Annotated in this window: 78 protein-coding genes and 13 pseudogenes; 43 read left to right on the forward strand and 48 right to left on the reverse strand. The window is 57.8% G+C overall.

All coding sequences use genetic code 11. The annotated features are described in order from the left end of the window. Positions 1-126 precede the first annotated feature (126 nt). A pseudogene (locus CO676_RS24055) lies at positions 127-675 on the reverse strand (IS66 family transposase zinc-finger binding domain-containing protein); the annotation flags it as partial. A gap of 242 nt (positions 676-917) precedes the next feature. Between CO676_RS24055 and CO676_RS24060 the strand changes: the two are divergent. Beyond that, a complete protein-coding gene (locus CO676_RS24060; protein WP_026617218.1) occupies positions 918-2,024 on the forward strand; it encodes an IS110 family transposase in 1,107 nt (368 codons plus the stop codon). A gap of 257 nt (positions 2,025-2,281) precedes the next feature. Here the strand turns inward: CO676_RS24060 and tnpB are convergent, their stop codons facing one another. Both tnpB and CO676_RS24070 read right to left on the reverse strand, forming a co-directional pair. Continuing rightward, entirely contained in the window at positions 2,282-2,545 is a 264-nt protein-coding gene (gene tnpB, locus CO676_RS24065) for an IS66 family insertion sequence element accessory protein TnpB (protein WP_097522939.1), read from the reverse strand. Next, positions 2,542-2,913, reverse strand: coding sequence for a transposase (locus CO676_RS24070; RefSeq protein WP_097522940.1), 372 nt, complete (start codon positions 2,911-2,913; stop codon positions 2,542-2,544). The genes tnpB and CO676_RS24070 overlap by 4 nt, the downstream gene beginning before the upstream one ends. A gap of 1,094 nt (positions 2,914-4,007) precedes the next feature. Here CO676_RS24070 and CO676_RS24080 point away from each other — a divergent pair. From CO676_RS24080 to CO676_RS24100, 5 genes and pseudogenes are all read left to right on the forward strand, one after another. Further along, positions 4,008-5,951 (forward strand): NAD(P)/FAD-dependent oxidoreductase, encoded by a 1,944-nt coding sequence (locus CO676_RS24080; protein ID WP_179875624.1) that lies wholly within the window; start codon positions 4,008-4,010, stop codon positions 5,949-5,951. 41 nt (positions 5,952-5,992) lie between these two features. Continuing rightward, a pseudogene (locus CO676_RS35430) lies at positions 5,993-6,222 on the forward strand (IS21 family transposase); the annotation flags it as partial. A 319-nt stretch (positions 6,223-6,541) separates the two neighbouring features. Beyond that, positions 6,542-7,432, forward strand: coding sequence for a hypothetical protein (locus CO676_RS24085; RefSeq protein WP_097522941.1), 891 nt, complete (start codon positions 6,542-6,544; stop codon positions 7,430-7,432). A gap of 1,267 nt (positions 7,433-8,699) precedes the next feature. Continuing rightward, on the forward strand, positions 8,700-9,389 hold the full coding sequence (locus CO676_RS24095; RefSeq protein ID WP_046118025.1) for an OmpW family protein: 690 nt from the start codon (positions 8,700-8,702) through the stop codon (positions 9,387-9,389). A gap of 1,201 nt (positions 9,390-10,590) precedes the next feature. Next, entirely contained in the window at positions 10,591-19,593 is a 9,003-nt protein-coding gene (locus CO676_RS24100; RefSeq protein WP_245424405.1) for a shikimate kinase, read from the forward strand. 184 nt (positions 19,594-19,777) lie between these two features. On the opposite strand, the gene CO676_RS24105 is transcribed toward CO676_RS24100, so the two are convergent. Both CO676_RS24105 and CO676_RS24110 read right to left on the reverse strand, forming a co-directional pair. Continuing rightward, the gene (locus tag CO676_RS24105) at positions 19,778-19,972 is read right to left on the reverse strand and encodes a hypothetical protein (RefSeq protein WP_097522943.1); all 195 of its coding nucleotides are present in this window, start codon (positions 19,970-19,972) and stop codon (positions 19,778-19,780) included. Between the two features lie 276 nt (positions 19,973-20,248). Further along, positions 20,249-20,839 carry a hypothetical protein gene (locus CO676_RS24110; protein ID WP_097522944.1) on the reverse strand — a complete coding sequence of 197 codons (591 nt, stop codon included), beginning with the start codon at positions 20,837-20,839 and terminating at the stop codon, positions 20,249-20,251. Positions 20,840-21,409: 570 nt separating this feature from the next. Here CO676_RS24110 and CO676_RS24115 point away from each other — a divergent pair. From CO676_RS24115 to CO676_RS36240, 5 genes and pseudogenes are all read left to right on the forward strand, one after another. Then, on the forward strand, positions 21,410-22,795 hold the full coding sequence (locus tag CO676_RS24115) for an L-tyrosine/L-tryptophan isonitrile synthase family protein (protein ID WP_179875625.1): 1,386 nt from the start codon (positions 21,410-21,412) through the stop codon (positions 22,793-22,795). Positions 22,796-22,797: 2 nt separating this feature from the next. After that, a complete protein-coding gene (locus tag CO676_RS24120) occupies positions 22,798-24,234 on the forward strand; it encodes a hypothetical protein (RefSeq protein ID WP_097522946.1) in 1,437 nt (478 codons plus the stop codon). A gap of 299 nt (positions 24,235-24,533) precedes the next feature. Next, positions 24,534-25,706 (forward strand): MFS transporter, encoded by a 1,173-nt coding sequence (locus CO676_RS24125; RefSeq protein ID WP_097522947.1) that lies wholly within the window; start codon positions 24,534-24,536, stop codon positions 25,704-25,706. 60 nt (positions 25,707-25,766) lie between these two features. Beyond that, a pseudogene (locus CO676_RS24130) lies at positions 25,767-25,940 on the forward strand (helix-turn-helix domain-containing protein); the annotation flags it as partial. A 2-nt stretch (positions 25,941-25,942) separates the two neighbouring features. Next, a pseudogene (locus CO676_RS36240) lies at positions 25,943-26,062 on the forward strand (3'-5' exonuclease); the annotation flags it as partial. Between the two features lie 754 nt (positions 26,063-26,816). Here the strand turns inward: CO676_RS36240 and CO676_RS24140 are convergent. From CO676_RS24140 to CO676_RS36250, 5 genes and pseudogenes are all read right to left on the reverse strand, one after another. Further along, positions 26,817-28,424: a carboxyl transferase domain-containing protein gene (locus tag CO676_RS24140; protein WP_097522948.1), complete on the reverse strand. Its 1,608-nt coding sequence runs from the start codon at positions 28,422-28,424 to the stop codon at positions 26,817-26,819. A 1-nt stretch (position 28,425) separates the two neighbouring features. Then, complete coding sequence (locus tag CO676_RS24145) at positions 28,426-28,926, reverse strand: biotin/lipoyl-containing protein (protein WP_097522949.1); 501 nt, start codon at positions 28,924-28,926, stop codon at positions 28,426-28,428. After that, entirely contained in the window at positions 28,904-30,046 is a 1,143-nt protein-coding gene (locus CO676_RS24150; protein ID WP_245424407.1) for an ATP-grasp domain-containing protein, read from the reverse strand. Before CO676_RS24150 ends, CO676_RS24145 begins: the two co-directional genes overlap by 23 nt. 60 nt (positions 30,047-30,106) lie before the next feature. Continuing rightward, positions 30,107-30,151, reverse strand: a pseudogene (locus CO676_RS37035) (biotin carboxylase N-terminal domain-containing protein); the annotation flags it as partial. 65 nt (positions 30,152-30,216) lie between these two features. Continuing rightward, positions 30,217-30,393 (reverse strand): annotated as a pseudogene (locus tag CO676_RS36250) (biotin carboxylase N-terminal domain-containing protein); the annotation flags it as partial. Between the two features lie 638 nt (positions 30,394-31,031). Between CO676_RS36250 and CO676_RS24155 the strand changes: the two are divergent. The 3 genes and pseudogenes from CO676_RS24155 to CO676_RS36255 all read left to right on the forward strand — a co-directional run. Then, positions 31,032-32,477, forward strand: coding sequence for a PLP-dependent aminotransferase family protein (locus CO676_RS24155; RefSeq protein ID WP_179875626.1), 1,446 nt, complete (start codon positions 31,032-31,034; stop codon positions 32,475-32,477). A gap of 245 nt (positions 32,478-32,722) precedes the next feature. Next, entirely contained in the window at positions 32,723-34,258 is a 1,536-nt protein-coding gene (locus CO676_RS24160) for an AMP-binding protein (protein WP_097522951.1), read from the forward strand. A 46-nt stretch (positions 34,259-34,304) separates the two neighbouring features. Beyond that, positions 34,305-34,567, forward strand: a pseudogene (locus CO676_RS36255) (transposase domain-containing protein); the annotation flags it as partial. A 62-nt stretch (positions 34,568-34,629) separates the two neighbouring features. Here the strand turns inward: CO676_RS36255 and CO676_RS36260 are convergent. Next, positions 34,630-35,220 (reverse strand): annotated as a pseudogene (locus CO676_RS36260) (IS630 family transposase); the annotation flags it as partial. Positions 35,221-35,636: 416 nt separating this feature from the next. Here CO676_RS36260 and CO676_RS35750 point away from each other — a divergent pair. Beyond that, on the forward strand, positions 35,637-36,023 hold the full coding sequence (locus CO676_RS35750; protein ID WP_210202634.1) for a hypothetical protein: 387 nt from the start codon (positions 35,637-35,639) through the stop codon (positions 36,021-36,023). Positions 36,024-36,320: 297 nt separating this feature from the next. On the opposite strand, the gene nodU is transcribed toward CO676_RS35750, so the two are convergent. The 7 genes from nodU to CO676_RS24200 all read right to left on the reverse strand — a co-directional run bounded on the left by nodU (position 36,321) and on the right by CO676_RS24200 (position 44,915). Continuing rightward, positions 36,321-37,997 (reverse strand): nodulation protein NodU, encoded by a 1,677-nt coding sequence (nodU, locus tag CO676_RS24165; protein ID WP_097522952.1) that lies wholly within the window; start codon positions 37,995-37,997, stop codon positions 36,321-36,323. Positions 37,998-38,022: 25 nt separating this feature from the next. Further along, the gene (nodS, locus tag CO676_RS24170) at positions 38,023-38,625 is read right to left on the reverse strand and encodes a nodulation methyltransferase NodS (RefSeq protein WP_097522953.1); all 603 of its coding nucleotides are present in this window, start codon (positions 38,623-38,625) and stop codon (positions 38,023-38,025) included. Between the two features lie 1,448 nt (positions 38,626-40,073). Further along, positions 40,074-40,937 (reverse strand): hypothetical protein, encoded by an 864-nt coding sequence (locus tag CO676_RS24180; protein WP_097522955.1) that lies wholly within the window; start codon positions 40,935-40,937, stop codon positions 40,074-40,076. Between the two features lie 9 nt (positions 40,938-40,946). Then, entirely contained in the window at positions 40,947-41,693 is a 747-nt protein-coding gene (locus CO676_RS24185; RefSeq protein WP_245424409.1) for an AraC family transcriptional regulator, read from the reverse strand. Between the two features lie 358 nt (positions 41,694-42,051). Continuing rightward, entirely contained in the window at positions 42,052-42,996 is a 945-nt protein-coding gene (locus CO676_RS24190; RefSeq protein WP_245424433.1) for a LysR family transcriptional regulator, read from the reverse strand. A gap of 133 nt (positions 42,997-43,129) precedes the next feature. Beyond that, on the reverse strand, positions 43,130-43,363 hold the full coding sequence (locus CO676_RS24195) for a hypothetical protein (protein ID WP_097522957.1): 234 nt from the start codon (positions 43,361-43,363) through the stop codon (positions 43,130-43,132). A gap of 148 nt (positions 43,364-43,511) precedes the next feature. Continuing rightward, on the reverse strand, positions 43,512-44,915 hold the full coding sequence (locus CO676_RS24200; protein ID WP_097522958.1) for a trehalose-6-phosphate synthase: 1,404 nt from the start codon (positions 44,913-44,915) through the stop codon (positions 43,512-43,514). 635 nt (positions 44,916-45,550) lie between these two features. Between CO676_RS24200 and CO676_RS24205 the strand changes: the two genes are divergently transcribed. Both CO676_RS24205 and CO676_RS24210 read left to right on the forward strand, forming a co-directional pair. Continuing rightward, on the forward strand, positions 45,551-46,267 hold the full coding sequence (locus CO676_RS24205) for a winged helix-turn-helix domain-containing protein (protein ID WP_046118039.1): 717 nt from the start codon (positions 45,551-45,553) through the stop codon (positions 46,265-46,267). Between the two features lie 392 nt (positions 46,268-46,659). Beyond that, positions 46,660-47,265, forward strand: coding sequence for a hypothetical protein (locus CO676_RS24210; protein WP_097522959.1), 606 nt, complete (start codon positions 46,660-46,662; stop codon positions 47,263-47,265). 520 nt (positions 47,266-47,785) lie between these two features. Here CO676_RS24210 and CO676_RS34735 read toward each other — a convergent pair. Beyond that, positions 47,786-48,079 (reverse strand): DDE-type integrase/transposase/recombinase, encoded by a 294-nt coding sequence (locus tag CO676_RS34735; protein WP_144340187.1) that lies wholly within the window; start codon positions 48,077-48,079, stop codon positions 47,786-47,788. Between the two features lie 1,271 nt (positions 48,080-49,350). Between CO676_RS34735 and CO676_RS24225 the strand changes: the two genes are divergently transcribed. From CO676_RS24225 to CO676_RS24240, 4 genes are read left to right on the forward strand one after another with little or no spacing between them, the layout of a single operon-like run. After that, complete coding sequence (locus CO676_RS24225; protein ID WP_097522961.1) at positions 49,351-50,397, forward strand: NAD-dependent epimerase/dehydratase family protein; 1,047 nt, start codon at positions 49,351-49,353, stop codon at positions 50,395-50,397. Next, the gene (locus CO676_RS24230) at positions 50,394-50,747 is read left to right on the forward strand and encodes an SMR family transporter (protein WP_097522962.1); all 354 of its coding nucleotides are present in this window, start codon (positions 50,394-50,396) and stop codon (positions 50,745-50,747) included. Before CO676_RS24225 ends, CO676_RS24230 begins: the two co-directional genes overlap by 4 nt. 1 nt (position 50,748) lies before the next feature. Then, on the forward strand, positions 50,749-51,132 hold the full coding sequence (locus tag CO676_RS24235; protein ID WP_245424411.1) for a hypothetical protein: 384 nt from the start codon (positions 50,749-50,751) through the stop codon (positions 51,130-51,132). A gap of 2 nt (positions 51,133-51,134) precedes the next feature. After that, positions 51,135-52,652 (forward strand): GMC family oxidoreductase, encoded by a 1,518-nt coding sequence (locus CO676_RS24240; RefSeq protein WP_097522963.1) that lies wholly within the window; start codon positions 51,135-51,137, stop codon positions 52,650-52,652. A 44-nt stretch (positions 52,653-52,696) separates the two neighbouring features. Here the strand turns inward: CO676_RS24240 and CO676_RS24245 are convergent, their stop codons facing one another. From CO676_RS24245 to CO676_RS24265, 4 genes are all read right to left on the reverse strand, one after another. After that, positions 52,697-54,673, reverse strand: a complete 1,977-nt coding sequence (locus CO676_RS24245) for a hypothetical protein (protein WP_097522964.1) — start codon at positions 54,671-54,673, stop codon at positions 52,697-52,699. A 31-nt stretch (positions 54,674-54,704) separates the two neighbouring features. Further along, on the reverse strand, positions 54,705-55,775 hold the full coding sequence (locus CO676_RS24250) for an NAD(P)-dependent oxidoreductase (protein ID WP_097522965.1): 1,071 nt from the start codon (positions 55,773-55,775) through the stop codon (positions 54,705-54,707). Positions 55,776-55,792: 17 nt separating this feature from the next. Continuing rightward, positions 55,793-57,262, reverse strand: a complete 1,470-nt coding sequence (locus tag CO676_RS24255; RefSeq protein ID WP_245424414.1) for a UbiA family prenyltransferase — start codon at positions 57,260-57,262, stop codon at positions 55,793-55,795. 1,036 nt (positions 57,263-58,298) lie between these two features. Next, positions 58,299-60,074 carry a ThiF family adenylyltransferase gene (locus tag CO676_RS24265; protein ID WP_245424416.1) on the reverse strand — a complete coding sequence of 592 codons (1,776 nt, stop codon included), beginning with the start codon at positions 60,072-60,074 and terminating at the stop codon, positions 58,299-58,301. A gap of 294 nt (positions 60,075-60,368) precedes the next feature. Between CO676_RS24265 and CO676_RS24270 the strand changes: the two genes are divergently transcribed. Both CO676_RS24270 and CO676_RS24275 read left to right on the forward strand, forming a co-directional pair. Next, entirely contained in the window at positions 60,369-60,758 is a 390-nt protein-coding gene (locus CO676_RS24270; RefSeq protein WP_026616878.1) for an antitoxin Xre/MbcA/ParS toxin-binding domain-containing protein, read from the forward strand. A gap of 3 nt (positions 60,759-60,761) precedes the next feature. Then, the gene (locus CO676_RS24275) at positions 60,762-61,454 is read left to right on the forward strand and encodes an RES family NAD+ phosphorylase (RefSeq protein WP_097522968.1); all 693 of its coding nucleotides are present in this window, start codon (positions 60,762-60,764) and stop codon (positions 61,452-61,454) included. A gap of 73 nt (positions 61,455-61,527) precedes the next feature. Here CO676_RS24275 and CO676_RS24280 read toward each other — a convergent pair whose 3' ends face one another. From CO676_RS24280 to CO676_RS24350, 14 genes and pseudogenes are all read right to left on the reverse strand, one after another. After that, positions 61,528-62,442, reverse strand: a complete 915-nt coding sequence (locus CO676_RS24280; RefSeq protein WP_245424418.1) for an NYN domain-containing protein — start codon at positions 62,440-62,442, stop codon at positions 61,528-61,530. Between the two features lie 276 nt (positions 62,443-62,718). Then, positions 62,719-62,877 carry a hypothetical protein gene (locus CO676_RS24285; RefSeq protein ID WP_245424420.1) on the reverse strand — a complete coding sequence of 53 codons (159 nt, stop codon included), beginning with the start codon at positions 62,875-62,877 and terminating at the stop codon, positions 62,719-62,721. 350 nt (positions 62,878-63,227) lie between these two features. Further along, positions 63,228-63,531, reverse strand: a pseudogene (locus CO676_RS24290) (P-type DNA transfer ATPase VirB11); the annotation flags it as partial. 292 nt (positions 63,532-63,823) lie between these two features. Then, positions 63,824-64,615, reverse strand: a complete 792-nt coding sequence (locus CO676_RS24295) for an HAD family hydrolase (protein WP_097522970.1) — start codon at positions 64,613-64,615, stop codon at positions 63,824-63,826. Then, positions 64,581-65,486 carry a hypothetical protein gene (locus CO676_RS24300; protein ID WP_046118050.1) on the reverse strand — a complete coding sequence of 302 codons (906 nt, stop codon included), beginning with the start codon at positions 65,484-65,486 and terminating at the stop codon, positions 64,581-64,583. The genes CO676_RS24295 and CO676_RS24300 overlap by 35 nt, the downstream gene beginning before the upstream one ends. Then, positions 65,483-66,049 carry a VUT family protein gene (locus tag CO676_RS24305; protein WP_046118051.1) on the reverse strand — a complete coding sequence of 189 codons (567 nt, stop codon included), beginning with the start codon at positions 66,047-66,049 and terminating at the stop codon, positions 65,483-65,485. Before CO676_RS24305 ends, CO676_RS24300 begins: the two co-directional genes overlap by 4 nt. Further along, the gene (gene queC / locus CO676_RS24310) at positions 66,042-66,779 is read right to left on the reverse strand and encodes a 7-cyano-7-deazaguanine synthase QueC (protein ID WP_046118052.1); all 738 of its coding nucleotides are present in this window, start codon (positions 66,777-66,779) and stop codon (positions 66,042-66,044) included. Before queC ends, CO676_RS24305 begins: the two co-directional genes overlap by 8 nt. Next, on the reverse strand, positions 66,769-67,125 hold the full coding sequence (queD, locus tag CO676_RS24315; protein WP_046118053.1) for a 6-carboxytetrahydropterin synthase QueD: 357 nt from the start codon (positions 67,123-67,125) through the stop codon (positions 66,769-66,771). The genes queC and queD overlap by 11 nt, the downstream gene beginning before the upstream one ends. After that, positions 67,122-67,754, reverse strand: a complete 633-nt coding sequence (queE, locus tag CO676_RS24320; RefSeq protein WP_097522971.1) for a 7-carboxy-7-deazaguanine synthase — start codon at positions 67,752-67,754, stop codon at positions 67,122-67,124. Before queE ends, queD begins: the two co-directional genes overlap by 4 nt. Continuing rightward, positions 67,751-68,857: a DGQHR domain-containing protein DpdB gene (dbpB, locus tag CO676_RS24325; RefSeq protein WP_097522972.1), complete on the reverse strand. Its 1,107-nt coding sequence runs from the start codon at positions 68,855-68,857 to the stop codon at positions 67,751-67,753. Before dbpB (CO676_RS24325) ends, queE begins: the two co-directional genes overlap by 4 nt. After that, positions 68,775-70,142, reverse strand: coding sequence for a tRNA-guanine transglycosylase DpdA (dpdA, locus tag CO676_RS24330; RefSeq protein WP_097522973.1), 1,368 nt, complete (start codon positions 70,140-70,142; stop codon positions 68,775-68,777). The genes dbpB (CO676_RS24325) and dpdA overlap by 83 nt, the downstream gene beginning before the upstream one ends. Continuing rightward, positions 70,139-71,260 carry a DGQHR domain-containing protein DpdB gene (gene dbpB, locus CO676_RS24335; RefSeq protein ID WP_097522974.1) on the reverse strand — a complete coding sequence of 374 codons (1,122 nt, stop codon included), beginning with the start codon at positions 71,258-71,260 and terminating at the stop codon, positions 70,139-70,141. Before dbpB (CO676_RS24335) ends, dpdA begins: the two co-directional genes overlap by 4 nt. Beyond that, a complete protein-coding gene (locus CO676_RS37040) occupies positions 71,257-72,228 on the reverse strand; it encodes a DUF6884 domain-containing protein (protein WP_097522975.1) in 972 nt (323 codons plus the stop codon). Before CO676_RS37040 ends, dbpB (CO676_RS24335) begins: the two co-directional genes overlap by 4 nt. A gap of 564 nt (positions 72,229-72,792) precedes the next feature. Beyond that, on the reverse strand, positions 72,793-74,319 hold the full coding sequence (locus tag CO676_RS24350) for an ISL3 family transposase (protein WP_244563664.1): 1,527 nt from the start codon (positions 74,317-74,319) through the stop codon (positions 72,793-72,795). Here CO676_RS24350 and CO676_RS35755 point away from each other — a divergent pair. Next, positions 74,261-74,434 (forward strand): hypothetical protein, encoded by a 174-nt coding sequence (locus tag CO676_RS35755; protein ID WP_167549670.1) that lies wholly within the window; start codon positions 74,261-74,263, stop codon positions 74,432-74,434. The two genes, CO676_RS24350 and CO676_RS35755, sit on opposite strands and share 59 nt — an antisense overlap. Positions 74,435-74,437: 3 nt before the next feature. On the opposite strand, the gene CO676_RS24355 is transcribed toward CO676_RS35755, so the two are convergent. Continuing rightward, positions 74,438-75,610 carry a PD-(D/E)XK nuclease family protein gene (locus CO676_RS24355; RefSeq protein WP_097522977.1) on the reverse strand — a complete coding sequence of 391 codons (1,173 nt, stop codon included), beginning with the start codon at positions 75,608-75,610 and terminating at the stop codon, positions 74,438-74,440. A 7-nt stretch (positions 75,611-75,617) separates the two neighbouring features. After that, complete coding sequence (locus CO676_RS24360) at positions 75,618-78,095, reverse strand: ATP-dependent helicase (protein ID WP_348628075.1); 2,478 nt, start codon at positions 78,093-78,095, stop codon at positions 75,618-75,620. A 372-nt stretch (positions 78,096-78,467) separates the two neighbouring features. Between CO676_RS24360 and CO676_RS36265 the strand changes: the two are divergent. The 9 genes and pseudogenes from CO676_RS36265 to ugpC all read left to right on the forward strand — a co-directional run. Next, a pseudogene (locus CO676_RS36265) lies at positions 78,468-78,593 on the forward strand (helix-turn-helix domain-containing protein); the annotation flags it as partial. A gap of 157 nt (positions 78,594-78,750) precedes the next feature. After that, a complete protein-coding gene (locus CO676_RS36270; protein ID WP_245424422.1) occupies positions 78,751-79,059 on the forward strand; it encodes a hypothetical protein in 309 nt (102 codons plus the stop codon). Positions 79,060-79,070: 11 nt separating this feature from the next. Continuing rightward, positions 79,071-79,247 (forward strand): DUF433 domain-containing protein, encoded by a 177-nt coding sequence (locus CO676_RS36275; protein ID WP_245424435.1) that lies wholly within the window; start codon positions 79,071-79,073, stop codon positions 79,245-79,247. A gap of 148 nt (positions 79,248-79,395) precedes the next feature. After that, complete coding sequence (locus tag CO676_RS36280; protein ID WP_245424424.1) at positions 79,396-79,566, forward strand: hypothetical protein; 171 nt, start codon at positions 79,396-79,398, stop codon at positions 79,564-79,566. 453 nt (positions 79,567-80,019) lie between these two features. Then, positions 80,020-80,355 carry a hypothetical protein gene (locus CO676_RS34755; RefSeq protein ID WP_144340189.1) on the forward strand — a complete coding sequence of 112 codons (336 nt, stop codon included), beginning with the start codon at positions 80,020-80,022 and terminating at the stop codon, positions 80,353-80,355. Between the two features lie 216 nt (positions 80,356-80,571). Continuing rightward, on the forward strand, positions 80,572-81,867 hold the full coding sequence (locus tag CO676_RS24380; RefSeq protein WP_097522979.1) for an extracellular solute-binding protein: 1,296 nt from the start codon (positions 80,572-80,574) through the stop codon (positions 81,865-81,867). Positions 81,868-81,949: 82 nt separating this feature from the next. After that, positions 81,950-82,879 (forward strand): sugar ABC transporter permease, encoded by a 930-nt coding sequence (locus CO676_RS24385; RefSeq protein ID WP_097522980.1) that lies wholly within the window; start codon positions 81,950-81,952, stop codon positions 82,877-82,879. Between the two features lie 12 nt (positions 82,880-82,891). After that, positions 82,892-83,725 (forward strand): carbohydrate ABC transporter permease, encoded by an 834-nt coding sequence (locus CO676_RS24390; RefSeq protein ID WP_097522981.1) that lies wholly within the window; start codon positions 82,892-82,894, stop codon positions 83,723-83,725. 46 nt (positions 83,726-83,771) lie between these two features. Then, positions 83,772-84,839 (forward strand): sn-glycerol-3-phosphate ABC transporter ATP-binding protein UgpC, encoded by a 1,068-nt coding sequence (gene ugpC, locus CO676_RS24395; RefSeq protein ID WP_097522982.1) that lies wholly within the window; start codon positions 83,772-83,774, stop codon positions 84,837-84,839. A gap of 8 nt (positions 84,840-84,847) precedes the next feature. Here the strand turns inward: ugpC and CO676_RS24400 are convergent, their stop codons facing one another. Next, entirely contained in the window at positions 84,848-85,432 is a 585-nt protein-coding gene (locus CO676_RS24400) for a phosphoenolpyruvate hydrolase family protein (protein ID WP_245424425.1), read from the reverse strand. A gap of 135 nt (positions 85,433-85,567) precedes the next feature. Here CO676_RS24400 and CO676_RS24405 point away from each other — a divergent pair, with 135 nt between their 5' ends. Genes CO676_RS24405 through CO676_RS24425 form a run of 5 tightly spaced genes read left to right on the forward strand, consistent with a single transcriptional unit; the run spans position 85,568 to position 91,253 of the window. Continuing rightward, on the forward strand, positions 85,568-86,776 hold the full coding sequence (locus CO676_RS24405; protein ID WP_097522983.1) for a Tm-1-like ATP-binding domain-containing protein: 1,209 nt from the start codon (positions 85,568-85,570) through the stop codon (positions 86,774-86,776). Continuing rightward, complete coding sequence (locus CO676_RS24410) at positions 86,766-87,623, forward strand: phosphoenolpyruvate hydrolase family protein (protein WP_097522984.1); 858 nt, start codon at positions 86,766-86,768, stop codon at positions 87,621-87,623. Before CO676_RS24405 ends, CO676_RS24410 begins: the two co-directional genes overlap by 11 nt. Positions 87,624-87,646: 23 nt before the next feature. Next, positions 87,647-88,276 carry a cupin domain-containing protein gene (locus tag CO676_RS24415; RefSeq protein WP_179875628.1) on the forward strand — a complete coding sequence of 210 codons (630 nt, stop codon included), beginning with the start codon at positions 87,647-87,649 and terminating at the stop codon, positions 88,274-88,276. A gap of 39 nt (positions 88,277-88,315) precedes the next feature. Beyond that, entirely contained in the window at positions 88,316-89,398 is a 1,083-nt protein-coding gene (locus CO676_RS24420) for a Gfo/Idh/MocA family oxidoreductase (RefSeq protein WP_097522986.1), read from the forward strand. A 25-nt stretch (positions 89,399-89,423) separates the two neighbouring features. After that, positions 89,424-91,253 carry a phosphoenolpyruvate hydrolase family protein gene (locus tag CO676_RS24425; protein ID WP_097522987.1) on the forward strand — a complete coding sequence of 610 codons (1,830 nt, stop codon included), beginning with the start codon at positions 89,424-89,426 and terminating at the stop codon, positions 91,251-91,253. Between the two features lie 50 nt (positions 91,254-91,303). On the opposite strand, the gene CO676_RS24430 is transcribed toward CO676_RS24425, so the two are convergent. The 3 genes from CO676_RS24430 to CO676_RS24440 form a co-directional block, all read right to left on the reverse strand. After that, entirely contained in the window at positions 91,304-92,143 is an 840-nt protein-coding gene (locus CO676_RS24430; protein ID WP_097522988.1) for a LuxR family transcriptional regulator, read from the reverse strand. 1,085 nt (positions 92,144-93,228) lie between these two features. After that, positions 93,229-94,212 (reverse strand): IS110 family transposase, encoded by a 984-nt coding sequence (locus tag CO676_RS24435; RefSeq protein WP_245424427.1) that lies wholly within the window; start codon positions 94,210-94,212, stop codon positions 93,229-93,231. Between the two features lie 315 nt (positions 94,213-94,527). Then, positions 94,528-100,149 (reverse strand): type I polyketide synthase, encoded by a 5,622-nt coding sequence (locus CO676_RS24440; RefSeq protein WP_097522989.1) that lies wholly within the window; start codon positions 100,147-100,149, stop codon positions 94,528-94,530. Between the two features lie 541 nt (positions 100,150-100,690). On the opposite strand from CO676_RS24440, the pseudogene CO676_RS24445 reads away from it, so the two are divergent. The 3 genes and pseudogenes from CO676_RS24445 to CO676_RS24455 form a co-directional block, all read left to right on the forward strand. Next, positions 100,691-101,159 (forward strand): annotated as a pseudogene (locus tag CO676_RS24445) (transposase); the annotation flags it as partial. A gap of 330 nt (positions 101,160-101,489) precedes the next feature. Then, complete coding sequence (locus CO676_RS36290; protein ID WP_245424431.1) at positions 101,490-101,639, forward strand: hypothetical protein; 150 nt, start codon at positions 101,490-101,492, stop codon at positions 101,637-101,639. Between the two features lie 291 nt (positions 101,640-101,930). Beyond that, positions 101,931-103,313 (forward strand): annotated as a pseudogene (locus CO676_RS24455) (transposase). On the opposite strand, the gene CO676_RS24460 reads toward CO676_RS24455, so the two are convergent. From CO676_RS24460 to CO676_RS24470, 3 genes and pseudogenes are all read right to left on the reverse strand, one after another. Beyond that, positions 103,269-103,502, reverse strand: coding sequence for a DUF6429 family protein (locus CO676_RS24460; protein WP_097522990.1), 234 nt, complete (start codon positions 103,500-103,502; stop codon positions 103,269-103,271). The pseudogene CO676_RS24455 and the gene CO676_RS24460 overlap by 45 nt on opposite strands. Positions 103,503-104,116: 614 nt before the next feature. Further along, a complete protein-coding gene (locus CO676_RS24465) occupies positions 104,117-104,503 on the reverse strand; it encodes an ectoine synthase (RefSeq protein ID WP_097522991.1) in 387 nt (128 codons plus the stop codon). Positions 104,504-105,014: 511 nt separating this feature from the next. Beyond that, positions 105,015-106,043 (reverse strand): annotated as a pseudogene (locus tag CO676_RS24470) (IS110 family transposase). 643 nt (positions 106,044-106,686) lie between these two features. On the opposite strand from CO676_RS24470, the gene CO676_RS24475 reads away from it, so the two are divergent. Next, positions 106,687-107,211 (forward strand): transposase, encoded by a 525-nt coding sequence (locus tag CO676_RS24475; RefSeq protein WP_097522992.1) that lies wholly within the window; start codon positions 106,687-106,689, stop codon positions 107,209-107,211. Positions 107,212-107,973: 762 nt separating this feature from the next. After that, positions 107,974-108,657: a hypothetical protein gene (locus tag CO676_RS24480; RefSeq protein ID WP_097522993.1), complete on the forward strand. Its 684-nt coding sequence runs from the start codon at positions 107,974-107,976 to the stop codon at positions 108,655-108,657. Positions 108,658-108,731: 74 nt separating this feature from the next. Here the strand turns inward: CO676_RS24480 and CO676_RS24485 are convergent, their stop codons facing one another. Both CO676_RS24485 and CO676_RS34760 read right to left on the reverse strand, forming a co-directional pair. Beyond that, on the reverse strand, positions 108,732-109,685 hold the full coding sequence (locus CO676_RS24485) for a 3-hydroxyacyl-CoA dehydrogenase NAD-binding domain-containing protein (RefSeq protein WP_097522994.1): 954 nt from the start codon (positions 109,683-109,685) through the stop codon (positions 108,732-108,734). A gap of 141 nt (positions 109,686-109,826) precedes the next feature. Continuing rightward, positions 109,827-110,045 (reverse strand): hypothetical protein, encoded by a 219-nt coding sequence (locus tag CO676_RS34760; protein ID WP_144340190.1) that lies wholly within the window; start codon positions 110,043-110,045, stop codon positions 109,827-109,829. Between the last annotated feature and the right edge of the window lie 332 nt (positions 110,046-110,377).

Here is a 110,377-nt window from a genome sequence, read left to right on the forward strand (position 1 = left end):
CGCCGGTGCAAAGTGTCGCCCAGGACGAGCTTTTCGATGCCGCGAGCTGGCAGCCGAGCTCACGGCCGCAGAATTCCGCCTCTGAAGACTACCTTGGACGGATGATGAACCAAGGCGCTACGGCACCGTCTCGATCACCTTGAACCGACGCGGAATCTCCTCGAGCGTCTCGGTGACGTCCTCGCCCAGTTTCGACAGGCGCGACCCACCGCAGGATGCACAGGTGACTGGGGGATCGATCACCACGCGCTCGCGCTCGATATCCTCCGGCCACGGCTTTCGGACCGGCCGTTTGCGCGTGAACGAACGCACGCTCGCGGTCTTGGTGGCAGCCGCCTGCGCGGCGGCTTCATCCTCCGTCGCCGCCATCACCAGTTCTTCGAGCTGCAATTCCATCTGGTCGATCAGGCGCGCCGTGCACTCGGATCGCCGGCCGCGCAGTTCGCGCTTCAGCTTTTCGATCGCCAGTTCCAGACTGGCAATCAAGGCCTCACTGTCCGACAGCATGGCCTGCGCATTGGCGGCTTGCGCCACCGCAATGTCCCGTTTGGCGACGACGGTATCGCGCTCGGCAACAACGAGATCACGTTCAGCCCGTAACATCTCACGCTCGGAAAGCAGCGCCAGATAGGCGCTCGCAAGGTCCGCAGGAAGATCCACAGGCTTCGAGTTCATGAAGCCATTCGATCAGATTCAATCAATATATTTTCAATACAATAATGCTATCCGACCCGTGTCGGACGCCAGGTTTCCTGCGGATTGCGCCAGTCGATCCCGGACAACAAATAGGACAATTGCGCCGGTGAAGTCGCGACCGCGCCGCCCTCCATATTCGGCCAGATGACATGGCCTTTTCCCACCCGGGATCGCATCCTGGGTGTGCGGGCGTGGACCCGGCGAGGAAGGAGGAGAATGCTATGCAAGAGATTTGTGCTTTCGTTGGTCTCGACGTGCACAAGGAGACAATTTCTGTCGCGGTGGCGGACGCTGGGCGAGCGGGTGAGGTTCGACATGTCGGCACGATCAAGAACGATCCGACAGCAATCGGCAAGCTCGCTCGGAGTCTGGCGCGTCGACATCGTGGCATCGAGTTCGTCTACGAGGCTGGGTCATGCGGCTACAACGTTCAGCGTCAACTCTCGGCAATGGGGATGATCTGCAGAGTGTGCGCCCCTTCGTTGACGCCCCGAAAGCCGGGCGAGCGGATCAAGAATGACCGGCGCGACGCTATCGCTCTAGCACGTCTGCATCGGGCCGGTGAGCTCACCTATGTCTGGGTGCCGGACGCGCTTCATGAAGCACTGCGCGACCTGGTACGGGCCCGACACGCAGCCTGCCAAGATGTCCGCCGGGACCGCATCCGCATCCAGGCGTTCATGCTTCGTTGCGACTTGCGCTTCGAAGGTAAGGCTTGGAGTCGCCGACACCGAATGTGGCTCTGCAACAGAATGTTCGCCCATCCGGCGCAACAGATCGCGTTCCAGACCTACCTTAACGCGCTCGAGCATAATGAGGCCCGCAAGGCAGGAATCGAGCAGCAAATCCGAGAAGTGATCACCGACTCCCCGTGGGCTAAGCAGATGCAGGCTCTGCAAGCATTGAAGGGCGTCGGTCCAATCGTCGCCGCCACTGTGCTCGCGGAGGTCGGAGACTTCTCCCGTTTTGCTCATCCGCGGCAGCTCGTTGCCTACTTCGGCCTCGCTCCCGGCGAGCACAGCAGCGGCGGTACCGTAAGGCCGCGCGGCATTACCAAGGCCGGCAGCTCGATTGCACGGGCGGTATTATGCGAAGCCGCCTGGAGTTATCGGACGACACCGAAGGTCGGGCAGTGGATGAAAGAGCGTTGCCCGCCAGTTTCACAAGATATCGCTGCTCTGGCTTGGAAGGCCCAGCTACGCCTTCATAAGACGTACAGGAAGCTAACCGCGCGCGGTAAACGCTCGGTTGTCGCGACCGCTGCAGTTGCGCGGGAGCTGCTCGGGTTCATCTGGTCCATCGGCCAGCGCGTCCCGCTCGGCGCGTGATCGACCACGCATCCTACGATCCGCATCAGCGAGGGCGCCGAGCGCGGTAGAGGGAATCCTCGAATTTATCTTGGACAGCCGTGTCGCCTACGTCCGTGGCCAGAGCGAGGCAGCCCTCCGACGCACCGTCATCATGGGGTAACTAATCCCCGCATAGGAGTCTGAGCGACCGTCGAGAACACTCGGCGTCCTCACCCATCCGGATCGTATGCATCAAAATATCCCCGCCCCCCAAAGGAGCGGTCGGGAAGCTGTGCTCAAGATAGTTGACAAAGGCCATAGGAGATAAACCGGCCCTTCTCCAGCCGCCGGGTAAAAAGGCAGGCGCCCAGACCATCATGCCAGATGATCTTCAAAATATCCGATCTGCGCCCCCTGAAGACGAAGAGATGCCCTGACAACGGATCATGCTGCAGAACCTCCTGCACCCGAAGCGCCAGGGAGGGAAAGCCACAGCGCATGTCCGTATAGCCCGTCGAAAGCCAGGCCTTGACCCCTGTTCCCATCGGAAACGGATTCATCGCAGCGCCTCCAGTCCACGCAAGACCCGAAGCAGCGCTTCAACCTCGACATCACCGTCCACGATCACACGGCGACCATTGGCGCTGACAACCTCCATACGGCCGGCGGTCGGCAACGACCCTGCTGCCGGCTCTACCTCTGGAGCAAGCAGCGCCGGGACAAAGCCGCCAACAGGCGACGCAGCATCCAGTTGCCACGCTCGCGCGAGTCGGCGCCATTCATATAACTGCGAACGCGATATTCCATGTCGCCGCGCCGTCGTCGCACACAAGCCAGGTTCCGAATAGCTCTCCGCGACAATCTGGAGCTTCATCTCTTTGCTAAAACGACGACGCCGACCCGTATCGACAATCTCAACTCGATCCATAGCCGCACTGTCCTTTTTGACGTCAATAAGGACAGTCAGTGCCAAATCCGACAATTCCTACGATCCAGCCGCTGCGGCCATAAATTGAAATGCCTGGAGCCCTTCCTCCGAGGCGAGGTGCCGGTGCGGCAGCGTCATTGGACAGCTCTGCAGAGTTTTGCAATCGTCCGTCACTCGTTGTTCGGCGAAGGCGCTCGCAACATCGCAGCTGTTCCGATAGCGCTATCATACAGGCGGGTCCGACCACGCTCGGTGTCTTTGGTGCGATATCCGACGATTCTGTCGGCTTTGCCGATTTGAATACGGCGCCTTGGCCGGCATCGCGAGATGCTAGGAGCCCCAGAACCACAGTTTCGCGCAGGCCTATCCCGCGTTTATGTCCATTCACTCCAACCGGCGCGACGGCGAAGGCTGCAGCGGCCCAAAAATCGTGTTTCGTTCACGGTCGAGAAGCTCGCCGCCAACTTCGGCGTCGTCGAACAGGTTCCCTGAACGCGGAGTGCGTCAGGTCAATGTCGCGTTGAGGCTCGTCCGATGTGCGACAATGCTCGACATGCGACACCGCCCGTTTGAGCCATTTCGTTGTATTAGAAAGAGTTCTTCCTTTGGCACGCATATTGCTTCTAGGCGTTTGCAGGACACGCCACGGACCGACTTATCGCTGCGGAGATATCGACATGCTAGCACAATGGTTTCTGCCGAGCCCTACTTCCGATCATCAAGGAGTGGATCGTTTCAGATGCAGAAGTCGCTGGCTGTTCGTGCCTGATTGAGCCGAGGCAGCACAGGCGCATAATCCCGCTGTCGTGCCCCTGCTACCGGCACGAGGGCGCCGAGAAAACCCCCGCCGTCACGACCTTCGATTCGCCTCATAAGCGGTTTCGGGCGCTGCAATCTTGCCGCGGGCGTGGGGGAAGTGATCGATGCCGACGCGCACAAGCGCGATTTGGATCAGAGATTCGGCAACTCGCTTGCCGGATCTTTCTTAATGCCGATTGCGGAAACCACGCCAAAGCCGAGGCATGAAACTTGCATTGAAGTGCAGCGTCTGGCGGGTGGATCCGGATATACATGCAACAGTAGGAACCTAAATCATGGCTCACTCTGCTGACCTCGACCTGTTTCGCCAACGCATCGCCGAGGCGCTCCCTTCGGCCAATATTCCAACCCTACTACTCCTTCTGTACCAGTTCACAGGAAAGGAGTACTGGCTCAATTCGCCGTTTGTTCCCGTGAAGAGTGGCTGGGGCGACAACGATTCAGGGGGCCTCGCGGACAAATTGCAGACGGAGATTCGCAATGCAGCGCTGGCCGCCATCATCTCTTGGCGCCGCGGCGCACAAGTCGCCAAGCAGGACCTGTCGGCAGAAGAGTTGATCCGCATGCTGACTGTGTCGGAGGCTGAGCCTATCCCGCCAGAATACGCTGACATGATGCTTCATAAGCTGCGGAGATATTCAGGCGCCATTCCGCAGCCGGTGTCCTTGCCAGAGGGGTTTCGTGTGCTCATCATCGGGGCGGGCATGTCCGGGGTCGCAGCCGCGATTCGGTTAAGACAATTGGGCATCTCCTACATCCAGATCGAAAAGCAAGACAGCACCGGCGGGGTCTGGCACTCACATCACTATCCTGGCTGCGGAGTGGACACGCCCGGGCATCTCTACTCCTACACTTTTGCCAGTGGTGACTGGAGCAAGTTCTTCCCGTTGCAAAAGGAAATCGACGACTACTTCAATCGTGTTGCCCGCGACTTTGGGATCGAGAGCTCCATCCGCTACGGCACCGAGTGCCTGGTCACCCGCTATGACGAAGAGAGCCTAACTTGGCACTCGCGGTTACGCCTGCCCAACGGTTCGGAAGAAACCCTCGTGACCAACGTGGTCCTCTCGGCCGTGGGGGGCTTCACCACGCCGAAATGGCCGAACGTTTCGGGCCTGCGCGACTTCGACGGCCCGGTGATGCACACCTCGGAGTGGGATTCAGAAGTCGCGCTCGACGGTAAACGCGTGGCCGTGATTGGTAATGGGGCCTCGGCGATGCAGGTTGTTCCCGCCATCGCAGATCGGGTGGGTGCCTTGACAATCTTCCAGCGCTCACGCCAATGGGCCGCGCCCTTCCCGAAATTTGAAAAGCCGATTCCGGAACCGGTGCAGTTCTTGTTCCGCGAGGTGCCACACTACGAATGGCTGTATAGGCTCCGGCTGAGTTGGATTTTCGACAGTGAAGTGCACGAGGCCCTGCAGAAGGATCCGGCCTGGCCGCATCCGGACCGTTCCGTGAATGCGGTTAACGACGGCGACCGCGAGACTTACACACAATATATCGAGGGACAGCTGGAGGGGCGCCCTGACCTTGTCGCCAAGGTCATCCCGTCGTACCCGCCATTCGGCAAGCGGATGCTCCTAGACAACGGCTGGTACAGAACCCTACTGAAGCCGCATGTTACGCTGGTAGACGAAGCTGCTGCGCGTGTTGAGGGCAGGTCGATCCATGCGATTAATGGTGAAATGCATGAGGCAGACATTGTCATCGTCGCCTCGGGCTACGATACCACACGTTATCTACTTCCGGTTCAGGTGATCGGACGCAAGGGTCGGACGGTACGTGAGGTCTGGAACGATGATGACTGTCAAGCTTACCTTGGCACCGTTGTAGCGGGATTCCCGAATTTCTTCATGCTCTACGGCCCCAATACGGCGCTCGGCCATCGCGGAAGCTTCATCTTCACGATCGAGAGCCAAATCGATTACGTACTGAGTGTTCTGCGCCAGATGGGCGAGAAGAAGCTTGTCGAAGTAGAATGCCGGCTAGATGTATATCAACGTTACAACCGGAAAATCCAACGAATGCACCAGCAGATGATCTGGAGCCATGCCGGCATGTCCACCTTTTTCCGCAACGACCGAGGGCGAATCGTAACAAACAGCCCTTGGCGTCTGGTCGATTATTGGAAGTTGTTGAAGGAGGCGGATCTCGGCGACTACCGTACCGTGCCGCAGGTTGGTTCCCGATTAGAGGCTTCTGTTGAAGCGGTTTGAGAGGCGGTCAACGACCCCGCTCGCGATTACGGCCTCGACCTTCTTGCACCCGCGGCATCTACGACAACATGGAGACGGTCTCCGTCGGCAAGGATCGGCAATATGCCGCTTCCTGCAGATGTGCGGCCACTATCTGGTGCAGTCGGTTGCCTGCACGCCAGCGTCGGGCGGGGAGAAGGTCGAGATCCAGGTGGGTCTGGCGCGCGAGCGCTTCTTCACGCCGCGTCTGCGCGCTAAGGGCCTAGAGGAGTTGAATGTCTTGCTGCTCAACAAGTGCATCGTAACTAAGATGGGAGTAGATCAGGCCTCGGCCCGATCCTGGCGCCATCTGGCTGTTTTGAGGTGCTCTGAAGATGCGGATATTTGGTGTCCGCGCCGTTCACGGGTCGGCTTCTCCTCCGCACCGATGGCAGCCGAGCGGGCATGTGAGGAAATGGTGCGTGTTGACGTGCTTTTTTCTGACGGGTCAGCTTCTCGAAAGCTATCTTACCTAGGATAAACCCGGGATGTGGACGGTGGTCGCCGCCGCCTGGGTGTAGCGACGGAGTGCCAGGCACTCCGCAGCATACATTTTTGAGATCGAGAGCGGTATGGATAGTTCGCAGTTCAATCCTCGGCATTTGAATCCGTTTGCGCCAAGCGTCACACAGCAGAATACCGACGTGCCGGTAGGGCAACAGGCGGACGACGCGAGCCTGCAAGCCAGCTTTGAAGAGCACGTGAGCGGACTGCAACATGGTACCGGCTCGGGCAGGCGCCGGCGCGGCTACAGCCAGGCCTTTGGGGAGGACGTGGCGCTTATTCGCGAAGCCAAGCGAGCAACCCTCGACAAGGGCGTACCCGCGCGTTCCGTCGCGAACGCGGGAACTGATGTACAGAATCTGAGCATCTGGCTTCGCCAGGACAATCGGGGCCAAATTGCGGGCCGGCTTGGCCAAGATTCCCTTGTGGCCGATGTGCGGGACTACATCAACAATGGTGGTGGCCCGCGGAGTGTCGTGTCGTCGGTGAACAAGCTCATGCCTGGGACGCTCCCAACGCTAGACGAGGTACTCGGTCGAGCTCCTCGCGCCCTAGAACCTTATCCCGCGGACGCCCGCCTGATCAACGGCGCGGTGTGGCACGCCGCGGGCGACGTTGGAGCCTCGACTGGTGAGCAGAGGAGGCCTATTCATATGCGGGCTACCCGTCTTCGCGCGCTCAGTGACTGGCTGAAAAAGGAGAATAGGGGAAGCATCGTTGGCCGGCTCAATGGCAATCAGCCGCAGCAGGACGCGTTCCAGGAAGACGTTACGGTGTTCAGGGGATCGGGTCGAAATCGAACACTAATGGACGCGGATTTGGCGATCCTTCGGAACTACCTACAAGCAGTCGAGGCGGACCAGGTGCTGGGATTGCAAGGCCGCGAGCAACCGGGTTTCCCTTCAATGGAGGGGGTCAGGACCTTCGTCGGCGCTCCGTCGCCAGACATCTACTCTTGAGCCCTTAGTTGATTTGAATGCGCCCACACCGTATGGCTTGGGTGACGATGCGCAGTCTGCGCCGGCGCTGGACCTCGCCGGACCGTCGTCTGTTAGGGCTGCGTCGCCAGACATCTACGGCGGCCTTGATCCAACTGGGGTTTATGTAGATGGCAGCACGTGCCCTCGTTATTCCGAAGACCCGGTCGCGAGGCGCGTCGGGGACGCCGCTGCGCAGCCCAGCGCGCCGCAGCGAGCTGTGAATTCGCCAATGATCCTGCCTAGCGCAAGGTTACGATCAGGAGCTACTTTGGTGGATGATGGACGAAGCCGCCCCCTCGTCGCCTCTCGCGCCAACCGCGCGCCGTCACCAAGCACCGGATCCCGAAGTCCTTTCGTCCCCTGAGCCGGCAGCACGACGAGGGGTACCCACCGACGGTGAGCATGACACGGCGGAGTTGAGACCGGCGAAGAGGCAGACGACCGTAGGCCCATTCGCACGGGGCGATCTGGACGAGGCGCTCGGGGCTTGCCATTGGTCTTGGGCGTATAGGGCTTGGTGCGGATGTGCTGGATGCTGAGCCGCAGCGCTTGGATAGCGGAAGCCGGTGCCGTTGTCGGTCATGACGCGATGTATCCTTTCACGCCGTGAGCCTTGAAGAAACAGAGTTGTTGAAGTGAAAACGCAAACACGAGTGCCAACGTCTCGTCGGGAGGACTTCCAATGGGCGAGGCGTGAGCGGTCGTCGTTGGCCAGATGCCGTATTCCACTGATGCCGCGGCCGTTGCTTTGCCCGGTGCGATCGCGACGCGGTGGCCGGTTCGGTTGAATTTGCCGATTCACCTGTTGTCGATATGTACGAGCTCTCCCGGCCTATCGCGCTCGCAGCGGGGCACCGGCTCACCCTGCGCCAGGGTCGTGACTTTGTTCGGGCCAAGACGCTTGCGGACGCGGTTGAGCGTGGCGGGCGAGACATCGGTCTCCTGGGCGATTTGACCGGTCCGTCATATGCAGGCGGCATCATGTGGCGTGGGCCCGCGAAGGCGGTAGGGCCGGGGAGCAGCGGTCACTGAGGCCGGCTCGCCCAACCTATCTGTACTTCAACGTGGCCAAATCGCAGCTGGAGCCGAAAGGCCTTCATGCGACACATTGCCATCTCCGCCTGATAAAGCGGTTCTTCTTAACCACGGTTGATCTCGATCAACATGCCGCCGCCACGCGCAGCCTACCGGTCTTTATTGCAACGGTTATTGCTGATTCAATTATTGCTGTTCAAGGAGACGTCAAATGAACATGAATGGCGCACGGCATCTGAGATGGATCACGGGCGTGAGTGCGGCTTTGTTTGCATTCGGGGCCGCCGCCGCGGACCCGACATCACAGCCTGTTACTCCGGTGGCAGAGGACGCAGCGGCTGGCCTAAGCCCTTGGCAGATCCGCGTGCGCGGTTTGGGCGTCCTCACTGAGGACAGTGGTTCAATCGACGGCGTGCCCGGCTCCGACCTTTCCTATTCGGACTCGCTGATCCCGGAACTCGACATCAGCTACTTTTTCACCGACAACATCGCCGCTGAACTCGTTCTTGGCACGACCTACGCCAACATCAAGGAAGATGGCGCCGTCGGCGTGCCCGTCGGGAAGGCATGGCTGCTGCCGCCCACGCTTACGCTGCAGTACCATTTCACCGATTTCGGCGCCTTCAAGCCCTATGTCGGCGCGGGCATTAACTACTCGCTGTTCTACAACCAGAGCGAAAAGCCCGGTTTCCATAATCTCGACGTCGACAATCATGTGGGCGCTGCGCTGCAGGTCGGTTTCGACTACATGGTCGACGACCATTGGGGCGTCAACTTCGATGTAAAGAAAATCTTCCTCGAAACCGACTGGAAGGCTGATCATGACGTTCTCGGCCCGCTGAGCGGCAAGGCAAAAATCGATCCGTGGTTGATCGGCGCAGGCGTGACCTACCGTTTCTAAGTGCACGACTATGGCCGGAGAGGGAGACGCAGAGCCATCCCCGTCATAGTGCGTCACCTAATTGTAAACGGTCTCTATGCAGACTCCGAAGGGGGGGCCATGTCGGCCTCTCCCTCGACAACGACGGGTGCGCGATTACGGCTCTATTGTGCGGCGTGAGTCGGGCAATCTTATGGATGTTCATTCGGACCCTAGACCCAGTGAAGCTTCGCCGATCTTAGCTTTACCGGATGGGGCAAGTGGACAGTCTGTTGAAAGCTCACACCTGGTAATTTCCGCCTAACATAAGAGCCCGGCTTGGTGATGCCCTTCGCACGAGCGTTTGCGAGTGCGGCGCATGCGCACAGGAATATCCTTCACTGTGCCCCGAACCGAACGCCAGCGCCTGGCCGCCAGAGATCACCACAGGAGCACGTCTGGCCACACTGTGGTGACGGTTGCGCGGGCACTCTGCGTCCGGAATCAATCGGAATCGATGTCCCGTTAATCCGAAATCCGCATACTTGCATCCGCGACAACGCTCATCAGCTAGTGGTCAGCCTAGTGGTCTATCTAGGCCTGCCGCGCCAACTCCTGAACACATGGCAAAAGATAGGCGCGAATCATCATGTATGGTCGTATTGCTGGCTCGTCCGATACCCACTACACGCGTAGTAGGAGTGGGCAAACGGATGCAGGAAGCCAAGAGTTCACGGACGCGTTTGTCCACTACCGCTGAACGAAATCAGCCTGCAACACGATAGGCAACGCATTCTCGCGGCTTCGGAGATGGGATATGACAGGCATTGGCCGACTGGGGAACTCGCGCATTTTGAATGCTGGGGCCGTCGATACGTCGGGATCAAGCAGTTCGCGCTCTCAATCAAGCCCTGCCCTAGCGGAAGGTAGCCAATCGTTCGATTCCGTCCTGGAGCGGGTGCACTCTGGGCCTCCAGGCACAATGACGTCTTGCGCACGCACTGCGACCTGTGCCGACGACGGGCTTCGAGAGAGGTCGTCCGGCCCTTCCGTGGGCGCACGGCGAGTGCTGGAGTCTGTTATACGTGCAGCCGCATTGACACGACTAGGCACTGCGCGGCGGCGTCTTCATCCCTCAGTCCCGGAGGGTGATGCCACGGCCACAGTCGCTGACCAGCCACCAACTTCGGGTGTGGCCCCGCTTTATTTGACAGGCGGACAAACCAAGGCAGCAGATCAACATATGAAAGGCCTGCTTGCAGAATTTGAAACTTGCCGCCTTGAAGCTATCCTAGCGGCCACGCGAGGCCCTTCCCTGGAGGAGAAGCAAGAGGCGCTCGATCGCATCCTCGATGCAGGCTCAAGAGTTCTGGAATACCACGCGAGCCTGGCCCCCGGGGCGGGTAGCATTCTGTCCAATGATCAGGCGCGCCTAACCCGCGATCTGGTGCTCAATGCGGCGTCCGAATGCATGGAACTGGCCACGGATGGCATGCCATTGCTAAAGATGCGTGAAAAGGCGCGCGGCGTGCTCGACCTGATCCTCCGATCGAACCCTAGCCCCGCCCAGCTGAGCCAAGCGGTTTCCAGTGTGGCAAGGCACGATGGGGCCTGCGTGGAGTTTTGGGAAAAGAAGACATGGCGCGGGGAACGCATCCAGTTAGTCCATGCCGTCACTGCCAACCTACCAAATACAAAGGCCGAGATACAGCAGGCCGAAGAGGCCAATTTGCGGCTGCAGACTGGCTCGGTACTGATTTCAAAGTTCATGGTTCTGCAATCGCGGATCAATCAGGCGCAGTTGATAATCGAGTCGCGGGCGAGCAGTTTCCAGGCAGCCCTGAGGGAAATGCTTATCGGTGAGAACGGGCGGGTGCGCCACCTGGATGCCTTCAGCGCCGCAGTATTGCCGGCATTCCACCGGACGCGTAACGCTCTTCAGACTAAGGCAGGGCGCCCACTCGACCCCGGGGACTGCTCCGTTCTAGAAGGAGTCAGGGAGAGGCTTCTGGAATTTGCGTCGGCGTTGCCCGACTTTCTTGCCAGGCTAAGCGACGACCGAACAGGTGCCGACCTCCCATTGGAATTGTTGGGCCAAATAGCGGAAGGCGCGTGGATTACTGCGGACGAGGTCTTCCGTCTATTGGACCTGCAGCCGAAGGGGCCATCAATCAGCGAACGGCCGGCTGCCGCCGCGTTTGCGACCGACATTGCAGACCAGGCTGTGACCAAAAGGGCTGCACTGGTCGAAGGCACTGCGACGCGCAGGAAGGGGAAAGGCAGGCGCAAGCCCGCCGCTGGCGCCGGGAGTTCGGCCACTGGGCGGTTGGAACCGCAAGTCGTTTTGGGCGACAGCGACACGGCGACAGCAGCCAAGGTCCTCTCCCTTGGCAACAGGTCTTTTGAGGGCGAACCCCGGCCCGGCGATCAGGGAGCCAGAACATCGCAATCAAACGCGCTCTCGTCTAGCAGAGAAACTGCGAGTATTGGGGATGCTGGATCGAGCAGTTCGCTCCCGCAACCAAGTCATGCCTCTGGGCAAGGCAGCCAATCGATCCATTCCGGAGTGACGCGGATGCACTTTGGGCCTCAAGATAGAAGGATGTCCTCCGCTCGCATTGGGCCAAGTGCCGACGAAGCCCTTGGCGACATATCAGCCGGTTCCTCCAAGGGTCCCCGCCGAGCCCTCATGGCTTCGCGACGTACATCCAGTGGGCCGCGGCATCGTTCTCTCCAAGGTCCGCAGGGCGAGGCGATGGCTCAAGAAGAAAGCTCTTTGCGTTTTGATGAGAGGTCCTGGTTCGGCGATCAAGAAGCGAGTAGTTCGCAACCGGACACGCTCCCACCTCAGGAGCAAAGCGAATCCAGGCTGGGTGCAGGACCGGGACGGCTGCCTTTCGACCATGTAGCCGCACAGAGCTTTAACGATGCACCACTTAATAACGCTTTACATGACATGTCCATCGCTCGCGACATCACTAAATTTTCATGCGCTGTGGTGGAGCACGACAAGAGGCTGCAGGGCCATGCCCATCACGCAACATTCCTACAGAAGGCCGCTTCCGAGTTCACCCGTCAATTTGTTCCAAAATGGGAGCAAGATGTCCGCACCCGCACTACCTGGGGGTATGCCACCTCATGCAACGCGATGAGCCGGGAGCCTGGAGGTCACGCAGGTATGGAAGCTTGTAGGGCCATGGCAGCTCAGGTGTCGAGGCTCGGCAATGCGCTGAACGATGTCGAAAGCAAAACGCTTTCGCTGTTCGTATTGTCGTTCAGTCGATATCCCCGGGTGGCGGAATGTCGCGATGGAATGATCAGAATCGCCAAAGTTTTTCATGAGCAACGCGGAGCCGTTTCGGAACTCAACAGTCAAAGTCTCGCCCTGCTGGTCAACGGCTTCAGCAAGTGGCCGGAACAGGAAGACGCGCGTGAGGCCACGGTAGCAGTTGCGGCCGAGATTCGCCGCCGCCGCGCCGGGCTCTGTGATTTTGGTCCGCAGAACCTGGCTAACGTTGTGAACGGTTTGAGCAAGTGGCCGCAAGAGGCGGAGTGTTGCGGCGCTATCGATGCAATCGCCGACGAGGTCTGTGACCGCGCCGAGAAAAAAGCCGGCCTGTCCGGGTTTAATTCGCAGGCATTGGCAAACCTGGTTAACGGGTTCAGCAAGGCGCCCGAACTGGAGAACTCACGTCAAGCAACCGTTGTCATTGCCAATGAGGTCTGTCACCTCGCGGAAAAAAAAGCTGGCCTTTCTGGGTTTCATCCGCGGGCATTGGCGATCCTGGTGAACGGCTTCAGCAAATGGCCTGAGGACTGCCGCGGCGCTACCGTTGCGGTCGCGCGTCAGGTCGCTGGCAGGGCCCACCAGCTGCCTCTGTTTGATCCGCAGGCATTGGCGAACCTAGTGAACGGGTTCAGCAAGTGGCCTGAGGGCTGCCGCGGCGCGACCGTTGCAATCGCTGGTGAGGTCTGTCAGCGCGCCGACCGCCTTAACGCCGGGCTTTCTCGTTTTGATCCGCAGCACTTGGCAAACCTGGTGAACGGCTTCAGTAAATTGCAGGCGCCGGAGTGCTTCCGCGCTACCGTTGCAATCGCCGATGAAGTCTATCACCGCGCCGACCGCCGCAACGTCGGCCTTTCTGATTTTGAAGCGCAGCACCTGGCGAACCTGGTGAACGGCTTTAGCAAATGGCCGCAAGAGGAGAATTTGGGTCACGCCACAAACGTGGTCGCCGGCGAGGTACTTCGCAGCGACGACCAACTGCCTATGTTTGATCCGCAGGCATTGGCGAGCCTGGTGAACGGCTTTAGCAGGTGGCCGCAATGGGAAAACTCACGTCAAGCCACGGTTGCAATCGCCGGTGAGGTGGTTAGACGCGCCGGGCGGCTCCATGGCTTTGATCCGCAGGCATTGGCGAACCTGGTGAACGGGTTCAGCAAGTGGCCCGAGGACTGCCGCGGCGCTATCGTTGCGATCGCCCGGGCGGTGCCTCGCCCTGCCGGCCGGCTGTCGGGATTCAATGGGCAGGATCTGGCAAACCTGGTGAATGGTTTCAGCAAGTGTCCTGAGGATTGCCGCGACGCCATCGTTGCAATCGCCCATGAGGTTCCTCACCGCGCAGGCCGGTTTTCTGAATTCAATGGGCAGAATTTGGCGAACCTGGTCAACGGTTTCAGCAAGTGTCCTGACGAGGCGGGTTGCGGCGAGGCCATCGTTGCCATCGCTGGGGAGGTGCTCGGTCGCGCCAGCCCTGGCGAGCCGCTCCCTGGGTTCACTCCGGAGGCACTGGCGAACCTGGTGAACGGCTTTAGCAAGTGGCCGCACGAGGAGAAATCACGCCAGGCCGCCGCGGTGATCGCTGGTGAGGTGATTCGCAGCGCTAACCGGCTCCCTCATTTTACATCGCAGCACTTGGCGAACCTAGTGAACGGCCTGAGCAAGTGGCCGCAAGAGGAGAAATCCCGTCAGGCCGCCGCGGTAATCGCCCGCGAGGTGCTTGGCGGCGCCGAGCGACTCTCGGGGTTTAATCCACAGGAGCTGGCAAATCTGCTCAACGGGTTCAACAGGTATCCGGAAGAAGCGGCGTGCAGCCAAGCGATTTTGGAGATCGCGCGCAGACTTGGCCCGGCGGGTCAACCATTTCGTCATTTTACCACGCCCGGGCTCTCCAGTATCGCCAGCAGTTTGGCGCGCGGGGTCATGGGGAGAGCGGACGCCGGAGAGATTGCAGAGGCCGCTCTGCTGAACGATCGGCTACACAAACTGGCTCATTATCTTCATTATGCCAGTCATCGCCTGGAGGAGGCCGACGCGGTGGGCGTCACGAGCATCTTGAAGGCGTTGGCCAAGGCTCAATTACATGACGATCTCAGTTTGCTCGCCCGCGCTGGAATAAATCGGCTGGCGCAATTGCATCGTGACCCTGATTTTGCGCTTGAGAATAACCTCGAAACCATGGGGAATCTGTGCGCCGCTTTGGTGCCGCTGGCCCGCAGCCCGCGCAAGCAGCTGCTTTGGCACCGGAGGCAGGCTCTGAACTTGCTGAACGATATCCAACCGATCGTGGAGCAGAAGATCGAGGCCCATCTCAAGGCAAGCGATGCCGAGCGGAGCCGTGGTCCGAGCTCGACTCGCCGTCCCGCCCTGTCGATTTATCAAGTGGTTAAGGCCCGTGCGACCCTGGCAGGTTTGCTGCGGCGGCCGTATGTCGAGGGCAACAAGTCGGATTTGCGTGTGAGGCGGGACGAGCTGCAGTCCAAGACCAAGGAAATCCTGGACAGCACGCGCGATCTCATCGAAAGCGACCTATCCAACATGAGCTGGAACCTGATCGCCCAGCTCGAGGCGGAGGGTCCGATCGATGCGCTGGACACGTTCGTGGCGCAGAATGCCGCGACGGTCCAGGACCAACATCCAGCGTCCGTCTTCGACGCCCATCAGGTTTTGCGAGCCATGGACCACGAGCCCAGACCGCCGCACGGTGAGGCGGGACTGATGCGATTGCCGGTGGTGGACATGCAGGGCCGGAAACTGGCCATGGAGCCCGAGACGCGCTATTCCATCTTTCATCGCCTGACCTCGGGGGCAGTCAAGGTGGTCGCGGTGCAACTGCCAGGAAAGCCGAGCCCGTTTATGCTGGCCCGCACGTTGACCATCGAGGGCGTGCCATACCGCATGGATCTTTTCGGCGGAAGCAAGTTAAAGCCGCGGCAAAAGACCCTTTCCCAGCTTGCCGCCCGCGTTCCAGGTTCGGTTGAGGCAGAGCCTTCCGGCGGGAAGCTGCTGGCGATTCCGTATGCGGAAACCGCACCCGGTACCGCCTTTGAAAAGCTATCGCGCGCCTGGGCACCCTTCAAAGAGGCATATTATTACACTCAGCGCAGGGGTTTTGCCGCGCCGCCCGCTGTCAATGGCCTAGGTCCTCACGACTACGCGCTGGAAGGCGCCTTCAAACTGTCGCTACTGCCGGACCGCCCTGTTAGCGAGAAACATCCCTTCGAGCTGACTGGGCCAGGAGGCCCGATTGCCTTGCGACCGCATGACGGCTGCGGTTTCATTAAGGCTTCGCTGGCCAAGCGTATGACAGCCGTTCGTCGGGCCGAGGGGCAGGAAGGTCCTGATCGGGTGCCTGCTTTTGGCGAGGGAACGAGATCCTCTCTGCCTGCCACGGCGCTGCAACATTATCCGCGCAGCGAGCCGGTGGCGCACGAGGTGCGAGAGAAAGCCAGGACTTGGCTCGAGAAGCGACAGGGACAGAGACTGACGGCCGAGGAGCTATTTCGAACCGTGACTGGCGGACACATCGACGGTCCTGGCGCAGTTGCGGTACCGTCCGGTGATCACCGTCTCCATGTGCCGACGCTCAAGAGCGAGACGTTGACGGGGACGAGCGGCGTGCTGATCGGGCGGTCGCCGTACGACAAGCCCAACCTGCGCCCGTTCACAGCCGACCTGGTCAGGTCAGCCGTTGGTGGGGACCCGACGGCAGCGTTCCTGGACACGTGTGTGGCCATGCAATATAGCTTAAATGTCGCCCAGAAGACGGGGGAGGAACTCGCGGCCGACGATCCGACTTTCTTTGCCAAGGGCATTCTGATCGTCGTGCCGGACGAGATATGGCCGGCCAACTACGCCGACCGTGGGCTGGTGATGTCTGCCGAGGACGTCAAGTCCCATTCGCACTGGACGACAGGCAAGGACCGCGTCAAGGAGGACACGCCGCTCGACTGCCTCGGCATCCTGCAGGCCACCGAGGTGTTTGCCCCGGGCTCGTTGGTTGCCGTCCCGACCGATCAACAGAAAAAGCTTGACGGCGACTTCGACGGCGACACCATCATCATCATCGGCGACCGGCCGCAGCTTTATGAGCATGTGCGCGGGTTTGATGAAAGGGAGCAAGCTCTCGGACTTCCGTCGCTAAAGCCGCCAAAGTCGCATACCCCGGCGCTTGACGGCGACAACTACCAGTTTGGTCGTGCCAGCCAAATTCTCGCTGCCACCCAGGATGTCCTGGAAACCTATAGCGGCCTACAGCGAAACTTTCTGGCTCAATCCCATGAAGCACGACGCTGGTTTGCCGAGCGTGCCGTCTTTGGCACCTACGAGGGCGTTCACCACGAACTCCGGCGAGACATCGGTCGATTGTTGGGCCAGGAAGAGGTGAGTCGCCAGGATATCCAGAACACGTTTGCGAGAGCGAGGCGCGAGATCGAAGTCGCCCGACATCCGGTTGCTCGCGAAATGGCCGAGTTGCTCGTCGCCGACCTTGAGGCATGGGCAGAGAGGCCTGATCTGGAATGCCTGCCCGAAACAGTCGAAAACGCGAACGACGCAAAATGCGCGACGCTCAGCGCAGCAGTCTCAGAGCTATTGCCGGATCTGGCGGATGCCTACCCGGCAACTTCTCGACCACGAGACCGCATCCGGGCTCTAATCGACAACTATCCTGCGCGTATTGATCCTCGCCCGGACGGTTACAATCCGGACGACCTCGTGCAAAGCGCAAACAACCTCCTTAGCCTCGGCATTAAGGTCGGCACCGACGCCTACAAATCCAACACTGGCGCTAGGCTCTATTCCAAGAAGAGCGAGCTCCTTCAGCGGCTGCTGCATACGACGCCGGGCTTGAGGTCCGTGCCCTACGTCAAAGGCCTGGCAGCGTCTCTCAACCATGGAAGGTTTGACGCCGATGCAGCCTTGAAGGACCTGGAGGGCAACCCCACGCTGACGGCTTCAGTCATGGAAACCTCGATCAATCTCGTTGCGGAGCTCGGCATTTTGCGCAAAGCCTCCGACCTCCGGCCGGCCGCAGTGGATTCCGACGATACGATCACGCTGGGTCCCGTGGAGGCGTCAGAGCGCGCCCGAATTGAGGTTGCCCGTGCCGCAAAAGAGGAGGGGAAAATCACTGCAGCGGCACTCAGCGTCGCCGCAAGCCTGAGGAAAATGGGCCTCCAGGTGAAAATGCCTCATCTGGAGCGCCGCTTGAGATCGGAACGCTCCATTAGAGAGCAGCTCACCGGCACGAGCGTCTCATCCGGCAGCAACCCACAGCTGATCAGCAGCGCCGTACGCCACGTCTTCGAAGTCCCCGACAAGGATTTTACACGTGCCTTTAAGGCAGCCATTCTGCTTTTCGAGGAGCAAGGCTACACGGAAATCGAGGTAACCAACTGGTTCAAATTCGACCGACCTGTTTATCTCGGCATCCACGCTGTGCTCGCCACAGCAGCAGGCTACCGCTTCCAGATGGAATTCCATACGCCAGGCAGCTACAGCGCCAAAGTTGACAACCACGACACTTATAAAGAGCTGCAGGAGTTGAAGCGACGGGATGCTCTGGAGAAGGCAGAGAAACTCGAGCAGAGGCTAAGAGAAAGCTGCAAGGCCGTTGACAGACCCGAGGATGTGCTGAGCATAGCACACTGGAGGGATTGCATGGGTAGCGCCGCCGCAGTACCTGGATTGCGAGCTGTCGGACAGTCAAGAAAGTCCGAGATTGCCAAGTCACCGGAAGCAAAGGAGATTGTCGCTGCCCTCGGCGAGCGGCCGATCGTGCTCGTCGGCATGCCAGGCGCCGGTAAATCCAGCATTGGCCCAGCTCTCGCGCGTCGGCTGGGGCTGCGCTTCGTCGATACCGACAAGAGAATCGAGCAGAACGTCGGCAAATCGATATCGGAGATTTTCAAAGATCACGGCGAGGATTATTTCAGGAAGCTGGAGGCACGTGAGATCGCTCAATGCCTCGACACCGGGCCCAAGGTGATCGCGACCGGCGGCGGCTCGGTCGTGGACGAGCAGACTCGCCACCTCATCGGCAACAAAGGGGTCTCGATCTGGTTCGATACCGGCCTGGACGTGATCCAGACTCGAACAAGGAAAGACGCCAAACGCCCGTTGCTGCAAGGCCCCGATTCGGATCGGAAAATCGCCCAAATGATGAGTGAGCGCCGGCCGCTCTATCAACAAGCTAACCTCAGGTTTGTCCCACCCCACAGAAACGATAAAAAGAACGCAGATCCATGTGTGAAGGCGCTGCACGCGTATCTGTGCCCCGGAGCGGCCGCGGAGCGCAGCCCGGTGTTTCCGAACACATCCTCCGATGCTCAGATCGGGGCGTTGGGTCCGAGAGCCTCGTCGCACGAGCGCGGGCGGGTGCTCGGCGGGATGGAATGGCTGGGCGACGAGCATATCCTCAGGGATTACGCGCTCCTGAGGCAGGAGTTGCAGCGGGACAATCCGGATCTCGCCGCCCGGACGCAGTTCGTGGATCCCCTGATAGCCCTTTATCAACTGCGCTTCGGCGAGGAGAGCGACATGCTCGTCGCATGGCAGCGCATCGTCTACGATCGTCATGATAACGATACCGCCGACTTCCTGTTCCTGCCGGTGAACGATGCTCCGGCTCCCAATCGCCGCGGCAGCCATTGGTCGCTGCTGTTTGTTGACCGCCGCGAACGGGCAAGGCCGATTGCCTATCATTACGACTCCATCCTCGGACACAACGACCAGCCGGCAGCACAGCTCGCACAACGGTTGGGCGCCCCCTTGGAGTCAGCCCGCATGGCCCAGCAGCAGAACAGTTATGATTGCGGCGTGTTCGTGGTGGACGGCACGCGGGCGCTGGTTAGCATATTGGCGCAAGAAGGGCGACCAGCGCACGAGCCGCTAAACCTCGACAACCTCGTCGCCGATCGGCAGGGACTTCTGGACCGACTGAGGACTTATGCCGGCTTGGGCTGATAGAGCTGGGGAGCCGGCTTGAGCGGCTCTCCTCCGACCATGGCACCCAACGCATGCGGCGGAACGCGACAGCCCGAGCGTGGCGAGGACGATCCTTTCCATTCCCGGCAAGGAGGCGAGGATCTCTACGTCATGCTGCTTGCTCTGCCCCGGGTCCAACTGCGGGGTTTCGACGAAGCTGGCGTCAGGCAATCGAGCCGATGATGCGCTTGTTTGAGCCGCCGGTTGACAGGCGGACGCGGGCAATGAGCGTGGTGACATGGGCGCTGGCGGATTCGGTCGTTGCGGCGACTTTAAGCGGCGGCTGGCGCAATACATCGCGCACACGGGCGGCGTTGAACCGGCGGATGCGATGGCGCTTGAGAAGCGTGGCGATCATCGCCTCGCGGATGCGAGCCGCCCTGTCCGGTGTCGGTGCGGTCTCCTAAAGATCGAGCACCACTCTGCCGCAAGGTCGCTCTCGAGCTCCGGCAGTGCGGGAAGTAGCGCCAGAGCTACTCGCCATACGGCTAATCAACGGTTGCTCTCCTCACCGAGTTCTTCGGCGATGCTCGACCACTCGCGCAGTTCGAGAACGACCTGAGGACGAGCAGTGACTTGAGTTTCACATTACTCGCCGTGAGAGCAGCCAACGCCGGACGCGCTCCGGCGGCAATCAGCATCTCGGCGACGCGAATAGAGGAACTCGAAGGCCGGATTCCTCATGAATGTCCGGGTGGTTGAGGCGATGATCGTAAGAGTCCTGGGAAAGGCCGGCATGCTGCGTCAGGAAACCAAAGAAGTAGAACCCGTTGGCGTAAAAGCGCGGTCCCCAGATGAACAGCAGCGGGACGATCGTCCAAGCCGTCACGCGCCAGGTTAGAACACTGACGATGCAGGCGAGATAAGGGCGGCTCGACCAGAACATCTTGCGCCCCTCGCTGCGCGGCATGGCATCGGCCGTGACGACGCCGAAGGCGTGCTGGATGATGCCCTTGAGCTCACCTTTGGCCTGAACCAGGAAGAAGAAGTCCGCCGCGATCCGCAGCAGATCTGCGGGCCGCGTCACCAGAATCTCCGAATCAGGCCCGAAGTGAATCGTGTCCGTATGATGCCGCGTGTCCCGCCAACGCCAGTCGATCGTCTCCAGGGTCATGAACAGACAAAGGTTGCAGAAGATCGAACTCAGCCAACGCGATCGGAAGGTTGCCTCAACCGGCAAGCCCGGGACGAGCTTGGCCGATTTGTCGACAACGACATCCAGCATGAACGGCCGGCTGCTAAGGCTACTTGGCACGAGTTTTGCTATTCCCGTCCCGAGTGGAGTACCTGTTTTCCCGTTTCAACAAGCATCTAATCAAGGCTGGCTATCTGGCGATGAAGAGGAAAGTATGGGCAGACGGCTTCATCAGCGGGGTGCGCGGCAAGAAGCCGGGAGGCAATCGGATACTGGGGCGGAGTGCATGAGCCGAAACGGGAAGACAAAAGGAAATACAGAACCGCCAAGGGCGGGCCAACAGCCGCGGAGCGGCGAAAATCACCCGCAAGTGACGAAATTCACCCCCATGGGGCACAGAGAGACGCGAAAGTCACATCAATGCAGCGCAAAAAGCTCGCTTTTCGATGTATCCGGATGGAGGGCAGAAGGGCCGAAAGCCGTTGGTGCTAGCGAAGAGCCTGGCTTCCGACGGATCGTCTCCAGTGAGACTGATTCCCAGTCACCAGACACGGATGTCCTCTGATGAATAGCGCGCAGCTTCGTAGCCGCATTTCCTCTGGCCATCGACTGATCCGTTTGGTCCGTGAGAGATGTAACCTTTACAGCCATAGAGAATTCATGGCGAAAGCCATCCGGGTGCCCGCAGACTACTGGCTTGCGCATTTCACGTCGTCGTTAAACATGCGCATGAATGACGCCATAGCCCGCCGCATCAACGCCGCAGTTGCTCGTGCCCGCAGCCGAGCTAATCTGTATGACGTGAAAAAGGTCGGTGTAGCGGAATGCGCGACTGAGACCCTGTTTGACAACTGGTGGTTCAAGCCGCGGGAGGCGAATTTATCTCGAATAGAACTGCGCAACCTTATCAAGCGGCGGCTGGACAAAGGCGCTCCGTTGCGCCTGCACTTCCCCATATTCTCGCGCAAGCCACTTTGCCCCCTGAAGAATCGAGGTCCCAACCCCGACCTGGCTGAGTTGCATACCTTGGTCCGGTGTGCTGAGGCCGCCCAAGTAATCAACGCGATCAGCCCGACCGGTTGCCGCCTTATCATCTTGGCGGACGGCTTCAAATACAACCGCGCCTGCCGAACGCCAGATCCACTCATCGCCGCCTACCAAGACGGCCTGCGCTTCTGGGTAAACCAGTTGAATAGTGGCGACATCGTCGAAGTGGTCAATTACGAGCGCTTGGTATCCGACCGCCTATCGTCTGAAATGTTGCAATCGCGACAAACAATTTACGAACATCACTGCGCCTCTTTGGCTATGCTATATGATCCGCTATTCGATCCGGACGAACTGCAAGCTAGCTTAGACACGGTGCAGCAAGTGGATGATATAGGCGCTCAAATTCATTTCACCTTCTGGTCCATCGTTTCATCCACCTATTACAAGGATATGCACACTCTGATCGGCGGGGAAGCTTTCATGGAACGGCATTATGGAGACGATGTCCAGAAGCTTTACATCCGTTATGCGTCCTGCTTACACCGGCCGCTAAGCCAAGTAGGCCTTCAAGGAGAGCATCTGTCGCGGCTGGGCTACCTGCCGCCAGCGGAGTGCGCAATCCTGTTCCGGAGTATGCGCCGGCAGGCTTGGGAAGCAGCGCTATACTACGTGGCAATCTCGCTGACTGACCGGGGCCTAAATCTCCTGCGGCGCGTAGACCGCGATGCTATCAAGCTGACTGTTCACGCCAAGAAAGGAGAGCTGCAATTCTTATCCGCCACCCGGCAGGACGCAAGCATCACTGCCCAGCACTGCACGGGGGGACTGTCAATCGCAAAAATGGCCGCCAAAGTAAACTTCCGTTACCGCTTGGAGCGCGAGTCCCAAGGCGAATACCCGATCCTACTTGAACAACTGCCTGACACACCCTTTCACCGGGAGCACTACGGGCCGTTGCACGCCATGCAGATGATCGACCAACCCATTGGCTATACGACCGATCCACGCCTGATTGGCGACGGTCGCGTGCACTCCATCCTGACGAGAAGGGGCTGACAATGAACGACGCGCTCTCGGAACGAGAGATTGTCAGCGAATCAAATCTGCACAAGGCGCTGATAAGCAATCTCGGTAGTTTTTGCACTCTAGAGGCTCGGCCGGCGATTAACATGGGCCCTCAGGAAGTCGAGCAGGTAGTGGGGGCGTGGCGAGCAGGTATGGACCGTCAGGCCTCCCGTCTCGCACGCTCGGCCATTAACACACTGGCGGCTCTGCCGGTGGGCTGCCTCTACGAATGCTTGGGCGATAAGAGCTGGCAGGCGGCAGCACAAATCTGCGAGGTATTCCGTAACCCTCAAGTATCTAAGAATGCTGGCCGTCTCGACACCCGCGCATTACAGCGCAAAGTGCATGAAGCCCTGGCCCGCGATGAACACATAAACCTCGTTCTGGGCTGGGGCCAACCCAAACGTAGTGCCGGTGGCCTCAAGACGTTGGGGTCTTTTGCCGATCTGGCGGAAATGTATGCCATCCGTCGGCTGCTAATCATCGTGCGCGCGGTATCCCAGTTGGTGCGCAGACCCGTCGGCATGATCGTCCTCACAGGTAGCAGCCGGTTCTTCGAGGCGTTGTTCACGCGGCCGAACGTGGGTCAAGCGTATGACGCCCAGCGCCAGATGATCGCCGATACCCTTGGCAGGAAGGGCACGCTGTCCTTCCGCCCCTATTCGGACCTATCCGGCGATGGCAGCCGTTCTGTTGTCATCGACGCGCGGGAACAGCGGTTCCGGGACTCCCTCGCAGTCGTTACCGACGAGATGATCCTGTCCAAGTTCGGAACCGTTCTGCTCAACATCGACTGGGAACATCTGTTCGCACTTGACCCGATGCAGCGCCATCACGCCCCTCACGGCATTCAATTGCCACCGAGCATTGAGGCGTGGCTTCGCGGACGCGATGAGACGGCATGCTCGCGGCTGATCCGTGCCGCCATCGTCAGTTTAATCTCGCCAGAGCGCCAATCAGACTGGATCGCCTCGTTTGAAGGCGAGGATGTGTTCGAGGTTGCCTTGTCCTTCGTCCAGAGTGTGGCCTGGGAATCGACGCGCAAGTACATTGCGCTCCACCTGATAGATTCCAGCGACGAAGCCACTTCTATTCTAAATGCTGCACAAGGCGCTAACGTCTTGCGCCTAACGGTTCACCAAAAACGGGACCGGCGCGACGTACCCGCCATCTTCACCTTAGGTCCAGGCGGCGGCAACCTCCTCGCCCAGCATGTGTTGGCCTGTGTGTTGAAGCGCGATGCAATCGTCTTCGAAAGCTATGCCGAACTGCAACAGCGCGATGCGGCGGCGGTCTACCTGCGGCCGGTAAACAATCAATTCGTCTATCCCCTCTTCGGCTGGCTCGCTCCAGCGCAACAGCCACTCTGCTTCGTGGAAGCCGGCTGCGACACTCTAAAGCTTCTCTGCGAAGCCGGAGGGGTCCAATGAGCGAGGCTGACCTGTGCGTTGCCCACAGATCCCGCGTTGATCTGTGCCCTACGCGTGCGAGGGGAGCCGACTTGAGCAGACCAGGCCCACCGTGGCCTTCGGCTCGATCTGACGAGAGGAAGCCCTCACCGGATGAATTGCAGCTTGTTCCGACCGTGCTGGAGTGGTCAGCGGCACATCGCCGCATTGCCGCTAGTGGCACGGACTGCCGCACTTGCGGTGGAGTCTCTTGGCCCAGGTAGAGACGGCCGGTGGTTCCCGCGCCACACCCTCACCCCTTACGATTCAGAGACATCGAAATGCCGACGCCTCACGATGTAATAGTCCTAGCGATTGGGCAAGCGCTCACCAGTACCGTGGTGTCTTTGCTGACATCGGTGTCAAGTCTGTCCGGCAATTTCCTTGCCCCCTATCCAACGCTTAGCACTCTTCCAGTGACCGCCACGGTCATAGGCACGCTAATCATGATCTATCCTGCGTCCACACTGATGGGACGGCTCGGCCGGCGATGCGGATTCATGTTCAAAGCCGGTGTAGGCATCGTTGGCGGCGCCACTGCAATGATGGCAATGGTAGTGCACAACTTTCCGCTGCTGGTGCTGGGCACATTCTTGCTCGGTATCTTTAGCGCCTTCGGTCAATATTACCGCTTCGCGGCCATCGACGCCGCTAAAGATCCGGCGGAGAGAGCCATCGCCGTAGCCATAGTCACCGGTGCTGGTGTCGCGGGCGGCATCGCCGGACCGTACCTCGGCGGCCGGTTCGCCGAGGCCGTGCCGGAGGCTCCTTACGCCGGCGCTTTTATGGTATTGTCTCTGGTGTGTGTCGCCCTGGCCTTGTCCCAACTCTTACTGTCCGCCGATCTGGGCCGCGACAAAAAGCCCGGAGCACCAGACAAACACCCGGCCGACACACTGATACTGGGCGGACCCTTTCTGAGGGTCAGTCTGATCTGTGCCATCGGCTTCGCAGTCATGACTTTGACGATGAATGCCGCGCCGCTGTCCATCCATCACTCCGGCCTCAGCGTCCATGACTCAGCAACGGTACTCCAAGCGCACTTCGCCTTGATGTACCTACCGTCTTTTTTCAATCCCATTCTGATAAAGTACATCGGCTTGCGGGGATTGGTGCTGCTGGGGGTGTTCGCCAGTGCCGTCGGATGCATACTGAGCGCCGTCACAGAACAAACTCTGACAATGTATATCCTTGAGTTGGGTCTGTCGGGTATCGGCTGGAACTTCATGTTCAACGGCGGCACTTTGTTGCTCGCCAGCACTTACTCGCCTGCCCTTAAAACAAAGGCGCAGGGGTTTAACGCCATGCTGGTCTACTCGGCTAACGTAGCGGCCTCCTTTGCGGCGGGTGCATTGATGGCAAATGCAGGTTGGGTTACATTAAATCTGGTTGGCCTTCCCCTGCTGCTAATTGCGGTCTGGTCCCTGCGCACCACCATTGAAGAACTGGAATGAGAGCAGGTCAAAACCCCCTGCTAAGAGTCCTCTCTGATTGGATATAGCCTATCGGCAGACGCCCGCCACGACGTGTCGCGCAACCTTATCCTTATCTGGGTTCAGAAGTACGAGCAAGGCGCATTTGACGAAGATGCGCAGGCGGGCGACCTCATCCCGGAATACTTGGCCCGGATCCCAGCGCTGGAGCGGCTGGTCGGCAAGCAGGCGCTGGAGTTGGAGTTCCTAAAGGGGCTCGGCCACAACGCCCGCGGCAGGGTGTGATTGTCGACACCGAAACGACCGACCTCGACTACCTCTGCGACGAAATCATCGAAATCGGCGATGTCACGGCCGGCTATGGTGGGCTTCAGCCGGGAGGAGCTGGGCCGGGACACAGCCGAGCGGTGTCGCGCTGGTTCCTCCACGGCCGGCAATTGGCGCCTGATCTTCGCGGCACCTTCCTATCGCTACCTTTTGGCCCAGGCCAAGGAAGAGCTGATCTCCACGTCCCGCCCCTCCGCCCGGTCGCAGAGACCGCGCCCCTGGTTGCCGCGGCCGGGAAATTGCTGGATCTCCTGCCGACCGTGTTGCTGTGGTTATTCGCTTTCCCTCAGGTCCACCTGCGACGCGTTGATGTGCTTTCGCCAGGCGCGAGCGTGCTTGTCCGCGAAAACAAAGAAGAGCTTTTTGACCTGAACCTTCCGGCAGCCTTTAGCAAAGCGGTCAGGCGATGCGGTCTCAGATATCTAAGGCTCTCGAATGTCGTTATCGGGGGCAATTCATCAAGCGCTTCGAGGATCGCGCGTTCATCGCTGGCGGCTTTTAGAGGCCATACCGTGGGCTGAACGCCAGGTTGCTGTCCACGCTGAGGTTGACGTCGGTATCGTTGACCCCCAGACTTGCTTTATCGAAGAGCCGCGTGCTGCCGTATGAAGAGCCGCGCCGTCAGCGGCAATGGGTCAAACAGCTTGGTGCTTTTTCCGAATAGAGATAGACGGTTTTCTCTGCTGCCCGCGGGCAGGTAGCGAGCATGGCCACTGAGCGACAAGGCGGCCAGCCCTCCGACATGCAGGTCATAGCCATAATCTGTGAGCCGGTTTACCACCGACACTCAGAAATTTGGAACCGCTACATCCTAAAAATGCCATAACGTGGCGTCTCGATGGGAGCATTGAGCGAAGCACTTACGGCGATTGCGAGCGCGTTTCTAGTGTCGACAGGATCAAGAATCCCGTCATCCCAAATCTCGGACGTTGCGTAATATGCGCTTGACCGCTCCCGATACTCTTCCAAGATCGACTGTCTGGTGGTCTCGTACTCCTGCGCCGACAACTGCTTACCGTCGACCGCCAGTTGCTTCGCCTTGACATCCGTAAGCACTCGCGTCGCTTGATCGGCACCCATGGCTGAAATCTGAGCCTGCGGCCAACTGAACAAAACACGCGGATCGAAAGCGCGCCCTGCCATAGCGAAGTTTCCCGCACCGTGAGAATGGCTACATATGACCGTAAATTTGGGCACCGCCGCTCCGGACACAGCCATGAGTAGCTTGGCGCCATTTTTGGTGATGCCACGCCGCTCATATTCACTGCCGACCATGAAGCCGGTGATGTTCTGCGAGAATAACAGGGGCGTCCCATTCGTATCGCACAATTGGATGAAGTGAGCGCCCTTGAGCGCACTGTCGTCGAACAGCACGCCATTATTCGCCAGAACACCGATTTGGTATCCATGAAGGCGCGCAAACCCGCACACCAGAGATCGGCCGTAGCGGGGCTGGTATTCATGGAACCTGCTGCCATCGACCAAGCGCGCGAGAATCTCCCGCATATCAAAGTGCATTCGAGCATCTCTTGGAATGATGCCGTATAGTTCCGACGCATCATAGGCAGGCGGCTCCGGAGCGACTCTATCGAGCGAGATTTTTTCTGGACGACTGAACCGGGCGACTATGTCGCGGGCGATCGCGATCGCGTGCATCTCTGAGTCCGCGAGATAGTCGGCCGTTCCCGATACACTGGTTTGCATGTCAGCGCCGCCGAGGTCGTCGACGGACACGTGCTGGCCAGTCGCGACTTTAACAATCGATGGGCCGCCGAGAAATATCGCTCCGCTTTCCTGGACGATTATGTTGTAATCGCTAAGCGCAGGGACGTAGGCCCCTCCCGCTATGCAATGTCCCATCACGATGGCGACCTGCGGTACGCCCATCTTCGAGAGAATGGATTGGTTGCGGAAGATTCTGCCCGCGTGGTGGCGATCCGCGAAGAACTCCGCCTGCATAGGCAGAAATCCACCGCCACAGTCGCAAAGATGAACGACTGGCAGGCGATTTTCGATTGCTATATCCAAGGATCGGACGATCTTCTTGACCGACAGCGGATACCATGCTCCACCCTTCACGCTCGAGTCATCTGCGTGAACTATCACCTCGCGTCCCGCGACGATGCCGGTGCCGACGACTTGCGCTGCGCTTGGCACCCCTCCGTCGTAAGCCTCGTTCGCAGCCAGTGTCGAAAGTTCGAGGAAAGGAGTTTCTGGATCGAGCAAAGCCTCGACCCGGTCACGAACAAAAAGCTTGTTTTGCCGCCGCAGGCGCTCGAGGTCGCGCTCGGGACGATCGAAACGGACCGCACGCTGGCGCTCCTTAAATTCGGTCACAAGTCGTCTGTTGTGGTGCTCGTTGAGGCGAAATTCTTGCGAGTTCACATCAATAAGAGACGCGAGCCGCTGCATCTCAATGCCCTTCCTGTGTGATCGTAACCAGCACCGCGTCGCGCTCGAAGCACTCGCCTTCATTGAAGTGAATTCGGTCGACCACGCCCTCCTGGGGCGAGCGTATGACGCTTTCCAGTTTCATGCTCTCGATAACCATCAGGGCGGTGCCTGTGGTAACCGCTTCGCCGGGCATAACCGACGTTTTAACCACGACACCTGGCATTGGTGCGCGCGCCATGAGGTGACCTGCATCCTTTTTCACGAGAGCATGCGCTGACAACGGGTCTCGGTAGCGCAGAATGCGCGTGCGCCCGCGAATATGCAGATGAATTATGTCACCATCGATAGCGAACCTGACCGGCTCGCTTGCGCCGGTAATGGTAAGAAGACCTCCGCTGTCGCCCTGGTGGGAGAAGTCGACTGCGAGTACTTCGTTGCCCAAATGCAGGCGGTATCCCCGCTGACAGCGCGAAAGCCACAACTGATAATCTGCACCTTCATGCTCGAAAAGGTGGTTCACGCGTTTCTCCAACCGCCCAGGGAGGCGTGAAGCTCGGGTACGGCACCTCGCGAACTGGTCTCGTCAGGAGAGCCGCGGCTGCCAAGAACGTCGACAGGTCGCATGCAGATTCGCCAGCGGCCAGCTGCGGATTTCCGTCGAGATATCCAGTATGGACCTGTCCGCTTAGAAATTGCTCTTCGGCAAGGACTCGCTCGAGAAAGCTCGCGTTAGTTTCGCAGCCGAGGAGCACCAACCCCCGCATCGCACGTTCGATCTTTAGCGCAGCCCCATCACGCGTGCGCGAATGTACGATCACCTTTGCCAACAGGGAATCGAAGGCTGTCGTTATCTGCTGACCTTGAGAGATGCCAATGTCGATCCGTAGGCCTGGACCGCCGGGATAGTCGAGCACCAGTATCTTCCCCGTCGTGGGAGCAAAGTCGCGTGCAGGAGCTTCAGCATACACCCTGGCTTCGATTGCGTGTCCTGTCGACACGATGTCTTGCTGCGAAAATCTAAGCTCTTGACCTGCGGCGACATAGAGTTGTTCGGCAACAATATCGATGCCAGTGATCATTTCGGTAACGGGATGCTCTACCTGCAGGCGCGTATTCATCTCGAGGAAATAGAACTCTTCTCCATCAACGATGAATTCCACCGTGCCTGCGTTTCGATAGTTAGCGGCTCGACAGATGTCCACGGCAGTTTCACAGATTCTCTCGCGCAACCCCGGGGGAAGCGTTGACGCGGGCGCCTCCTCTATGACCTTCTGAAATCTGCGCTGCACCGAGCATTCCCGCTCGAACAAATGAACAACGTTTCCGAAGCAATCGCCGAGCACCTGCACTTCGATATGCCGCGGCTTTTCGATGTATCGTTCGATGTAGAGCCGACCATCCCTGAAGTAGCGCTGCGCCTCACTGCGTGCCTGCGCGATGGCTTGCTCCAAGGTATCGAGGTCGCGGACGATCCGCATGCCCTCGCCGCCGCCGCCGGCCGATGCTTTTACCAGCAAAGGCGCTCCAATGGATCGCGCCCTGAGGATGAACGTTGCAGGGTCATCTTCTTCGATCGCCGAAGGCACGACTGGAAATCCGTTCCGCTGAACGAAGTTGCGGGCCCGGATCTTGTCGCCCATTAGTTGGATGCTCTCAGGAGTGGGCCCGACGAAGGCGAACCCAGACTCGACCACCGTCCTCGCGAACTCCGCATTCTCTGACAGGAATCCATAGCCTGGGTGAATCGCCCGACATTCGCCTCGCGCGCGGCAGCGATGATTTGTGCGGTATCAAGATAGGCCGAAACTGGCGTGCGACCGCTTACGGCAATGGCCATGTCGGCCATCGAAACCGCCGGCGCTCCCGCATCGAGGTCGTGGCAAACGATTGCGGAGCGCAGTTCCAGCTCGCGCAGGGTCTTGATGATGCGTACGGCAATCTCGCCTCTATTTGCGATCAGAACAGTATTAAGGGGTAGTTTTTGCACTCGATTATTTCTCTAACCGGACTGGGATTCGGCTTCCCCATTTTTTGCGGGCGCTTTGTACCGGCCCAATTTCCCGTCTTGCCGCCTGCAATCTCCTACGGAACGCATTCAAAATTGACAGGCTTCTTGTGGTCGATGCCCTGATGGGCGAAGTGGCGTCTCCGCAGCAAACCGGAGCCGGCCGTGATCCCTGAGGAGCGCCGGTGACTCGTTTAGCGTTTGCATAGAAGGCCCACTTGGCGTGACACAATGCGGTTGGTCGTAATGCTCCATGGGTGGCGGGCGGACCGTAGAGACGCAGCGCGCCTGTTCCATGGGTGCGTCTCGGATGCGTTTTGCATGGCTTGAATCTTCTTCGAGCGGGGTAGCCCCAGACATCGAAAGCGGGTCGATTTCACTTTCACGCCCAATGTCACACCACCATCGCCACTTCAGGTCATTTATTTATTTATTTAGGATTAGTTCAGCGAATTAAGAAATTCGCGTAGTGAATACGGTCTTGAGCATTGTCAATTCATGCTTGACGTGGCGTCGTTTCTCCGCCCACACTGCACGAGATACTGTATGGTTCACTTATGATCTACCTCCTACTCTCCGTTACTTGGCAAGAAAGTGCGGAATCTACACCGGAAGACACTATGGACGCCACACTTATTGTGTTGCGTGACACTTTTTTGGATATCTGCATGCTGATGAAATCACCTTGGCAGCCTTGGATCGCACCCGGCGATGAGCCAGCGTACCAACGGCTGGCGGCCGCAATCGCGGAGGACCTCGTAAACGGCAAAATCGCTCCCGGATCCCGCCTGCCGGCGCAGCGGGACCTGAGCTACCGACTGGGAGTGGGGTTGGGCACGGTGACAAAGGCCTATGGGCTCTTGGCGCGCCAAGGCCTTGCCTCACCTTTCCATGGACGTGGAATGTTCGCGACGAACAAAATCCTGACCACCAGAAAAATGGTCGATCTGAGCTTAAACGTGCCTCCGAATGTCATTTCGGAACAATTGCTGAGCGGGACGTTGGCCTCGCTTGCGACGACCATTGATGCAGACTCCTTCGGAGCAAGTAATTTTCCGAAGGGAACCCTAGATCATCGTATGGCGATTGCTGGATGGCTTCAGCACTATTGCACCTCGGCCGACGCCGAACGCATGATCTTTTGCAATGGCGGTCAACATGCGCTCTCGACGGTGCTGACCGCATTGGTCGCACCGAATATTTGCTTAGGTACTGATGAGTTGCCGTTCCCGGGGCTCGTGAAGATTGCACATTTGCTCGGCATTGAATTGGTCGGAATTGAGGCTGATCGAGAAGGCCTCCTACCAGACGCCCTCGGGCGGATCGCATGCGAGGTCGCTTCGAGAAAGAAGCGCCTCGTGTTGTTCACCAATCCGACTGCGCAGAATCCAACCGGCAAGACGATGTCTCGGTCACGGATCAAGGACCTTGCCGCTATTTGCAAGCGCGAAGATATATTGATAATCGAAGACGACGTGTACGCAGCCTTCGCTGCACGTGATCGCATTTGCTTTCTCGATCTGGCGCCTGAACGAACCTATTACATAAACAGCTTTGCCAAGCTGCTCACACCGGGGCTGCGCCTTGGTGTTCTGATTGCTCCGTCTCATCAGCTGGATAATCTGGTGCGCGTGCTCCGTGCACACGGTGCGACTGACTCTCCAATATCCAGGCTTGTCATCCACAAATGGATAGCGGATGGGGTGGCATCACATATCTCGAAAACCGCGAGCGCGGAAGCCATTGTTCGAAACAAGCTAGCAGCTTCGATCTTCGCCTCGATGGGCGATGCGTGGATCGGCAGCGGGTTCCACATGTTTCTGTCGATGGGCAACTCTGCGGCGGTCGCGCTTGCCAACGCAGCCCGCCAACGCGGAATAATCGTCACCGATCCTGCTGTCTCTCTGTCCGCCGGAAATGATCAAAGCGGCATTCGTCTTTGCTTGGGTGGGCCCACCCGCGACGAACTCAGCGGGGCATTAAAGGAGATCGCCGCCCTGCATGTTCAACTGGGGCAGGCGACGAAGGCCTCGGCAGAAGACCTCGAGGGGAACATAAATGCGTAGCGCCGGCCCAGACAAATGGGCGTCTGCATGCTTGAGCTTCGTTTCATTTCGCTCCCGTGCCTGGCTGACCACAAACGTCTCGTGCACAAAACTGCGTCTCAATTGAGGCACTAACGGCCCACATTGAGGAGTTGCAGCCCAGCCAAAGCTGAAATCACCCGTACCTCAATCGCTCAAAAGGTCGCATGGCGTTGCCCGGGTCGGCAAAAGTCTCATGCGGCTTCAGACAGAAGGGATAAGTGACAATGGATCTTTGCACACTCATTGACCGCAATGCGGCGTTTACTCCGAACAAACCCGCAATTCATTTCAAGGGCGAGACCTTGAGCTACGCCGCTTTGAGCCGACGCATCGCCCAAGCCGCGCGCGTCCTGAAGAACGAGCTCGGAGTGACTAAAGGCGACCGCGTCGCCATCCTCAGCCTGAACCGGCCTGATTATCTGATTCTTCTCTATGCCTGTGCGCGCCTTGGCGCGATTTTCGTGCCTTTGAATTGGCGGCTCGCGGTGCCTGAGCAGCTCTTCATCTTGTCCAATGCGGGAGCAAAGGTCCTGGTGCTCGAGCGAGAGTTCAACGCGCTACTGCCGCATCTGGCACACACACTGCCCGACACCTCAGTCGTCGGCCTGGACTTCGCGCCCCGTCGCGGGAACACATGGGGTAACCTGTTGGACAAAGGCAGCGGCGATAGCCGGAACCCACATGCAGACTTGAGGTGCCCGCTAATGATCGTCTACACTTCTGGCACTACCGGGCGACCGAAAGGCGCGGTCCTCCGACAGGAAGCATTGCTCTGGAATGGGGTGATGAGTCAGCACATGCATGCTCTGACATCGGCAGATCATGTGTTGTCGGTATTGCCATTCTTTCACGTGGGTGGGCTCAACATTCAGACCACTCCGGCTTTGCACCATGGTGCGACAGTCACTATTCATTCCCGATTTGCGGCGGGTGAGACACTTTCTGCTTTCGAGCACCGCCGGCCAACGCTTACGGCATTGGTGCCGACAACCATCCAAGCATTGACCGACCACGCCGAATGGTGGACCGCCGACCTGTCCTCCTTGAAGGCTGTTTCGACTGGCTCGACGATCGTGTCTCAGGCTCTGATCGAACGCGTTACCGTGCGTGGGGTGCCGGTCCTGCAGATCTACGGCTCCACAGAAACTTGTCCCATCGCCATCTATACGAGGCTTGGGAGTGAACACTCGCGCTGCGAGTCCACTGGCTTAACGGGCCTATGCTGCGAGGCGATGATCATCGATGACGCCGGTAAGGAGTTGCCCGCGGGTGCTCTAGGCGAAATCGCAGTGCGCGGCCCGAATGTTTTCTGTGAATATTGGGGCGACCAGCAAGCCACCCGCGAGGCACTGCGTGACGGCTGGTATCGCACTGGCGATATCGGGCACTGCGATACCGACGGTCATTTCTGGGTCCGCGATCGCAAAAAGAACCTCATCATTTCCGGCGGAGAAAACATCTATCCGGCCGAAGTCGAGCGTGTACTCGGGGAGCACCCCGATGTCGAGGAATGCGCTGTCGTGGGTCGACCGGATTCGCGCTGGGGCGAAGTGCCGGTCGCCTATGTGATCAGGCGGGCGGAGGCACGGATCGAAGCGGAAGCATTGGCGGCGTATGCACAGTCGCAGGTCGCCCGGTTCAAGGTCCCGCGGGAGTTCATTTTCACCAGAGAATTGCCGCGAACAGCGTCGGGCAAAATTCAACATTCGATTTTGAAAGAGCTTGAAGCGCGATCAAGCGAGCAAGAAGGCGGCACCTGAAGATCGGGGCGACGAGCGAACTGCGGGTCCTTTCCCATAGCCAGTGAGCTACCAGTTCAGCGATACTGTCGACGGCTGGGGGCCAGCGCCGTCATCCAGCGTGGTGCTGACCTGTCGCGCCTGTGGCGTCGAGCCGTTGGCGATTGCGCCATGCCCTCACAGAACTGCCTCAGCGCATCGAAGATGCCGATATCCAATGACCTGCTGTCCTTCAACTTCGCAAAACCGCCACTGCCTAATCAGACCAGATGCCATTCCCAATCGCTGGCGATTTTTCGAAATCACGGGCGTCTACTTGCGGGCAAATAGCGCTTGCGGATCTTCGCCTTCACCTCGATCCGAAGTTGCTCGCTAATACGGATTCCCATTGATCAGAACCCATATGCCCAATCTCTGCGCCCGATAGACATGATGCGCCAAGGCTGGCTTTCGAGCTTGCGCCATGCGTCGCAGCAATGAGCGACGATGTCTTCATAGGATTTGAAGACGCGGTTCGATAGCCAGTTCTCGCGCATGAAGAGCCAGAGGTTTTCGACCGGTTGAGTTCGGGCGATTTTGGCGGCAGCGGCAGGATCGTGATGTTTTCTGGTACGAGGAGAGTGTTGGACATATGCCAACCAGCCTGATCCACGATGAGGACGGCATGCGCATCGCAGGCGACATGACGGGCAAATTTCGGCCAAATGCTGCGTCATGGCGTAGGTGTCGCACCATGGCATGACCAGCGCTGCCGCTTTTCCAAGCTTCGGGCAGATGGCGCCGAAGATGTAGGCTGATCGGGTTCGCTGGTCGTGCGGTGCTGAGGGTCGCGTTCCACGCTTGGCCCAGCGCCTCGTGATCTTGTTCTTCTGGCCGATGCGCGCCTCGTCCTATTCGTTTGCCTTTGGCGGCTCCGTCGGCAATTTCCGCCACTGCGGCGGGAAAGTTTTTTTAAATTCCTCAATCGCTTGAGGGTCCTGTGCGAGCTGGCCAGAGATGTTGAGCAGTATGAGGATCAAACCGCAGACACCAGATGCAAGACTCCGCATCGTCCTCGTTCAGGCCACAGCTTGGCCCGCAGCCGGGCACGCTGCAGGATCTTCCGGCTACCCCAGCCACCCCGAGCACGGGCGCTTGGGCCTGGTTTGGGGAGCAGATGCAAGAACCTGCGTCACCATCATCTGCAAGGCGTCCGTCCTCAGATATTTACGGCGGTCTTGAGCCGATAATTAATTTGAATCCGCCCACGCCGTATGAATTGCGTGACAATGCTCATTCTGCGCCGGAGCCTGACTTTGCCAGACCGCCGTCGCCATCGGGGACCCCTCAGGAGATTCCGGATACCGGACCTATCATTGGCGAGATTTGGCGCCACGGCTCCCAACCGGGCTCGGATGTCGTGATCGACGTACTGGAAAACATCAATCTGCTGCCAAACCGATTCGGTCTAAGGCAGGTCGAGATCAACCGTGAGCGTTACTCGATCACCTTGGGACCGGGGGGCCGCAGGGACATTCGTCTCATCCATCATCCGCGCGCGAGGCCGATGAATGAAGCAGGGCCATCCCGTCAGCCTATAGCGGACCTTGGGTTTCTTATCCGCGGGGGATGGCAGCACCGCGAACGCTGGCTTCCACGTTACCTTGTCCGTACACTAGAGGGGGAGCACCTCATGCCGGAAGCCGGGCGCCCGACGTATATCAACATCCGCGGCGTGCCGTATCGGGCCGAACTGCTGGAAGCGGGCGGTGGCTTACGGGTTCGTATTTATCCTGAAGCTGATTGAAGATCACGCTTGGGCTGAAGCCTCGGTGGTCAGCGGGGCGCGCACCGCGGCAAGCATTTTACCGCGCAGCCACCGGCATAGACCTGCTCGCACCAGGGGGCGCTTACAGGACCTGCCTGCTCAATGATACACGAGCGCTTGGATAAAACGAAAATGGGGAACTCGAAATTCAAATTGTGCGTACATAGAGTTGCTGCTCCCCGGTGGAAGAGTGACCCTTTCGCCGGGAGCAGCAACTCCGCATACGGAATGCATTAGACATACGCTCATCTTGCGCGAAGACCGCGTCGATCGGACTTACGCGGTAGCGTGCGTTTTCCTGTATAGTAGGCCGTCGCACCATATGTGTTCAACGCGTCCCCACTCGCAGGCTGCAGCCGCACTCGGGAAGAAGCCACGGCCATGGTAATTAGCACTTGTGTTGCAAAGCAACGGAATGCCCGTGAGCCTTTCATATTCGACGAGTACCTCGGCGACCTTATGCTGAGAGGTCCTGGAAATAGTTTGCAGCCGCGCAGACCCGTCGAGGTGTACAACAGCAGGAACTTTTTCCTGCCACGCCATCTTCGTCTGATGATCGAACAACATGTATGGATCGGGCGTTCCGGGGCTAAATATATCCGGCGCACGGTCTTCCAGGCATATCGGCGCCACTGGGCGGAAGTGTTCGCGGAATTTGATTTCGTTGAGGTAATCCTTCATTTCCGGCGAGGTCGCGGCAGCCAGAATACTTCTTGCTCCCAATGCCCGTGGTCCAAGCTCACTGCGTCCAGAAAGGAAAACCACGGGTTTGTTGCTGGCGAGGATTGCCGCAAGCTCCGAGATACTGCAGGGGCTAGGGTCCCATCCGGCCGGTACATCGCCCGCTTGCAGACTCGGGCCGCTGTAGACTGACCAGTCCAACGGCACGAACCAATGCTGTGCCACTATGTCAGAGCAAGCTGCACCAATCGCAGAGCCGCTGTCATTAGGAAAGGGCGGTACCCAGACCGAATCGAACAGGCCCGTCTCGCGCAGTGCACTGTTCCATTTGATATTGAGTCCGCAGCCGCCAGCTATGCACAGATTGCGTGCTCCTGGAAGGGCAAGGTGCTGCAAGGCATTCGCCATTTCATTGACGAGGAGACGTTCGAGGAAACAATGATACGATGCAAGCACATCTTCGGGCGCTTCTGCGCCCAATTGGAGCGCGCTGGCAGCGAAAAAATCATGCACGGCCGCAAGTGAGGATTCCGCGTTGTTGATGTTTGCGCGGAAGGTATAGGCAGCGGCCGTATCGCCGGCAAAGTGTTCGTCGTAGAGCTTCTGAAACACAGCAACGATGCGTTCATCAACTGACCCTAGTGCGATAAAGGCCATCAGCTTACCGGCCACGCCGAGATCCCAACTCCCGCGGCTCGCCTGCTTATACGGGCCGAAGTAATGGCCCGCGACAGCGTAGGCCTGGCCTGTCACCGGGAACAAAGATTTGACGAAGCGAGCTCGGCTGCCGTCTACATAGTATAGACGCGGAAATATGCAGCCGTCCCACACCAAGCAAAGCGCAGGCTCTCCGGACTTGGCAAAGGGGCTGGTGCAGTATGCAGACGTCACATGGTTCGTCACATGGGGATAGCTTCTGTAGCTAAAAACCCGATCACCAAGCGTGAGGCCGGAGCCGCCAACCCAATCGAGAAGTCCCTCGGCATGGCGCTCAACGTAGGGCGCGCCTTTGAGGACAAGGGGAGTCACCCCACTGAGGACCTGAAACTGCGACTCGACCTCACCGTCCCAGCCGTCAATAACAAACTGATCAACATCTCGCGCATTGAGCCCGTTTTCCGCCAGAGCGGCCACAACAGCATCGAGATTATCGATTGCTTGATATCGGGGATTGTTATCACGCTTCTCCTGCTCAATGCAGAAGACGAGCCGTCCATCCTCGACAAGGGCAATAGCCCCGTCATGGGTCAACTTGATGCCACAGACGAGCATACTGTCTCCATCTAAGTTAGATTCACTAGAAACTCGATTTCCGAAAACGGGAAAGCAAGCAGTCTTCGTTGGCCGACGCGCCGCGGCAATCAAACTGCTCCACCTCGATCAACGTTTCGTTCAGCATGGCGATGATGGTCTCGGCACCCGCCACATGGCCCCAGCGCCGGCAATTTGCGTCGAGCGCGGATCCAAAAACCAGGTGCCCATTAGGCGCTAGCATGCTCACCAGGTTGTGAACGGCGGTGCGCATTGCGGCTAAATCCTCCAGGTAATAAAGAACTTCGGCTACGACGATCAGATCGAATAGCTGCTGAGTCGAGAACTGTTGGACGTCAGCGACTATCCAGTTGATGTGAGATGATTCCTTTATCCGTTGCCTCGTTCGAGCAATCGCTTGCGGCACAACATCGATCACAGTGAGCCGCTTGCAATGAGGCGCCAGTTTTTCCGTGAATGCGCCGGCCGCGCACCCGACTTCGAGTGCGTTGGTGATAGGACGTTGGGAAAGCGACAACCGAAGCATCTGCCTATGTCGCTCCTGCTCGAACACATTGCCGTCGAGCCGCCACGGGTCCTCCGCCGCCAGCTCACGGTGCAGTAGGTGGTAGTTGTTGACCTGCGTCAAAATTCGCCTCCGAGACACGGTGCACGATCCTGCGATGACTCTCCGGGCCAGTTGCGGCTGTTCTGCCGCGTATGCCCCGAAACGAAGAAGTCTCCGGGACACGGTGTCCCCTCAGCATTTACAGGATCTCCGGTGTGAAGTGCACTTGCTGCGCACCTTAAGTAAGTTGTCGACGTGCCATTCCATTCAATTTGTCGTCGCAGCCAATCAAACCTGGCTGCCCGCTCGGCAAAACGACGAGTACATCTTCTATGCGCGTGGGTGGGTAGAGCGGGGCGCGAATCCGGGGGGCGTGGAATGCACGCGACCCCCCGTGAGAGGCGTCGCCGGCAAGTGTCGGCCGGTTCCCTCGGCATGCACCTGCAACACGGGTGGAACCGCGCGGAAGCCGAAATGGCACTCGAACTCCTTGCAGTATGGATATATGACGCGCAGCGAGTGGCTAATTCGGAGTCCATCAAGATCCCGAGTCCTCCATAAAGCTCTAGTTCGACGACTAGCATCAACCTCACCAACTTTGATGGAGCGACGCAGCAAACAGATCTGACCGTCTGCCTGCGAGTGGTCTTCCGTTGAATGCACCGGTCGGTCCTACGCGGTCGAAAAAAGTCGGCGAGTTCGAGACGGTCTTCGATTTCCCGGTCATTTTCCCAACGCACCGTCCATAGCACCTGAGAGCGCACACAAAGACCACGCGCGTGTTTTCTTGAGACATGCGATGCGATCCGGTCGGACGCAGCAGACGGGCGTCAGGCATTGTGACGCAGCTAATGACCTTTGTAGCGCTTTTCAGAGTGATAGCTCCGTCAATGCTGCTACCGGTGGGCCAACTTGAATCAAAAGTCATACTTACCTAATGCAGCATCCAGCGAAACTCGTAAAATCGATTATTTGGATGCCAAGCATCCAGGTTATGGAAGGTCCGCGGTGCCCACCGGTTGCTCCAAGGGCGAGCGCGTCGCGAGTTGCTAGCCTCGATCATGGCTGCCTTTGAGGGGGCAGCGGAGCCGTTACGGATCGAAGTCTGATCTAAGGTGTTCCGCTCGCAGCGGACGCACCGCAGCAGTGCCACCAGCGTGGCCACGGCTGACTACACATCCATTCGACAAGAGTTTACCCGCGCACATGTCTACTGAAGCGGCAATCCGATTGGATTGAATTTGCACGGCGCAACATGAAATGGCGTGCGGCAATGGCGCCGCGCGGGATCTCGCACTTGCACTCCATACAAGTTGGACGGCTGCGGTGTCTATCATTCTATCAACCTGGATAATGCGTTGAGGGATAGAATGGGGCGGACCAGAGTTCGCCGCCACTGCGCGGCAACAGGGCATCTTCTGTAGCTCGCAAAGGCTTCCGGACTGCTGTATCGCATTCAGGATGGGGCGAGGTGTCCGGGACTAGCCGCTGGTTGGGTGCGCTGCTTTCGAGAACCGGAGGTCTGGGGATCAGACCTGCGGCTTGATATCTCCTTGCGGGATCGAGCCGCCGTTGAAGAAGTTCTTTGCCTTCGTTAACTGGTGGGTGGAGTTTTCATTTACGAGTCCGCGGAAGTTTTCGTGGTCGCGGCCGCCTTTGCGAATGCGTCGAGTCTGAACAAGATTGGTGACCTCGGTATAGTCGATGTCGACGTTGACATACTGTGTCGACGAGCGACAGGATTTCAGCTCAAGGAAGTGTTCTTTGAACTCGATCTGCCGCAGAACGATTGCTCCGTAGTCGTAATATCCGCCTGCCCCATTGTCGAGAAGGTAACTCTGGTAGGTGCACGTCAGCGCCTTGTATTGCTGCGCGTTGCCATTGGCCCTGAAGGTGAGGTTGCCCATCGCTGTAAGGAAGGTCTGAAAATCCATCAGCAGCGATGCGCCGTCTGTGATGATTGCCTGGGCAAGCAAGGAGAGAAATGTGGCTGGCACAGAAATGCCGACAAACCTGTTTGAATAACTCTTGTGTTTTTGCCCGCCGATCGAAACGTCGGGGATGTTGGCAACAACGTTTGTCCAGGTGTTGATGTCCAGTTTTTGTGAATCGATGATGGGATAATGGGTCTGCATATAGTCGTGAATGAGTCCTCCCATCGCAAGAAGGTTGTCCTGGTTCTCATGCATGATGCCGCTGTAGGTCGGATCGTTCGCTTTCTGGCCGATGAGATGAAACTGTACTGTCCCTTGATCGTTCGCGATCGTGTCTTCGCTGGGGGGCGCGGCCAAATTCAGGGGATGGCGGTAGAAAAACGCGCGCGCGGCCTCGTAGTCCTTGTCCGAAAAACTCTGTTCATGCTCGTGAATATCCACTGCAGATGCGTTCGACATGTTTTCCTCCTAGGGAGTTCTGAGCGTTGACGTAAGAGCTGTGAGGTGCCCGAATTGCACACCCGCCCGAGTGCGAGAACACTTTCGGGCATCCGTTGCTGTATACTGGTTCGTTTCGAGATCCACCTTTGCGTTAGCCAGGCTTTCTCTGCCCGCTACCATTTTTGCGATAGCGTAGCGGCGAGAGGCTATGAAACGCCTTGAACGCTGTTGAGAAATTGTGGCAATACCCCAAGGTCTCTGTGACCTGTGCGACGCTTTCGTGCCCGCTTCCATGCGCTCTGCCGCCAAGGACATCCGGTAGCGCCTTAGCCAAGTCATAGGCCCACAGTTAAAGGATGCTTCGAAGCGATTCACGAGCGTTGTCTGATTGGTCCCGAGCGTCAGCGCCAATTTGATAACCGTGATCTGCTGATCGAGCCGCTGCGCCAGCAGATCGCATAAGCCCTGCACCAGTGGATCGGCTGAGAAGAATGGCGGGGCCGCACGCCGCGCGATCCCGGCGACGCAGGCGGCAAGTCTGCTCAGAACTTCCGGCTCCATCGGTGGCCACAGCAGGTAGTCGGAGTACCCATTGGAGAAAACTGTCCGTCGATCCAGGCTGCTTTCCGCAACCAAGCCCAGTTGCACAAGTTCGGAGGCGGGTTTCGCACGACCGTGCGTGTCTTGCGTTGGGTCGCGACAATCGACGATCACGATTTGCGCGGAGCCTCCCGGCCGCAACAAACGGTGATCAACGATTTCGACCTGCGGCAAAGTGCTCGCGATTTGGGCTAACGACGTACCTGTGACCGGGTCCGACCCAACATAGGCGGCCAGAATGGATGCGTGCACCTCGGGGCCGCCCTGAGGATGTGGCCCACCAAGAGATTGGCGCGCCGCACGGGGGTCGACGAAGGGAAACGTAGATTGTGTCGATGGTTGAGTGCGTGAATACGCGGTCGTTTGGCAAGTTGCCGAAGATTCCCGTTTCAAATTCTCGCTCGAAAGAGGCTCGCGTCGAGTTCGTTGTGTTGCCGCAGCGTGGCAAGCTTCGGCTGGCGGCGGACGAGGGGCGGGTAACGAACTGTCTACGTATATCCTGAAAACAGCCAGACTTCGGATCGCATGACACTCATTGCCTTGGCGACGCGTCATTCGACTGCCCTCGCGCTTGTTGCCGGCTCCGCCCCGCAGCCGCGGCGGCGATCTCGTGGCGCAGCCAGCGATGGTCGGGGTCGCGATGGCAACGCTCGTGCCAGATGAGCGCGGCCTCGTAGGGCGTCAGATCCATAGGCGGATCGACGATCGCTAGCGGCAGCAAGGCGGCGATCTTGGTAGCGACGCGGCGTGGTACAACCAGCACCAGATCGGTGACCATGATCGCCAGCGCGGCCGTCAGGACGTTGGAAACCAGCACCGGATCGCGAGCCTGAAGACCTAATTTGGCCAGTTCGTCATTCACCCGGCCGAAACCGTCTTTGGTATCCGATGCAATGGTGGCGTGGCGCAGGGCCGCGAAGGTGTCGATTGTCCATTTCTGCGACAGGGCTGGGTGGTCGTTGCGAAGCAGGCAAGCAAAGCGGTCGATGTAGAGCCTGCGCCGAAAATAGCCCTGTGGAGCCGTACCGATTTGCCCAACGGCCAAATCGATCTCGCCTTGTTCGAGCCGTCGGAGCGCTCCGGCCAGGATCGAATTGGTCACTATGCCGAGATTGGGCGGGCGCTCGCGCAGCAGCGGTAGGAGAGGCGGTAGCAGCACGAGCGCTTGATGATCAGGCATTGCCATTCTTACCGTTGATCGCCATTCTCCCTGGGCAAAGCGGCGGTTCACCATCCCGCGGATCGAATCCAGCACCGCCGGCAGCAGCTGGGCCAGGCGTTCTGCGTGCGGCGTCGGAACCATGCCGCGCGAGCCGCGGACCAAGAGATCGTCATTGAAAATGCCGCGCAGCCTGGTCAACGCTCGGCTGATCGATGGTTGGCTCAGACCCAAGTGCCGCGCCGCATGCGTCACGTTGCGGTGCTCCAGCAACGCCTCGAGAGCCAACAGCATGTTCAGGTCAATCGATGCCAGCATTTGCCGTCGGTGTGCGGCAGGAGTGCCAGCGACGATTAGTTGCGGCCGCTCCCGCCGTTTTGAAGTGTTGCCATTGCAAGCGAGCTCATCCATGGGGCCTCTCAACCTGTCTTCCTATGCAAGCGTGCTCATGCTAACGTGTTGGAGAATTGGCGTGGCGGAATAGGCCGAACCTCCTGAGCACATCAGCGATTTCACAAGCCGGATCGACATCGTCCAATCCGCGACGTCGGTGAGCGAAGCTATGACTAGTCGAATGCGTGGCCCCTTCGGTGCCGGCGACGAGCGCCTCCTTGCGGATTCGGTGGGCGTCAGCGCGCTCGACGGTGTTGGAGGCGATCTCCTTGAGCCAGCCGAGCCGGCGCATTTGCGGATCGCCTCAACGATCTTGATGATCTGGCGCAACCGTGAGTTCTCCGCTCCGCGGCCTGTGGCAGTTAGGAACCTGGTATGTCTTCTAACACAACACATTTCGCCACGCTTCGAGGAATGGTGCCTGACTTACCTGGTCGCGGTCAGCCTGCTACTGGCGAAGCCGGGTCCAACGATGCCGTCAAACCCTGGGGCGCAGCATTCAGCTTCGAGAGAAAGTCTTCGCACCAGCGATAGACATCGTGCTGGCGAAGCCTCTCCATCATCGCGCTCCATCGCCTAATCCGCTCATCTCGCGTCATGTCGAGGGCCGTTTCTATGGCGCTCGCCATGCCCTCCGGGTCATAGGGATTGACGAGAATCGCCTCGCCCAACTCACCGGCGGCACCGGCAAAGCGCGAGAGCACGAGAACGCCCGGGTCACGCGGGTCTTGCGCAGCGACATATTCCTTCGCCACCAGGTTCATGCCGTCGCGAAGTGGCGTCACAAGGCCGACGCGTGCCCTGCGGTAGAGGCGGGCCAGTTCCGGTTGGCCGAGTGACTGATTGATGTAGTGCACAGGCACCCAGCCGACGCTTCCGAGTTCCCCATCGACGCGCCCCACCAACTCGGCGACGTCCTTTTCAACCGCCTGATATGCCGGTATTTTGTCGCGGGATTTTGGGGTGATCTGCAGCAGCAAGGTCTTGCGTCTGCGATGCTTGTTGCTCCGTAGGAAACGATTGAAGGCGTCGATGCGGTTGTCGATGCCCTTCGAATAATCGAGACGGTCGACGCCAATCGCGATGTCATAACCGGCAAACCTGCAATAGCTGTCCGGCAGATCGTCGTCGCGCTCGGCAAGCCTTGCGACCTCGGCCGTATCGATGCTGATCGGAAAAACGCCGCAGCGAAACTCGTTTCCATAGGCTCGGCAGTCGTCTCCGTTGAGTTCCCCCCACTCCTGGCGGCGCAGGCATTCGGCGAAGTTGTTGCGATCGTTCTCGGTGTGAAAACCGACGAGGTCATAACACGAAAGCCCGCGCAGCAGACGATTATAGTTAGGCAGGGTGGAGAGGATGTCCGCCGGCGGCCACGGCGTGTGCAGGAAAAAGCCGATCCTGTTTTTGTGGCCACGCTGCTGCAGTTTTTCAGCGAGCGGGATCAGGTGATAGTCGTGCACCCATATGACATCGTCCTGTCTGAGGACCTGCTCCAACTGATCTGCAAACATTTCGTTGACGCGGTAATATGCGGACTCTCGCGCCTCGGAGTATTTAGCAAGGTCGGCACGGTTGTGGAAGATCGGCCAAAGAATCTGGTTGGCGAAGCCGTAGTAGTAATCTTCCAGATCCTTCTGCGAGAGATCGATAAGTGCGTAGGCAATGCCGCCGACTTCCTTTTCCGTCAACGTTGACGGTTCTTCCTCGGCTTTTACCTTCTCCGACCATCCCATCCAGAGACCGTTGTTTCGCTGAAGCGCGGCGTTCAGCGCAACGGCCATCCCTCCTGCCGACTGCGAGCCGGGCAGCGTAACCCTGTTGGAGACAACGACCAGTCTACTCATTTCCACCTCCTATCTTCGGACACACCCCGCATCGCCACGCGAGCCCGGCTCTGCAGTTGTTTGAAAGTTGCTGGCAATGAGATCCGTGCAACAACGTCAGCAATACGTTGGAGTATAGATCCCGAATTGTCGCGTTTGTTAGAAATATTTTTGGTTTTGGTGGCGAATGTGCCATCAAGAGTACCTTTCATTCATGATTAGTGTGTGAGCACTAAACCGTATTGGCCGATTTAATCATCGGAGAGTCTCTATGAATACACGAAAATGTCAACGTTTATGGGGTTTCAATTGAAATAAACGGAAACGAAACTAAAGCCGACGGGAAGGCAATCCATGAGACGCACACACGCCAAAGACGGTGCTGAAAGACTGGAGGCAAACCGAGGCACCAGGAAGAGGACCGGTCTCCCACAACCTAGCTGTACCGCGCAGGCAACTCTCGGGATTAATCAGCAAAACGCGACCATCAAAGACCAGCGGCCTTGGAGAGCTCAGTTCGTGGTCCACTGCAGCACCTTGCCGCTATTTGTCTGCGCTATTCTGCTATGCACCTGATAATGATTGTCCCACCTGCTGACTGTCCCCATATTGGCTGGCATGGCCCAGCAAGCCTTAGCGAGTCAGCAGGTGTGAAGATGAAAAACATTCTCGTTATCAGTCAGGACGCTTCGCTCAGAGAACTGCTGGTCGAATTCTTGTCTGAGCACGAGTTTAGGGCCGGAGCGGTCGAAAACGGTCAGAAGGCGGCCGGCAAAGTAGCTTCCGAACCGATTGATCTAGCAATTATTGATTTGAGCCTCGGCCGAGAAGATGGTCTTCGGCTCGTTCGGGATTTCGGCACCAAGACAGATCTTCCGATCATCATGATCAGCGGTGACGATCTTAACAGGGCTGACAAAATGACCGGACTCGAAACGGGCGTGCGCGACTACATCACCAAGCCGTTCGGCTTGCCAGAACTCCTGTCCCGCGTGCGTGCCGCTTTACGCGAGCCGGAGCGTGGCCGGAACAGGATCTTCCATTTCGATGACTGGCGAGTGAGCACAAAGCGCCGCCGTTTGCGCCGAGGGACGGATCGTGAAGTCAAGCTCACTGCGGGCGAGTTCAACCTGCTGATGGCCTTTCTCAAAAATCCGGGCCGCGTCCTTTCGCGCGAGCAGCTTCTGGTGGCGACGCGTGTGTATGATCAAGAGGTCTATGACCGCAGCATCGATGTTCAGATCCTGCGCCTTCGCCGCAAGCTGGGGCAGGGCACGGGCCGCAGCGCGCAGTATATTCGCACCGAGCGGGGCGCCGGCTATGTTTTCGACAGCGACGTAAAGGTTGAAGACCTGAGGACGCGCAGTCATTGACAACGCACTTTCTCCGCTTTCGTCTGAGCCGCATCTCCGCGGTGGGCCGAACGGGTCCGGTGAGGTTCCATCGCATCCTCTCGTCATACGGACGGACATTTCAATCAAACGGTGCTTGCTGTGCGCTCCCCTTCACAAGGAGGGATCAGAATCCCCGCTCTCAAGCGCTTGCGGCGGCGGTCCGGCGCCGAGCTCCGGAGGCCATGCAAAGCCGGTTGTGGATACCGGCACGCGATCGTCAGCAAAAGACGCTTGTAGAGACAATGACCCTCAGTCCATGTTGAGCAGGGGAGATATTCGCCGGTCGCCCGTCACGGTGCCTGGCCGGACGGCGTTTGAAGGTACATGGCTGCAGCGGGATCGCAGTTCAGATTTATCGAGGTAGGAACACGATGAAAACACCGTGGAAATTTCTTGCTCAATTTGCCTCGCGGCGACGACCGGCGAACGTGCAAGAGAACTTGATTGTGCCTGACACTGAGCCCGAGGCGATCGAAAGCGAAACGGAAAACAAGTCGCCACTTCCGTTCGACACAACGGGAGCTTCTGGCACACCTGATCACGATGCGGTGGTCCCGGTTGAGCAGGTGTCGATGTTATCGGACAAGCCGAAAAGCGACCCCAATTTCTCGCAGGCAATGAACCTGCCAATTGATATTCAAGAGCCTGAATCCCCTCCGCCGAGTGAAACCAAGCACTCGGGTGCGGCGGGGAGTACACTGGGGCCGCAAAACAAGACAAGCGCAAATTCCCAAAGAAAACCGGGGATCAAACGTCGAGAACGTTCAAAGAAGGACGGCGCCCAAGTGGTTGCGCAGAGCGCTGTCGCCAGAAATGAAGCTGAGACCGTACAAACCTCGTCGTCCGGGGATACTTTCTTCAACGAAGCGGCAATCCTCGACGAGGAAATCAAAGAGCTGAGACGACTGCTGGCTCAAAAACTTCGTCTGCAGAACGTCCAGCTCAAAAAGATGCTGAAGCGTTTCGACGTTCCGTGAACTTGGCGTCAACTGACGCTGGACGGGAGCCGGTTGTGTGCCGAGCAGGTCGGCTAACCACGACCCGTGCAACAGGATCCGGGCACCGAATCCTGTTCCCGGCCAGATTTCCACGGTTTGGGAAGCCCCGTAATGCGCCTTCATTGAACCATTAACGGTCGCTTCGAGGCGGAATGTCTGAACCGACACTGGTTCGTCTCGCTTGCGGGGCCAGCGACAGGTTGGAGGATTGGCGTCGATACGATCGAAGAACGCCCGCCTGCCGCACGACGGCCGAATTTATCATGTGTTGGCTGGAACATTGCTAAATCAACACAGCCCAATCCTTTGGTGCAGACGATCTCGACTGAGGAAAAAGCGCCTTTTCAGGAGCCCCAGAAGCCGCAGCTCATTCCCATCAAAGTCTGACCGATTTCAGTGAGGAGCCGTATTAGTCAGCGAATTCAATGAAGAGCGTGCGGGTTCCGGTAATTCGCGGACAGCGGTTCCATTAAATCGCGGACAGGGATGTGGTGCACCCTCAGACTGAGACATAAGGATTTCCGACACGGCTCATGCTCGCCTGGATGCCGTGAAGATGCAGAAGTTCGGAGTAGGCTCCGCACGCGTATTGAACGCCGCGATCGGAATGATGCACGAGGCTCCCGGGCACGGGCTGGCGATCGGTGATCGCCATCTCGAGAGCTTCGATCGCAAGGGTTGCTCTGAGATGCGTATCCAATAGCCAGTGACGGTAATAACTCGCGCGGCTGACGCCCGCGAGCCAACACATTCGGTCGATGTTGAATTCGCCTTGCGACAGGCCGGTCGTCATCTTTTCGATGACTTTGAAGATCCGGTTTCGCCAGGAGCGCTGCTCCGACGATGATCTTCCTCGAAGTGCCGCAAGGCTTCGCGAAAAAATCGAGATCGAGCTGCTGTTGCCCGACTTTCTGCTCCAATTCCCTGATCCGGCGCCTAGCCTTAATCAGAGCCTTTTCCCGACGCGCCGGCGGATCGACTGCGCTCTGCAATGGCACGTCGCCGTCAACTCCTCCCGCCACTCTCGCCGGCCGGCCGCGCCGACGTGACTTCAGGTTACCACGAAGCCTGAGGTGATCTCGCCACTCGTAAAGACGTTGGCGACTGATGCCAACCTCATCTGCCAACTTGCTGACGGTTTCACCCGCCTCCATACGCTGGAGAAGCTCCAGTTTTTGGTCCTCATCAATAACTCTTTGCCGTCCGGCCATGCCCCAGTTTCCTCTCCTTGCGGGGAAACTGTACGCGATTTTGATTGTCTCAGTCTGAGGGTGCACTCCAAAACTGTCCGGGAATTAATGAAACGACTGTCCGCGCTTTACCGGAATCGGTGTCCCGATAATCCGAAATCCGCAAAGAGCGGCCCCATGAGACGCTCGCCATGAGAATGCCAGCCGAAGTCTACACACCATCTTCAAGAGCCTATGACGGCCTGCCGGAAATCGACTCCGTTCCACGACAGAGATGCGCTCGTCACCGCCTGCGGCCGCATCTGCATGCACCGCAAGAAGATCAACATCTCCACCATCATGGCCAGGCAAAGGCTCGGAATCAGGAAAGTCGATGACGGCATTTGGCTCGTCAGCTTCATGCACTATGATTTCGGATATATCGACCTGGAGCAGAGTGCTTGCAAACCATCAACAACCCGTTCGGCACTATGTTGTCACCCATGTCTGAGGTGCAAACTGTTACCTATGTCTCCGGGTCGGATCAGGTACGAGCGCAGCCGTGTATCGGAGTCGACTAGGCGCCCGCTGTTCCACTGAGCTTGTCGAGTTCGCGACATTGGCGAGGGCGAGACACAACGCCATCGACGTGATCGTGTTGCTTTGGAACGATTTTCTCGCTTGGCACGACCCATGCATAGCTATCCACAAACACGCTGCGGCGCCGCCTGGCTGGCGACCCGAAGCAATAGTGAAGAACTTCCTCGGGCCATCTGGTACACATCACAATCGACTGGAGCCGAACATGAAAAGTTCTTGCAAATCCGTACCTCAAGACGGGTCCGCCAGTCGAAGACTTCGATCAGTGCTCTTGTAATTTGTGTAGGCAGGCATAGTGAAAACAGCACTCGTTACCGGCGGCTCCGGATATTTTGGGGAATTGTTGAGCAAGCAATTGCTTAGACAAGGAACCTACGTTCGCGTGTTCGACCTGAATCCCCCCGGCTTCAGTCATCCTAATCTGGAATTTTTCAGGGGCACAATTCTCGACCGAAACGCGGTCAAGCAAGCACTATCCGGAATAGACAAGGTATTCCACAACATTGCGCAAGTACCGCTGGCCAAGGAAATAGACCTCTTCTGGTCCGTTAACAGCGGCGGCACTCAGATCATTGTTGACGAATCGGTCGCGACGGGAATCGAAAAGTTCGTCTATACGTCCTCAAGCGCTGTTTTCGGTGCGCCGAAATCGAATCCCGTAACAGAAAAGACAGAACCGAACCCGGCGGAAGATTATGGTCGCGCGAAACTCGCGGGAGAAACTATCTGTAAGGAAGCAATGCAGCGTCATGGCTTGGATGTGGCGATTGTGCGCCCCCGCACTGTTCTCGGATATGGCCGCCAGGGCGTCGTCCAAATCCTCTTTGACTGGATTGAACGGGGGCTCGACATTCCGGTGCTGGGTGGGGGCAATAACAAATATCAATTCGTGCACTCGGATGATCTAGCATGGGCGTGCATAGCAGCCTCGAATGTAAAGGGTTTTGCCACATACAACATTGGTGCTGCCAAGTTCGGGACGATGCGTGAACTTCTGCAAGTGGTAATCGATCATGCCGGAACCGGAAGTCGAATCAAGTCGATCCCGATGGGACCGGCTGCCCTTGCAGCGAATCTGGCAAGCGCACTCGGTCTCTCTCCCTTAGGGCCATACCATTCGCTGATGTATGGACGATCAATGTATTTCGACATCTCAAAGGCGCGAAAGGAACTTGGGTATGCACCGAGATACTCAAATTCCCAGATGATTATTGAAACCTATGATTGGTACCAGGCTAACAGGGCTTCCTTCAGTAAAGGCGGAGAGTCACCTCACAAGGCCCCTGTCAAACAGCGGTCCCTGGCATTGCTTCCCTATGTGCTGCGGCTGATCCCAGGATGAATGCGGTTCCAATAATCCTGATTTTTGCTGCGGGCCTGAATTCCTGTATCGGCAACATATTGCTGAAATGGAGCCGGGCCTCACTGCCTGCCAATGCCGGATTGGCCGATACGTTTCTCTCTCTCGGCTTTGTAGGTGGATTGGTATTTTATGGCATCAACGTCGTATTGTTTGCAAAGGCTCTAGACTCCATGGAGGTGTCAGTCGCTTATCCGATTTTGGCAGGCTCCGGATTCGCAATGCTGATGATTGCGTCACGTTGTATTTTCGGAGAACCGATCCACCTGCACAAATGGATCGGTGTCGCCCTCGTCTTGGTGGGCGTTATTTTTCTAACGCGAGGAGGCTAAGTTGGCATTCGATCGAGTGATCGTGGCAACCTTGACGCCTTTATGGCCATTGCTCGACGCGGAAGAAAAGCCAGCGGTGCTCTCGGAAGTCGCACGCAGTGTCACTCGTGCCATTGCAATTGCCCCATTTCATATTCGTTTGGCGGTCGAAAGCGTTTCGATCGTTATAAGCCTCTGCATTGCGTTGATTTCAGCGGGTGCAGGCGGTCCCTTGGGCCGCGCGCTCCGGGCAGAAAGTTTTTATCGTCTCCTGCAAAGATTGCCCGGTCCCGCCGGTGCTGTCATACGCCTTTATCGCTCGATGGCGCTGCTTGCATTTTATGAGCAGCCGCCGGTAGCCGCAAAGCTGTTGGCTGCACGGCCTGTCCAAAACTCAAAGGCTTGAATATGAAAGGCAGATTTCGTCTTAAAAGCGAACTGCAACTGGAAGCGGATGCGGTAATAATCGGTTCCGGCGCGGGCGGAGCAAGTGTTGCGGATGTCCTTACAGCTGCCGGTTTATATGTGATCATGCTTGAAGAAGGTGGGCCTGTTCCCTCATCATCGGCTTCTCCTGTCGCCAGTGAAGCATTCGCGGCAGCCTGGCGCGGCGGAGGATTAACCGCTGCGATCGGCCGCCCCCCCATTGCTTATGCGGAAGGCCGCTGCGTTGGGGGAGGGACAGAAATCAACAGCGCAATTGCCCAGCGAGCCGATAGCGACCTCCTTGATCAATGGCGCAAGCTTTACAAGATCGAGAATTTTACGCCGGACGAACTGTCGCAATATTACCATCGCGCAGAGACAACGGTGAATGCAAGCCTAACCCCCGGTCCGCTCGGCCGTCCCACCGACATTCTGCGGCTGGGTGGGGAAGCGCTCGGCTGGAAAGTGTCGGAATTGAAACGGGGGCAGCGTGGCTGCAAAGGCGCCAATCGGTGTTCTTTCATTTGTCCGAACGGCGCCAAGCAGTCCATGGCGGTGACCCTTCTCCCAAAGTCGATGGACCGCGGCATGCGGCTGTTTGCGCGAACGCGTGTGGACAAGATCCGCATTGAGAAAGGACGTGCCACCGCAGTCGTCGCTCAGTCGCGGGACGCCGGCGGACAGGCCGTGCACGTGCGCGTAAAGGCCGGACTTGTGTTTGTCTGCGCAGGAGCAATTCATACACCAGCGCTTTTGCGCCGTTGTGGCCTGCGCAAACGCATAGGCGATACGCTGCGCATTCATCCGACGATAAGAGCGACAGCACTGTTTGATGAACCTGTTAATGCGCACCAATCGCGCCTTCCGCTGACAGCCGTCACCGAATTCATGCCGGAGCAGCGCATCGGAGGGTCGGTGTTCACGCCCGCGGTCTTTGGCCTCTCGCTTGCGGAAGACTGGACTAATCGCGGCGAACTGATGCAGGCTTGGCGTTTTTGCAGCTCATATTACGGCATGGTACGACCGCGCGGAGTGGGTTCAGTGAGACCTCTTCCCGGTATTGATGAACCGCTTGTCAGTTTCAAACTCGCGCCTGAGGACTGGATCGCATTGGGCCAGGTTCTCGCCCTCCTCGGCCGGGCGATGTTTGCGGCCGACGCCCGCAAGGTAATCCCAAGTATATCCGGCCACGAGGGCTGGACAAGCCCTGATGAGGTTGATGATTTCTGGAACAAGCCTCTGCCGAAAAAGGCGACCAACCTGATGACGATACACCTGTTTTCCACCTGCCCACCCGGCGAGCACCGCGATGCTTGCGCCGTCGACAGTTATGGACGTGTGCGGGGTGTCGAAAACCTCTTTGTCGCCGATGGCAGCCTCATTCCTGAGGCGCCCGGCGTCAATCCCCAGATGACGATCATGGCTCTGGCATTCCGCGTTGCCGAAGCCGCACTCAGTCATTCCGCTCAAGTACGCGCCCGATCGGCCGCAAGAGAGTAAGTATTGGAGCCAGTGGTGAAGACCGAGCTCCAGTTCGATGCGCATTATCGATAAATGCGCCACTTGCCTTTTTTCTCGGAAATGAGCTTGTAGACTGAATTGTTGTCCAGCACGGGTTTGCCCCACAAGCCGTCTCTTGAAGTGACTACAAGGGTTCTACAAAGATATTTTTCCTTCATAACTCTGAGCTGGTCTTCTGTGGCTAGGCCAGCGAATGCACGCACGAAGAAATTATAGACATCTGATGCTTCTTTGGGCGTGAGTTGAGCAGCATAGGCGCGCAAAAAATCTAGCGTGGTTCCGCAATGTCGCCTTTGAGATAAAATTGCCCAGGAAATATTTCCTGGTGCATAGGTCATACTTGCTAGATCAAGCGGGTTGTTGGCCACAGCTTCATCCGGAGGCGTTACGTCGCGGACAGCTTTCCACATCTCAGGAGATGCCTTGAAAGCAGTGCCCTCCTCTGACTCAGGTCCTTCAACTCGAAATTTGGACGTGTTCGAATATACAGACTTAGCGCCAGTCAAAATTGAGGGAGTCAGTAACATAATTGCGGTTATGGTAGTGATGCGCCCAACTAGCGTGCCTTTGCCGATGTGTGTGGAGAAAAGTCCAGCAGCCAGCGCAGTCATGACAAGCATCGACGGGATGAGTACACGCCATCCTAAATCATTATACATAATTGTGCTATGGAGTAGTTGCGTGCAAAATAGCGGCGCCAGCACCGAGACAAATATAGCGCAGTCAATGTGCGCGTATCGGTTTATGTCGTCAGATGGCCGGGCAAAACTCCAGATGATGAATGATAAATATATTATTCCGAACTCAAGAAAGATCTGAACAAGCCAGAACCCTGGAACGTCCAAAAACCAGTGATCCCCTACAAAAATCGGAAAAACCCAAAAATCCACGACTTTTCTGGTGTGTAATATAGAGGACTGTTCGCTAATAAGCACGGCTGCACAGAGTAGGGTCATAGCAACTGTGACGGAAAGTGAAATGAAAACCTCCGGAAGCCGTTTGGCCCTTAGCACATGTGAAACTGACAGCACACCCACAATGGGTAATATCAAAAGCAGCGATAGCCCGCCCGCCCACATCGAGCTCCCATAAGCAGAAGCCAAAATCGCGCCCATAAACATTGCCAGAGCCATATTGCGCCCGGCGTCGGAAAACAGAATTCGCAAGTATGCCATGATGGCAATCAAGGCCAGCGTTCCGGAAAATACATGCTGGGGTACCCAGGGGGCCTGGATAATCCAAGTTTGGAGGCCATGCTGGGGCGCCATCCATTTGTCGAGCCACTTTCCGCAGACAAATCGCACAATGGGCTTAAGCGAACCGACGAATAAGAGCGGGAGTACCCACCAAGCGGCATTTGCACTCCTGCTTCGCGCCACAGCCAGCCATGTTACGACAAACGTCGAGAAAAGCGCGGTAATGCCGGTAAGAGCAATGTCGGCCTCCCAGCCGGTTGCGCCTGTTATGACGGATGAACACGCAGCTATGAAGTGCCAGGCGTAGTAGTAAATTAGAGTGTTGGGAGATCCGGCTTCGGAATGGAATGGATTGGCGGGAGGCACTCCGTTTTGAGCTATTTCATTTACGATCGCTATTTTGGCATGGTCCCAGATCGGGTGACCGACGCCGACGCTACCTCCATAATATTGCGGGATAATCTCGAAGGTTGGCAAAAGGCAGAGGAGAAACGCAACAGTTGACCAGCAAAAGCCGGGACTCGCAGGCGATCGCAGGAGTGGGTCTATGGTGCCTTTCGAGAGCCAGAGAGCGATAGCAGACAAACTAAGGACGACCAGGATCAGATTGATCGCTGTTATTGGTAAAAAATGAAAAATGGAAACGCCTGCGGCGCCGAATATCCCAAGTCCGATGACCGGCGACAAAAGCAGGCGCATTCTGATATTGCTGTCAAAATACTTCGAAACAGGCCAGCCTATGGCATATCCTATGGCACTTGAAACAAGCGCGCTGGAGATAATGGAAGAAGTTTGGACTAGCACTGACGGTCTCCCAGTCCCCCGGCAAGCTTAACTAAAATGATTGACCGTTCTTGAGGCACCAATCGACCGAACGTCGCATGCCTTCGCGCAAGCCGATTTTCGGCGCGTATCCGAGCACTTTTCTGGCTTTGGCAATATCGCAGGCAATTGTCTTGTTCATTTCCGACAGCACGTGGATCTTCTGGTGATAGATCCCGGCATACTGTAGAGTAGTGTCAAGTATCGTTGCGATACCGCCTACGATGTCCGGCAGATGGAATGTGTTGGGCTTGACCGTCATGCCGAAATCTTCGTGCAGGACCATGCCAGTGACTTCGACAATTTCGTTCATGGTGTGGGGCGTCTCGTCTGCAAGCCAGAAAATATCTCCCGCCGCCCGCTCGTGAACTGCGGCAAGAAGGATGCCCTGTGCCAGATTGTCAGTGTAACCCATGGAGCGGCGGTTCCGCCCTGATCCAACAATGGGAAACTTGCCTTCTTTCACCATCTTGAAAAAAAGCGTTTGTCTCGGAGGCTGATTGGGACCGTAAAACCAAGGCGCGCGGACGATGACAATCTCCATAGGGCTGTCAGCAGCCATTTCCGCACGCAGTGCCCGTTCCATCAGCATCTTGGAGCGGCCGTATCCCGCATAGGGGTTATAGGGGCTTTCCTCCGTGAATCTGTGGTCCGAGTGAGGATTGAATCCGACCGGCGAATTCGACGACATGACGACCGCGCGCCGCACACCTGCCTTTTGCGCTGCCGTAACCAGGTTGATCGTGCCCTGTGTGTTGATCGCTTCAAACTGGGCAACATTTTTTGGATGAATGATGCCTGCCAAGTGAATGAGAATGGCGCCTTCCGCGCCGGCGACGAATGCACGGATGGATTGCATCTCCTGAATGTCACCCGCCACAATTTCCAGGCCCTGTTCGCGCAACGGCGATATGTCTTCTCCCGTAGGCACGAGCGCCCTTACCCGGAAGCCGCCGTTTGCGAGAACTCCTGCATCCGGCAGCCCCGTCGTCAACGCGGCCGCCACCCGCCCGCCTAACCAGCCGGCAGCTCCAGTTAGGAGTACGAGGGGTGCGTTCAAGGTTATAGGGGTTAATTCTTGCATATTGGCGTTCGCTGTATTCACATCGCCATCAGGAATGCCGATGCGATGAGGGCGCCGACAAACCAGCTGGTCTTGTCGTTGAGCGCGAAGACAATAGGGTCGTCGTGCAATTCCATGCGATGACTGAGGAGCCATATCCTTTGCAGCCAAATGGAAACGCCGAGCGGCGCAACATAAAGCCATGCTGGATTGTGATATAGTTGCGTCACTCTGGGCTCGAGTGCGAGGAAAAGCAGCATGATGACGATCGAAGCCGCGGTTGAAGCAAGACCATAGCCTAATGTGAGCGGCCAATCGTCGGGCAAGTATCCGCGCCCTTCGATGACGTCCTTCCCAACTGAGCACGCGCGCATTGCTTCCACATGACGCTTTGCCAGAGCCAGCGAAATGAAGAACATTGCTGAAAACGACAAAAGCCAAGGGGAGAATGCCAGACCGTTCAGCACCTGGCCCATGACAATCCTCAAGGTGAATAGCGCCCCAATAACGGTCACATCGAGTAACGCAACACGCTTCAAGCGCAATGAATAGGCGAGTGTCAGCGCCAGATAGACAGAAACAACTAGCGCGAATTGATGGTCCAAAAGCAGAGCCATCCCAATGCCCGCTGCCAGCATCAAGAAACTCGCCAAAAAGCCGTTTATGATGCTGATCCGGCCTGCAGCAATTGCCCGGAAGCGTTTGGTCGCATGCGCCCGGTCCGCCTCCAGATCAGCCAGATCGTTGATAATATAGCTTGCCGAAACAATCAGGCCGAAAGCAAGGAAACCTGCGGTCGTTTTCAGTACGGCATGGAAGTCCTCTACAATGCGGCCGAGAAAAAGAGGCAAGAAGATCAGCAAATTTTTCGACCACTGGTGTATCCTGAGTTCAGAAAGCCAATCCTTCACCGGATATCTTTTTTCAGGGCTGAGCGTCCTGACCTTGACGCCAGCCTCACGGACTTGATTTTCGAACTTTACTCCGTTGCCAACCAGAACGGCTCCGGACGCCGCCTCCCAGATCGGCAGGTCGGCGGCACTGTCGCCTGCATAGATGAAGCCCTCGGGAAAGCTCTCCTGAAGCCATTGCAGTTTACGGCGGCTCTTGAGGTTCAACGAGCCATTACTCCCCTTGGCACCGTCGAAACTGCCAAGATAAGAAATGACATCATTTGCTATGCTCTGATCAGCTGCGGTAACGAGATAAGTTTCACGCCCGGCAGATTGCGCGCGGCGTATCAGTTCCAACATCTGTTCGCGGTAGGGAAGCGACTGCGGCTCTATCGAACGAACGTTCGCCAGAGCTTCCTTCAGGGCCGCGCGCCCGTTGAACCAGTTTGGAATGGTGCGAAGCAACTGCCGCGGGGAATGGAAGAAGGCATCAAAGAGATTCTCATGAAGACTGTCTGATTTTATCAGCGTGCCATCCAAGTCACAAATTAAAGGCAACTGACGATCAAAGCAGTCCAGATCAATGACCTTCATTTCATTTTGCCGCGGTTTCATTAGAAGCACCCTCCAGCCAGACGCCCCGAGACGGGTTCAAAGTACGGCCGGCGTATTTTGGAGAGGTGGTGAGCCTGATACGCGCTTTCTCGTATGTGAGCTGACGAGGACATGTTGTTTTTTGCCTCTCTCCATCGACCGCTAGGTCATCCCCTCCCCACAGGGGTCGGTATCTCCAGACGCATGCGACAGACGAGCATCAAAATTTGTGCCAGCTTGCAAAAATGTATCGGAAGACACTTTCTGCAAATTGTTCAAAGACTGCGTGCGTGATGGCAGGAATTTACGCTGGCGGGCGCCGTGTCGCGGACACGACAGAATGGACAGCAGGTGTCTGTTGTTTGACGTTCAAAGGAACGGCGCCATAGAGTGATCAGTGAGCGGAACGAGGGAGCTTGGATAACCGCGGCATTCCGCCATCCGCCATGCAGCAGTCGCTGCACAAGTAGGTACCCAGGCGGCCAGCTTCTACAACGACGCCGAACGCAAGGCGGGTAGGGCGGCGCGGCTTGTCATCTGAGCGGGAGAACCGAGGATGCTCGTCACTCGCCTGAAATAGGAGCTCGCGGCCATTCAGAAGGCACGGCAAAGTACTGAATTGGCTGACACTCCGCGACGGAACGGCGCAAGAGTCGCGGCCGCAACTGCATCCAACCTCCGAATGTCCAATTCGCATTCCGGCCAGCTGCGATCACCATTATAGGGTGGCGAACTCGTCGCGAAATGCGTCTGAGTGTGGATCGATCTTCGGAACTCATTGCGGCGACCCCAGCCGGATGGGAATGCCAATCCCCAAGATAGTCGAGGTCGCCCGCGGTGTTCCTGAACGCTTCGTCTATCTGCTCGACCTGCCATGAGTGGTCCGGAATGAAAGTATGGCGGCCATGCAGCGCTTTCGGGCCAGCACCTACAATATCAACGACAACCCGATCTTCGCCATCTCTCCAACCGAGGAGAACACCGCCGGTCTCGAGCGGAAAGAATATGTTGGCCTGTTCGATTATTACTTGAGCTGCGTCGCGCCCCAACCAAATTGTCATCCCTGTGACGCCCCGCAGCTGCAGCTCGAATGTGGTGCGATCGTCTCGGCTTTCCACCGCGGGAGAATGCGGCGGCCATTTTCGGTCAGATCAAGAATGGAAAGCTGCCAGTCACCCGAATCGTACACGTCCGGGGCGAGCAGTCCGATCGTGCTGCGTACAACTTCCATCGACACTTCCTGCAGGTCAAAGGCGCCTCCGGTGAACGTTGGCGCGTTGCAGCCGGTCGGAACTATCGTGCCCGAGCTGTCAATAGTTGGGAGCGGGAGCGTCTTGCCGGACCAATGCTGCTGCAAGCAGACATAACAACCCGGGGCTCCCGGTTTGAATCTCGCCACAACGCCTCCGACCGCGCCTTCTGTTGCGTGGCCGAGTACGTACGGCTTTCCTATGCTACGGCACATGTCGGCCAAGGCGCCCTGGCATTCCGTCGAGGCCGATGTGTCGACCACAATGTCGGCTTCCTCGATCAATGCTCGAAGCTGACGCATGGGATTCCCCTCGAGTTTGCGGACGTCGTCCACGTTCGAGATTGCTGAGCCCACTTTGGCGTGCCCGCGTACGACACTTGTCCAAGGGTAGTTGTGATAGAGGAAATCGTGCAGCGCGGCCGTCTTTGGCAGGCCCCACACCGAACGACCCAGCGCCCATCTGACCGTATTGCCCGGCTCGACAAGATCGAAATCGATGATCGTCAGCTGACCGACGCCTGAGCGCGCAAGCTCGACTGCAGCGAAACTGCCGATGGCTCCGCACCCTACGAGAACAACCTTTTTGCTTTTCAAAGCACTCGCGACCGGCAGGCGCGAGAACATATCGCTCGACAGACGGTATCCGCGCACCAAAGAAACCTGTCGACGGCGGTTGCCAGGCACGCGTCGACTGACGAGAAAGAACCAACCGTTGCCCTTGTTATCAGGACCGTAGGAAAGCTCCTCCTGAAAAACCACGGCGGTAATCGATAGATCGTTGTCGGCGATGCTCCCGAGCTTCTTCAGGTGAGCGGGGAAGAGGGCCGATTGTCGCTCGATCGCGTTCTCGGCCGCCGCCAAAATCTCCTCCGGCGACTCGGGGAATGGTGGCTCCAAGCGTACCCAGCGCCCGATGACTTCTTTCCATGAGCCGGCCCGTTTCGGGAGATCAAAGGGCGTCGCCATCCAAGTGCCGCTCAATGGCTCCACTTTGCTCAGAATGGCTTGAAAGGGTGGAGACCTTCCTCGCTCCAACCGATCCTGGAGCAGGAAAACTGCGGCTCCGAGGGGCGCATTTGGAACGGGCTGCTGCCCATCAAAGAAAACGGCCGAATAGTCCTCTGCAACGTGCATATGATATGGCGTTACAGGGTCGGGCGCTTGTTCTTCGAGGCTGGCAGCCTCACTCCACTGCTCTTTCCGCCGCAGTTTCATGACCTGCAGCACCTGCTGCAACCGCTCTGCTATGAAATCGGCGACCTTTTGATGAGGGTGCCACTGGGCAGAGTCCTGCGTCAGGAGGCACAAATCCCTCGTAAAGGGGTTCTGATGTCGCTCGAGTTGCAGTTCAGGCGCGGATATTAAAGGTCGGCAGAACGGATGCAGCGGCGAGTACCCGACGTTGAGTCGGATGATCTCGCCACTCTCCATCGGCCACAGAACCTCCAGGATTAGGGTGCCGTCCTGTTGGATCAACGGCCGGTAAGATGCGCGATGTTCCTCATAGGCCGCCAGCTCCCGGGCATACAAGCCAGGGTAGGCCTGCCACCAATTGTCCTGATCCGAGCCGCGCTTCAGCACGTTCACCTCCGTCAGCCGACCGGCCGGTGGGACGGGGGGTGAGAGGGCACCGGCGGGCCATCGGGGCGACCCGGAGTATGGCTGGGCGGCCCCTTCGGAACGTCGGGGTGTTCAGGATGGCCTTCCCGGCCCGGCTTATTCGTATTCGACATGAGTATCTCCTTACAATACAGGCCTCCGTTCTTGACGGGGCGCAATTCCGGATTAAAATTCTGGATGAGTCCAGATATGGATTATATAAGAATGGACTCATTCGTTGTTCAAGTACACACTTGGACTTAGGAGCAGATTTTTATGACAGAACCAGTTCGAGGGTCATCTCCAAGCAGCGATTCTGCTCGGGTCCCTGCAGAACTCGAAGCGTTCTTCCGCATCGCCGACCGGTGGCGTCTGTCTGTCGACGATCAGATCAAGCTGTTGGGATCTCCAGGTCGGTCGACATTCTTCAAGTGGAAGAAGGAGGGCGGCACGTTGCCCGCCGACACGGTTGAGCGCCTGTCGCACATTCTCAGCATTTGGAAGGCACTGCGAATTCTCTTCACGATAGAGGAGCGCGCCGACGATTGGATTCGCCGACCCAACGATTTCTTCGATGGAGCAAGCGCACTCGACACCATGCTGCAGGGGAGGGTTGTCGATATCTACAGAGTGCGCCAGTACCTCGATGCTCAGCGTGGCGGGTGACAAATGGATGAGGTCGCCATCCAGGACGAGTTTTATCGACTAATCCCGTCACGGTTCCCGCCAGTCGCGGTGTACGAAGGATTGGTCAGCGAGGACAAGATCGAGGCACTTGTCGAAATAGAGAACAAGACGAATCCGCGTCTCCAGTCGGAGAGCCGGCTGCTATCCGCTCATACCGATCCGAGGGCGCCGAGGCTGCAGAACTGGAACCTGGCTCCCTTCAAGTACCTGAACCCGGAGGGAAGCCGCTTTTTTGACGGTAGTCGCCCGGCACTCGAATTGGCAGACGATCGTCAGACCGCCCTCGCTATGTCTGTCGAGCGTCGTCAGGCCTTCTTGTCGCGAACCAAGGAAGCGCCAATCGGCCTCGATATGCGATTGCTCAAGACACCGGTGAGCGGGCGGTTCATCGATTTTCGAAAGTATCCGATCGATCTATCGTGCGAGGAACGCTGGAGATTGGGAGGTTCGGTGCCCGAAGGCGCGGACGGCGTGATTTATCATCCGCCGGAGCGGCCCTCAGCCATTTGCATTGCGGTACTCCGAGGCGACGTTCTTGGCCGAACGATTCAGACAGTCCATTACCGCTACGTTTGGAACGGTGCCCGAGTATCCCTTCTTTATGCCTTTGATGATGCAGGCAAAGAAATTCGCCCAGAGGTATTGTGTGGCGCGGATGATGCATTTGCCGTGTGAGTATTAAATCTAGCAGAACACACCTACATTTTCGCCTTCTGCTTATTCACAGTGATATTCTCAGCAGGCAACTCTACCCTTCTCGTCGCTTTAAGACCTCCTCTCGAAACCGCGAACGGAGTACTCTCATCTCGGCCTTCTCTAAACGCCTGCTGATCTTCTCAGCCGTCTGGGCCAGGAGCCTGCCGTCGAATTCGGGGGGAACTCCCCTGTTATCCTTCCAGAAGATTTCAATTGCCTGAAGGTCGGCCTCTTGGAGATCTGCGACGAAAGAGCACGCGGCAGCAGTGATAAGTCCACTATCATCATCGGCAGTTTCTACGGCGGGTACCGCCGCTTTGGCGGGCGATGCCGCTATAGCGGTCATTGCAGGCTGGTGAACGGACCGCAGCGACAGAAACTTTTCGACGGTGAGCTTGTCCCATTCAGAGGTGGTGTCGGCTTCCTGCCTGAGGGTCGGCGACTGCGATCCTCGCGCTGGATGAATGCCCAGCAAATGAACCCGAACCCCATAGTTCTGAGCAATCTGCACGCCGACTCGGACATCTTCATCGCCAGACAGCAGCACCACCTCAGAGATAGCCCTTTGCCGTGCCAACTCTATCAAGTCAGTCACGATAAGCGAATCCACGCCCTTTTGCTGCCCCTGCCCATTAATGAAACCGAGGCGCAACTTGATGTCATCCATGTCGGCGATTGCAGTCTGATCAGCGCTCATCGCTGCACCTGGTCTTATTCCATTGTACCAGTAAATGCGCAGCAGTGACCCAGTAGGGGCTTTCGCGGAACAGAACGCCTTCAGTTCCTCAATGACTGACCTCGCCGAGAGTGACAACTTCGCCCTAGCGACTTTGTTACCGGTGAGTGCAGTGCTCCCCTGCGCGAACAGATAGCGCGTCGACGAAAATAGCAGAGCGCCCCAAAGATCCCCCAACCCTAAAAGTAGCAAGGGCTCCCGCGGGAGCCCTTTGTATGCCGGCGCAACCATAATATCTAATCGGTCACGCCGGAGTAATCTATGTATGCGCCACGCATGCGCACAAGTCAATACGAAACGATAAACGCCGCAGGAAATGGACGCTAATAAGACGCAACGCGCGCCAATCAGACCTAATCGAGCTCAATTAGATATTCTGCACATACGCAGCTGCAACAAGTTACAACGGATATAATGCCGCGGGCGCTGCAACGCAAGAAGCCGAAGCAGCCTGCATCGCGCAAAATCAATGGCTATCGACGGACAGGCGCCGCACCGACCGGTCGCTTAATTTCCGGCGCCGGCCGAAGGCACCCCAGTCAGACTGCGGAAAATGTCGACCCAGAATGCGAAATCGTCTGCTCGCCCGTCGGTCCAGGCCTCAAGACCGCAATGCGCCACGGCAGTCGCTGCCTCGTCGCCGAACAGGTCAATCGCGGCTTCCATCATGCTTTCCGGGTCCGAAGGTTCTGGCCAGATCGCCTTCATCATACACCTAATCGCTGCTTCTCGGGCGTGAGGATACTACGCGCATTTGAGCGTTGCGCAACGATCGTTTATGCACGCGTTGCACAGGCCGCAGAAAACGCAATGAAATCAGTGAGCCGCGTATCCGGGCAGGATTGCATAAGCATGCTCCATTACGCAACGGGGTATGATGGGCGAGAAGACCGGATACGCAAGGGTTTCCACCCTCGAACAGAACCTCGATATGGAACAGCGGCTCTCAAAGCGGCGGGAATGGTCACGTCCGCTGCGCCCCTGGTCGCCCCTCGACGCGATCAGGTGAACAGCATTATCCGATTTGCGCGCAGATGCCCTATCAGCTCGCGATCGATGTCGCTTGAGGCCGCCGACGGCCACAGAGACCTTATCGAGCGAACCGTTGTCGCGATACTCCTCGAGCGTGAAGTTATTGACCACCTGCTTGCGGATCGAGATCGAGCCACCTTCGGGTGCCGCGCGGCGGCAAGACGATCTGGATACGCTCGCCGATGTTCTGGATTTCATCACCCATCAGGGCGACGATTAAAGCTCCATGTAATCGGCGCCAAACCGTTCCACATATACATCGCCGGGTTTGTTGACGGCGATCCACAACCCATAAGACCCAAGGACACACCGGCTGTCCGGCTTCAGATTGGAATAGCCGTCCGACGTCACCGGAATACGCAGTCAATAACATGTACACGAAAAAGAGGCGATATTGACTCCATTGGGGGGTGCGTGCGATCCGGCTATCCATGGGCCGCAAAAAGAGCACACCTGCGAAACGGCGAGGGCAGGCTCAGCTTTATCCGTACTGCGATCGACGCAGAGATAGCGCGGCGAGAGGTTCGCCTCCTGACGAGGATCAGTCGTCTAAAGCATAGGACAAGGCAGCGGTAGAGCCTCAGGCACGCGCAAGAACCGCGTTCGCGGCGTCTTCGAAGGTACTCGCTTCCTGCATTGTCGGAGCGGCAGCGCCGGTCTCCCAGATCGGCCGAAACTTACCTGGAATATGAATGGTTCGAAGGCCGGCTTCGGCGGCCGGTTGAATGTCACGGGTTATTTGGTCGCCAATCATATAAACAGAGCCATTAGAACCGAAGAGACGTCTTAAACGCACGAACAGTTCTTTGCGCTTCGGCGCATCGATAACGCGGTTGATATACCTGGCAATTTTGTTTGCTCGAAGCAGCTTTCCAACGCGGTCGCGCCCGCCTTCCGTGACGAGAACGAGGATAGCGTTGGCATGGTGTAATCGTTCCAGCCCCGTATGCACTCCTGGTAAAAGTCTTGGCGTCACGCTGAGATCTGAAAGATATTGGTTTTCAATCTCTTCGGCGACTTCTTTCGCCACGGGAATTGTAGAAGGATCCTTCCAGGTTTTTCGGGCGGCAACGTCCGGCTCATTGCCGAGCAGCCTGTGGCAGAGCGCCGCAATCAGCAAACGCGCAGGATATCGAAGACCAAGGTGATGGCGCGATGCTAACTCCTGGTCGATCTCTCGCACATACGCCAACCGATCCTCTTTCGCCATGTCAATGCCGGTCGCAGTGATGACGTTTGCCAGCAGCCGAAGCTGTGCTGCCGCGAACACTCCGTCTGTGTCCCACAACGTATTATCAGCATCCAGGCATACAACTGGAGTCGTGCGGTCGCGAGACCTATCTGCAGTGCTGGCTAGGGATGAGTGGGGCATCTTTTTGACCTGCGGCACAGTCGGTGGCTATGGCCGTTCGAATCACACCATTAGAATCCTTTTGTGGCGGGTTTACAAAGATAAATGTGACGGTCAGCGCCAGAAGCCAAAAGATCAGTGCTTTGATTGCCCAAGACTGCAATTGCTGCGCGGGTTCTAGATAGCGCAGCTTGTCGGCGACCTTGGTCGCGACCAGGTAGGCCTCAGTGATATAGTTCTTAAGATAGTTTAACTGTAGTTCTTCGTTTAACTTCCCTGGATTCTCAGGAGCAAGAAAAGCCTTGCTCCAATCTTCTGGCGAGACCTCGGCGATCGGCTTGAAAAATACATACGATTTAGGCTTGCCCTTCTCACTTGCAACCCGAGGATATCTAAACCGAGCACGGATTGCATGAAACGTCACCAGCGCGCCTGATGCAGCCAACAGCCCAAATGCCGCGAACAGCACATACGACAAAGGTACGAGCGCCGTCTTATAGGTCGACGCGTTATCGAGGGACAAGCCACTCAGAAAGAATTGCAGCGGATAGGTGTCAGAGAACCGGTTAAAAAGGACACCGGAAAAGGCGCTGAGGAACGTGACAATCGTTAGCAGTCTGGTCGCCTTACCGTCTTGGTAGTCTGTCAACGCTTTAACCTCGTCGAGAGACTGACGAGCGAGTTTTAGCGGTGCTTCGAGAGCATCGCCGCCAACCGCGGTCTTCAACTGTGACAGTTCGCGGCCCGCCCGTTCAAGCACCAACCCGGTCTCAAGATGTTTGACAACACCGTCCTGCGAAACCTGCGGGTAATGTTCGAACGGATACCCGCGCAGCGCATGCCAGATTGCTTGAAAAGGTCCGACTGGATCCTCAGGGTTGATTTTGGTCATGCAGGATAGAGCCCCCGTTTACGGTCATGTTTGCGAAGCAAGAACAAGAAGGGAAGGCTGACGAAAACCATAATCGCCTTTCCCAGGATCTGGCCCGTCAGGAAATCGAGCGAACCGAATGCGAGCCAAAGGAACATCGCGCTATCGACGATCAATCCGACAACGCTGCTGCAGAGCGCCGCCACAATCAATCCTTTGCGCTGCAACGGTGTAAACACAAAGAGATCGGCAAGTTCCGAAGCAAGAAATGCCGAAGCAGAGGCGACCGCAAGGCTCGGAGCCGCGAATGTGGTGGACAAAATTGCACCAATCAGGATTGCTCCGACAGACCACATCAAGCCAAGGCGTCTTTGCACCAGGTCGCGAAGAACCAGCGCCAAGCCTACAAGAAGCACACCGCTTGGAGCAGTTAGTCCAAACCCGACCGGTATCAGGCAGGGCCCATTCGGTACGCAGAATGTGCCAATATTCCCGATCATGAAGTTCGCGGCAGGGATGCAGGCCGTGAATGCAAGCAGAAACACTGCGCCTTCAATGCGGCGTGTGCGATCTGGCTCAGCCATTGGGAATCTCCGTTCCGCCCGCGTCTTCGGCGATGAATTTGCTGTAGCCGTTCGCGCGCAGTTCACATGCGGGGCACACACCACATCCGAAGCCCCAGTCATGCCGATGGCCGCGTTCACCGAGGTAGCATGTATGAGAATCTTCAATGATCACGTCGACGAGTGGCTGCCCGCCCAGGTTCTTTGCAAGCTGCCAGGTCGCGGCTTTGTCGATCCACATGAGAGGCGTCTCCAGCACGAAGCGGCTCTCCATTCCGAGATTGAGAGCTACCTGAAGCGCCTTGATCGTGTCATCACGGCAATCGGGATAGCCGGAAAAATCCGTCTCGCACATGCCGCCAACGACGCGCTTCAGCCCGCGGCGATAAGCAAGAGCGGCCGCGAATGTCAAAAACATCAGATTACGTCCGGGCACGAACGTGTTTGGCACTCCGGTGCTCGCCATCTCGATTTCGATGTCTTGGGTCAGCGCCGTGTCCGAGATCTCACCGAGCGCCGAAAGCGAAATCGTATGGTCGTCACCGAGGCGGTTTAGCCAGTTGCGATTAATCTTGCCAAGTTCAGTCCGCAGCTTGGCTCTGCAGTCCAACTCCACTCTATGCCGTTGACCGTAGTCAATGCCAACGGTCTCTACGCGCTGGAAGCGATCGAGTGCCCACGCCAAGCATGTGGTGGAGTCCTGACCACCGGAGAAAAGGACCAGTGCACCTTCCTGACGTTCAGTCGCCATCATATTCCGCCCAGCAAAAAGGAGTTTCAAAGACCTTGATCGATGACAACTGCGCCAGAAGAGGTTTTGCGCGCTCCCAGATCCAGATGGCGATGTTTTCAGCCGTCGGATTTTCGAGCCCGTCGATGTCATTCAAGGTATGGTGGTCCAACTGCTCCAGTAGCGGCTTAAAAGCGCGTTCGACGTCGAAAAAGTCGATCACGAAACCTGTGTGGGGATCGACGTTCCCTGAGAGTTGGACATCTACGCGATAGGAGTGGCCGTGCATCCGGTGGCATTTGTGAGTGCTCGGAACCTTCGGCAATCGATGTGCTGCTTCGAATGTAAAGGCTTGCGTGATCTTCATGGGATACCAATCATCTTGTGCGTCTGGAGGCTCAGGCGCCAGGGCGGGTTGTCGAGACAATAGGCGGCGATTAATGCCGTATTCTCCTGCCGCCGGGGCCCGTCCATCGGCTGAAGCCAGTGGTGGTCAAAGGCAAGGTCCGTGAACTGGTCCGGGTCGGCACCAACCTGTGGATAGACAAGCTTCAACTCGTTTCCATGCCGCTGTTTCAATTCGGAGCCTGCCTTTGGGCTAACGCAGATCCAGTCCAGCCCTGCTGGAGCTTCGATCGTTCCGTTGGTCTCGACGGCAATTTGAAATCCAGCGGCGTGAACGGCCTCGATCAATGCCGCATCGAGTTGCAGCAGTGGCTCACCCCCGGTGAACACCACAAAGCGTCCGCGCGTTTCAGGTCCCCAAGTCGTTTCGATCGCCGCGGAAAGCATTGCCGCGTGCGCAAATTTACCCCCGCCGATGCCATCCGTGCCGATGAAGTCGGTATCGCAAAATTGGCAGATCGACCTCTCTCGATCTTCCTCCCGACCAGACCATAGGTTACATCCCGCGAAACGGCAGAAAACTGCCGCCCGCCCAGCCTGTGCACCCTCTCCCTGGAGGGTTTTGAACAGTTCCTTCACTGCATAGGTCATGGTGCCTCCGGTGAACCGTCCGGCGGTTCAGTGAGGGCTGCCCGACGCGCTTTCGCATCGGCACGCACAATCGTAATCAGATACTGGGCCAGGGTGACAATGTCGCGATTGACGTTTTGCACTGATTTCCAATGACGGTGATCATCTGGACCGAACTCCCATTCTCCGGACGTCCACGCTGTCCTGCCAAGGAGGCATGCCAGGCCTTTCGAGAATGCCTGCCACGTTCGTGCGCCATCGAGCAGGGCCAGGACTTCCATCACGTAGCCCAGCGCCATGATGCCGGCACCATGAACAAGGCGGGATGTCTTCGGCGTATGGTTTTTCCAGTCATCTTTGAAGACATACTTCACGGCGGCATAGAACTGCTCGATCACCTGGAAGCAGAGATCCTCGCCATTCGGCTCACGGATCATTTCCCGCATTACTCCGTCGGTCACCGAATTCATGACGACGCGCTGAATGGCGGTATCACGAATGATGCCGGCAGGATTGGTATGCTGGTGGATCATTCCCTTGAGGGACGAATTTCCATCGAAGTTCAGCCGCGCCGAAAGTTCCGCGGCGAAGGCGCGATCGCCAAGACGTCTTGGCAGGCCGCCAACGGTTGGAAGAAGCTCATAGATCAGCGACTTCGGCAAGGGGCGCGTGTTGTTAATCAACACGAACTGCCGGCGAAGCTCGGCGTCGTCTTCGCAGACGACACCGGAAATGAACACCTGGAAATCCTTATCGGGTAGCTGCGAAAGGGCGCTCAGTCGTTGTTGACCGTCGACGACGAAACCCGGAGGACCGTCGTGCAAGGAAATCCTGACCACACAGCGCCCGAACTCGTCCGCTTCCTCGATCTCGATGCCTGATGTGAAAGCGACGACGATCGGGTTGGGCAAGATCGCTTCCGACTTTTCCAGATAGTCACGGATCTCCCGGATATGCCCGGCGATCTGCGGACGCTGAAAACCGCTCAGGCGGCCGCCGCTGTCGCGCGCAACACGCTCGATGAAGGCAAATTGCTGGAGTTCAGAGGCAAGGGCTGCAAACGACACCACCGTGTGCTGATCGCTCTGCCGCGCCTTGATCGCCGGAAACCTGAATATCGTCATCAAATTCACTTCTGCATGGTAGATTGCGGACAAGGGCTTCGTAGACCCCGAGATTATGAATGCCCCGTCGCTTGTTCCGATTGCTTGCCCTGAAGATCACAACCTCGATGGAGAGCGATGTGCAGATGGGGCATCCGCACATCTTCCACGGTTTGTCAGTGAGCGTGCGCCTGTAGCGGCTCCGCAGTTCCTCGACAGCCTTTACCCCCGGAAGATCGCCAATCGGCGCTCCCATCAATGCCGGGGTGGCATACGCGAGCACAGCGTCAAGAGTTTCCTCCAATTCGACCCCTCCGCGATCATAGGCCCGCAGCGCATTTAGAGCGTGGTGCTCCATGGAAACCAACTGTTCCTGGTTCAACGCGCCTTGCTTCGCCAGGCGCTGCAGCTTCGGATTCTCTAGCGCCTGCGGAACGCGAATAGCCGTGTAGTACGTCAATGCCCCACTTGGTGTCGGGAGATAGTAGTTCGACTTGGCGTCTTTGAAGGCGCGAATAAGCGGTGAGGTGGTGTCGAAACTTGTGATGTTGAATGGCTGGAAGGTCTCGATCTCGTCGGCCTTCGCAAATCCGAGGATGTGAAGGCGAACGTTCGACGGGATCACATCGCGGATGGCGCGAAGACACGCTTTGATTTGCGCTGCCTTCAATGGAACCGTTCCGCCGAGGGCTAGATAATTATATCCCATGGCAACCAGCCTGCGTGCAGCTTCAGCCATGCTTCCCGGAGACCATCCCTGGATGACGCCCAAGGGCGTGAACCGGCGCGACATGTGCGCCGTTGCCTTCAGGAATTCAGCGGCGTTTTCCAACGTGATGTCGAAGCGATGGCGCGCGTTATCGGTGCCGCCGTCGAAAGCGGAAAGGCTTTCGTCAAAGTCGAAGATGATGTGATCGACCGAGCAGCCGTGGGTGAACCGGCCGTCGTCATAGAATTCGGCGGTATCCTCCGGTGTATAAGGTGGGCGGTCCTCTTTATGATAAGTGAAGGCGCCGCAGTCGCCGAAGATGGGCAGATTGGTGAACGCCGGCTTATCAAGCCGCAGAAACTCGCGCGCCCCTACGCGGCGAAAACGCATCGCTTGGGCTTCGGTGTACTTGCCGCCAACAACTGCGCCACCGACGATGCCGCGAGAGACAAGCATGCCGTCATAAGGTGCGTAGCCCATGATCTCGTGCGGGTATACGTCGTCCCAATAAGGGACCCGCGCCTCGGCGTATCGGTCCCGAAGAAAGTCATAGCCGGGATCTACGTGGTCGAGGCTGTCGGCGAATATGAACTTCATCGACTTGGCCTCGACAGCTTACGATCGAGTTGGATCAGATGATCGGCAAGTTTGGCAATATGCTGGGGCGTGCCTTGTATCTCGTCCCACGCCCAGCCAAGCTCGCCCCAAACGCCCTCGGTCCAGCAGCAATGCGGTGCCAAGCGTTTTAGGGACTCGCGAATTTCGGCATCGGGCATTTCCGAACTGTCGGCTCGAAGCATGATTTGATCCATCAGTGCCCCCATGGCCTTTATTCCGGCGGAATGCATGAGACGGCTTTCTGTCGGGCTTTTGCCCCAGGCCTCCGGGAATATCTCTCGAACGGCCGACCAGTAAAGCACCAGGGTCTCGTACATGGCGTCAGGGTTTGCTGTCTCGGGCGAGTGCTTATACTGACTGAGCGCTCCCAGCGGTGGGCGCAGGTTCTGTTTGATCGCCGATATCAATGCCGTGTCGCTGACCACACTGGCGTCATCGCCGGTATCTGAGGCACGCTTGATCAGTTTGTAGAATGGTGACTTCGGCTGTCTGTTGAGCAGGTTGCATAGTTCGCTGGGCAGACGGTTCACCGCCAAATCCTTCGGAAGAAGCGAACCGACCTCAGGCAGCAACTCATTGATCAAACGAACATCTAGCGCTTTCACCTTGTTGACCAGGATGAACTGCTCTCTGTGGATTTGCAGATCCCTCGACACGAACCCCACCACAGGCACCGGAAACCGGCTGTTCTTTGCTTTGGCCAAAGCGAGCGAACGCTGCTGGCCGTCGACGATCCAGGCGGCCCGATCCCCCTCGCTTCGAAATGGAATAGTCAGTGTGCCCGACAAACCGACGTCGACGAGACCGTTGGGCTTCGGCCCGCGCGAGGGTTCGAAGTGGATCTCCGGCGAAAGGGCAAGGGTGATAGCGTTCGGAAACAGCACCGGACCGCTGTCGAGAAATTCGACGATGGAATTGACGTGATTGCGGATCTCCTTGCGCTGAAAGCCCTTCAACTCCTTTTCATCCCTGTGAATGCGGCTGATGTCGGCAATACGGGTCAGGTCAGAGCCATAGAGAAAGAAGGCGTAGACATCGATGCCGTCGCCCTGCTGTGTCTTCACCGCGCGAACAACGAGGTTATCTTCAATACTCATGTTGACATCTCCTCGTTCCGGACCTCAGAGGCCAGGCGGGAGAAGCGCTTTTGCTCGCAAGCAACGGCCAGTTCATCTCGAAGAACGCGGAGAAGCTTCGTCGACAGACCGCCTGTATGTTCCCAGTGCTGGCGCAGAAGAGCCTTGATTTCTGCATCAGAACGACGAGCACCAGGACGGACATTGGGACGGCCCCAATGTCGTGATAACTCTTCGACGTGTTTTGCCTGTTTCGCAACCGGCGCCGTCGGATGCTGGTCCATAACGGTCTTGGTAAAGTGGTGAAGCGCCCGCGACACGAAATCGATCCTTGTTCCCCGGATCGGACTGTCCGGGCCATCCAGTCGGTCATCGTAGGGCAGGGTCTGAGCCATAAGACGTGCTGGCAGCATAGAAACGTCCGGTCCGACGAAAATCCGCAGACGATCGATGGTCTCCTGCGGCAGGTCTGAAAGAATCGGCACAAGCATTTTAAGGTACGCTTTCCCGACAGCGATGAGGATCAGCCCATCCGCCGAGCGAAGTGTCCGCCGTATCACATTTTGATCGACAAGCGTTCCCCACCATTCCGCCTCCGAGGCGGAAGGTGTGATGCGATCCAAGATACAGTCCTGCGTTCCCCTTGAAACGGTCAGGTTATATGACGGAACGGGCTGCTGAGGCGTCAAAAATCCTAGCCCCGCAGACGCTATGAAAAGCTGCGCTCCGATTTCGCCGGCTGCCGCGGTCGTCTCGGAAAAAGAACGCCCGCAGTAGAGATCTCCGGCGGAAGCGACTTGCGGGGCCGCCAATACCCTAGCTTTCCATTCCTCACTCACATCTTGGAGGCTGCCGCATGGAAGCGCGCGCGCGGAGAGGGCGGGACTGTGATCGTATCGCTTTCGGTTCGTGCACGTCGTAAGGATCAAATGCATCATCGTACCAATGTGCGTAGCCGCCCCGAATTGCAGGGAACAATTTTGGGTCATGGAATAACTGCGGTGATATAAAAGCGTCAACCCAAAAACTGCAGACTGCCTTAATTCCTGCTAAGGAAACTGCGGAATTGTCCCATCACCGCATGGGAGAACTATATATGGGACCATACCTGGCTCTCCGCAGTTGTCGCTGAGCTGGAACAATGGCGCGCATTTAATCCCGCAATTGGCGGGCTGCGGCGACGGTGGTTCGTTCATGCGACGCTTGCGTTCGACCTGAGCGATCTAGGTTGGATCTCGGCAGGCGGAGCGCTTATCATCCTGGGGGCTTTGACTATAGCCGCCCGCTCATCCGGCAGGGTGATCGACAGGTGCTGGCGAGCGGAAGGACAAGTCTGCTCAGGTAAAGGAGGTCGAAGGCCGCGTCGTTCTCCTGAATCCGGAGGAAGATAATCAGCGCTTCCAAGACGCTTGCGCGGAATATCAACACGGCCGCGCAGTCGCTATAAGTGGGGCACGCTTCTCGTGGCTCCCTCTGCTGCCGCATAGCCGCAAACGCCTATTGTGTGTTCCGGCGTGCAAATTTGGCTCTGACGCAGATTTGGTGCATTAATCTCATGTCGCACCGATCAGCCGGGCTTGAAGAAGATCGAGCTTCCCGCGTCCGTACATTTGGCGTTTTACCAGCTTGAGCTTGGTGATCTGCCCTTCGGTTTGCCCATTGGACCATGGTGAGACGATCGCCGCCCGAACCGCCTGAATGTCTTTCGCTACGCCATTGCCAAAGGAGGCGACCAGACTGTCTCGGGCGCGGTCGATCCACGGCATGAGCTGGTTTTCCATTTTGCGCCGAACCATCAGATGGAAGTCGGTAATGATCTCTCGAGCCGCAATGAGCAACGGGACGCCGCTCTCGATCGCGGCGATGGTGACGGTTTCGGATTTCGTCAGGGTGTCTCTGTTGGTTGTTAAGAGGCGAGCAATGGTCCTGGCGGAGGGAGTGCGGGTCAACGATTCCGCATCCGCCTTGTCGGCCCGCTTCCGCCGTGTGGCCCATTCACTCACGACTCGGCGCGAACCGCGAAAGCCCTGTGTTCTCAAACGCCGCCATAGTTCAGTGCCGTTCCGCTTGCCGGCAGCCCATTGTGCGTCGAGCCATTCCAGATACATTTCCAACGAACTTTCTCGGGACCGAAAGACATCGTTTCGTTGCCCTCTGAGCACCTGGCGGACCAAGCCGCGGCTATGACCGGTGCGGCGCACGATTTCCTTGATCGTCATGCCGTCCTTTGCCAGCGCCATGATGGCCGCGTTGGTCTGTTCCCGTCGGAGATAGCCTTCGTATTGAAGGCGTTCGGCCGCAGTCAGCAGCTTCGGATCGACGCGCGTTGCGCCGAGCGTCTTGCGGATTTGCCGCATCGATTTGCGGACCGCGTCCAGGAATGCACGGCTGGCATTCTCCATCAAATGCCATCGATCAGCGACCTGCACGGCATCAGGCAACGCCCTTGCGGCCGCCAGCCCGTAAGCGCCGCCACGGTCGCGGGCAACGATTTGGATTTGGCGGTTCTGCCGCAGCCAAGCCTCCGCCGTCGCTGGCTCGCGGTCTGGCAGCAGACTGACCGGCCGCCGCCGTTCCAGATCACACACGATCGTGCCGTAGCGATGATTGCGACGCCAGGCCCAATCATCGATGCCAATCACCGAGGGTGGGGCTGATGGCGGAAGGCCTTGCCTGCGGATGACGCGCAGCAAGGTGTCGTTGCTGACGGGAACCATCAGACGTTGGGCAAAACGGGCCGCCGGGCGTCCACCAAGCGCGAGGGCCAAGTGATGGACAACATGCTCGAGGCGTCCGGTTCGTCTGGCATAAGGCGGCAGTACATCGCCGAACCGCTCGGCGAATATCTGTCTCCCACAAAGCACGGCATCACAAGCGAACCTCCGAGTGCGCACGAGAAGCCTGACGCGCCTTCCTGATAGGGGAAGGTCCGCGACCTGCCGGCAATAGCGACTTCGGACCGTTCGAGACATTCGTCCGCACGCTGGACAAGCCGCCGTTGCGCTGGTTCGGGAAAGCAGGATGCAGGTCTCATCGCCAACGCGCGTGATGCGTTCAGCAATGAAGCCAGCCGGGACCAAATCAGAAGCGCAGAGCTTCGTGCTCATCATGCTGATTCCTTTGTGGAAACCAGCAACGCAGCATCGTTACAACTGCATCAAAAATGAGTCAGAGCCAATTTTGCACGCCGATTGACACCTATTGACCGGATTGCGGCCAGGGGCGACTGTTATAGCGCTCGCAGGAGACTCTGAAGTCACAGGCAACGCAGGTGGCCTCGTCCTGACTGTCGGCGGGCCAGGTTTGGCGAATATGGTTGCTCGTGCGTTCGTCGACGACCCTGTCTTCAATCGCGCGAACCACGCGGTCGATCGCCGCTGTTGCAGCCTGCATCGATGCTTGTGTGACCGGAATTATTCGGATCGCCCGTCTCATCTTGAAATCGCCGGAAAGATTGACTTGACGGCCGGGTTCCCAGGCATTGATTTGATAGTAGTCCGGCGTGCCGTTGGCGGGAACAACATCGGTTCGACCGCGACGCATTTCGCGTTTCAAGCTTGAGAGTTCGTTTGTGCCCGGCGCCAATTCGCCAATATAGACAAGGATGCCGGCGGCGACAGGCCTTGCCTCCGGTTGCTGCGACCTCAGCCAGGCATAGGTTTGCACCTGCCACTCGCCCAACTGCCAATCGCTTCGCTCGTCAGTGTCGACCGGCGGGCGGCGCGATCCCTTGTAGTCGATAATGATCTCGTATTCTCCGTTGAGGTCCGGCTGCGCCGCGACAATGGCCGCTTTCAGCGGATTGCCTTCCGGCTGATCATCAAGTTGCGTATGGCCGAGCACGTCGATGATCCCTTCCAGGATGTAGCGGGTGGCGCGCTCGACATTTGGATTCTGACCGGGCAGAAGCGGGCGGGTGCCGATCACCTTTCGCTCTGCAACGTCCACCAAGGGAAAAAGGTGCGGGCCGAGCTGATTGATCACTGCTTCGGCGCGCTCATAAGCCGATATCCGCGCGTCGGAACTACGGGCGAACTTGCCCTGATGGGCAAGCGCCTGCTCGATCGGCCAGCCAATCACGCGCAGGTCGAGCGCGGGCAGGCCCACCGGTTCGTCGGGACGTTCCCCTTCCTCAGGGATTGTACAGTGAAGCGGGAACGGCAGCGATTGGTTTTCCTGCCAAAGCCGATACGTTCGTTCCATCATCCCGTGCAGAAATTCTCCATACCAGAGTTGCACGGGTCGGGACGGCGGAAGGGAGGAGCCGTTGTAATAGCGGTAGCTGCGTTGACAGCGCGAAAATGACAGGACGTCACCGGTAAGGCTGTAGTCCGGAATGATGCGGTCCGGACGTTTGATCGGCAGTTCCATTCGTTCCTCACACGAAAAGCAGATTCGGCGGGCTGACCATTGCCGGCAGCCGGCGGCCAGTCGGTTGCGGTGACTGGTCGCGCCACGCCCAACTCTCGTCCTGACGCCAGCCAAGCGCGACGTTCTTGATGTTGTTGGTCCACTTGAGGGCCTTGTCGCATCCGACGAGCATCAGCGCGCTCTGCGGCCGGCTGAAGGCGACATAGTACAGACGGATCAAGTCCTCGAAACTTCTGTCCAGGCCATTGCGCTGCGTGCGCAGGGCGCCGAGGTCAGGCGTGAACGGCGCCAGCAGGTCCTCAATCATTGCCGTGGAGGAGGGCTGTTCCGGAAACCGCCGGAAGCGGTTCTTGGGATGATTCGTCGTAAAGTCGGTACCAACGTCGACGATAACGAGCGGAAACTCGAGACCCTTGGCCTGGTGGATCGTCATCACATTCAATCGATCGCGAGGAACACTCGGCATGATCTCCTCGTCGACGTCGATCACGTTTTCGGCGAGCGGCGTCAATACGTCGCGAATGATCGCCTCGATGCTGAGACGGCCGTGATCGTTTGGTGAGCCTGGATTTTGCGGTCGCACGAGCCTGCTGCGGTAGGCGGAGAAGCCGGCAGCCTGTCCGGCGGCGCGCGACAGCGCTTCCAGATAGACTTGGCCCTCCGGGTCGATCTCGAAGTAGTCGAGCCATGGGATCAAGCCATAGATGACGTCGAGGAACGGCCAGTCGCGGCTCGATGCCTTATCGCCGGTTCCGCGCAGGCAATAGTCGCGCCACTCAGACATCTCTTGCGCCAGGGTTCGGCCATAGACTGGCGGAGGATTCGTTTGCAGAAACTGTCGTGCTGCCGCAACCCATCGGTTCATGAAGAACTTGGCGACATTGGTAATCGCCATCGAAGAGTAAAGGCTTCCTCCTGGCCGGTCGGGCGGATCGATAGAGAGGAGCACCAGCCCCAGAAGTTGTTCGACATGCTCGATGTCGCGTAGCGACCGGCCGCGTGGGTTGAACATCTGCATGTCGCGGCTTGCCATGGCGTTGCGCAGATGGTGGGTAAAACGCGCTTTCGGAGGATTGCCGAAATACGGTTTTTGCATTTCCAGCACGCTGGAGGCGAGGAAAACCGCATCGCCCAAATCCCCGGCTTCGCGGTTCCCCCGCAAACCGTTGATCAGCCGGCCTTGAGGGTCGCGATAGCCGCTGCCACGGAAGACAGCTTCGATGAAGTCGGTTAGATCGTTGGCGAGTGTCTGGGAATCGGGCCGGAACATCGCCAGAATCGGTACTTGGCCTTGGCCATTGTTCGATCGGATCACGGGCTTGGGCGGCTGGATGCGGGCCGGGCCGAAGTTCGGGTCGGTGCGAACAAAGGCGTTGAAGAAGGCGACGATCTCGTCCGTCGAACGGTAATTTTCGATGAGATAAAGCGGACCTGCTGGGGCTCTGCCCAGGCGGTTACGACATCGGTCGATAAAAGCACGGAACAGTTCAATCGTTGCGCCACGAAATCGATAAAGGCTCTGGTCATCGTCGCCCACGACCGTAAACGACGCCTGGCACGCCTCAACCAGCTCAAAATAAATCGCCTCCTGCAAGGCGTTCGTATCCTGATATTCGTCGACGAGGACCGCCCTGACATCCGCAAGCAAAATTGGTATCAGGCGGGCTCGAAGCCGCTCGAGCAAGGCCTCTTCCAGCCCGGAGAAATCCAGCAAGTTGTTCTCGCGCAGATACCGACGATATGTCGAGTCGATCTCCCTGACGATCCGGTGAGCCTCCGGTTGGTCGGCAGCGCCAAAACTCTCCACGTCCACCCGATCCTGGATAAAACGGTCGATGATCGGCACCAAGGTGTTGGCCGCTTCAGCCAGCGTGGTGGGCGGGTCGTCACCCAGCGTGAAGGGAGACAGAAATGCCCCGAGGACGGCTTGATTGTTCCGGAAGCTTGCGCCGAGCCCGCCGCGTCTCTGCAGGATGACGCTGGCGGCAAAGCTCTCCAATGTGACGAGGGGAGGCTCATCCGCATGCCGGTCGGAACCGAGAGCCTCCTGGCAGACGCTGTCGAGTGTTCCGGTGACCACGCGATTGATGTCCACATGCGCCAGAAATTCTCGATCGGTTTGCGAAATCGGCTCGGTTCTGGCCTGTTCGAACAAGGCCTCACCCCATTCGATCAGTCGGCTGCGTATCTCCCGCGCCGCCTTGACGGTAAACGTGGTGATGAGAATCTGCTCAGGACGCAGATGATCGACAACGATGTGCCGCAGCACGCGAAGCACCAGAACCGTGGTCTTGCCGCTTCCCGGACCAGCAACGATCATTGTGGGAATTGTAGGATCTGCCTCAAGGCAGACGCGCTGCTCCGAGTTCGGCAGCCTTCCGATGGCGCCGGTCCGCGCCACGATACGCAAAAATTCTTCGTATGTCACAATAGGCCCACTACCAAAGGAGCGACGCTCCCGCATAAGTGGAAATGCATCACACATGCGGTGATTCTGCAATGATGGTTTGCAGACGTCCGAAGCAACCCACAACCACGAAGACGCCAGCTTCTTGCCGAAAGCGAGGGCCGGTACCGGACGGCTGGAAAGGGCCTTAGCCACTGCACATCCGCGTTCCCAGCCATTGAACGAAAGGAAACGGGCCTTTTGCCTGTCTCTGCCGAAGGAACTCCCCGCGAAACGCCACCCCGAGGGACGTTGAAAGCCGGCAGGGCGCGACTATGGAGCGCCCTATGTTGGCGGTCCCGACGCTGTGGATGAGGAGAAGATGAAGATGGCATTTTCGTAGAGAAGATGAACCTGCGTCTTGTTCGCGAGGCGACAAAGGGGCGTTGAAAACGTGATGCGATCAGCGTCCGACCGATCGGATCCGCGTCGATGATCATCATGGAATTGACGGTGAGCCATCGAGCGGCACTCGATCTCGTCGCTGAACTTGGCGTCCGGGAAGTGAGGGGACGCGGAAGCTTTCGCGCGTGGGGGGATAAGATAAAAGAACTCATCCGAGGCCGGTGTTCTGGGGTGTGCCAAACTATTAGGAAGCTTGCTTGCCCGCAACGGCGCGCGTTCCCCTTTTAAGCTATGGCCTTGCGCCTCCACTAATTCACCCCTGCATTGGGATAGATTAGTGGCGCGGAACATGTCTCAAAGTCAGAATTTCACGCTGAGCGAGGCCGGGTATGTCCTGGGCCGGTCTCCGGCAACGCTGAACAAGGCGGTTGACACCGGCATCATTCAGGCGCGGCAAAGAAAGGTCGGAAACATAATCCAGAGACTCCTCGGGCGAGCCGAACTGCGCTTTCTGCGTCTCGCCGATGAACTCGAGAAGGATCTGACGCCAGCAGGACGGCGCAGACTTTATGGTGCCTTGCGTAATTTGCCCGATGATGCTCACAAACTCCAGCTCGGGCAGCTGCAACTGGACCTTGCGCAGATTGACAACGTTTGAAAGACCGGATGATGAGACTTGAGGCGATCAAAGGCAGGATTGATAGCAAAGGCGGTCGGAGTGAAGCTGTTATTCGCGGGACGTCAATCACGGCGTACTTGGTCGCGGCTCTAGCGCGAGACCAAGGTGCGGATGCAGTACTCAAGGATTTTCCTTCATTGACGCGCGACCAGGTTGAGGCGCCATAGAGTTTGCCAAGGCTTATCCGAAGCGAGGCCGTCCTTATCCAACGAAGAGTTTGAAGGCTACTTTGGCAGCTTTGGCTGATGCCGGAGCGTTCGATGACGATGAAAGCCTTGGTGATGTCGAACCAAGGGCCATTCCGTGAGGCTTTATTTGCTTGATGAAAACCGTGAGCTCAAACGCGGCGGCCATAAGAATGTGCAGCAGTGGATCGCGACGGCAGATAACACGGACCTCCGGCTGAGTGTGGTCACACTGTTCGAGAAACGTCGAGGAGCCGAAACCCTGATGAAGCGCGAACCGGAACGCGCGCAAGATCCTTGAAGGAATCGAGACGCTCAAAAAAAACCGTTCTCCGATCGCATTATCCGGGTTGATGGGCCGGTCGTTGCAGAATGGACGCGGCTTCTCGGCAACAAGAACAAAGACCGGAGGGACGTTGCTCTGGCCGCGACCGCCCGCGTCCACGGTCTCATTGTGGTGACGCGCAACACCGCTGATTTTATGTGGCGTGGGGTTCGGCTCCTAATCCGTTCAAGTCGCCTCCGGAGGTTCTGGACGTCTAGCCTTTGCGAGAGTCAGAAAGATCGATAGAGTCATTGCATCGGGGTCGAAGCAAAATTTACTTCAAGCACCGCTTTCGCTCGCAATGTAGCGCAAGAGCCGAACCTGCCGAACCAACGGCGGGCCGCCGACCAGCCTGTTTTCGAACGGGCAAGGTTGCTGTCGGCTCGCCGTTTCCTTGCCCGTCTCAATTCCGAGCCAAAGGAAACCAAGATGGGTACAGTCATCACCCTTCGATCCCACACGCCGATAACCGTCAAAGCCTCACCGCGACATCGCGTCAGGATCCGAGTTTCGGATCGCGCCTTCCCTGAATCTACTAGGTGGGATGTGCAGCGCCCGGTTCAAAATGCCGGCGGATTCCAAGCACTCGACGGGTTCAATGATCAGTGCGCTCGATCTTGGCGCTGGCACGCTTTTAAAGTGACGCATCACTTCGTGTCTCGCTTCGTCCGGCAGATTGCACCTTATATCCTCCGCGGGCAGGTTGACGTGCAAATTGACGGTCAAGCTTTAGATTTCAAGGCAATGAAGAAGTTAAGCGCATAGCGTCGCTGGCCTCGGCGCTAGCCGGGGCTAGGTTCTATCCACGCCCGCCTATAGTCCTCGTGAGACTCCTCAGTTGCCCCTGAGTGGTTACCCAATTTTACCCAATCAGAGGCTTCATCTGCATTGAATGCGCTCTGGGGCTGCCGTAACACTTCTCATATGGAGCGAGAGGAGAAGCGGTCGAGGGGGCCGCAAAAGCTCCAATTAGGAGGAGATATGAAACGTCGTACATTCACTGCTGGGCTCGTGGCTCTACCGTTCCTTGGCTCCAGCCTCACCCGCGCATTCGCGCAAGATGCCGGCGCTTCGCTCCCGAAGACCTATTCGGGTCAGAAAATCCGTGCTCTCGCCTCGACCGGCGCCGCATTTGAAGCCATGGCGACGGTCAGTCGCGACTTCACCGAGGCGACCGGCGTCGCCGTCGAATACGTCAACCTGTCCTATAACGAGCAATACCAAAAACTGATCCTCGATCTGACCAGTGGTGCTGCGTCCTTCGACGTCTTCAACTTCGCCTATCAGTGGAAGTTCGAGATCGAACCGTACTGTGCCGATCTTTCCAATATTCCGGCGGAAATCCCGGGTGCGCCGGATCTCGCGCTTGAAGACTATCCACAACGCGCGCTCGAAATCTATGGGCGCGCCAACAACAAGCTCATCGGTTTACCGACACTCGGCGATGTGACGCTGTTCGTCTGGAACAAGGAGGCCTACAAGGCTGCGGGCCTCGATCCTGAGGCCGCACCGAAAACCTGGGACGAAGTGGTTGAGCGCGGCGCCAAGCTCGTCGGCAACAGCCAATTCGGTTATGCGATGCCGGCCGGCAAGGGCATTCAAACGACCGTGACCTGGATCATGGTCTTCAAGTCGATGGGCGGCGAGTACTTCGATGCTTCCGGCGCGCCGACCTTTGGTAGCGAAGCGGGCGTTAACACCATGAAGTTCCTGGTCGAGAAGCTGGCGGCGATCAGCCCTCCCGGCAATCTTGCCTGGGATTTCCCGGAGATGTTCAACAGCCTGTCGACCGGTCAGTCGGGGCAGTCGATGATGTGGCCCGGAGCTTTTGGCGATCTGCTCAACCCGCAGAGGTCTCAGGTCCACGACAAGATCGGTTGGTCACCGATGCCGCAGGCATCCCTCTTGGGTGGCTGGTCGATGGGTGTCAACGATTCCTCTCGGTCGAAGGACGCCGCCAAGCTCTACGTCGCATGGCTGACGTCACCCGATATTGTTCGCCGCATGGGTCTGATTGGTGGTGCTCCCGCCCGCATCTCGGCGCTCAAGGATGCGGAACTCATCAAGCAGGCTCCGAACCGGCCGGCCGTGCTTGCCGGGCTTCAGGGCCACGTCGCCGAATATCCGCCGATCAAGGAAGCCGAGCAGATCCACATCATGATCTATGATGAGGTGAATGCGGCGGTGGCGAAGATCAAGACGCCGGAACAAGCGGCAAGCGACCTTCAAGGCAAGGTCGAATCCTTCATGCGGCGCCGCGGCTATCTCAAAACTTGAGGTCGCGCTCCCGCGAGGGGCAGGCGTTCCTCCCCGTCTGCCCCTCCTTTTTACAACGGCAAATCCGCGGATAGCTTACCTGATGACGATCTCTCAAACAGTTCCACGCGATGGCATCGCCGTTCGCAGGCATCGCCGCATCCGCATCAGCACGGTGGTCTGGTTCACGCTACCGGCTGCAGCGATCATGGCTCTCGTTCTTGGCGTGCCGCTGGTCTACTCGTTCTACTACAGCCTTACGGGTTGGTCCCTTGTCATCCCTGGCAGCGATCAGGACTTCATCGGCCTTCTCAATTATACCGATATTTTGAGGAGCACCGAGTTCTGGGCGTCGATCCGCGTTACGCTGATCTATGCCGTGGTCGCGGTCTCGCTGGAATGCGCACTCGGCATCCTGTTTGCCGTCCTTCTGAACCTGGAATTTTTCGGCCGCGGCCTCTTTCGCTCCCTGATGCTGATCCCAATGGTGATCACGCCGGCGGTCGTCGGGATCTTCTGGAAGCTGCTATATGAGCAGGATTCCGGCGTCTTCAACTATCTCTTGGGGACGCTCGGCTTCGAGCCGGTGCCGTGGCTGAGCCTCACCGTTGCGCTCGCCTCCGTTATCATCATGGATGTGTGGCAGTCGACGCCGTTCTTCACGCTGATCATCCTCGCGGGGCTGCAGTCTCTCGACCGGGACACGGTGAGCGCCGCGCAAGCCGATGGCGCCAATGCGCTCCAGGTCTTCCGCTACCTGACGCTGCCGCATCTCGTCCCCTACATCATGATTGCCGCGGCGTTTCGTATCATCGGCGTCATGGCCGACTTCGACAAGATCTTCCTGTTGACTTTGGGAGGCCCCGGCAACGTCACGACGACGCTCAGCGTCTACGCCTACAACACAGGCTTCAAGGTCTTCGATATCGGCAGAACCACCGCGATCTCGTGGATCTATGTCGTCTTCGTTCTCGCGATCAGCGCGCCGCTGATCTGGCGCCTGTTCCGCGGCGCAAGCGTCAACCGCCACTAGGGGAGGTGAGGCATGGCTATTTCATCCAAAACCAACCGCACCACTCGCAAGCTGCTCTGGACACTCTTCTGGTGCGTGCTCGCCTTCGTCTATCTGTTCCCATATACGTGGATGGTGCTGACCGGCTTCCGCCATGGCGTCGATACGATCTCGATGCCGCCCCGCTTCATCTTCGAGCCGACGCTCGCCGGCTTTAAGCACCTGTTCGAAGTGACCGGGTTTCAGAAATACATCATCAACAGTGCGGTGGTGACGATTGTGAGCGTTGTACTCGTGATCGGGGTTTCCGCGCCTGCGGCTTACGCGCTTGCCCATGTCAGCAGGCGGGGCGGTGCTCTTCTGGTGGCGATCCTTATTGCGCGCATCATTCCAGCGATTGCGATCGGCGTGCCGGTCTATCTGATCGCTACACGCCTCCACCAGCTCGACACCTATCAGGCGCTGGTCGTCATGAACGTCGCTGTCAATATTCCCTTCGCGATCTGGCTGATGCGCAGCTTCTTCATGGAGGTGCATCCGACGCTCCGCGAGGCGGCGATTTCGGACGGTTGCAGCGAATGGCAGGTGTTCACAAAGATCATGTTGCCGCTGGTGCTTGGCGGGATGCTGGCGACAGCCGTCTTCGTGTTCATCGGAGTGTGGAACGAATTTCTATTTGCCCTGATCCTGACCACGTCCGTGAGCCCGACTGCGCCCTTGGCGATGCTCGGCTTTAGAACCCAATACGGCGTACAGTGGGACGCCGTGGGTGCTGCGGCTTTCCTGGTGTCGACGCCGGTCATCGTCTTCGCCTTCATAATGCAGCGCTACTTGGTGCAAGGCATGACCATGGGCTCCGTCAAGTGACCCGCCGCATGGTCGCTGCAATCTTAGTAGAAGGGCCGAGCAGAATATGACTGATGTAACTATCCGCAATGTCACAAAGCGTTATGGCGCTCTGACCGTCATCCCTCAACTTTCGTTCAAGATCGAGGATGGGGAGTTCGTCGTGCTGGTGGGACCGTCTGGATGCGGCAAGTCCACGCTCTTACGCATGCTGGCGGGACTGGAGGAGATCTCCGGTGGCGATCTCCTGATGGGAACCGAGGTGATCAACGATCGCCCTGCCAAGGAACGTGACATGGCGATCGTCTTCCAGAACTACGCGCTCTACCCGCACATGACCGTTGCCGAGAACATGGGCTTTGCGCTGAAACTGCGCAAACGCCCGCGGGCAGAGATCGATGAACGCGTCGACAAGGCCGCGGCTATCCTCGGACTCGGTAAGTTGTTGGATCGTTATCCGCGCGCGCTTTCTGGTGGCCAGCGACAGCGCGTCGCCATGGGCCGGGCGATCGTGCGCGACCCGCAGGTCTTCCTGTTCGACGAGCCGCTGTCTAACCTTGATGCCAAGCTCAGGGTGCAGATGCGCGCCGAAATCAAGGCGTTGCACCAGAGGCTGAAGATCACGACCGTCTATGTCACGCACGACCAGATCGAGGCAATGACCATGGCCGACAAGATCGTCGTCATGAACGAGGGACGGGTGGAGCAGATGGGCACGCCGCTCGAACTTTACGATCGACCGGCCAACATCTTCGTGGCTGGCTTTATCGGATCGCCGTCGATGAACTTCCTGCCGGCGACGGTCGTCTTAGCGAACAGTCCGGCTCTAAAGACCCCGGAAGGCGTGGAGCTGCCGGTTGATGCCTGTCCGACGCTCACCGGCCGCTCGGAGGTGACCTACGGGATTCGTCCGGAGCACCTTGAGCTCGGCGAAACCGGTATTCCTGCAGAGGTCGTGGTCGTCGAGCCGACCGGTTCCGAAACGCAGCTCTACGTCACGGTCGGAGGGCGCGACGTCGTCGTGGTACTCAGGGACCGGGCCGACGTGCGGCCTGGCGAAAAAATCTGGCTCAGGCCGAGGAAAGGCAGCGCCCATCTTTTCGACCCGAACTCCGGCGCGCGGATTACCGGCTGAACATCCGTTCACGTTCCGCCGACGGCGTCGGGAAGTCGAAACAGCCCCAGGGAGGTCTCATGCGCAAGCTCTAAGAGGTCGGCGAGCATGGCGTCGTTGGCATGCCGCGCAGCGATCAGTCCGCTGACGCCGATCGCGACGGCTTCCTGCGCCATGCCGAGACTGTCGACGACGGCAAGCGCGCTGAAGCCCTTCGCGACCGCCGTCCGCAAGAGATTGATCTCGGCGGTGACTCCGTAGCCGAAGTCCTCGAGGCTGACGCGCATTTCGCCGTCGATCGCGGTCACGCTCGGAAAATTGACGACCCTGTGACAGCCGGCGGCCTTAAGGGCCTTGAGGATGTCGACGTGGCGGCGGAAAGGATCAAGGGCGAACACGCCCGCAAAAACTTGGGCCTCGCTCCGAACCCCATTCCGGAGCTCGGCCAGAAGGCGCTCGTTGGCGTCGTGGATCGGGAGCAGCACCAAGCTGTCGTAGGCGCTGCCGTCCAATCCTTCGCAGGAGGGGCAATAGAGCCTCACGGATTGCGGCTCTTCGCCCGCGATAGCGGCGAGATCCGTCACGATCGGAATGGAGGGGAGCGTGGAAGGCATGTGCACTCGTATACCCATGAAACGATTACCCAATTCTACCCAAACCGTCGGCCAGCGCCAATTGATTTGCCGCGGCGGGCGCAACTACGGTTTTGTCAGGCGTGGAAGGTTCACTGAGAAGGGCCGGGAGGAACGATGAATACAGTCTATGTGGTCGGAACCTGCGATACCAAGGGCAGCGAACTGCGCTATCTACGCGATCTTGTCCGGCAGGCAGGGTGTGACGCCGTCCTGGTCGATGTTTCTGTTTCGGAGTTTCATAAGGAAGCCGACGATGTCGACGTCCAGCCGTCGGAGGTCGCACGCTTCCATCCGAACCCGCCAAAACCCGAAGAGCTCAAGGATCGCGGCAAGGCGGTCGCCGCAATGTCTGAGGCCCTGGTGGAATACATCCGATCACGCCAGGATATCGACGGTGTCATCGGCGCGGGCGGAACGGGTGGCACCGCCTTGATCGCGCCTGCTATGCGCGCGCTCCCGATCGGAGTGCCGAAGGTGCTCATTTCCACCGTCGCCTCCGGGAATGTCGCGCCCTATGTCGGACCGACCGACATCAGCATGATGTATTCGGTGACGGATGTTTCCGGGCTCAACCGCATCTCGCGGGTGGTGCTGGGCAATGCCGCTCATTCTATCGCCGGCATGGTGCTCAACAAGGTGAGCGCTGCGGCGGACGAGCGGCCGGCGATCGGCCTGACGATGTTCGGTGTCACGACCCCTTGCGTTCAGGCGGTCACCCGGGCGCTCGAGGCCGACTTCGATTCCCTGGTGTTTCATGCTACCGGAACCGGCGGTCAGTCCTTCGAAAAGCTCGCCGACTCCGGCCTGCTGGTCGGCGGCATTGATGTCTCCACAACGGAAGTCTGCGACTATCTCATCGGCGGCGTCTTCCCCTGTACGGCCGATCGCTTCGGTGCCTTCGCCCGGACCGGACTACCCTATGTCGGCTCCTGCGGCGCACTCGACATGGTCAATTTCGGAGCGATGGACACGGTGCCCAGTCAGTTCCGATCGCGCCGCCTGCATGTCCATAATCCCCAGGTCACGCTGATGCGGACGACCCCGGAGGAATGCAACAGCATCGGCGAATGGATTGCAGAACGGCTGAACCTTTGCGAGGGCCCGGTCCGCTTCCTGATTCCCGAACTCGGTGTCTCGGCGATCGATGCGCCCGGTCAGCCCTTCCACGACCCTGAAGCAGATAGTGCGCTCTTCGCAGCGCTCGAGCGCACCCTTCGCCGGACGACCAAGCGGCAACTCATCCGCGTGCCTCTTCACATCAACGATCCGCAATTTGCAGAACTCCTCGTCACCAACTTCAAAGAGGCCCTTCGTGAGCACTGATATTCTTGTCAAGCGTCCCACTCGTGCGGAACTGATCGACCGTTTCCAAAAGAAGATCCGCGCCGGCGAGCCGATCATCGGCGGCGGCGCCGGAACGGGCCTGTCGGCCAAAAGCGAGGAAGCCGGCGATATCGATCTGATCGTGATCTATAATTCCGGCCGCTACCGCATGGCTGGCCGCGGTTCGCTCGCCGGACTGCTCGCCTATGGCAACGCCAACCAGATCGTCGTCGACATGGCGAGCGAGGTTCTGCCAGTCGTGAAGCACACGCCAGTGCTTGCTGGCGTCAACGGCACGGATCCGTTCGTCGTCATGCCGAGCTTCCTGCGCGAACTGAAGGCGATCGGCTTTGCCGGCGTGCAGAACTTCCCGACCGTCGGTCTTATCGACGGGCTCTTCCGCCAGAATCTCGAAGAGACCGGCATGAGCTATGCCCAGGAGGTTGAGATGATCGCTGAGGCGCACAAGCTCGATCTCTTGACGACACCCTACGTGTTCAGCCGCGAAGATGCGGTGGCGATGGCGAAGGCCGGCGCCGACATTCTCGTCTGCCATATGGGCCTGACGACTGGCGGCGCGATCGGCGCGCGCTCGGGCAAATCCATGGAGGACTGTGTCGTCCTCATCAGCCAGTGCATCAAGGCGGCGAGAGAAATCCGCGACGACATCATCATTCTCTGCCACGGTGGTCCGATCGCCAATCCGGAAGACGCTCGCTTTATTCTCGACGCCTGCCTTGGCTGCCACGGCTTCTATGGAGCAAGCAGCATGGAGCGGTTGCCGACCGAGGAGGCCATCAAGTCCCAGACGCAAGCCTTCAAGGCGATCCGTCGCAAGTCGGCCTGACCGTGAGAAGGGAAAGCAAGCAGATGTCCGTCTTTCGAAGTGGAGACCAGCCGCCGGGCTGGTGCGAACTCACCGGTTTCGAGTTCATTGACTTGACCGATCAGCCCTTGCCGATTCCCGTTGCCGCCGACAAGCAGCGTCTGCTCGTCACGCGCGGGTCCTGCCGCTTGAGGAGCGCCAAGGGAGCGCAGGTTCTGAGTGAAGGCCAGTTCCTTGACATGGATGGGGCTAATGGTCCCTTCACCGCGGATGCCGGCGACGGGACCGCACAGGTGCTCGTCTTTTATGGCAGATGGGGCAACGAGCTCGGCGGATGCGGGGTGTTCAAGCTCGGCCCCGACACGCCGGTTCCAGTCAAGGGGGATCCGGTCATTTATCCCAAGTCGACCAACTTCGATTCCCATTATCACGACTGCGACGAATATTGGGTGATCATCGAGGGGGCAGGGACGGTCGTCGTCGGCTCGCGCGGCTTCGAGGTCGAAGTCGGCGATTGCGTCGCCATCGGCATGGGCCACCATCATGATCTTCCCCATGTGCGGACCGACGTGAAGGGGGCATATTTCGAGACGACGCTCGAAGGCAGGAAGCGCTTTGGTCATCTTTGGGAGCACACGCATGGGCCTGCCGATGTACGTCCCGAGCGGGTTTGATCCGTCGCGTGCGCCAAGTCCTCCTGGAGGTGAACATCAATGACGTATAAGGTCCTGCATATCGGCGCCGGTGGCTTCGGAGAGCGCTGGTGCGACACGTTCCTGCCGCCGAACGTGGCGGACGGGACGATTGAGGTGGTCGGCCTCGTGGACATCGACGCCAAGGCGCTCGAAATCAGCCGCAAGCATCTCGGCTTGAAGGCCGAACAGTGTTTCACCTCGGCCGCGCAAGCCTTCCAGATGGTGGATGCCGACTTTTGCACCATCGTCATTCCGCCAGCTCTGCACGAGGGGATCGTCGACCTGGCCCTTGCCCGCGGCATGCACATCCTGTCCGAGAAGCCGATCGCCGACACCATGGAGGCCTCCGTCCGTATCGCTGAGAAAGTGAGGAAGTCCGGCTTAAACATGGGCGTGACGATGAGCCACCGGTTCGATCAGGACAAATCGACGTTGAGAGCGCTCGTCAGCGCCGACACCATCGGCCGCATCAATACGGTATCGTGTCGGTTTGCCGGAGACTTCCGCCTCTATGATTCCTGGGGGCGCTTTCGCCACGAAATGATGCATCCGATGCTTATCGAGGGCGCTGTCCATCACCTGGATATCATGGCCGATCTCGCCGGCGCACCCTGCACGTCGATCTATGCCCGCACGTGGAAGCCGGAATGGGCAGATTACAAGGGCGACACAGATGCCATAGTCTTGATGGACTTTGCGAACGGCGCTCATGGGGTCTATGAAGGGTCTTCGGCACAAGCCACGGGTCTTAACGATTGGGCTTTCGAATATGTTCGGGTGGAGGGGGAAAGCGGGACGGCTATCCTCGACCATCGTGAGATCGAGGTATTTCGCCGCTACCCGATGCGGCTGCGACAAGCGAGCCGCCAAGGAAAAGGTCAGCAGGTGTCGCTGTTACCTGGTAAGAAGTGGCAGAACGCACTGTTGATTGAGCAGTTTTGCCAGTGGCTCGATGGCGGCCCGCCGATGTCAACCAGCGTCTGGGAGAATCTGCAGTCCGTTGCGCTCGTATTCTCAGCGATCGAAAGCGTCCGACTGGGTCAACCGGTAAAAGTACAGGAATTTCTCCAGTCCTACCGAGAGGGGGCTTCGATCGAGTAACGATAAGATGTAGGTTAGCCTCACAATGGCTGATCCGATCGTTCATCTCGGGGTTCATCGCCCTGAATTCTCCGCTTCCGCGCATGCAAGAGCGGAGATTGTCGCGACACTCAAGGCGACGCTTGGCAAGCCAAACACGACGCTCGTCGGCGCCGCGATCGGCACGGGAATGGCCGCCCAGGCAGCCTCGCGGGGCGGCGCAGACTTTATCCTTGCTCTGAATGCAGGGCGTTTGCGTAGCATGGGCGCCCCTTCTATCTTTTCCCTGCTCGCACTGCGCAAGAGCAATGACTTTGTCCTGGATTTCGCAAAGTCAGAGATCCTGCCTTTCGCCAAAGTTCCAGTCTTTTTCGGGGCCAGTGCTTTCGATCCGCGGTCTTCGATAGAAGCTGAACTGGAAAGAATTGCGGATGCTGGTTTTGGCGCAATTGTAAACTTCCCCACCTCCATTTTTCTCGATGGACGGTTTCGGGCCGATATCGAGCGAGCAGGGCTGGGGTTCCAGCGTGAGCTTGAAATGCTTCGGGCCGCTCAGAAAAGAAATATGGCGACGCTCGCCTATGTTCGAACTGTGGACGAAGCTCAGCAGGCCGCGACCGCCGGCGTAGACATCATAAATCTCAATCTCGGTTGGAACGTCGGAGGGACTGTCGGAAGCCGCACAGAGCTCAGCCTGAGGCAAGCGGCTGAGTATGCAAAGGTCATTTTCCGTCAGATACGGGCGATCTCAGAGGGCACTCTTTGTGTCCTCGAGGGCGGCCCTATCGTGAGCCCCGACCAAATGTACGAGGTATCCGCGCTGTCCAGGGCAGACGGATACATTGGCGGCTCCACCATCGATCGGGTGCCACTCGAAGCCTCCATGGAGCAGATTACATCGGCTTTCAAATCCGTCGGCACCTTGCAAAAGCGAATTGATGAACTGGAGCGCCGGCTCGAGCATGTGCAGCGCGAATACTCGATCGTCGGGCGGTCACCTTCAATCCAGCAAATAAAGCAACGGATCGAAAAGCTTGCCGCCTCTGCTCTACCGGTTCTGATTACCGGGGAAGCCGGAACCGGCAAGAAGCTTCTGGCACGAGGCATTCATGAAGCCGCCAGACGTCCCGGCAGCAAGCTCATCACCTCCGAAGACGCAAGTGGAGAATCGCTTTTTGGCTTCGCCCCGAGCGAGGGCGGGAGGAAAGTGCTTGGGCTGCTGCAGTACCATCCCAAGGCAACTCTCTTGATCGAGAATATCGAAAGCCTGTGCATCGACGCTCAGGAACGTCTGGTAGAAGTCATTGAGACAGGCGCTTATCGGCGCCTGGGCGACAACGAGAGAGGGCGGTTCGAAGGCCGCCTGATCCTAACATCGATGCGGCCGCTCTCTGAGTTGGGCTCGAGCGGGCTGCTGATACCCTCGCTGGAGTCGCGTCTCGCGCCCGGTCACGTCTTTCTTCCTCCTCTGCGCGATCGCCTTGAAGACCTTCCACTCCTCGCCGAACACTTCCTACAAGCGCTCCGAAAGGACCGGCGCAGCCGGAAGTTGTCGGTGGACCACTCGGCCTACCGAGTTCTGATGACCTATGGCTGGCCAGAAAATATCCGCGAGCTCAGATCCGTGCTCGAAACGGCCGCCATCCGCTGCGAAGGCGACTGGATCAAGGCCGAGCATTTGCCGCCGCTCGGCGACGCAAACGCGGACGCGCCGCATCCACATCCGGGGGATGAGCGGGAATGGATCCTCGATGCGCTTCAGCGCCACCGCTTTCGCCGCGGTGAAGCCGCGCGATATCTCGGCATATCTCGAAAGACCCTATACAACAAAATGCGAGCGTACGGTCTTCCATTGCAGCCGAGAGAAAGAAGTTAGGCGAGGGCGCTGTGTCGGCCCAGCGGGTTTCACGCTTCTTGACCCGCATTTCACAATTCGATAATCCCGAGGCTCGCTGCTTTTACAGCGGCGACCGTTCTGCTACCCACATCCAGCTTTCGCAATACCTTCTTTATGTGGAAATTCACCGTGTTCTCGGAAATTCCCAGAATAACTCCTATATCCCAAGACGATTTCCCTCTTGCCGCCCACAGAATACACTCTTGCTCTCTTTGAGAAAGGTTAGGAGCTTCCTCTATGCAGCGCGAATTCACGGCCGGCGCGGCTCTCAGATGGAAATGTAACGCGGCAAGTTGCAAGTAGGTGATTGTTCTGTTTTGGAGTTCTCGGCAGGAGGGTCGAGCAAAGCTCATGATGGCGAAGCCGACGCCGGGCCCATGCAATGGAACACTGATGCCCGACTTTAAACCAAATGTTGCGGCCTCGTCGAAAAACCGCCGTTCCACTTCCGTCGTGCTTATGTCATTGTACGCCTCGCTCCATCGAAAGGCGCCCAACGCTTTTCGGCTCTTTTTGATGATGGGATCAATCCTGTCATATCCCATCTGGACATAATGTTCCTGCCATTCATCAGGATACCTCATGAGGGCCGGTGCCCGTCGGACCGACTTCAGGATCTGGTCGGCTGAATGAGAACTATAGGCAACCCACGGGCACTCATACTGAAGGGCAAAGGCCGATAACAGGTCGAACAGTTGCTCGGATCGAGCAACACCATCGGTCTGCTCCAGAAATCGGCCGAGTTCGACCGGAAACGCCTCCTTGGCTGGTTCCAGGGAAGGCATCGACGGGATCAACGAGAGCTGATCGGTTACTCTACACCTCGGCTCTCGAACTTGAGAGAACGCAGCCATCCGCGGGCGTTCCATAGCCTCTCCTCCGCAGCCAATTGTCATTGAAGCACAAGCTGCCGACTGTCAGAGACTGCGGCTTTGTGCATCGTCGTCGGTAGAGCATCGCCAAGCAGTAACGACGCGGTGCCGAGTAATCTGCGGTTCCTGGTGAACCGCGGCCAAGGACTTTCAAAGGTCGTGCCAATCTTGCAAAAAGAACACCAGAAAACTGTTCTGCATCTTAATCAATGACTTAATGAGTTCGCAGCTAGCGTCAGGTCGACATCACGATGTTGCAGACCGGACAAACCCGCCACAAAGCAGCCATCTAGATGTTGGCCCCGGATTTTGCTGCTGCAACCTTTTAGATTCGCATGAGACAAATTCTTACACAGAAGCCCCACGACGACCAAGGCGATCCGCCGGCCATACAAAATAGCTACTGTGCTGAAGGTTCTGCAAAGTCTCTGAGGGGGCGGTCATGGCAGCCTGGTGACGTTCACGTCATCCGGTTCCCTCACGAGGAACGGCACCATAACCAGGACTGAAGATAAAACCGCCGCCGCACTCAAGGACATTCTGCTGGCGAAGCCCAATGGACTGCGAGCGGTGATGCAGGAGGTTCTTGAGGAGAATGGACGAGGCCCTGGGCGACAAAGGGTGAGCAGCCGCCAGAGCGGCTCGGCCATCCCCTTAATCAAGGAAAGCGACGGCGGCCGGCGAATCATATGGACATATGACTTCGAAATGCCTGCGCCAAGGGCGATGTCGAACCCCGAACGAAAAAGAACAATCAAGGGCCCACGGTCAAACCGCGACTATTACGACCGCCATGATCAATTGCGTCGTCGCCTCGCCTACTTCCTCTCAGCCACAACTTCTCTCGCCGCCTCAAGATCCTCAAGGCCTCACGGCTTGCGAGTACATCTGCAAATGCTGGACAAAAGACCCCAGAAAAGTTGCTTAGTCACACCATCAGCCATGTTAAGCCGCCAGTGCCTAGGGGCTATAGGCTTGGGATGGATTGTGAGCCCTTTTGCCCTGAGAAGATCGCTTCGCACAAGATCAACAAAGCTTAAAGTCTGGTATTCACAATGTTCGTAACCGTCGAACTTTGCCCCTCATCCAGGACCTGAGATCATGGGTTGGTCAGAGGCGAGAGCGACTTTTTTTGCCGTCAAGCGGTTTGCCAGGGTTTTTGGTCCCGGATCATGGCGTTGAGGCTTGTGAGCAGTTTGCGCGTAGTGGCGACGACGGCGACGATCTTGGCCTTGCCGGCGGGGACGAGGCGGTCGCGGAGTGCCTTGAGGGTGAGGGTTGTTTCGGATGGCGGCGAGAGCGATCATGAACAGCGCCGCGCGCACGGAACTGCGCCCGGCGAAGCTCTTGCCGCGCCACTTGCCCGAGTGGCGGGTGAAGGGTGCCAGCCCTGCGAGCGCGGCGATCTGACGGCGGTCGAGGCTGCCGAGTTCGGGCAGTTCGGCGAGCAGAATTCTCGCCACCGTCGGTCCCATGCCGGGCATGGAGATGAGCAGCTTCTCGCTGACCTGCCACAGCGGCGACTTGCGGATGTGGCCGTCCATGTCGGCGTCGATTGCTTCCAACTCGCGCTTCAGCGCGGCAAGCAGCCGCCTAATGCTCTTGAGGGCCTGACGGCTGCTCGCCGTACGCAAACGGTTCTGCTCGGCCATGATCATCTGGACGATGTGGCGCCGACGGGCGACGAGGTCGGCCAGCGCGCGGGTCGTCGCGGCGGGCAACGGCCGCAGCTGCGGCCGCACGGCGTTGACGTAAGCGGCGATCAGCGCCGCGCCGATCGGATCGGTCTTGGCGCGCGTACCGAGCGCGTCGGCGAAGGCGCGGACCTGCGCCGAATTGACCACGACCACCGGCAGACCCGCCGCTGCCATCGCCGCGACCGCCAGCCGCTCGAGGCCGCCTGTGGCCTCCAGCGCGATCCGCTCCGGTGAAAGCCGGGAGAGCCTTTCCCGCAGCTCGGCAATGCCGGCATCGTCATTGCCAACCCTGAAGCGCTGGCCTGTCGGCAGCACATGCACGTCCAACCAGTCTTGCGAAACGTCGGCGCCTACGGAAGTCGCGTCCATTTTCCCCCATCCTGGCCCAATCGGGCTTCGCTTGCGACCCCGGCGACTGTTCGGGTTTGATGGAACGGCGGCCCAAGACCCAGCTCTGCCATGGGCTTGGTGTCCCGAGGGGCTTAGGTCTCTCGTCCGCCACCGCATCCGCAAGCATGGCAGATGCGGCTAATGAGAAGTTACAAGGGCTACCGTCGCCATTGCTATCGCGACGGTTATCGGGCTGGCGGCAGCAACTGTAGAGCAGTTCAAACCGCCGCACTCTTATCCATTCACTGTGGAGGGATTTACCCGTGGCCGGTCCGTCCCGTATTTGCAGCCCCTCTAATCAACATAGAGAATTTGCTTTATCAACTCCGCAATCTGCGGCGCGTTGTCATGCCGCATGATGGTGAAATGGTCTCCACGAACGACATGAACATCCACCTCGGCTGCAACTCTCTTCCATCCCCATGTGGGATCAACTGAGGTCGCTTTCTCCGTTGGCAGTTGGCTGCCGAAGACTCCCACTGTTGCCGCTCTTACAAATGTGAGCGGGATGGTCGTTTCGCTGGCCTCAAACTTCGGTGCGATAATGCTGTTTGCCCAATAGATCGCGGCTGTTTGTTTCAGATTGGGATCGATCGCTCTGCTAGCACAAGCAAGATCCAATGCATCGAATGCCTTTGCGGGCATGTCTGATAGCATTGCATTGAAGCTCTTCTGGTCCAGGGATCGTGGGGCCTGGTCACTTACCGAGATTGCTGGGGATGCACTCGCCGGGATGTCCAAAATGATTACTCGCGCAACGTTGACATTCTGCCGATGAAGCTCGACGGCAACCTCGTTTGCGATTTTTCCGCCAAAAGAGTAACCAACGAGAATTACGGGTTTGCCATTTGCTGCCTCTTTGGCACGAGCAGTCATCGGGATGATAATATCAGACGGTTCAATCTCATTTTGCCAGGGATCAAGCTCTGTTGGGTATTCAAGGATTTCAAATGGAAGATCACCGAGTAGGGGGAGGAGTGCTGCGAAGTCCATCGGCTCTCCTGTGATGCCGGGAATAAGAAGAAGTCGAGCATCTTTCCGGGACAGATGCTCCGATGTTGTATGCAGTCGTGAGGCAGTCTCGTGTAATTCCTTCGCAAGACGGCGCGGGGTTCGGCTACTCATGATCACGGTCGAAGATGCAGTTGTTCCAACAGATTTCCGCAGCTCATTACGGAATTCGATCAAGCCCAGCGAATCTAGACCAAGGTCGCGCCATTCGAGATCCGGATCGATGGCTAAAACATCCCGTTCCCCGAGAAGCATAGCAATCTGCTCTGAAATGAGCCGCAAGACGTCCTCTTCGGTTTGGTCTGGATCTGGTGATTTGAGCCCGCCTCTAGTGTGGATCGATTCAACACTCGATTGGTTGCGAGGATGATCGAACGCAGCCGGCATAGCAATTGGATCCGAGCGAGTTGCTGGGGTACAGCTGAATTGCTTCCTGCGAAAGGGATAGGTCGGCAAGGATATGCGGTGCCACGGCTCCTGAGAAGCAAGATCGTCGAATCGGATATCGACGCCAAGCCTGAACAATTCCGCGATGGCCGTGAGGAAGGTTTTTACTTCACAAGAGCTGCGGCAAGAGGCAATCCAGGTCCTCTCAGCGTTGGGGTCATTCTCCATACCGAGACCAACAAGCATCGGTCTAGGTCCGAGCTCCACGAAAACCGTTGATTTATCTTCAAGCATGTACTGAAGCACATGGTCAAAGCGGACTGGTTCCATGACGTGATCCGTAAGAAATCCGGTCCAGTCGAGATTGCCTGGAAGAGTCGCTCCTGTGACCGAAGAGACGACAGGAATTACTGGGTCAGAGAAGGAAAGCCGCGCGATGACAGATGTGTATTCGTTAATTATAGAGCGCATCTGCTCGGAATGGAATGCGTGAGATACTGGCAGTGGGGTGACGCTACAACCGGACACTTCACCAGCATCAGTAAGCTTTGCCATAGCATCTCGGCCACCGGCCAATACGACGGTGTTCGGTGAATTAAACGCCGCGACAGTCACACCGTCGCTTAAATTGGAGACGAGGAGTGTAAGATCTTGTGCGCTTCCTTTGGCGACGGCCATTGCACCGAGTCCGGCGGGAACGTCCCCCATTAATCGTCCCCGCTCGGAAACGAGGACGCACGCGTCATCTAGCGACAGGGCACCGGCAGCAACCCACGCCGCAATTTCACCTAAGCTATGGCCCGCCACCTGCTCAAACTGAACCCCAAAAGACCGAAATAGACACGTCATGGCGTACTCGAACGCGAAGATCGCCGGCTGCGCAAACTGCGTGAGATTTATTCGCGGTTGCGAGCCAGGGGGCTCTCCCACCACCTGCTCAAGGTCGATGCCATGGCTAGTTCTCATGCGCTTGAAGCAATCTTCCATCGCGTTCTTGAAAACAGGAAAAGCATTCGCAAGCTCTGTACCCATCTCCGCACGTTGGCATCCCTGGCCAGTAAATAACCCGGCAACTTTAGTTGGACCTGCACTATCAGAAGGCAACAGCGTTCCCTTGATTACATCATCAAGGAACTGGGACAACTCGACTTTGCTAGAAACCGGCTGAGCGATGCGGAATCGTTCCGGCCTGCGGCCGACGCAGGAGGTCATACATATATCCCGCAAATCCAGATGTTTATTAGACGAAGCAAGGAGGTTGTGCACGTCCTGGCAAAGTCTGATCAGTTGTTGGGGTGTTTGAGCCGATAGCACGAAGATTTCGTGCTGCTGAGAACTACGAGGCTCTTGCTCAGGTTCACGATGGTTTTCGCGGCTCTCAAGGATGATGTGACAATTGGTCCCTCCTATCCCCAAGGAGGTGATGCCTGCTCGTCTTGGTCTTCCCGGTCGGCTCTGCCAGTTCAGTGCTTGCCCGTGCGCGATTTTCAGTCGGGATCCGTTTAGGGTCACTCGCTCATTTGCATTCTGGAAAGTCGGGATGGCCGGGATTTTGCCTTGTTGAACACAGAGGGTTGCTTTAACCAATCCAGCTGCACCTGCCGCTTCATCAAGGTGGCCGATGTTAGCCTTTAGGGATCCGATCAGGCAATCTTCAGCGACTTTGGCTTCGCCGTATGTTGCCAGGAGCGCCGCGATCTCAATGGAATCGCCAACCGGCGTACCAGTCCCATGTGCCTCAACGTAGTCAATTTCGGAGGAAGTAAGACCAGCGTCCTCCAGAGCTGCGTTGATAACTTCAACCTGACCTTCCAGGCTCGGCCCTGAATAGCTCAGTTTGCGGCCGCCGTCGTTGTTGACAGCCGTACCAACAATCGCGGCCAAGATTTGATCGCCATCGCGAACCGCGAGATCATAGTCTTTTAGAGCGAGGACCGCGCATCCGTTTCCAAACACCGTTCCGTCAGCTGTCGCATCAAACGGTCTGCAGACGCCCGTCGGTGATAGGATCAGTCCCTCGTGCGCAAAATAACCCACACGCTGCGGCGTGCAGATTGATACGCCACCTGCAATTGCCATTTCGACTTCTCGGCCACGAATGGCCTGGACAGCATAATGGACTGCGACCAATGCACCTGAGCAGGCCGAACCTATAGAGACGCTGGGGCCTGTCAGATTTAGCTTGTTTGATACCCTCATTGAGATTTGATCGGGAGAGTTGCCTTGCTCGACGAGAATCTCTTCGATATGCTGAATCAGCCGGTGGCTCAAGAAAGGCCCACTGGTGTCTTTCATCACCGTAGGCAAAATACTGTTGATGAGATAAGTGTTCGAGCCACTGGCAGAGTATACGCCTGTCCGATAAGGCACCCTTGTCGGTGCATAGCCGGCGTTCTCGAGCGCTTGCCATGAGCATTCTAAGAAAACGCGATGCTGCGGGTCCATCAACGACGCTTCACGCTCACTGATCCCAAAGAAATCGGCATCGAAATAGTCATGGTCGTCAAGAAATCCACCGGTCCTGACGAAGTGGTCGCATCCCGCCAGTGTCGGTGGATCGTTCGTGGACGTCGTCAGGAAGACGTCATTCCTTAGAAGTCCGCGCCAAAGATCGTCAACTGAACGGGCTCCAGGAAAACGACCTGCCATGCCAATTATTGCCACGGCCTTTCGCCGCGAAGGAGCAAAGGTCAGCTCGCTTTCGCCGGTGGCGGCACGACTTCTTATAATTTTGAGGATCGACTCCTGCGTAGTCTCAATAGAAATGTCTGCTACCGAGACGTTAACCTGCAGTTCTTGCTGCAGGCGTACTACCAGCTGCATCGCACTAAGTGAATCTCCTCCTGCTTCACCGAACCTTCGCCCCTCACCACCAGGGAGAACATCATTCCAGATCTCAGAGATTGCTTGCTCAAAACTTTGCTCCTTGCGTCGAACGGAAGGCAGCACCGAAGCGGTGGAGGACGCCCTGGCCTCAAGTGCACCGCGGTCGATCTTTCCGGTCGATGTCAAGGGAAACGTCGACACCGTATAGATGCGGTAAGGAACAGCTACCTCATCCAGTGTCTGGAGAACAATTGTTCTAGCATCTTCTTGCAGGAGGTCCTCAGTAGACTTCTCGGCCACCGTCACGAAACCTATCAGTTCAACTCGCCCGCCGATCTCAGTTGCTACAACTGCAGCCTGTCTGATGTATCGAGAACGTTCCATCGCGGCTTCTACAGCCGCAATGTCGACCCGTTGGCTGCGGATCTTCACTTGCCGGTCAATCCGCCCCGTGATTACAATCCTACCATCAGCCAGGATAGCTCCGAGATCGCCCGTGAGGTACTCGTTAGCTGCACTTGTAGAGGTTGCAGGGAGGGCCACCAGTCCGTTGGTGCCGGTCTGCATGTACCCCATTGCGACCTGTGGCCCTCTGACTACGATTTGTCCCTCAGATCCCGGATCCGAAGTGACCCCTCTGGAAGTGAGTACACCCACTTCCATGCCCGCGATGGGAAAGCCGATTGATGGCAGATCCGGCCATTGATTAGGATCTCCGTCGAGTTGTAGCGATGTAACGTCTTGCACCTCTGTTGACCCGTAATTGTTGTACAGTACAGCGCCTAGGCGCTGGAAAAACGACCTAATATGGCTGTTGATCTTCAACTGTTCCCCAGCCGTAGTAATTTCCGTGAGGTAAAGCGGTTTGGTGAATGTAGACGACGCAAGTGCCAGCTGATTTAGAACACTGTACGGCAGGTACGCCCGTTCGATGCGACTTGAAGAGAGTACCTCTTGGAGTAGCCGGACATCCTGCCGCTGTTCGCTTGTTGCTAAGACCGCCGTTCCTCCCGAACTGATTGCAGCAAACAACTCATGAAACGCAATATCGAAATGGAAGGATGCGAATTGCAGATGGATCGTGCTGGGTTCACATCTTCTGTGGGATGTGTCCCAGCGGATCAAGTTGGCGAGCCCCCTATTTGACATGAGCACCCCTTTCGGTGCGCCCGTCGTACCGGACGTGAAAAGGAGATAGCAGCCTGACTCGGTTGTTGCGTGATGTTGATCACTTGACAACTCGTAGTTTGCTTGCCGCTCGACAAGAACCGTTTGGACACGGAAAAAGTCGAAGAGCTTGCGCACATCGGCAGCGATGGGAGTATTAGGCGTAACAAGCGCAAACCTAGCCCCTGAAGTCTCAACGATATGCCGCGTCTTCGCCTCGCGCGCGGGAAGATCGAGCGGACACACTATCGCTCCCCGAAGCAGAATTCCTACGATAAGGAACACTGTGTCCAAGTGACGGGACGGATTAATCAAGACAATGTCACCTGTGCCCACACCGCACTCAGATAGCCGACGGGACACATAAGATGCCGCACGAAATAGCTCTCGGTAAGTCATTCGCTCATCACCGCACTGAACTGCGATACTTTCAGGATATTTCTGCACGCACTCCACAAAGGCCTCAGAAACGGTGCGGCAGGATTCGACGCAGGCTTGGCTGCTAGACCCGTTGCTACTGATCATGGCGTCCTCGAACGTTTTGCCCTTGATAAGTCGACGCGACAAGAAGGAAGCGACATCGTGAACCTTTCACGCGCGAGAGGTGATGACATGTGCAAACAAAGGCGGATTAGAGGTTCCACGTTGCACTTATCTAGTGAGTGCGTCGTGATGGACACGATAATCCTAGCACTACATCCACGCCATCCACCGCTGCTAACCTTAGTAGTTGCCATTCACTTTCACACCTCTACTTACTGCCTGCGGGGTTGCTTCGACGGGAAATGGATCGTGTCTCAGGGAGCGGTTGTCTTCTCTATTCGGCGTGGTGAGGTCAAGCACCTTCTGACCTGTCCGTATCCTATGGTTGATGTCTTCGCAGTATCGCGCTTCTCTCCGGGATCGGCCTGTGTGGCCCTCCCATGATGGGACCAGAAGAATGGGGCGGAACAATCTAATCGGCGACCTGATCGAGATGTAAGACCGTGTGTCCTTGTTCGGGAGTGAGGTGGCTCGCGCTAAGCTGTTCTTCCGAGGGTTGCTCGGACAGGCCGGGCCGATCCTCATAACAGGAGGACGAGCCGTATCTGATTATAGAGAAGCTTTTGTCGGAATCGATGTTGCGAAGCGTCACAATGCTATCGCCGTTGCCTAGTCCGGTCGAACCGGCGAGATCCGTTATTGGGGCGAGAGGTCGAGGCTTCTGATACCGGGATGCGCCGCGCGATTCAGCGGATTGCGGCAAAGTTTGAGCAGATCCATTTCTGTTATGGTGCAGGTCCCACCGGCTACGGGCTATACCGGCTGATCCGCTCACTCGGTCACGAATGCATCGTCGTCGCTCCATCGTTGATCCCGAGGAAGCCAGGTGACCGGGTCAAGACGAACCGGGCGATGCCATTTCGCTCGCCCGGCTATTACGGGCCGACGAGCTGACGGCGGTCTGGGTGCTCGATGAAGGTCATGAGGCCATGCGCGACCTCGTCCGGGCTCGCGCGAGTGCTGTTCAGATGTTGCGCATCCATCGCCAGCAGGTAGAAGTGAGGCGAACTGGGGTTTCTGTTTATATGGACGTCAATATAGACAGTGTGAGAACCGTGGATTTAACGATAGAGAAGCGGCCGCAAGTTAGCCGTATCGAGATTGTCGATAGCGGGTGGCGTCGCCGTTTCAGCAACGAGGCCAAACTTGCAATCGTGGCGTAGAGTTACTCCGCCCGCGTCAGGTCACGCCAACAGCACGTCGCCATGGGATCACACGCTTTCAGTTGAACCATTGGCGTAAAGCAGCTCGCGAGGGACGGCTCGGCAATGGCCGGGGCGAGTAAAGGGTTTATTCCTGCACTGTTAGTCCCGGAGCCAGACATGCCGGTCGTTGCGCCGACCAATTCTTCGACGGCACAAAGTGGGCTTATGGAGGTTGTCAGCGCCAATGGTCGCCGTGTGATCGTGGGACGCGATGTCGACGTTGACGCGCTGCTTCGGATCCTGCGCGGACTGGAGGCGCTGCGGTGAACCCGTTTCCGATGGGAACAGGGGTCAAGATCTGGCTTTCGACGGGGGATATGGACAAGCGCTGTGGCTTTCCCTCCCGGCGCTTCGGGTGCAGGAGGTTCTGAAGCATGATCCGTTGTCAGGGCGCCTGCCTTTTTACCCGGCGGCTGGAGAAGGGCCGGTTTATCTGGCCGAATATGGAGGGCGGCGCGGTAGCGATCTCACCGGCGGAATGGTTTCATGACCTCGAAGCCTGTGGATCTTGCTGCGGACCTTGCGAGTGCCTATCTGGCGCTGCTTTCCGAGCGTGAGATGTTGCAGGCTGAACGTGATGTCGTTGTTGCCGAGCGCGACACCGTCGTCGCCGAGCGGGACATTGCGGTGGCGCAAGCCGCCAATGCGCAGGCCATGCCGTCGGACAGCGAGGCCGTGATTGCCAGTCTGGAGCTGGCGATCGAAAAGCTGAAGCGCGAACTGCGCGGAAGGCGATCCGAGCGCACGGCGCGCCTGATCGACCAGATGGAATTGCAGCTCGAAGAGCTGGTGATGGCGGCGATGGAGGATGAAGCCGCAGCGCAGGCGGCTGCCGCCAAGACCTCGAGCGTGCGTTCGTTCACGCGCAAACGGCCGGTGCGAAAGCCGTGGCCGGAGGATATCGAGCGCGAGCGCGTGGTGATCGATCCCCCAGTCACCTGCGCATGCTGTGGCGGGTCGCGCCTGTCCAAGCTGGGCGGGGACGTCACCGAGACGCTCGAGGAGGTTCCGTGCCGGTTCAAAGTGATCGAGACGGCCGACCAGGTCGGGTATGGAACGGCCGCGCTCCTGCCGATCTTTGACCTGATCGAGACGCATGTCTTCGCGGCCGAGCGGCTTTTTGGCGATGACACCACCATTCCCATTCAGGCCGAAGACAAATGCACGACCGGGCGAATATGGACCTACGTGCGCGATGACCGGTCCTACGGCGGAGCGGCAGCGCCGGCGGCCATATACTATGCGTCGAGCGACCGCCGCGGCGAGCATCCGCAGAAGCACCCGGCCGGGTATGGCGATCACCTTCGCCTTTTGCCATGCGCATGCGCGGGGCAAATTCTTTGAACTGGCCGACAGAAAAATGCCCGCGACCGCAAACGCAAGAGCAAGCCGATCTCGCCGATCGTCCTGGAGGCCGTCCAACGGTACGATGCGCTGTTTGAGATTGAACGCGAGATCAATGGATTGAGCGCCGCAAAACGGTTGGCCGCGCGGCAGGAAAAGAGCAAGCCGCTGTTCGATGACATGCACGAGTGGCTGAAACGGGAGTGCGCCACGCTCAGCAAATCGTCCGAGGTGATCGAGCCGATCGATTACATGCTGAAGCGATGCGATGGTTTTGCCCGTTTCCTCGAAGATGGCCGGATTTGTCTCACGAACAATACGGCCGAGCGCGCTCTGAGAGGAATTGCACTCGGGCGTCGAAACTGGACCTTCGCCGGTTCCCAGCGTGGGGCCGATCGTGCCGCCATCATGCTCTCGGTCATCACGACCTGCCGTCTCAACGACGTCGACCCAAAGGCGTGGCTCGCCGATGTGTTCGCCCGCATCGCCGATCTTCCCGTCTCCCGCCTGCACGACCTGCTGCCTTGGCAGTGGAGGCACAACAAGGGACCGCTATTGCGGCGGCCGGGTAAACAGCTTCCGGAACAACGCTTCTGAACGCTCCAAGCCTTCATCGGTCAGGATCAATGACTTCGACTTGTTGACTGGGTCGCCGATCATTCCCTTCTTGTGAAGCCGATCCGTCGTTGCCCAGTCGAAGCCTTTCCAGGCACAATGCTCGTTATGCAGCGTCAGCCATAACAGCGCCAAAACGGCATCGTCGATTTTGTCCTCATCGATCTCCATGAACCGACGTTACCACGCGCGGCGCACAAAATCCTGCGGCCCTCTCGGATGGACACGACGGACCGGGAGCCAACAAGGGAGCAAACCAGACCCAACGCTGATTTTGGGAGCTCGGCGTGGCTTTCTGCCAGTCGTCTGAAAGGCAGGCGAGGGGCCGCTGGCCGAACCGGAATATCGTGGATGATACGGCGGGTGGCCGTTGGCGCGATCGAGCGATCGACCCGACTACCAGGCGGTGAAGCGGCGTACTATCGCTGGATCCAGATAGGCATGCGGCTCGCGCCGCTTGCCTGCGAAGCCGACTTGGAGTGTTGATGACCGACTTGACCATCGTGCGCGCGCAAGCCAAAACGGGACGGATGCCCCGGGGCCTTGGGCGGACGCGTCCGCAATTTTTCTGCGGACCACGTCGGGACGATGCGCCGATGCGTTACGTGGGATTCCCTTGATGGCGACTGCGGCCGCAGCAATGCTCCCAGTCGCACATATCGGTCAGGAAGTATGTTCATGGTTCGAGATCATTGCCAATAGCATGAAGCTCAAGAAGGGAGCCTTTAATAGCCTTAGCCGCTAATTTTGGGACCGACACCCACAACACCGCGCATTCTTACGACTCAATAGGCCGAGCCTGACTGGTCACTTAAGTTGTGGCGCTCGGTGCCTTTGAGCGGCGGATTAAAGATGCTGACGAGAACGAGGTCCTCGTTCAGGCCCCCGCGCAAGTAGTGTTTATCGTGCTTGTCGAGCACGTAAATGTCGCCTTTCCGGATTGGAAAGACATTGCCGTCCATGTCCTCGACCTCGCCCTCCCCATCAATGCAATAGCAGGCCTCTAAGTGGTTGCGGTATTGGAGCAGTGAGACAGTATTGGCGCGCACTACCGTGTGGCAGACGGTAAAGCCCATTCCGTCCTTTGCCGTCAAAAGACGGTGGCTGGTACCACTGCCCCACTCAACGAAGTGGTCAGTGGCTTCAACATCTCGTAGGCTGCGCACGAACATAGTGTTCTCCGTATAAGAAGATTTGACGATAGCGGCAGTGCGAGTTCAGATCGCTCGCGGCGAATTCCTTTTATCTGCTTGATTTCAGCGTGAAACAACGATGATTCCTCATCGAATGGTGAGGAGAATTCATATATGTCCCAGCGATCACACCAGGGCTGCACAGCGCCTGCGCGACACCCGCTGCATGTGCTGGTCGCATTCGGGTGGTTAACTTAGATAGTGTTTAATACACGCGGTTCGGTCTCACCAGTGGTCCTTCTGTAATGGATCCTTGCTCGTCAAGTCCCTCCGTGATCATCACGCCGCCAGGATCATGCTTCTGTCCGTGGTCAGCACGAAGGCTGCCACATCATGCCATCAGATCCAGAGCCGGCAGGTCAATCTAGGACGCGTGATTTGCCGAAGCCTTCACAGGACTACTCCCGCCCTTGCCAGGCCCTCGTCCCGGCGACGGGACCTCGGAGAAAGCAGCGCCGTCGGCGGCCTGCTTCGCCACCTCGTTTCGCTTTTACGGCGGGACGGTGTCCTTGCCCCAACGGAACGCGCTGACGTCAACCCACATGGGGTGAAGGACGGTCGCGAGTTTGCGGGCGAGCGCCACCTCGGCCCGCTTCATACCGCGCCGCTTCGCCACTTCCATCGCCCAGCGCTTCAGGGTGGAGAACCGCGTGGCGCGCGTCAGCATGATATGCGCCGCTTCATAGTGCGCGGTACGGACCATGGCATCGCCGACCTGGCTGATGCAGCCGTCGAAATCGGTTGCGCCGGACTGATACCTCTTCGGCGTCAGCCCAAAATACGCGCCGACGTGCGGGACTTTTCGAACCGACCCTCGTAGACTGCCGAGCGATAGGTAATGGCTACCAAGGCTCCAACACCAGGGGCGCTCATCAGCCGCCGGCATAGCTGGACCGGCGCGGGTAATCTTCAGCATCGCACGGTGCAGCCGAGCGAATTCGTTCCACAAAGTTGCTCGGACCTCAAGCATCGCGCCGATGACTATCTCCAGCATCTCATGCCCTGCGATCAATTCGCGAATGCGCGCCTCGAAACGGCCCCGGCTCACCTCGCCAACCTTGAGCCCGTAACCCCGCAGGATCCCGCGGATGCTGAGCTCGACATCAAGCAGTTGGCCTGCAAAAGCTTGCGACCGACCAAAGGCGCTCGAACGTCTGGGGCATTCGCAGACGTCGCATGCACTGGGCGGTACCAGCCCATGGGCAGCAATTGTGCAATCCCGCGAGCATCCTTGCGGCCCTGTCTTCATGGTCATCGCTGATGGCGCCGCCTTCACATGCCGCGTCTCTGGCAACACCACATCCTGGCCCGCCTCGACAAGCGCAGCGCGCAGCCACTGCGACAATGGTCCTGCTTCCAGGCCGATCCTGACTATCGGCAGCTCCTGATCGGCAAATTGCTGCAACAGCGCTTCAGGCTCGCTCGCCACGTTCGCCTCACGCACGATCTTGCCCGACCCATCCACAACGCACATGTTGCTCTGTTCCAGCGACACATCAATTCCTGCATAATAGTCCATGGTTGTCGCTCGCTTGATGCTTGGGGACGGAATCATCGGATCCTGTTTCAACATCAGCACTCTGAGGGACAGCCACCTTCTTGGCTATGCGAGGAGTGCCGACCCATTACGGCATCTCGGCTTGGCGGTAATGCACTGTCTCGCCTGGCATTTGCATATTGTCCTAGACCTGGAGGCTGTGGGAAATGGGTGTGCACGCTTGTTTGAAGGCGCGACGATGCTGCCGACGACGGCACGCAGGTCAAGATCCTTTGCTATGAGTCGGTTGATGACGGTTACCGATCTCCGAACTTCAACCATCTTCTGTACCTCATCAGAACTCCTTTAAAATATCTTGGCTCCCGCGCCCAATCCACTACCTGATCAGATGGTTGAAAGGTGCAAGATTAAGAGGCAGCCGTAGTGAACACTGGAGGAGTTCGAGGCGCACCCGCAAGAGCTTGGTTCGAGTGCACGCCATTTCGCCGGACACGTCAGCTATAGCGATAAGCTCTGTGAACACCCAAGAGGAAGCCATCTTCAGGGGCGGATTGAGGAAAGACTTCGTAGTAGATGCTATGGAAGTACGGGCCAACTCGACCGCATTTATCCGTAGCTAGGAGGTCCTCAATCTCAGCGAACGACGAATTCCCACTCACAGCGGATGCAGCGATCGAGCTTCGTCGCCATTCTTCAGCAAGGCTCTAAGCGTATAAAAAACTCGGCAGTTTACGGCGGTGATGCCGCAGGCCAGGTAGTGTGCTCGGCAACCGGGATTGTGAACACATCGGCCTTCGCGTCGTCGCGGGTCCGCTCACGGCTGTTTCTGCCCGAGAGTTTGACCAGTGATCAGGATTGGATGACGAAGGCTGGAGTGTCCGAGCCGAAGCGTATTCCGCGCACGAAGCCTGAGATCGCTCTCGAAGAGATCGATCGCCTGATCGCAGCTGGTAGCTGGTGTGCTGTTTGTGTAGAATGTTTGCTGATGCGGGCTACGCGCGCGCAAACTGATTTGGGCTGTAGGCATTCCAAACAGCAAAAAGCCTATCCCCATGATGTCGCATTGATCTTTTCTGTTGCCGGACACGGAAGGCCACGCAAGCATCCGATCCCCGATACGCTATCGACCGCAGCCGAAAGCCTCGACATTGAAGAACTCAGCTGGCGTCGCGCACCACCGGCCGCTTGACCGCGCGTTTTGCGGCCCTGCGTACCGGATTGCAATGGCAACCCGCAACAAGGGACAACATCAATGCCGGGCGAGGAGGCTTGGCTGACTAGCGAGTGGCGCTCAAACGACGATCGCCAATATTATTTGTCCAACCTCCCAGCGGAGCGACATTGCAACAGCTCGCGTCCGCCATCAAAGCCCGACCGGTGGCATCAGCAAATGAAAGAAGAACTCGGTCTCGATCACTTTGAGGGCCGATCATGGCAAGGTCTGCATCGACACGCGCTAATAACAACGATCGTTTATGCCTTCCTGCAGCGTCAGGGCCTAAACAAGGTCAAGCGGGAATAAGGGACGAGACACGGCCCGTCTAAACCGACACTGTGCCATTCGACGTGTGGCCATAAACACTCTCGACGGATTACCACGTCGCTTTTCTATTCCGTCCGCCGCGACTTCAACCCCAGCACGTCGATGCTAGCGGCATCGCGATCTCCTGAAAATTATCGAGGACTGATACGAACACAGAAAATGCTTTTGCCGAGGGTGCCGACACGGATGTGTTCCACCAAATTCTCACCAAATCAGTCAGAGGCTCTGCACTGCCAATATTGGTAGGTTGCGGCCTTGATTATTCAGGTTTAATCACTTGGACTGAGACCTGAGTGGACCTCCAGTTCGACCGGCGGCTCTATCCTGGTCAACGGCCTCGAGAGGCTCAATCATGCTAGTTAGAAAAGCCGAAGGTGTAAGCCTCGATCGACGACAGCGAGATCAAAGATGCGGATATGCACCGGTGGGCAAGATCACCTACCGTCATTTAGGTTAGAGCTACCAGCCCTCTTAAAAATGGATGGAGTTGTTGTCGCGTTGCGGGAGTGGTCGCCGCTGGAGCAAAGTTCTTGCACTTTCCTCGGCGTTAGCGATAAGGCGCGTCTCGCAGAATTGCGAAGCCCCTTTGCACGGACGGAATTTATTGCGGGAAGAACGGCTCTACACCATGCAGGGCTGGCGCTCGGGCGTGATGTGAGTGGAAGTGACATTCAGTACGATAAGTTCTCAGGAAAGCCATACTTTGAACCCTCGGAAAGCTGTTTCAATTTCAGCATTGCGCACACCTTTGGTCTCGCCTGCTGCGCCGCGTCCTTAAAATATCAGGTTGGCTGTGACTGCGAGAGGTGGGATCGCGCGATCGATCTGGAAGCCTTGTCCTTTCTGTTCGGAAGAACATTCGCGAACCACAAAGAATGCCTTGTTGAGTGGACGAAGCTCGAGGCGTCGTTGAAACTCCGCGGAGAAAGATTGATCGACAAGATGAACAAGGGCAGGCTCACTTCTTTGGCGTTTGAGGCGCCCAACGAAACACATTTGCCCCGCGTCGTCTTTAACGTGAACGAAAGTTTCGTTGTGAGCTACTGCACTGGATTGTCTCGAAGCGCGCGCAGAGAAGAACTGAACTGTTAACTCTGCCTCGGGCGCTGTGGAGCATTTCCTTCTTTGAGAAGGCGTCAGGCCTTCCACAAACCTCCAGCTCCATGTTATAGAGCGTCGCCGTTGCGCTTCCTAAGGCCCTCCAGAACTTTCCTGATTTTGGCGACGCCCTCGTTGCGGAGGGCGATCATATCACCCTGGCCTTGGGAACCTATCCCGCGGCATACTTCGTCGGCGTAGGTGTTGATCAGAGCCCTGTCTGGCTTGAAGCTCGGAGGAGCGGTGTAGCCGCTTTCCAGATCATGCACGATCAGATCGACGAATTCTTGGTATAGGGAAGGATCGCGGACACCGAGGTAAAACACGGAGGAGGGGCCCATGACAGCCCACCTGATAGCCGGACCCGCTGTGATCGCTCTGTCAATCGCTTCGAGATCCGCCACTCCCTGCGACAGGAGATATAGAATTTCGCGGAAGACGGCAAGCTGGATTCGGTTGCCGATGTAGCCGTCGACTTCACGCGACAGCTCAACGACTTCACATCCGGTCATCCGGTAAAAATCGGTGGCGATGCTGATCGCCTTCGCAGCAACATCTCCACCTGCCAACTCCACAAGCGGAACAAGATACGGGGGATTGAAAGGGTGGCCGATGATAATCCGATCGCCACGGGTTGCCTTGCATCTCAGATCTGCAGCAAGAAAGCCCGACGAGCTTGACGCAATGACGGCTTCTGGCGGCGTCAAGCCATCTATCTGCGAGATCAAACCGATCTTCGCCTCGATATCTTCCGTTGCACTTTCCTGGACGAACTGGCAATCTTCAAGCGCCTCTTGAAGATCCGTTGTGAATTTAACTCGGCAAAGCGATGCGCCGGGTGCAAGGCCCAGTTCCGTCAGAGACGGCATAGCCTTTTCGAGCGACTTCCTCAGATATCCTTCGCGTTCAGCCGATCTGCCAAGGACAGTCACGTCAAGGCCAGCCCGCATGAAGTGTGCGGCCCAAGCAGAGCCGATCAAGCCGGCGCCTACGCATGTGACCTTGGAAATCGTCTTACTCATACAGGCCTCACACTCCAACTTGTCGCACCGGGACGAAACCTTAGATCGAAAAGTGAGCCAAACGGATCACTCGCGGTGAGCCCAGGAGACAGAATACGTACGTCACTTGGTTTAAAGAATACGCGGCGCTTTCTTACGATGTCACTCCTCAGTGACGCGGGCCAACTCCGACTTTAGCCGCCTGATCTCTTCGGCTTGATCCTTGTTATGGTTATCTTGTGGCGAACCAACTCTTCCACTCATAAGTCGTGAATGCGTACGGCATTCAGCCTCTTCGACACCCGCAAACGAGATCGCCTCTTCGTTGACTTGGCGGACCGCATCACGCTTGAACTCTTTACTGAAAATGACGTTGCCCATAGCGGCCCCTTGCTCTATGCCTAGGATGAGGATGTCTAAAAATCAGGGACCGGTCACCCTACCAACTCTGATAGTTCCTAACCCTCTACGTCTGCTTCTTCTCGTGGAGACTGCGACGAACTCGTACGCGCAAAGTGGGCTTGTTTAGGGTGCGTCTGCGTTGGAAAGAGTATTGTCTGCACCGTTCTGAGGTTGTGCACTTGAAGCAGGATCACGTGGCCGAGTAATTGCCATATCAGCCGGCATCGGGAGCGTTTCTCTTTGTTAAGCTGTAAGCGCGAATTTCCCAGCACCTTTTGCGGTTGAGTGTGCTGAGGCATGAGGTGTCCACC

The organism is Sinorhizobium sp. BJ1 (assembly GCF_002531555.1).
Lineage (GTDB): Bacteria > Pseudomonadota > Alphaproteobacteria > Rhizobiales > Rhizobiaceae > Sinorhizobium > Sinorhizobium fredii_B.

What these genes read in the sequence shown, in the direction of transcription:
- CO676_RS24060 (WP_026617218.1), top strand. Translation starts at nt 918, where the DNA reads ATGCAAGAGATTTGTGCTTTCGTTGGTCTCGACGTGCACAAGGAGACA.
- tnpB (WP_097522939.1), bottom strand. Translation starts at nt 2,545, where the DNA reads ATGAATCCGTTTCCGATGGGAACAGGGGTCAAGGCCTGGCTTTCGACG.
- CO676_RS24070 (WP_097522940.1), bottom strand. Translation starts at nt 2,913, where the DNA reads ATGGATCGAGTTGAGATTGTCGATACGGGTCGGCGTCGTCGTTTTAGC.
- CO676_RS24080 (WP_179875624.1), top strand. Translation starts at nt 4,008, where the DNA reads ATGGCTCACTCTGCTGACCTCGACCTGTTTCGCCAACGCATCGCCGAG.
- CO676_RS24085 (WP_097522941.1), top strand. Translation starts at nt 6,542, where the DNA reads ATGGATAGTTCGCAGTTCAATCCTCGGCATTTGAATCCGTTTGCGCCA.
- CO676_RS24095 (WP_046118025.1), top strand. Translation starts at nt 8,700, where the DNA reads ATGAACATGAATGGCGCACGGCATCTGAGATGGATCACGGGCGTGAGT.
- CO676_RS24100 (WP_245424405.1), top strand. Translation starts at nt 10,591, where the DNA reads ATGAAAGGCCTGCTTGCAGAATTTGAAACTTGCCGCCTTGAAGCTATC.
- CO676_RS24105 (WP_097522943.1), bottom strand. Translation starts at nt 19,972, where the DNA reads ATGATCGCCACGCTTCTCAAGCGCCATCGCATCCGCCGGTTCAACGCC.
- CO676_RS24110 (WP_097522944.1), bottom strand. Translation starts at nt 20,839, where the DNA reads ATGCTGGATGTCGTTGTCGACAAATCGGCCAAGCTCGTCCCGGGCTTG.
- CO676_RS24115 (WP_179875625.1), top strand. Translation starts at nt 21,410, where the DNA reads ATGGCGAAAGCCATCCGGGTGCCCGCAGACTACTGGCTTGCGCATTTC.
- CO676_RS24120 (WP_097522946.1), top strand. Translation starts at nt 22,798, where the DNA reads ATGAACGACGCGCTCTCGGAACGAGAGATTGTCAGCGAATCAAATCTG.
- CO676_RS24125 (WP_097522947.1), top strand. Translation starts at nt 24,534, where the DNA reads ATGCCGACGCCTCACGATGTAATAGTCCTAGCGATTGGGCAAGCGCTC.
- CO676_RS24140 (WP_097522948.1), bottom strand. Translation starts at nt 28,424, where the DNA reads ATGCAGCGGCTCGCGTCTCTTATTGATGTGAACTCGCAAGAATTTCGC.
- CO676_RS24150 (WP_245424407.1), bottom strand. Translation starts at nt 30,046, where the DNA reads ATGGGCGACAAGATCCGGGCCCGCAACTTCGTTCAGCGGAACGGATTT.
- CO676_RS24155 (WP_179875626.1), top strand. Translation starts at nt 31,032, where the DNA reads ATGGACGCCACACTTATTGTGTTGCGTGACACTTTTTTGGATATCTGC.
- CO676_RS24160 (WP_097522951.1), top strand. Translation starts at nt 32,723, where the DNA reads ATGGATCTTTGCACACTCATTGACCGCAATGCGGCGTTTACTCCGAAC.
- nodU (WP_097522952.1), bottom strand. Translation starts at nt 37,997, where the DNA reads ATGCTCGTCTGTGGCATCAAGTTGACCCATGACGGGGCTATTGCCCTT.
- CO676_RS24180 (WP_097522955.1), bottom strand. Translation starts at nt 40,937, where the DNA reads ATGTCGAACGCATCTGCAGTGGATATTCACGAGCATGAACAGAGTTTT.
- CO676_RS24190 (WP_245424433.1), bottom strand. Translation starts at nt 42,996, where the DNA reads ATGCTGGCATCGATTGACCTGAACATGCTGTTGGCTCTCGAGGCGTTG.
- CO676_RS24195 (WP_097522957.1), bottom strand. Translation starts at nt 43,363, where the DNA reads ATGCGCCGGCTCGGCTGGCTCAAGGAGATCGCCTCCAACACCGTCGAG.
- CO676_RS24200 (WP_097522958.1), bottom strand. Translation starts at nt 44,915, where the DNA reads ATGAGTAGACTGGTCGTTGTCTCCAACAGGGTTACGCTGCCCGGCTCG.
- CO676_RS24205 (WP_046118039.1), top strand. Translation starts at nt 45,551, where the DNA reads ATGAAAAACATTCTCGTTATCAGTCAGGACGCTTCGCTCAGAGAACTG.
- CO676_RS24210 (WP_097522959.1), top strand. Translation starts at nt 46,660, where the DNA reads ATGAAAACACCGTGGAAATTTCTTGCTCAATTTGCCTCGCGGCGACGA.
- CO676_RS34735 (WP_144340187.1), bottom strand. Translation starts at nt 48,079, where the DNA reads ATGACGACCGGCCTGTCGCAAGGCGAATTCAACATCGACCGAATGTGT.
- CO676_RS24230 (WP_097522962.1), top strand. Translation starts at nt 50,394, where the DNA reads ATGAATGCGGTTCCAATAATCCTGATTTTTGCTGCGGGCCTGAATTCC.
- CO676_RS24240 (WP_097522963.1), top strand. Translation starts at nt 51,135, where the DNA reads ATGAAAGGCAGATTTCGTCTTAAAAGCGAACTGCAACTGGAAGCGGAT.
- CO676_RS24250 (WP_097522965.1), bottom strand. Translation starts at nt 55,775, where the DNA reads ATGCAAGAATTAACCCCTATAACCTTGAACGCACCCCTCGTACTCCTA.
- CO676_RS24255 (WP_245424414.1), bottom strand. Translation starts at nt 57,262, where the DNA reads ATGAAACCGCGGCAAAATGAAATGAAGGTCATTGATCTGGACTGCTTT.
- CO676_RS24270 (WP_026616878.1), top strand. Translation starts at nt 60,369, where the DNA reads ATGACAGAACCAGTTCGAGGGTCATCTCCAAGCAGCGATTCTGCTCGG.
- CO676_RS24275 (WP_097522968.1), top strand. Translation starts at nt 60,762, where the DNA reads ATGGATGAGGTCGCCATCCAGGACGAGTTTTATCGACTAATCCCGTCA.
- CO676_RS24280 (WP_245424418.1), bottom strand. Translation starts at nt 62,442, where the DNA reads ATGGTTGCGCCGGCATACAAAGGGCTCCCGCGGGAGCCCTTGCTACTT.
- CO676_RS24285 (WP_245424420.1), bottom strand. Translation starts at nt 62,877, where the DNA reads ATGGAAGCCGCGATTGACCTGTTCGGCGACGAGGCAGCGACTGCCGTG.
- CO676_RS24295 (WP_097522970.1), bottom strand. Translation starts at nt 64,615, where the DNA reads ATGCCCCACTCATCCCTAGCCAGCACTGCAGATAGGTCTCGCGACCGC.
- CO676_RS24300 (WP_046118050.1), bottom strand. Translation starts at nt 65,486, where the DNA reads ATGACCAAAATCAACCCTGAGGATCCAGTCGGACCTTTTCAAGCAATC.
- CO676_RS24305 (WP_046118051.1), bottom strand. Translation starts at nt 66,049, where the DNA reads ATGGCTGAGCCAGATCGCACACGCCGCATTGAAGGCGCAGTGTTTCTG.
- queC (WP_046118052.1), bottom strand. Translation starts at nt 66,779, where the DNA reads ATGGCGACTGAACGTCAGGAAGGTGCACTGGTCCTTTTCTCCGGTGGT.
- queD (WP_046118053.1), bottom strand. Translation starts at nt 67,125, where the DNA reads ATGAAGATCACGCAAGCCTTTACATTCGAAGCAGCACATCGATTGCCG.
- queE (WP_097522971.1), bottom strand. Translation starts at nt 67,754, where the DNA reads ATGACCTATGCAGTGAAGGAACTGTTCAAAACCCTCCAGGGAGAGGGT.
- dbpB (WP_097522972.1), bottom strand. Translation starts at nt 68,857, where the DNA reads ATGACGATATTCAGGTTTCCGGCGATCAAGGCGCGGCAGAGCGATCAG.
- dpdA (WP_097522973.1), bottom strand. Translation starts at nt 70,142, where the DNA reads ATGAAGTTCATATTCGCCGACAGCCTCGACCACGTAGATCCCGGCTAT.
- dbpB (WP_097522974.1), bottom strand. Translation starts at nt 71,260, where the DNA reads ATGAGTATTGAAGATAACCTCGTTGTTCGCGCGGTGAAGACACAGCAG.
- CO676_RS37040 (WP_097522975.1), bottom strand. Translation starts at nt 72,228, where the DNA reads ATGACCCAAAATTGTTCCCTGCAATTCGGGGCGGCTACGCACATTGGT.
- CO676_RS35755 (WP_167549670.1), top strand. Translation starts at nt 74,261, where the DNA reads ATGCAGGTCTCATCGCCAACGCGCGTGATGCGTTCAGCAATGAAGCCA.
- CO676_RS24355 (WP_097522977.1), bottom strand. Translation starts at nt 75,610, where the DNA reads ATGGAACTGCCGATCAAACGTCCGGACCGCATCATTCCGGACTACAGC.
- CO676_RS24360 (WP_348628075.1), bottom strand. Translation starts at nt 78,095, where the DNA reads ATGTGTGATGCATTTCCACTTATGCGGGAGCGTCGCTCCTTTGGTAGT.
- CO676_RS36270 (WP_245424422.1), top strand. Translation starts at nt 78,751, where the DNA reads ATGTCTCAAAGTCAGAATTTCACGCTGAGCGAGGCCGGGTATGTCCTG.
- CO676_RS36275 (WP_245424435.1), top strand. Translation starts at nt 79,071, where the DNA reads ATGAGACTTGAGGCGATCAAAGGCAGGATTGATAGCAAAGGCGGTCGG.
- CO676_RS34755 (WP_144340189.1), top strand. Translation starts at nt 80,020, where the DNA reads ATGGGTACAGTCATCACCCTTCGATCCCACACGCCGATAACCGTCAAA.
- CO676_RS24380 (WP_097522979.1), top strand. Translation starts at nt 80,572, where the DNA reads ATGAAACGTCGTACATTCACTGCTGGGCTCGTGGCTCTACCGTTCCTT.
- CO676_RS24385 (WP_097522980.1), top strand. Translation starts at nt 81,950, where the DNA reads ATGACGATCTCTCAAACAGTTCCACGCGATGGCATCGCCGTTCGCAGG.
- CO676_RS24390 (WP_097522981.1), top strand. Translation starts at nt 82,892, where the DNA reads ATGGCTATTTCATCCAAAACCAACCGCACCACTCGCAAGCTGCTCTGG.
- ugpC (WP_097522982.1), top strand. Translation starts at nt 83,772, where the DNA reads ATGACTGATGTAACTATCCGCAATGTCACAAAGCGTTATGGCGCTCTG.
- CO676_RS24400 (WP_245424425.1), bottom strand. Translation starts at nt 85,432, where the DNA reads ATGCCTTCCACGCTCCCCTCCATTCCGATCGTGACGGATCTCGCCGCT.
- CO676_RS24405 (WP_097522983.1), top strand. Translation starts at nt 85,568, where the DNA reads ATGAATACAGTCTATGTGGTCGGAACCTGCGATACCAAGGGCAGCGAA.
- CO676_RS24415 (WP_179875628.1), top strand. Translation starts at nt 87,647, where the DNA reads ATGTCCGTCTTTCGAAGTGGAGACCAGCCGCCGGGCTGGTGCGAACTC.
- CO676_RS24420 (WP_097522986.1), top strand. Translation starts at nt 88,316, where the DNA reads ATGACGTATAAGGTCCTGCATATCGGCGCCGGTGGCTTCGGAGAGCGC.
- CO676_RS24425 (WP_097522987.1), top strand. Translation starts at nt 89,424, where the DNA reads ATGGCTGATCCGATCGTTCATCTCGGGGTTCATCGCCCTGAATTCTCC.
- CO676_RS24430 (WP_097522988.1), bottom strand. Translation starts at nt 92,143, where the DNA reads ATGGAACGCCCGCGGATGGCTGCGTTCTCTCAAGTTCGAGAGCCGAGG.
- CO676_RS24435 (WP_245424427.1), bottom strand. Translation starts at nt 94,212, where the DNA reads ATGGACGCGACTTCCGTAGGCGCCGACGTTTCGCAAGACTGGTTGGAC.
- CO676_RS24440 (WP_097522989.1), bottom strand. Translation starts at nt 100,149, where the DNA reads ATGATCAGTAGCAACGGGTCTAGCAGCCAAGCCTGCGTCGAATCCTGC.
- CO676_RS36290 (WP_245424431.1), top strand. Translation starts at nt 101,490, where the DNA reads ATGCCGGTCGTTGCGCCGACCAATTCTTCGACGGCACAAAGTGGGCTT.
- CO676_RS24460 (WP_097522990.1), bottom strand. Translation starts at nt 103,502, where the DNA reads ATGGAGATCGATGAGGACAAAATCGACGATGCCGTTTTGGCGCTGTTA.
- CO676_RS24465 (WP_097522991.1), bottom strand. Translation starts at nt 104,503, where the DNA reads ATGTTCGTGCGCAGCCTACGAGATGTTGAAGCCACTGACCACTTCGTT.
- CO676_RS24475 (WP_097522992.1), top strand. Translation starts at nt 106,687, where the DNA reads ATGCAGCGATCGAGCTTCGTCGCCATTCTTCAGCAAGGCTCTAAGCGT.
- CO676_RS24480 (WP_097522993.1), top strand. Translation starts at nt 107,974, where the DNA reads ATGCGGATATGCACCGGTGGGCAAGATCACCTACCGTCATTTAGGTTA.
- CO676_RS24485 (WP_097522994.1), bottom strand. Translation starts at nt 109,685, where the DNA reads ATGAGTAAGACGATTTCCAAGGTCACATGCGTAGGCGCCGGCTTGATC.
- CO676_RS34760 (WP_144340190.1), bottom strand. Translation starts at nt 110,045, where the DNA reads ATGGGCAACGTCATTTTCAGTAAAGAGTTCAAGCGTGATGCGGTCCGC.